The organism is Sphingobacterium sp. UBA2610 (assembly GCF_002339225.1).
In the GTDB taxonomy this organism is placed as follows: domain Bacteria; phylum Bacteroidota; class Bacteroidia; order Sphingobacteriales; family Sphingobacteriaceae; genus Sphingobacterium; species Sphingobacterium multivorum.
Window position 1 is genome coordinate 230686 of sequence record NZ_DDKA01000013.1, and the last position, 90161, is coordinate 320846.

The 90161-nt window shown below is 40.2% G+C and carries 79 protein-coding genes; 35 read left to right on the plus strand and 44 right to left on the minus strand.

Annotation, left to right across the window (positions count from 1 at the left end; all coding sequences use genetic code 11):
• Nucleotides 1–221: 221 nt before the first annotated feature.
• From B4Z47_RS09840 to B4Z47_RS09850, 3 genes are all read left to right on the plus strand, one after another.
• A complete protein-coding gene (locus tag B4Z47_RS09840; protein WP_070564828.1) occupies nt 222–3404 on the plus strand; it encodes a SusC/RagA family TonB-linked outer membrane protein in 3183 nt (1060 codons plus the stop codon).
• A gap of 137 nt (nt 3405–3541) precedes the next feature.
• Nucleotides 3542–5089 carry a SusD/RagB family nutrient-binding outer membrane lipoprotein gene (locus B4Z47_RS09845; protein ID WP_070564825.1) on the plus strand — a complete coding sequence of 516 codons (1548 nt, stop codon included), beginning with the start codon at nt 3542–3544 and terminating at the stop codon, nt 5087–5089.
• Nucleotides 5090–5189: 100 nt separating this feature from the next.
• Nucleotides 5190–5615: a tetratricopeptide repeat protein gene (locus tag B4Z47_RS09850; protein WP_046673933.1), complete on the plus strand. Its 426-nt coding sequence runs from the start codon at nt 5190–5192 to the stop codon at nt 5613–5615.
• A 10-nt stretch (nt 5616–5625) separates the two neighbouring features.
• Here B4Z47_RS09850 and B4Z47_RS09855 read toward each other — a convergent pair whose 3' ends face one another.
• Complete coding sequence (locus B4Z47_RS09855) at nt 5626–6501, minus strand: glycerophosphodiester phosphodiesterase family protein (protein WP_070564822.1); 876 nt, start codon at nt 6499–6501, stop codon at nt 5626–5628.
• A gap of 284 nt (nt 6502–6785) precedes the next feature.
• On the opposite strand from B4Z47_RS09855, the gene B4Z47_RS09860 reads away from it, so the two are divergent.
• Both B4Z47_RS09860 and B4Z47_RS09865 read left to right on the plus strand, forming a co-directional pair.
• Complete coding sequence (locus tag B4Z47_RS09860; RefSeq protein WP_070564819.1) at nt 6786–9116, plus strand: TonB-dependent receptor; 2331 nt, start codon at nt 6786–6788, stop codon at nt 9114–9116.
• 1 nt (nt 9117) lies between these two features.
• Complete coding sequence (locus tag B4Z47_RS09865; RefSeq protein ID WP_070564816.1) at nt 9118–10299, plus strand: PepSY-associated TM helix domain-containing protein; 1182 nt, start codon at nt 9118–9120, stop codon at nt 10297–10299.
• 338 nt (nt 10300–10637) lie between these two features.
• Here the strand turns inward: B4Z47_RS09865 and B4Z47_RS09870 are convergent, their stop codons facing one another.
• From B4Z47_RS09870 to B4Z47_RS09905, 8 genes are all read right to left on the minus strand, one after another.
• Nucleotides 10638–12122, minus strand: coding sequence for a RagB/SusD family nutrient uptake outer membrane protein (locus B4Z47_RS09870; protein WP_139144956.1), 1485 nt, complete (start codon nt 12120–12122; stop codon nt 10638–10640).
• A gap of 36 nt (nt 12123–12158) precedes the next feature.
• The gene (locus B4Z47_RS09875; RefSeq protein WP_083295888.1) at nt 12159–14015 is read right to left on the minus strand and encodes a SusC/RagA family TonB-linked outer membrane protein; all 1857 of its coding nucleotides are present in this window, start codon (nt 14013–14015) and stop codon (nt 12159–12161) included.
• Between the two features lie 18 nt (nt 14016–14033).
• On the minus strand, nt 14034–14756 hold the full coding sequence (locus B4Z47_RS09880; RefSeq protein ID WP_070564807.1) for a TonB-dependent receptor plug domain-containing protein: 723 nt from the start codon (nt 14754–14756) through the stop codon (nt 14034–14036).
• Nucleotides 14757–14859: 103 nt separating this feature from the next.
• Complete coding sequence (locus B4Z47_RS09885) at nt 14860–15585, minus strand: LytR/AlgR family response regulator transcription factor (RefSeq protein WP_070564803.1); 726 nt, start codon at nt 15583–15585, stop codon at nt 14860–14862.
• 74 nt (nt 15586–15659) lie between these two features.
• A complete protein-coding gene (locus tag B4Z47_RS09890; protein ID WP_070564800.1) occupies nt 15660–16979 on the minus strand; it encodes a RagB/SusD family nutrient uptake outer membrane protein in 1320 nt (439 codons plus the stop codon).
• 21 nt (nt 16980–17000) lie between these two features.
• The gene (locus B4Z47_RS09895; protein WP_070564796.1) at nt 17001–20339 is read right to left on the minus strand and encodes a SusC/RagA family TonB-linked outer membrane protein; all 3339 of its coding nucleotides are present in this window, start codon (nt 20337–20339) and stop codon (nt 17001–17003) included.
• Nucleotides 20340–20358: 19 nt separating this feature from the next.
• Nucleotides 20359–22962, minus strand: a complete 2604-nt coding sequence (locus tag B4Z47_RS09900; RefSeq protein WP_286727298.1) for a zinc-dependent metalloprotease — start codon at nt 22960–22962, stop codon at nt 20359–20361.
• A gap of 380 nt (nt 22963–23342) precedes the next feature.
• Nucleotides 23343–24695, minus strand: a complete 1353-nt coding sequence (locus tag B4Z47_RS09905) for a sensor histidine kinase (protein WP_175441975.1) — start codon at nt 24693–24695, stop codon at nt 23343–23345.
• A 177-nt stretch (nt 24696–24872) separates the two neighbouring features.
• Between B4Z47_RS09905 and B4Z47_RS09910 the strand changes: the two genes are divergently transcribed.
• The 4 genes from B4Z47_RS09910 to B4Z47_RS09925 all read left to right on the plus strand — a co-directional run bounded on the left by B4Z47_RS09910 (nt 24873) and on the right by B4Z47_RS09925 (nt 28689).
• Nucleotides 24873–25802 (plus strand): AsmA family protein, encoded by a 930-nt coding sequence (locus B4Z47_RS09910; RefSeq protein ID WP_175441974.1) that lies wholly within the window; start codon nt 24873–24875, stop codon nt 25800–25802.
• Nucleotides 25748–26701 carry a hypothetical protein gene (locus tag B4Z47_RS09915; protein ID WP_139144955.1) on the plus strand — a complete coding sequence of 318 codons (954 nt, stop codon included), beginning with the start codon at nt 25748–25750 and terminating at the stop codon, nt 26699–26701. The genes B4Z47_RS09910 and B4Z47_RS09915 overlap by 55 nt, the downstream gene beginning before the upstream one ends.
• A gap of 50 nt (nt 26702–26751) precedes the next feature.
• Nucleotides 26752–28047 (plus strand): AsmA-like C-terminal region-containing protein, encoded by a 1296-nt coding sequence (locus tag B4Z47_RS09920; protein WP_070564783.1) that lies wholly within the window; start codon nt 26752–26754, stop codon nt 28045–28047.
• Nucleotides 28048–28161: 114 nt separating this feature from the next.
• Nucleotides 28162–28689: a hypothetical protein gene (locus tag B4Z47_RS09925; protein WP_139144954.1), complete on the plus strand. Its 528-nt coding sequence runs from the start codon at nt 28162–28164 to the stop codon at nt 28687–28689.
• A 15-nt stretch (nt 28690–28704) separates the two neighbouring features.
• On the opposite strand, the gene B4Z47_RS09930 is transcribed toward B4Z47_RS09925, so the two are convergent.
• Both B4Z47_RS09930 and B4Z47_RS09935 read right to left on the minus strand, forming a co-directional pair.
• On the minus strand, nt 28705–29127 hold the full coding sequence (locus B4Z47_RS09930; protein ID WP_070564777.1) for an NUDIX hydrolase: 423 nt from the start codon (nt 29125–29127) through the stop codon (nt 28705–28707).
• Between the two features lie 128 nt (nt 29128–29255).
• Nucleotides 29256–30413 carry an aspartate aminotransferase family protein gene (locus tag B4Z47_RS09935; protein ID WP_070564774.1) on the minus strand — a complete coding sequence of 386 codons (1158 nt, stop codon included), beginning with the start codon at nt 30411–30413 and terminating at the stop codon, nt 29256–29258.
• 218 nt (nt 30414–30631) lie between these two features.
• Between B4Z47_RS09935 and B4Z47_RS09940 the strand changes: the two genes are divergently transcribed.
• Complete coding sequence (locus B4Z47_RS09940; RefSeq protein ID WP_070564771.1) at nt 30632–32068, plus strand: PLP-dependent aminotransferase family protein; 1437 nt, start codon at nt 30632–30634, stop codon at nt 32066–32068.
• A gap of 300 nt (nt 32069–32368) precedes the next feature.
• Complete coding sequence (locus B4Z47_RS09945; protein WP_070564768.1) at nt 32369–33367, plus strand: beta-ketoacyl-ACP synthase III; 999 nt, start codon at nt 32369–32371, stop codon at nt 33365–33367.
• 478 nt (nt 33368–33845) lie between these two features.
• Here the strand turns inward: B4Z47_RS09945 and B4Z47_RS09950 are convergent, their stop codons facing one another.
• From B4Z47_RS09950 to B4Z47_RS09985, 8 genes are all read right to left on the minus strand, one after another.
• On the minus strand, nt 33846–36080 hold the full coding sequence (locus tag B4Z47_RS09950; protein WP_313418319.1) for a multicopper oxidase family protein: 2235 nt from the start codon (nt 36078–36080) through the stop codon (nt 33846–33848).
• A 52-nt stretch (nt 36081–36132) separates the two neighbouring features.
• A complete protein-coding gene (locus B4Z47_RS09955) occupies nt 36133–36597 on the minus strand; it encodes a DUF2231 domain-containing protein (RefSeq protein ID WP_070564762.1) in 465 nt (154 codons plus the stop codon).
• Nucleotides 36598–36601: 4 nt separating this feature from the next.
• The gene (locus B4Z47_RS09960) at nt 36602–36982 is read right to left on the minus strand and encodes a DUF3347 domain-containing protein (protein WP_159332752.1); all 381 of its coding nucleotides are present in this window, start codon (nt 36980–36982) and stop codon (nt 36602–36604) included.
• A gap of 8 nt (nt 36983–36990) precedes the next feature.
• Entirely contained in the window at nt 36991–37263 is a 273-nt protein-coding gene (locus B4Z47_RS09965; RefSeq protein WP_070564756.1) for a hypothetical protein, read from the minus strand.
• A gap of 12 nt (nt 37264–37275) precedes the next feature.
• Nucleotides 37276–37707, minus strand: a complete 432-nt coding sequence (locus B4Z47_RS09970; protein WP_070564753.1) for a hypothetical protein — start codon at nt 37705–37707, stop codon at nt 37276–37278.
• Between the two features lie 11 nt (nt 37708–37718).
• The gene (locus B4Z47_RS09975; RefSeq protein ID WP_115049647.1) at nt 37719–38600 is read right to left on the minus strand and encodes a DUF3347 domain-containing protein; all 882 of its coding nucleotides are present in this window, start codon (nt 38598–38600) and stop codon (nt 37719–37721) included.
• Between the two features lie 175 nt (nt 38601–38775).
• On the minus strand, nt 38776–39183 hold the full coding sequence (locus B4Z47_RS09980; protein WP_070564747.1) for a hypothetical protein: 408 nt from the start codon (nt 39181–39183) through the stop codon (nt 38776–38778).
• Nucleotides 39184–39328: 145 nt separating this feature from the next.
• Complete coding sequence (locus tag B4Z47_RS09985) at nt 39329–40135, minus strand: alpha/beta hydrolase (protein ID WP_046673912.1); 807 nt, start codon at nt 40133–40135, stop codon at nt 39329–39331.
• A gap of 179 nt (nt 40136–40314) precedes the next feature.
• Between B4Z47_RS09985 and B4Z47_RS09990 the strand changes: the two genes are divergently transcribed.
• From B4Z47_RS09990 to B4Z47_RS10000, 3 genes are all read left to right on the plus strand, one after another.
• The gene (locus B4Z47_RS09990) at nt 40315–40758 is read left to right on the plus strand and encodes an SRPBCC domain-containing protein (protein ID WP_070564744.1); all 444 of its coding nucleotides are present in this window, start codon (nt 40315–40317) and stop codon (nt 40756–40758) included.
• 158 nt (nt 40759–40916) lie between these two features.
• Complete coding sequence (locus B4Z47_RS09995) at nt 40917–41375, plus strand: MaoC family dehydratase (RefSeq protein WP_046673910.1); 459 nt, start codon at nt 40917–40919, stop codon at nt 41373–41375.
• 40 nt (nt 41376–41415) lie between these two features.
• Nucleotides 41416–41880: a GNAT family N-acetyltransferase gene (locus B4Z47_RS10000; RefSeq protein WP_070564741.1), complete on the plus strand. Its 465-nt coding sequence runs from the start codon at nt 41416–41418 to the stop codon at nt 41878–41880.
• Here B4Z47_RS10000 and B4Z47_RS10005 read toward each other — a convergent pair.
• Nucleotides 41877–42851: a YeiH family protein gene (locus B4Z47_RS10005; RefSeq protein ID WP_286727300.1), complete on the minus strand. Its 975-nt coding sequence runs from the start codon at nt 42849–42851 to the stop codon at nt 41877–41879. The two genes, B4Z47_RS10000 and B4Z47_RS10005, sit on opposite strands and share 4 nt — an antisense overlap.
• Nucleotides 42852–43093: 242 nt before the next feature.
• Between B4Z47_RS10005 and B4Z47_RS10010 the strand changes: the two genes are divergently transcribed.
• Nucleotides 43094–43453 carry a bleomycin resistance protein gene (locus B4Z47_RS10010; RefSeq protein WP_046673907.1) on the plus strand — a complete coding sequence of 120 codons (360 nt, stop codon included), beginning with the start codon at nt 43094–43096 and terminating at the stop codon, nt 43451–43453.
• Nucleotides 43454–43529: 76 nt separating this feature from the next.
• Here the strand turns inward: B4Z47_RS10010 and cysM are convergent, their stop codons facing one another.
• The 4 genes from cysM to B4Z47_RS10030 all read right to left on the minus strand — a co-directional run bounded on the left by cysM (nt 43530) and on the right by B4Z47_RS10030 (nt 46496).
• Entirely contained in the window at nt 43530–44402 is an 873-nt protein-coding gene (cysM, locus tag B4Z47_RS10015) for a cysteine synthase CysM (protein ID WP_070564735.1), read from the minus strand.
• Nucleotides 44403–44407: 5 nt separating this feature from the next.
• Complete coding sequence (locus tag B4Z47_RS10020; protein ID WP_046673905.1) at nt 44408–45217, minus strand: serine O-acetyltransferase; 810 nt, start codon at nt 45215–45217, stop codon at nt 44408–44410.
• Nucleotides 45218–45337: 120 nt separating this feature from the next.
• Nucleotides 45338–45721, minus strand: coding sequence for a DUF3037 domain-containing protein (locus B4Z47_RS10025; RefSeq protein ID WP_070564732.1), 384 nt, complete (start codon nt 45719–45721; stop codon nt 45338–45340).
• Complete coding sequence (locus B4Z47_RS10030) at nt 45699–46496, minus strand: HipA family kinase (RefSeq protein WP_046673903.1); 798 nt, start codon at nt 46494–46496, stop codon at nt 45699–45701. The genes B4Z47_RS10025 and B4Z47_RS10030 overlap by 23 nt, the downstream gene beginning before the upstream one ends.
• Nucleotides 46497–46798: 302 nt before the next feature.
• Between B4Z47_RS10030 and B4Z47_RS10035 the strand changes: the two genes are divergently transcribed.
• Genes B4Z47_RS10035 through B4Z47_RS10050 form a run of 4 tightly spaced genes read left to right on the plus strand, consistent with a single transcriptional unit; the run spans nt 46799 to nt 49996 of the window.
• Nucleotides 46799–47341 carry a DUF1599 domain-containing protein gene (locus tag B4Z47_RS10035; protein ID WP_046673902.1) on the plus strand — a complete coding sequence of 181 codons (543 nt, stop codon included), beginning with the start codon at nt 46799–46801 and terminating at the stop codon, nt 47339–47341.
• A gap of 7 nt (nt 47342–47348) precedes the next feature.
• Nucleotides 47349–48533 carry a BT_3928 family protein gene (locus B4Z47_RS10040; protein ID WP_070564729.1) on the plus strand — a complete coding sequence of 395 codons (1185 nt, stop codon included), beginning with the start codon at nt 47349–47351 and terminating at the stop codon, nt 48531–48533.
• Nucleotides 48534–48538: 5 nt separating this feature from the next.
• Nucleotides 48539–49054, plus strand: coding sequence for a shikimate kinase (locus B4Z47_RS10045; protein ID WP_046673900.1), 516 nt, complete (start codon nt 48539–48541; stop codon nt 49052–49054).
• 3 nt (nt 49055–49057) lie between these two features.
• Nucleotides 49058–49996 (plus strand): glycerophosphodiester phosphodiesterase family protein, encoded by a 939-nt coding sequence (locus B4Z47_RS10050; protein ID WP_286727301.1) that lies wholly within the window; start codon nt 49058–49060, stop codon nt 49994–49996.
• Between the two features lie 145 nt (nt 49997–50141).
• Here B4Z47_RS10050 and B4Z47_RS10055 read toward each other — a convergent pair whose 3' ends face one another.
• Nucleotides 50142–52664, minus strand: coding sequence for a cation-translocating P-type ATPase (locus B4Z47_RS10055; RefSeq protein ID WP_070564720.1), 2523 nt, complete (start codon nt 52662–52664; stop codon nt 50142–50144).
• A gap of 487 nt (nt 52665–53151) precedes the next feature.
• Between B4Z47_RS10055 and B4Z47_RS10060 the strand changes: the two genes are divergently transcribed.
• Nucleotides 53152–53517: a response regulator transcription factor gene (locus tag B4Z47_RS10060; protein ID WP_115049645.1), complete on the plus strand. Its 366-nt coding sequence runs from the start codon at nt 53152–53154 to the stop codon at nt 53515–53517.
• A gap of 67 nt (nt 53518–53584) precedes the next feature.
• Here the strand turns inward: B4Z47_RS10060 and B4Z47_RS10065 are convergent, their stop codons facing one another.
• From B4Z47_RS10065 to B4Z47_RS10105, 9 genes are all read right to left on the minus strand, one after another.
• The gene (locus tag B4Z47_RS10065) at nt 53585–54997 is read right to left on the minus strand and encodes an aldehyde dehydrogenase family protein (protein ID WP_159332751.1); all 1413 of its coding nucleotides are present in this window, start codon (nt 54995–54997) and stop codon (nt 53585–53587) included.
• 21 nt (nt 54998–55018) lie between these two features.
• Nucleotides 55019–56110, minus strand: a complete 1092-nt coding sequence (locus B4Z47_RS10070) for an SO2930 family diheme c-type cytochrome (RefSeq protein ID WP_115049643.1) — start codon at nt 56108–56110, stop codon at nt 55019–55021.
• On the minus strand, nt 56101–56394 hold the full coding sequence (locus B4Z47_RS10075; protein WP_115049642.1) for a hypothetical protein: 294 nt from the start codon (nt 56392–56394) through the stop codon (nt 56101–56103). The genes B4Z47_RS10070 and B4Z47_RS10075 overlap by 10 nt, the downstream gene beginning before the upstream one ends.
• 323 nt (nt 56395–56717) lie before the next feature.
• Nucleotides 56718–57374: a parallel beta-helix domain-containing protein gene (locus B4Z47_RS10080; protein ID WP_115049641.1), complete on the minus strand. Its 657-nt coding sequence runs from the start codon at nt 57372–57374 to the stop codon at nt 56718–56720.
• Between the two features lie 22 nt (nt 57375–57396).
• The gene (locus tag B4Z47_RS10085; protein WP_349676661.1) at nt 57397–58917 is read right to left on the minus strand and encodes a TonB-dependent receptor domain-containing protein; all 1521 of its coding nucleotides are present in this window, start codon (nt 58915–58917) and stop codon (nt 57397–57399) included.
• Nucleotides 58918–60150 (minus strand): carboxypeptidase-like regulatory domain-containing protein, encoded by a 1233-nt coding sequence (locus tag B4Z47_RS10090; protein WP_115049639.1) that lies wholly within the window; start codon nt 60148–60150, stop codon nt 58918–58920.
• Nucleotides 60151–60230: 80 nt separating this feature from the next.
• Complete coding sequence (locus B4Z47_RS10095) at nt 60231–60833, minus strand: TetR/AcrR family transcriptional regulator (RefSeq protein WP_115049638.1); 603 nt, start codon at nt 60831–60833, stop codon at nt 60231–60233.
• Between the two features lie 359 nt (nt 60834–61192).
• The gene (locus tag B4Z47_RS10100) at nt 61193–61489 is read right to left on the minus strand and encodes a hypothetical protein (protein WP_115049637.1); all 297 of its coding nucleotides are present in this window, start codon (nt 61487–61489) and stop codon (nt 61193–61195) included.
• Entirely contained in the window at nt 61467–61706 is a 240-nt protein-coding gene (locus B4Z47_RS10105; RefSeq protein WP_115049636.1) for a hypothetical protein, read from the minus strand. The genes B4Z47_RS10100 and B4Z47_RS10105 overlap by 23 nt, the downstream gene beginning before the upstream one ends.
• 304 nt (nt 61707–62010) lie before the next feature.
• Between B4Z47_RS10105 and B4Z47_RS10110 the strand changes: the two genes are divergently transcribed.
• Entirely contained in the window at nt 62011–62535 is a 525-nt protein-coding gene (locus B4Z47_RS10110; protein WP_046671657.1) for a hypothetical protein, read from the plus strand.
• 121 nt (nt 62536–62656) lie between these two features.
• On the opposite strand, the gene B4Z47_RS10115 is transcribed toward B4Z47_RS10110, so the two are convergent.
• On the minus strand, nt 62657–63232 hold the full coding sequence (locus B4Z47_RS10115; RefSeq protein ID WP_112373709.1) for a 2,3-bisphosphoglycerate-dependent phosphoglycerate mutase: 576 nt from the start codon (nt 63230–63232) through the stop codon (nt 62657–62659).
• A 365-nt stretch (nt 63233–63597) separates the two neighbouring features.
• On the opposite strand from B4Z47_RS10115, the gene B4Z47_RS10120 reads away from it, so the two are divergent.
• The 8 genes from B4Z47_RS10120 to B4Z47_RS10155 all read left to right on the plus strand — a co-directional run bounded on the left by B4Z47_RS10120 (nt 63598) and on the right by B4Z47_RS10155 (nt 75665).
• The gene (locus tag B4Z47_RS10120) at nt 63598–63972 is read left to right on the plus strand and encodes a BlaI/MecI/CopY family transcriptional regulator (protein WP_112373710.1); all 375 of its coding nucleotides are present in this window, start codon (nt 63598–63600) and stop codon (nt 63970–63972) included.
• The gene (locus tag B4Z47_RS10125; RefSeq protein ID WP_115049635.1) at nt 63969–65372 is read left to right on the plus strand and encodes a M56 family metallopeptidase; all 1404 of its coding nucleotides are present in this window, start codon (nt 63969–63971) and stop codon (nt 65370–65372) included. The genes B4Z47_RS10120 and B4Z47_RS10125 overlap by 4 nt, the downstream gene beginning before the upstream one ends.
• 440 nt (nt 65373–65812) lie before the next feature.
• Nucleotides 65813–66415, plus strand: coding sequence for an RNA polymerase sigma factor (locus B4Z47_RS10130; RefSeq protein WP_112373712.1), 603 nt, complete (start codon nt 65813–65815; stop codon nt 66413–66415).
• Between the two features lie 148 nt (nt 66416–66563).
• Nucleotides 66564–67709 (plus strand): FecR family protein, encoded by a 1146-nt coding sequence (locus tag B4Z47_RS10135; RefSeq protein ID WP_115049634.1) that lies wholly within the window; start codon nt 66564–66566, stop codon nt 67707–67709.
• 218 nt (nt 67710–67927) lie between these two features.
• Nucleotides 67928–71302: a TonB-dependent receptor gene (locus B4Z47_RS10140; RefSeq protein ID WP_159332749.1), complete on the plus strand. Its 3375-nt coding sequence runs from the start codon at nt 67928–67930 to the stop codon at nt 71300–71302.
• Nucleotides 71303–71352: 50 nt separating this feature from the next.
• On the plus strand, nt 71353–73185 hold the full coding sequence (locus B4Z47_RS10145) for a RagB/SusD family nutrient uptake outer membrane protein (RefSeq protein WP_070565294.1): 1833 nt from the start codon (nt 71353–71355) through the stop codon (nt 73183–73185).
• A gap of 22 nt (nt 73186–73207) precedes the next feature.
• Nucleotides 73208–74101, plus strand: coding sequence for a discoidin domain-containing protein (locus tag B4Z47_RS10150; RefSeq protein ID WP_083295886.1), 894 nt, complete (start codon nt 73208–73210; stop codon nt 74099–74101).
• Between the two features lie 271 nt (nt 74102–74372).
• Nucleotides 74373–75665, plus strand: a complete 1293-nt coding sequence (locus B4Z47_RS10155) for a hypothetical protein (RefSeq protein WP_070564682.1) — start codon at nt 74373–74375, stop codon at nt 75663–75665.
• 104 nt (nt 75666–75769) lie between these two features.
• Here B4Z47_RS10155 and B4Z47_RS10160 read toward each other — a convergent pair whose 3' ends face one another.
• The 5 genes from B4Z47_RS10160 to B4Z47_RS10175 all read right to left on the minus strand — a co-directional run bounded on the left by B4Z47_RS10160 (nt 75770) and on the right by B4Z47_RS10175 (nt 80804).
• Nucleotides 75770–76201: a DoxX family protein gene (locus B4Z47_RS10160; protein ID WP_115049632.1), complete on the minus strand. Its 432-nt coding sequence runs from the start codon at nt 76199–76201 to the stop codon at nt 75770–75772.
• Nucleotides 76202–76822: 621 nt separating this feature from the next.
• Nucleotides 76823–79090: a right-handed parallel beta-helix repeat-containing protein gene (locus B4Z47_RS10165; protein WP_139144951.1), complete on the minus strand. Its 2268-nt coding sequence runs from the start codon at nt 79088–79090 to the stop codon at nt 76823–76825.
• Nucleotides 79091–79274: 184 nt separating this feature from the next.
• A complete protein-coding gene (locus tag B4Z47_RS10170) occupies nt 79275–79682 on the minus strand; it encodes an EthD family reductase (RefSeq protein WP_083295884.1) in 408 nt (135 codons plus the stop codon).
• An 83-nt stretch (nt 79683–79765) separates the two neighbouring features.
• Nucleotides 79766–80119: an alpha-L-fucosidase gene (locus B4Z47_RS24720; RefSeq protein ID WP_376782380.1), complete on the minus strand. Its 354-nt coding sequence runs from the start codon at nt 80117–80119 to the stop codon at nt 79766–79768.
• The gene (locus tag B4Z47_RS10175; protein ID WP_286727302.1) at nt 80064–80804 is read right to left on the minus strand and encodes an alpha-L-fucosidase; all 741 of its coding nucleotides are present in this window, start codon (nt 80802–80804) and stop codon (nt 80064–80066) included. Before B4Z47_RS10175 ends, B4Z47_RS24720 begins: the two co-directional genes overlap by 56 nt.
• A 315-nt stretch (nt 80805–81119) precedes the next feature.
• Here B4Z47_RS10175 and B4Z47_RS10180 point away from each other — a divergent pair, with 315 nt between their 5' ends.
• Nucleotides 81120–81617, plus strand: a complete 498-nt coding sequence (locus B4Z47_RS10180) for a DinB family protein (RefSeq protein WP_070564673.1) — start codon at nt 81120–81122, stop codon at nt 81615–81617.
• Between the two features lie 154 nt (nt 81618–81771).
• Nucleotides 81772–82359: a DNA alkylation repair protein gene (locus tag B4Z47_RS10185; RefSeq protein WP_262511819.1), complete on the plus strand. Its 588-nt coding sequence runs from the start codon at nt 81772–81774 to the stop codon at nt 82357–82359.
• A gap of 141 nt (nt 82360–82500) precedes the next feature.
• Here B4Z47_RS10185 and B4Z47_RS10190 read toward each other — a convergent pair whose 3' ends face one another.
• Nucleotides 82501–83997: a succinate CoA transferase gene (locus tag B4Z47_RS10190; RefSeq protein WP_070564668.1), complete on the minus strand. Its 1497-nt coding sequence runs from the start codon at nt 83995–83997 to the stop codon at nt 82501–82503.
• A 433-nt stretch (nt 83998–84430) separates the two neighbouring features.
• Here B4Z47_RS10190 and B4Z47_RS10195 point away from each other — a divergent pair, with 433 nt between their 5' ends.
• Both B4Z47_RS10195 and B4Z47_RS10200 read left to right on the plus strand, forming a co-directional pair.
• A complete protein-coding gene (locus B4Z47_RS10195) occupies nt 84431–85264 on the plus strand; it encodes an AraC family transcriptional regulator (protein ID WP_070564665.1) in 834 nt (277 codons plus the stop codon).
• Between the two features lie 39 nt (nt 85265–85303).
• Nucleotides 85304–86155, plus strand: a complete 852-nt coding sequence (locus B4Z47_RS10200; RefSeq protein WP_070564662.1) for a 3-keto-disaccharide hydrolase — start codon at nt 85304–85306, stop codon at nt 86153–86155.
• A 148-nt stretch (nt 86156–86303) separates the two neighbouring features.
• On the opposite strand, the gene rpsT is transcribed toward B4Z47_RS10200, so the two are convergent.
• Complete coding sequence (gene rpsT, locus B4Z47_RS10205) at nt 86304–86558, minus strand: 30S ribosomal protein S20 (protein WP_046671646.1); 255 nt, start codon at nt 86556–86558, stop codon at nt 86304–86306.
• 113 nt (nt 86559–86671) lie between these two features.
• Between rpsT and B4Z47_RS10210 the strand changes: the two genes are divergently transcribed.
• Nucleotides 86672–87205: an RNA methyltransferase gene (locus B4Z47_RS10210; RefSeq protein ID WP_070564659.1), complete on the plus strand. Its 534-nt coding sequence runs from the start codon at nt 86672–86674 to the stop codon at nt 87203–87205.
• A gap of 90 nt (nt 87206–87295) precedes the next feature.
• Nucleotides 87296–88168, plus strand: coding sequence for a succinate--CoA ligase subunit alpha (gene sucD / locus B4Z47_RS10215; RefSeq protein ID WP_070564656.1), 873 nt, complete (start codon nt 87296–87298; stop codon nt 88166–88168).
• A gap of 78 nt (nt 88169–88246) precedes the next feature.
• On the opposite strand, the gene B4Z47_RS10220 is transcribed toward sucD, so the two are convergent.
• Together B4Z47_RS10220 and B4Z47_RS10225 are read right to left on the minus strand one after the other, a co-directional pair.
• Nucleotides 88247–88747, minus strand: a complete 501-nt coding sequence (locus B4Z47_RS10220; protein WP_070564653.1) for a DinB family protein — start codon at nt 88745–88747, stop codon at nt 88247–88249.
• Between the two features lie 7 nt (nt 88748–88754).
• Nucleotides 88755–89645, minus strand: coding sequence for a DUF4886 domain-containing protein (locus tag B4Z47_RS10225; protein ID WP_236560117.1), 891 nt, complete (start codon nt 89643–89645; stop codon nt 88755–88757).
• Nucleotides 89646–90161 lie beyond the last annotated feature (516 nt).

Consider the following 90161-nt stretch of genomic DNA (forward strand, 5'->3'; position numbering starts at 1 on the left):
ACCACATCTCATCATTCTGACTCAAAAATTACAAAAAACAAAAAAACAAAGTATAGTTATCAGGTAGATTTTATATATTTGCATTAACATTTTTTAACACATGAAACAGCATACAGATAATATCCTTGAAAAACGAATGTCCTAAGGGGATGTTTTTACAGGTAAATTTCAAATATCTCCTATAACCCAACTCAAACAATAAACTCACTATTATAATTAATATGGCAAAAAATAACATAAATTTTGTCGTAATGGCCGCGCTTTGTCTTAGTACTGGTGCGCTATACGCACAAACCACTATAAAAGGAAAAGTAGTCGACAACAACAACAATCCTATCCAAGGGGCTACAGTTACCGAAACAAGCAGTAAAAAGCAGGTTCAAACAGATGCAAATGGATTATTTGAGTTCCCTTCGACCGGAAGCTCACTCAACATCAGCATTCAATACATTGGCTTTGAAACTAGGACTGTTCAAACCAATCCTACAGGTTTCACGACTGTTCAACTTCTGCCAACGACTTCACAGCTAAATGAAGTCGTTGTGACAGCCTTAGGTATTTCCCGCGAAAAAAAATCATTGGGTTACGCCGTACAGGAAGTTAAATCTGTTGAACTTCAGACGCGTCCCACCAATGCCCTCAGTGCCTTGTCTGGAAAAGTTGCAGGACTTCAAGTAACGACCTCAGGTGGAAATATGGGTGGATCTTCCCATGTTTTACTGAGAGGTATTAACTCAATCGCGGGGAACAATCAACCTCTATATGTCATTGATGGTACCCCAATTGATAATACCGATCTAAACTCTTCTTCTACTATCAACGGAAGTGCCGGTAAAGACGTTGGTAACATGATACAAGATATCAACCCAGACGACATTGATAATATTTCGGTATTAAAGGGGCCTTCTGCTGCTGCACTTTATGGTTCTAGGGCAGCCAATGGAGTTATATTGATTACCACCAAACGTGCATCAAAAGGTGAAAAAATAGATATTTCCTTAAATACTGGGGTTGATTTTGAAAATATCGTTCGATTACCCAAAAGACAACATCTCTATGGTCAAGGGTATTCTACAAGCTTTCAAACCCAAAACATCAACGGAACAGACTACAAAACAGTCGATTACGCCGCAGACGAAAGCTGGGGACCAAAACTGGACGGCACACCTGTGCTTCAATGGTATAATCTAAACCCTGAAGATGAGGCTAACTATTTAAATCCTTCTCCGTGGATTTATCCTAAAAATGATGTTAGTTATTTCTTTCGGACAGGTGTATCCAACACCAACAATTTTTCCATAGCAGGAAATAGCGGAAATACAAATTATCGCTTTTCCTACACTAATAAAAATGTAACGGGAACAACACCTAACTCCAGTTTGGGACGTAATACGTTTAACTTCTCAGGAGGTACACAATTAGGTAAACTGAAGATTAATTCGAATTTCAACTATATCCGTAATGCATCAGTAGGCCGTCCATGGACAGGTGCTTCCAATAGAAATATTATCCTGGAAGCATTCCAATGGGGAGCTGTACAAGTCGATTACAAAATACTGGAAAACTACAAACGTGAAGACGGAACCCCGTTAGCCTGGAACCGAACGGGATGGCAAAATACGCCTGCCGCCGAGGCGACCCGCTTTATTGATAATCCCTATTGGTCAGCCTATGAGTCGTACATGGAGGACAATAGAGATCGTTTCTACGGTAATATTGGTTTACAATATGACTTAAACAATTGGCTAACTTTAGGAGCTAAAGTACATGGAGATATTTATTCATTCCAATCCCAAGATCGAATTGCGGTATACTCACGAAGCACTTCTCAATACGAAGAAGCGAACAATAAGTTAAATGAATACAACTACGAATTTTTGGCTACCGCCAAGAAAAATTGGGATAAATTCTCCCTTATAGGAAACGTAGGCGCCAATCTCCGTGACCAGCAGCGGAAGCAAGACTACGCGATTACACAGGGTGGTTTGATTATTCCTAATTACTATAACCTGAAAAATGCCAATGCAGTTAAAATTGACAACTTCCGATACCATAGACGCATTGCATCAATCTATGGTAGCTTTTCTTTGGGATACAACGATTTTCTATACTTAGATGGAACAATACGTAATGACTGGTCATCTACATTGCCGACCAACAACAATTCATTTATATATCCATCCCTGACAGGTAGTTTTGTTTTTAGCCAATTGGAAGCCTTTAAAAAATTGGATTGGCTTAGTTTTGGTAAAATCCGCTTGGGATGGGCTCAAGTCGGAAATGACACAGATCCTTATCAATTGTATAAAGTCTACGAACCCGAACAATCCTTTGATGGACAAGCATCCTATGGGCTTCCAAGCACTAAACCAAATGCTAATCTAAAACCTGAAATTACCAGCTCTTGGGAGACAGGCGTAAATCTACAATTATTCAAAAATCGACTAGGATTTGATGTAACCTATTACAACAACAATTCTAGGAATCAAATCTTACCAGTTCCTGTTTCATCATCATTCGGGTATGCCGGAAAAGTATTCAATGCTGGAAAAATTAATAATAAAGGAATTGAAGTCGTCTTAAATGGTACCCCTATCAAACACGAAAATTTTACTTGGGATGCGACAATCAACTGGGCTAAAAATAAAAACAAAGTCATTAAACTGGATGATCAGGTCAATACATTGAGCTTAAGCAATTCCTTGGTCGAGCTCGTTGCACGTGAAGGAGAATCTTATGGTCAATTTTTGGGTTACGACTTTGTCTATGCTCCGGATGGACAACGCGTTGTACAGGCAGATGGCACCTACATGAAAACATCACAGTTGGTTCCTTTAGGGTCAGTACTACCCGATTTTACCTTCGGTATCCAAAACAGTTTCCGTTACAAAAACTTTAGTCTAGGCTTTTTAGTCTCGGGTCGAGTGGGTGGAAAATTCTTCTCACAAACCTATAAAGTTGGTATGTATTCGGGTATTTTGGATAAGACAGCTGCAAATAATATTCGTGAAACAGGTGTCGTTCTCGATGGCGTTAAGGGAGATGTTGCATTCCATAGTGATGGTTCGTATGATGTGAGTAACATCCAGCAGAATACCACCAATATTACCGCACAACAATGGGCGCGCAATGAATATAATGGCCCAACAACATTTTCAATTTTCGATGCAACATATGTTAAGTTAAGGGAAGTTACGCTGGGATACAATTTCAAATTAACTAATCCCAAAATTATCAAAAACATTGGCGTGAATGTATACGGACGTAACCTTTGGAACATTTATACCAAGAGTAAATATATTGATCCAGAGTTTACATCCAGCGGTGGAAATGTGCAGGGTATCGAAGGTGGAAATATACCTCTTCCGGTTACTTATGGCTTTAACGTTAATCTTAAATTTTAGAAGAATGAAACTCATCATGATTTATTCCGTAATATCCAAACCGGATAAATCTGATCGTTCATCAGCTTTAAAAGATAAACCAAGTGCAACTGATTCATAGATAATCAGAACAAGCACTTATAAATAAATATACACAGATGAAAATATCAAACATACTACATACTTCATTCATTGGCCTATCGCTTATTGCTACTTCGTGCTCCAAATCCACATTTAGCGATATCAATACAGATCCAAATCGACCTGCTTCTGTCACAACGCCAACAATTCTAGTGACAGCCGAGAAACAGCTAGTCAGTGCATTACGAAGTGAAGAGGTAAGCCTACGTGGTGCTCAATTATTTGCTCAGTATTTCAGTCAGAACATCTATACAGACCAATCTCGTTATCAAATACCAACAAGCTATTCAGACAACTATTGGACTGCGACCTACAAATCACTTAACAATTTAAATGAAATTATTAAGCTAAATACCAATGAATCCACTAAAGCGATTGCATCGGCAGGAACAGCAGGTACAAATACCAATCAGATTGCGATAGCAAGAATACTCAAGGCTTACGCTTTTCAGTCGCTAACAGATGTTTTTGGTGATATCCCATATGAATCTTATGGCAATAAAGATGCAGATTTTGAAGCTCTGCAGCAGGACCCGGATAACCTGACGCCGAAATATGCTAGTCAAGAGAAAATATACAAAGATATTCTCAATGAATTACAGCAGGCAGCTGATACACTAGCAAAGTATCCAACAGCCACGACTTTCGGAACAGCTGATATTATTTATAAAGGATCAAATACTAACTGGGCAAAATTCGCCAATTCGCTACGTCTACGTGTTGCGAATCGAATCAAAGGTAAAGATGCAGCTTTGGCAACGACACATATCGCCGATGCCATCAAAAAAGGTATATTCACCTCCAACAATGATAATGCGATATTTAAATACTCCAAAACATCACCAAATGAAGCACCATTGTTTAGAGCTACGGTAACTGCCAACAGAAAAGATTTTGCAATTTCTAATGTGATTGTTGAGACTTTACAGGGCAGCCGCGGTCCCTTTAAAATTGCCGATCCACGTCTGTCAAAATTTGCCAAACCGACAAGCTCAGGAAATATTTACTACGGCCAACCCTATGGTCTCCCCCTAGCAGCAGGCAATCTATTTCCTGTAGACAAAATATCATTGCCTAGTGACATTATCAACGCTGCAGATTATGGGGAAGTACTTATGGAATATGCGGAAGTAGCCTTTATTTTAGCGGAAAACAATAACTGGGATCAATCAAATTACGAAAAGGGTGTTCGGGCATCTCTTGAAAAATGGTCCGTGTCTTCTGATGAAGTAGCAACCTATTTGAGTAAACTTCCTGCTGCGAATAAGGAAAATGTGCTTTCTCAAAAGTACTTAGCACTTTTCAACCAAAGCATCGAATCTTGGTCCGAAATCAGAAGAACAGGGTATCCGTTATTCCTAATCAAAAAAGGTGATATTACATGGACCGGAACAGTAGAAGGCAAACCTGTCACATATACTTTCACTCCTGAGGTAGGCAGCACAATCCCAAGCCGTTTGGTGTATCCATTAAAAGAACAAAGTACCAATAAGACGAATTATCAAACTGCACTTTCACGACAAGGAGATGATGTAATCAGCACCAAATTATGGTGGAATAAATAAACTTCGGTATTTCAATCAGTTCACACCTGAAGCTTAGGCTTCAGGTGTTTTTTTATTATTATTTCTTATCTTCGTATAGCACTCTAAAGAATAAAATGCTATGGACGATCAAACATTAGACAGAATAGACCAACTTAGCGAGGAAGGAAACATCCAATGTGATGAAGGCAACTATCAGGAAGCAATTCGGGTGTGGACCGAAGCGCTTGATCTAGTCCCTAGTCCACAAAATGTTCATGCGGAAAGCCTCTGGCTCGAAGCTTCCATTGGAGATGCCTTTTTCTTAATGGACGATTTTCGCAATGCACTCTCCCATTTTGAAAAGGCAAAACAGAACATTATCGAAAATGCCTATGAAAACCCTTTTATCATGCTGCGCTTAGGACAGTGCTATTTGGAAGACAATAATAGCGAGTCTGCCCAGGAATATCTTCTCCGCGCCTATATGATGGAAGGAAGAGACATTTTTGACGATGAATCACCTAAGTATCTTAAATTTTTAGATGACAATATCGATTTGGATTGATAATAATTCGTCAAAACGAATCGATTACTTCGCCAACTTCCATAGGAAGATCAGACTCAAGAATGGAGGCTCCTTCCGCAAATATGGCCTTATACTTCTCGGCACGTTCTGCCTTTGTCTTCAATTTATCGTAGGTAGGTGCTGCTGAAATCATGCACATCACACCCTTTCTGTTGAAAAATTGATACATCGCCTGATTGGAATCCTTTAGTTCTGGCCCGATATAGACAATCATACGGTCGTAGGGTAATCCAGCGGATTTAAACTTCTCCAATGCAGCTTGATCTTTGATATGCATGGACATATACTGTTCTGGATTCTGCGCCAAATAAAACGCTGCCTGTTCAGTATTATGTACCGTAACCCACACCCAACTGTAGGCATTGTATTTTTTTAGTATTGCTGCTGTAGCCGCCAATGGTAAGTCTTTTTTATCTAAGTTGAGGATAGTTTTACCCTTTGCCCATTTAATAACTTCATCAAGTGTGTTAATACCATAGTTGGTCACATTTCCAGCCTGATCCTTTAGCTTCAGTTTACGCAATTCATCCCAGGTATGGTCTGCTATTTTTCCTTTTCCATTTGTGGTTCGATCCAATGTCGCATCATGCATCAAAATAGCAACACTATCCTTGGTATAACGCGGATCGATTTCAAAAATAGCCGTTGTTTTTTGCAGCACGGCCTCAAATGCCGCAATCGAATTTTCTGGAAGCCCAGCCTCAATCGTTCCCCGATGACCACTGACAATTTTTTTGTCGCTAGCATAGGTAAAATAATCTCGCATCGCCTGTGGAGAAGCAAACGCGAGTGAGTGGATTTTTTGTCCGACGACGATTGAGTACGACGAAACAAAAAGAAAAAAAGCAAAAAATGTTCTTCTCATGAATTTATAATTACGTTAAAATCTCTAAGCCTGCGACACACAAAAAACAGTATGCTAAATTAATCATCCAAGATCAATAAATCTTTAATAAAGCATTCAATTCGTGTAAACCCCTGCCCGTAAACATTTGCTTACCAATTCATATGCATCAAGTGCGACAAAATGAACTTGAAAATCACGACCTAACATCTATAAAAATCAAAAAAATAACGTATAGCTGTCGGCACAATGATAAAATAAACTATATTTGCACATTAATTTATATTTAATCTAAATAAATTACCATGAAAAATAGAACATGCTATACAATGTTCAGCAGTGGAATACTTTTGCTTTTAAGCGCTCAACTCAATGCACAAGAATTATCCCTAATTGTCAAGGACAGTGACAATAAACCATTAAGTCAAGCGAATATCAAAGTTGACGGAAAAAACGTCGGCTATTCTAATCAACTTGGACAATTCATTTTTGCCAAAAGACCGTTGAATAATCCCATTCAATTGCGTGTGTCTTATACAGGCTTTTCAACGGTTGAAAAAATGGTTAATTTAGATACCGTTCAACAGCCCCTGTTATTTCAGCTCAATTCTACTCAACTTTTAGATGAAATTATCGTAACAGCTGGACGTAAAGCGGAAAACATTTCAACTGTTCCTTCTTCAGTTTCTATTTTAACCACAAAAGAAATCGAAGCTCAAAGTCAGATAAGCACCAATCTTTCCACAATTTTGGGTAATACCATCCCGGGCTTGGGAACCTCAACCAACAAAGCGACTAATTCTGGACAAACACTGCGTGGGCGATCTGTACTGGTGTTGATCGATGGAATTCCGCAATCTACACCTTTGATGAATGGACAACGTGATCTCCGGACCATTGACCCGAGTGTCATCGAGCGCGTGGAGGTTATCAAAGGTGCCACATCCATCTATGGAAATGGATCGGCAGGCGGGATTATCAATTACATTACACGCAATCCCTCCAAAGACGCTGCAGCTATCCAAGGAATCACCAGTCTACGAACAACATTCAATCCCGTACACAGCGCCGGCACCATGGGATATCGCATAGGACAAACCTTGTACGGACAAAAAAACAGATGGAATTATACCGTTAGCGGTTCGGCCGATTACGTTGGCTTGCAGCGCGATGGCGACGGAGTTCCCCTTGGTCAGACAGACGGTCTTTCGAACACCTATCAATACAATGCATTTTTAAAGGCCGGATACCGTATCGATAGTAGTTCCAATATTACAGCAGTGTACAACTTCTACAGAAGTAACCAACACAACAGATACATCAGCCAAACAGGTGTATATGGTCAAACGCCAACGATAGGCGTAAAAGGCGATGATCCAGGTAAACCTGCCGGAACTCCGTATAACCACAATGCCATGTTGACCTATACTAAAAGTAATCTATTCGCTTCGACATCCTTAACTGCTTCTGCATACTACAATACATTTCGATCCATGAACCGTTATGTTGAGAAAGCCTCTGCATGGTACGGTCCGGGACAAACACAGATCAACTCGGAGAAAAAAGGCCTACGCGTTAACCTAAACACACCTTTCCAGGTATTGGGTTCCAATGCGGATATCACCTATGGTGTGGATTTATTAAATGATGTTACGGATCAAAATCTGACCGATGGCAGGGTCTATATTCCCTATATGAATATGTTAAACGTTGCTCCATACGCCCAGGTAAAAATTGATTTCCTAGAAAACTTAATCTTTAAAGGCGGTGTACGTTATGAAAATGCAACAGTCAAAATAAAGGATTTCAATACCATCGCTACAGGTCCCAACAACGAAGGAAGTATTGCTGTAAAAGGAGGCAATATCCCCTACAAAGGAGCGACCTTCAATGCTGGTTTGCGTTACAACAAATTCGCGATCTTTAATCCCTTCGTGAGTTTCTCTCAAGGTTTCGCGATCAATGAACTTGGCCGTATTGTACGTCGGGCAACAGATAATGATTTAGATAGCCTAAAAACTGATCCTATTATCACCAATAATTACGAAATCGGATTCTCAAGCAATTACAGCATTTTCCAGCTATCAGCATCTTATTACTACAGTACTTCAAAAATGGGTGTTGAACTGGTGGACATTGGCGGTTACCTGATGCCACAACGTCTTCCAGAAGATGTGTATGGTTACGAAATTGCATTAAGCGCTGATATTTCGCCTCAATTGACCATCGGTGGAACCTATGCCTATGTGGAAGGAAAGTCAAAAAAGGACGATGGATCAAAATCCTACCTCAATGGTTCACGGATCTCGCCAGACAAAGCAACGGGATACATCTATTACACGCCAATCAAACCCTTAACCTTTCAGCTTTTTTGGGTACATACCGGGTCCCGGGATCGCTTTCTTCCAAACGATAAAGGCGTCTACAAAAACAGTGAAGGCCCCGTTAAAACTGTTGACCTATTTAACTTAAATGGAAATTACCAAGTAAACAAACAATGGTCTATCGGTATGGGTGTAGAAAACTTATTCAATAAAAACTATTACCCTGTTGTCAGTCAATATCGTGCCTTAAATGAAGAATACGTCAAAGGACAAGGTATGTTGGCCTCATTTAACATCAATTATAAATTTTAATATGTTTAAGACCGTCATTCTTTGGTTGCATAAATGGCTCGGAATCATCACCGGAGTTGTGGTATTCATCCTAAGCCTGACGGGCAGCATATACACCTTTCAGGATGAGCTCAAGCTCTGGGCTTATCCTGAAAAATATTTTATCTCCGATACAACCATCCACTCAAAAACTCCACTACCATTAAGCACACTTCTTGACAGCTCACAGAAAAGCCTCAAAAAAAATCAAAAAATCACGCGGGTTGATCTCTATCCTTCGAAGAATCGTACCTGGGTATTTCGTGCCATAAAAACGGACGAAAAAGCATTTGGCCATTGGAATTATTACCGCTATTACAAACGAGTTTTCATCAATCCATATACTGGCCAGATACAGCAAGTAGAGAATTCAAAAACAGAGTTCTTTCAGTTAGTGCTTCAGCTTCACCTAAACCTCCTCTTGGGCAAGCAATATGGCCACCCTATCGTCGCCTGGTCAACGGTCATTTTTGTCCTTATCTTACTTAGTGGTATTGTTCTTTGGTGGCCAAAAAAATGGAAGGGCAAGAATCTCAAGCGCAGTTTTTGGTTAGATACCAAAGTCAAATGGAAGCGACTGAACCACGACCTCCACAATGTCATCGGATTTTACAGTTTATTTATCGGATTGATTTTTGCCATTACGGGACTCGCTTTTGCTTTTCCGGATTTTAAAAAGACCTATAGCGCAACATTCAATTTATTGCAGTCGCCAACAGCTTCTTCCACACGTAGCTCCCCTATACCCTTGCCCGCTGTGGAAAAGAAATTTCAGGACAATGCGCTGCGGTATGCCTTGACAAATTATCCGGATGCTGAAATGATGTCGATCCGACTAAAAAAAGAGACCGAAACAGCAATGGATATACAGGTGAGACATCATGAAAAACGAAGTGGTGTATTTGACTGGCTTTATTATAATAAAGAAGAAAACAGTCTTACAGCAGTCAAATCCAGCAACGAATTGCAGTATGGGGATAAGCTCGGTGCACTTAACTATGATATTCATACCGGTGCCATCGGTGGACTCACAACAAAAATTATCGCTTGCCTTGCCAGTCTCTTTTGTGCTTCCTTGCCCATCACCGGATACATCATCTGGATGAACAAAAGCAAAAAGAAGAAAAAGAAAGGTTATCAACATAATGTTAATAAGTACTGTTAATAACTGTATTTTTCTTTTAAACAGGTTTTCAACAGCGTTATTAACATAATGTGGAAAACTAACCCTCACCCTATTTACCGACGCAATCTCTTGTCCAAATTTACAGGAACACGATAAGCCAGCTGAAAAAACAACATACAAGAGAAAAAAGATGACAACCTTTAAATCGAGAAGAGCCCAACGCGCAGCAGGGCCAACAGGGCGACACTAAAAAAAGGAAGCATTCTTCAACATAAGGAACCACAATATACAGCCTAAGAAGAAGGGCGAGCGGGAAAAAAGAAAATCCGATGCACAGGGTACACCGGATTTCTTCAATAATAAACCAACAACTAACTTTACAGATTCGGGTTCCGCACAGTCTCTTCGTATGGGATAGCAAACAAATAATAAGGGCTATTTTCCACAAAATTAGATCCATTAGGAAACTTAATAACCCGGTGCCCCTGCCCGTTCACTAGCTTCGGTTTGCCATCTGCACCCACAATTTGGACTTGAATAGGCTTGCCGTCTGCATCAACATAAGATTTTCGTGCAACCTTTCCTTGTGTCCGAAGAATATCCGACAGGGCAAATCCTTCCCCCCAAAGCTCTTTTCGTCTTTCAATCAGGATCGCTGCAATTAATTGATCCGTATCATTTCCTGAAAACAGCTTTGCATTCCTCGCTGCACGCAGCTTATTCAAGGCTGCTACTGCTTTATCTTTTTCACCAGCCCGTGCGTACCCCTCGGCAGCGATCAAAACCATTTCCGAAGCACGCATATACACAATGTCACCGATCAAATTCGATTTAAACTTAAACTTCTTATACCGTAGAAAGCCCTCCCGACCGGGTAAATTATCCCATTCAAATAAAGCGTAACGCACATCACTGGTATCGAATAAATCTTTAAAATAAGGATCGGCCATAAAACTATAGTAATAAGATCCAGCTGACGAAACATCCAAATAATGAAATGTATAACTTGCCACATTTTGCTCGTTAGTCTGCTGATGCCCCCAAATCCACTCGCTATTTCCAAGATCATTAAAACCCGCCTGATAATCTGACGGAGTCATTAAATTATACTTCTGAGCTGCTTTTTCAGCATACGCTGCGGCCAGTTTCCATTCGCCAACCTGCAGATAAGTCCGAGCGAGCAAACCATAAACAACCTCTGCATTGATTTCGTATTTATCCGCTCGACCAGCAGAAGCCAACAAGCTTTCACTGTCTTTGAGATCTTTCAAGATAAGTTCATACACTTCTGCCTGTGTTGACCTTGATTTTCCTTCAGTCGATAGTGTACTGGGTTCGGTATAAATCGGAACAGATTTCGCATTTTTGTCCTTGAGGTAACTAAACTGATAAAATGTGGCCAGATTTAAGTAGGAAAATGCACGTAATGCTTTAGCTCTTCCCTTTAACACATTTTTAGTTTCAGTAGAGCCTTCGGCCCCATCTACCTTTGCAATGACATTGTTCATGTTATCGATCACCTTATACAACATAATCCAAAAAGAATTGACACGATTTGATCGATTATTTGTCAATTCGGTAAAGGCATAAGCATCACGATAGCCATATTTGGTGGTCACCGCCACATCACTTCCCATCGCATCACTAGTACGCATTACCGCTGTATATCCCGGATTAGCATAGGTAAAATAGGTATCATTTAAATACTTCCAGGTACCGTTGATCACCGTAGCAACATTGTCGGTGTTTTTAAAAACTTCACCTTCAGGCACTGCGGTCGTCGGATCCAGCTCAAGCGCATCCTTACATGATGCATTTACTAGGGAGAGCGCCAATATGATATATACAATTTTTAGTTTCATGATTTTCATTTAAATTCTCAGATTAACAATAAGGCATTAAAAAACAAGCTGAATACCACCAGAGATTGTTCGCATTGCCGGATAGCGAAAATAGGTCGCCCCATTCACCGTCTGTTCTGGATCCATTCCTTGATGACCATAAAATGTCAATAGATTTTCGGCTGTTGCAAAGACGCGAAGTTTTTCTACACCTATCCGCTTCAATAAATCCGAAGGTAATCGATAACCTAAACTTACATTTTTAAGGCGTGCATAAGTGCCACTGTAAAGAAAGCGTGTGGACGAAGAAGTCCAATTCAAGTTATCAGTTGTCAATTTAGGCACATCGGTCTGCGTATGCTCAGGCGTCCAGCGCTCGAGGATCTCCTTTGACCAAGCGCGTCCTGGATTATTACCGCTATGCATAAGCTGAATATAATCGTTATCTAATATCTGTCCACCCAAACTAAAACTCAATAAAGCAGACAAATCAAAATTTTTGTAGGTGAAACTGTTTTGAATCCCGCCGACAAGATCTGGCAATGAAGTTCCGGCAATAAAATTACCGGCCTTACTGTATTCCGAAGTTTTTTCACCTGTTTTATTACCGTCCTTATCAGCAGTATACCATTGCGGCAGACCGTTATCTGGATTTACTCCAGCCCATTCCGGCAGATAAAAATCATAGATACTTCCACCTACACGCAGGAGTTTATTACCCGTGATGATCGGTTTATTGTCTTTTGGCAAAGCTGTAATCTTGTTTTTGTAATGCGAAAGATTGACGTCTAAATTCCATTTAAAATTTTCATTTCGAACCGGGACAGTACGAATATCCACGTCGACACCTGTATTTTTCAGCGCTCCTATATTTGCATCATAGCCTGTATATCCTGTTGAATAAGCCATCGGCATTGTAAATAGCAAATCTTTACTTCGACGGTTAAAGTACTCCACGCTTAACGACACCCGGTTCTCAAAAGCGGATACGTCAACCCCCACATTCAAATTAAGGTTCGACTCCCATTTTAGATCCGGCGTAGCCAGCCTGCCGGTATACGTCCCGCCTTTACCCAAACTATTTGCAATGGTATAAAGTCCTTTATAAGCATAATAGGTTCCCAGATTATCGTTTCCTTGTCCACCATAACTCGCTCTGACGGTTAACTGATTAACCGTTGTATTATCCTTCAGAAAATCCTCCTGCTTCAGTTTCCATGAGCCGCCCACAGACCAGAATGTACCCCAACGTTTATCCGGCGAAAACCGAGATGATCCATCTGTCCGTAAGGAAGTTGAAAAATAGTATTTGTTATCATAGTTATACTCCGCTCTTCCCAAAAAGCTCAGTAACCTATAATCAACACTGGATCCTGTAAAATTATTAAGTTGAGATGCAGCAGCAGGTTCGTCAAAATAAGGAAGTACAAACTGTTGTCTGCTACCATTTATATTACTGCTGTTAAAATCATAGTATTCCTGTCCGGCCAATACATTGAGGGAATGCAAACCAAACTGCTTTTCATAGGTCAGCAAATTATTCCAGGTCTGTGCGACCGTACGTACGTTTGAACGATACACATACCCCCCGGTGTTCACACCATCGCCCAACAATGGATTAGTGTAGTCGTGCGTATTTCCATTGAGATAATCAAGACTATAAGTCGACTTAAACTTTAAGTTTTTAGAAAACAACACTTCCAGATAGGTTCGTGCAGATAGATTTTCGCGGCGGATATCATTTCGATCCAAAGGAAGAGATGCTGCCAGATTATTACGTGGAGTCGCACCACTTGGACGATATTCTCCAAAATCGTAAATCTTGTTTCCGGCTCCATCAAGGACATATGAGCCATCCGCATTCCGCTCATAGTACGGATAAAAAGACGGGACCAGTCTCGTAAAATTTATAATATTAGCCGTATTACTGTCTTAAGACTGCGGATACTTTTGTTGTGTACTGCTACCACCTATATTCAGGCCTACATTTAACCAAGACTTGACCTTACTGTCAATATTTGCACGCAGATTATAGCGTTTAAAGCCCGATTCAATTGCAATTCCTTGATCATTGAGATAACCTCCTGAAATGTAGTAGGTACTCTTTGCACTACCACCGCTAAATCCGAGGTCTGCCTGTGTACGCACCCCAGTACGTTGCAATACGTCGGTCCATGGATCATTCCAAAGCGTTTTTGCTCCAGCAACCAATTTACCATCTACGCCGACCGGCTGTGGGTATTGACTGCCGTAAGGATTAATATTTAAATCTGTCAATACGGTCTTACTTGCATTGGACGCCGCTTGCTCTGCCGTAAGGCCATTTGATAGGTTTTTATTTCTTAAAGCTTCCCAATAGAGTTGAAAATATTCATCGGTCGACACCTGATCATAGTCACGAACTGCACGTGTTGAATAGCCCTGTGTAAAATTGAGATTAATCTTGGTGTTGTCGGAAGTCACTCCCGACTTTGTGGTAATGATAATCACCCCATTTGCCCCTCTGGAACCATAAAGTGCACTTGATGCTGCATCTTTTAAAACAGAGATGGACTGAATGTCATTCGGATTGATGGAGTTAATATCTCCTGCATAGGGACTACCATCCAACACGATCAAAGGTGCACTGGAGGCATTAATGGAGCCGATACCCATTGAATTACTAGATTTTAAGAACTAAAAACAAAAAACACTAATATTCAGCTATTTAATTTATAAATATGTCTAGAAAAATATTTTTTCGTTAGCTAATTCACCATTATTGATCAAGCCATTTTTGAAACTTCGGGGACCGTTCCTCACTAACAATGACGACAATTCCTTCTGGGGTTGAAGGCATTAGCTCTAACTTGATTCGATTTCGACTAATCTTTAACATGGACTGGATGGCATCTATCCGAACAAGGAATTTCCGATTGATCTGAAAGAAAACTGTTGGATCCACCTGTGAAACGAGATGTGTGATGGTATCTTCAATAATATATGCAATTCCCGATCCTTTTTCTACGGCATACAGCTCTTTGTCTTCTGCCATAAAATAGGCAATATCAGCAATGGCCAGCGACTTTAAAAAATTACCATATTTCACTAGGAAGCGCTGTTTGAGCCGAGGTTCTACGTTGGGTAGTAGCGGTTCGATACGTTTCATGATCTCCGCCAACTCGTCGCTATCGAAAGGCTTTAACAGATAGGCATAACCCTTATTTTGGAAGGCCTCCAATGCATATTGTTCGTAAGCAGTCGTAAAAATCAGTGGCACATCGATCGATACCTGTTTAAAAATTTCAAAGCTCAGCCCATCCATCAGGTGGATATCCATAAAAATCAGATCGAATTGATTTCTATTGATCGTCATCACCGCTTCCTGAACCTCTTTTGCATTGGTAAAGATCAGTTCGCTTTCTCCATAGAGCGCAGTCAACATTTCCTTTAAGCCTACAAAAGCCCAGTCTTCGTCTTCGACAATCAGTATTTTCCATCTCATGGGTTGAATGTAATAAAAAATCCATTTCCTAAAAAAAGAAAATGGATTAATATATATAGGATAAAAAAAATCGATTATTTTAACAGATCGGGATTATTATTGATTGCCTCCTGTGGATAGCGAATCACATAACGTGGATCGTTCTGCTGCAGGGTTACCGTCCTACCGAAACTACTGTGTGTGATCGCCGGTCTTGTCGTCCGTTTTAGATCATACCAGCGTAATCCCTCTAGCGCCAGTTCACGCTTGCGTTCCAGCAGAACCGCATCTAGCAATTGCTCCTTTGACAAACCTGCGTCGGCCTTCGTTTCTTTGGCATAGGCATCTGCGGTAAATCTGTTTTTCTTTAAAGCAGACAGATATTTTAATGCTTCTGCTGTATTTCCCAGGCGAACATAACATTCGGCCATCGTCAAATAAAGATCAGCATTTCTAAAACTCACGTTAAAACGGTTGTCTCCACCTTTGAGGGATACATAATCGCCCCCACTTTTTTGGAAGTAACGACCTTTTCTCAAATCGCCTGCTAAATAACTGTCTAATAAGGCCGGTGAAATAAAGGAACTTGTACGTACACCAGGAACAGATACTTTTTCCAAAGCCATAATCATCTCTGCGGATTCAAAATCATTCGGAAGTAGGCTTCCAGCAACATTGAGATCAACCAATTTGTCATTTATAGCCAAAGCTTTTTTAGCGGCATCAATTGCTTCCTGCCACTCACCGCGGTATAAATGAACGCGTGAGGCCATTGCAAAAGCAGCGCGTTTGCTAAAGCGATAATTAACACCTTTTGCCTGATCATCGACAGTCAGTAACGCTGTCCCTTTTTCCATGTCAGTTAGGATCTGCATATAAGACTCTCCAATGGTCGCGGGAACAAAACGTTGTTCCAGGTCAATCTTTGTCGATAAAGGAACACCCCGAAGCCCTGCATTACTCGCCGAATAGACCTCACTGTAAAGATTTAACAACTCAAAATGAGCGTAAGACCGCATGAGATAAGCTTCACCCTTGATCTGGTCTACTGTACCATTACTAGCCAACTTGTCATCGATCGTACTGATGATCTGATTCGTATAAAAAATACTTTTATAGAATGCCAAATAAGGATAAGCAATTGTTGCAGGATCGGGGTTTTGATCGTTCCAAAGATAGATATCTTTGGTTCTAGCCGCATCTGTCGAACTTTCATCCAACAATAGTTCATCTGTACGCAAGGACAAATAAGACTTATGCGCAGGAAAACCAGTATAACTACTTGTCATTAACCCTCTAAAATCACTTTCCGAGGCAGGAATGACCGTTCCTACCGGTTGTATATCTAAATATTTATTGCAGGATGCCAATGCACTCGCTGCCATGATCATTCCAAAATAAACTATTTTTTTCATGTTATAAATCAGTTAAAAGAATTAAAAACTTGCTGACAGACCAAAAGCAAAAGATTTGCTGATCGGCTGCGCATAATAGTTTCCATAAGTCTCCGGATCAAAATACCCTTCATAATTTGCTCCGAAAACAAATAGATTACGTCCTTCTACATTCACGCGTAAATTGCTTGCACCAATTTTTTTGCTTAGTGCAGGAGGTAGTGTATATCCCAAACGTACACTATTGATACGGACATAACTCATTTTCTTAGCCCAAATATCATATTGTTTAAACGAATTAATTGGGTCGTTGCTTTCCATCCAGGCATAGGCCATCCAGCGGTCATTTAATTCAGAACTTATACTTCCCAAAGCAGGCATATTACCACCCTTTTGTAGGACATTCAAAAGATCTGTTGTATAATTCTGTCCGCGGTCGACCTTCGCTGGATTATAAGTCGGTGTACGGCTTACCCAACGCTCCAGATTGAAGACAGCTGAAATCGCCAAGTCAAAGTTAGCATAACGGAAACGGTTGGTCATACCACCGATAAGCTTCGGATCTTTACTACCCTTGTATTTAAATTTAGAACGGTATTCTGCAGCTGTCATGTCGGTTTGCGACATATAACCCGGCAAGAAATCAGCCCAAGGATCGTATAAACCATAAAACTCTTCAAAGCTTGAAACCGATCCATCTTGATTTCTAAATTGCATCACACCATCTTTATCCAGTCCAGCCGTTTCCAGCACATATAGACCACTGATTGGGCGCCCTTCCTGTGCCTCTGGTGCATAAGCCTTCGGATCATTCATAACCGTCAATAACTTATTGTCATTATGTGCGATATTAAAGTCCGTTGACCAGGAGAATTTATCTGTTTGAATCTGACGGCTTGATATGGTCAGTTCTACACCTTGGTTTCGTGCTGAGGCCCAATTGACCTGCACATTCTGGAAACCGTTTTCTAAAGGCAATGCACTATAAGCTATTAGGTCGGTACTTTTTCTGTTGTAATAGTCAACCGTAATATTCAATCTATTCTTCCATAGACCTAGATCAACTCCAGCATTATAAGATTGCGTACGCTCCCAACGTAATTTATCATTTGCAGGTATCTCAACCGTAACTGTTCCTTCATTATAACCCGGAATTAAAGTCGAATTTCCATACCTTCCAACGATAAATGGATAGGTATTCCGATCGACATTGCCCTGGATACCGTAGGAAGCACGTAAACGGAGATCCGATAACGCCGTTTTTCCTTTGATGAAGTCCTCCTCAAGTACGTTCCAGGATCCGGACAAAGACCAGATTGGTAAGAAACGATATTGCGGATCTACACCGAACATATTTGAGCCGTCATAACGAATACTACCATTGACGTTGTATTTACGATCAAACGTATAGGTCGCATTTCCATAAAAAGAGGCATATGAGTTCTCGATATATCCCTTACTATACTGAAGGAATTTGGCGTTTGTTTGATCATTACTATTTGGAAAAACAATACTTTGTGTAGTTAAAGTCGCTGGATTGTAGCCAAAACCTTTGGTTGATACGGCTTTATTCGTACTACGGCGCAGCTCTGTTCCTCCCATCAATTCCAGCTCATGTCTGTCGTTCCAAGTTTTGTTATATTTTAGGTAAGTTTTCCAATTATATTGGAAGATACTATTATTGATATTTTCGATCTTACCTCCTGTAGGCAAGAAATATTTATACGTTTTAGTTGCAGAATCGTAATACCGCGTCGAAGCCCGCAACTTGCGCGTATTATAACTTTCCTGATCGGCAAATTTTTCTGTGCTGTTTTCATCAAACTGCAAACCAAATTCGGAGCGTAATGACAATTGTGGAATAATAGTATATTCCAGGTAACCAATCGCTTTCAGTGCCTTATTCGTTAACGTATATTTGGTATTCTCCCTTTCTTCTATAGCATTGAAAGGAATATAGGTATCTTTTTCATAGCCTTCAATATCCGGATCATAATTGTATTTACCAGATTGATCACGTACAGTCAAGTATGGATTAACCAAACGCATATAATTACTAGGATTAGTAAAGGCATCGTCATCCTGGATTGGGTTCTGCCTATTTGAAACGGATCCTAATAGATTGATTCCAGCTTTGAATCTGTCGTTAATATTGAAGTCATTATTTAATGTCAAAGAATAACGACGAAGATCTGCTCCTTTTGTTGCTCCCTTCTCATCGTAAAAACTGCTGGACAAATAATAACGATGCCCGTCATTACCACCAGAAATTGAAGCTGAATACTGCTGATTCAAAGCTTGACGATAAAGTTCTTTTCCCCAATCCGTCTGTTGTGTGCGCAATTGATTGATTGACTGCTGTACTTCAGGTGATAAGGCTGCCAAACCACCCGAACGGTAAGCATCCAATGCATTTGCTTTGTTTAATATCCGCATAACGGCCCCCTTATCCGCACGATAATTTAAATCGGTGCGGTCGGCCATCAAGAGTTCAAAGTCCACTTTTTCATTGGCATCCATCAGGTTGAGTTTACCGAAATCCGGACGTTGCGTCACAAAAGTATTTGCTGATACCTGCAGTTTTGCAGGTCCAGATTTCCCCCTTTTTGTGGTAATCACAATGACTCCATTTGCCGCCCTCGCGCCATAGATGGAAGTCGCCGCTGCATCCTTTAATACCGTAATATCGGCGATATCGTCAGGATTGATACCCGCAATCGGAAGATTACTCAAGCTATTCAAATTGTCTTTGTCAATTCGTTTGGGCAATTCAGCTCCTTCAATCGGTAAGCCATCGATGACCCATAAGGGGTCTTGTGTGCCATTGAGTGATACCGTACCCCGGATACGGATCTGTGGCGCGCTGTTAGGTCCACCATTAAAATTACTCAGCTGCAAGCCTGCGACCTGACCAGCCAACATTTCGTCGATCGATGAAACTCCGGTTTGTTTGATATCAGCGACATTGATTTTATTGTAAGCCGTCGTATTCTTACGTTTTTTGATATCCGTATAACCTGTTACGATCACTTCATCTAAAGATTCACCACTTGGCTGAAGCAAGATTGTCTTATGATCCTGAAATACCGGCACCTGAATACGCTGGTACCCGACATAGCTAATCGTTACATATTTTAAATTACTAGGCACTTTTAAGCGAAATTCACCAGCCGCATCGGTCAATGAACCCAATGCCGACTGCTGCACCTGATTAGGTACACCGATATCTTCTGCTACTGCCGAACTTTCAACGACAACTGTCGCCCCCACGACAGGTTTTAAAGTGACCGCATCCAGAACCTTTCCTTTCAATTCTCTGGATTCCTGCGCATGCGCAACGTGCACACACATGAAGGTCAACGGTATTAAAAACTTATTCATTTTGGTAGATGTTAATATATTAGTTTAATTCTAAGGTATTTGCAATACGCAATAAAAGATCCATGTAATGCGATTTTGTCGTCGCATCACCAGTCCGCTGCTTTTGTTTCAACAACTGGTAAATCTCATATAATTCAGCGCGTTTATAAGTCAGCATATCCGAAGTACGGATCATACCAGTGACATGTACATTCCGCAGTCCAGCTTTTGAAGAGGATGCATGTTGTGGATGTAAACATAGGTCAGGTTGCGTCGCTTCAACCAGCTGCTCGATACCTGCTAGTTTCTTCGCATTTAGTTTCTCCATCGATTTGTTGGTAGAGACCATCAGCACATCCACATAGTTTTGTTGCAGCATCCGTGTTTTAAGATCCAACGATTGTCCGCTGATGGTTTTAGCAAAAACCGTCTGACGTACAGAAGTTAAAAACTCCGGTGCGCTCCATGCTTTCTTACTTCCGAAAAGATTTTCCATCTCAACCATACGCAGCAAACGTTCATCATTGACCAGTTTATACAACATAGCGTATTGAAATTCACGTTGTAAGTTATAAGGAGCGTACTCAAATGGTCCTAACGGAGAATCTTTCAATGGAAAAGTTTTTGCCATCAGCTCCGGAACGAACAACCATTCGGGCATGTAAAAGACATTCTTCTTGAGGTACTCCAAAGCACGTAGTTGTTTGTCTTTTGGTACTGGGCTATAGGCATCTTTTTGATCACCCAAAACAGCATTTTCGAGGTAAATACCACCAATATTATTTAAAACATGATCAGCATATGCATACCATTGTCCAACCACGCCCATATACAACTTACCGGCACGGTAGTAATCATCGCCGACATTGGTTGTCCAATTGATAATATTAGGCATCATGCGACGCAGATTCAGCATACCATATTCGCCAGCCTTCATGGCGTCATCACCAAGATCTTCCGATTGAGCCCGCGGATCAACGATATTTTTAGAGTCCTGCTGTTCACCGTAATGATAAATAGGATCATGTACATGGCTATCAATTTCCTTTCTCAGCAAAGGGATTTCATCCCAAGGCTGTGTTTTGCCATTCCAGCGGTAGGCCCAGCCAATGGCGTACTTGTCGTAAGCACCGATCACGGGAGTAATCTGTTCCACACCATCTTCAGGTTGCGCCACATAATTGAAACGTGCGTAATCCATAATGGAAGGAGCGGTCCCTCCCATTTTAGCGGTGAAGCTTTTGCTACGCAACGAATCAACAGGGAAACTTGCCGAAGAGCCCATATTGTGCATCAATCCAAGCGTGTGTCCAATTTCATGGGACGACACAAAACGAATAGCATGTGCCATTTTCTCATCGGAGAAAACATTAGCACGTACTGATGTATCTACGATACCGGTCTGTATGCGCATCCAACTGTTCAAAATAGTCATGACGTTGTGCCACCAAATCACGTCAGCTTCTAATATCTCCCCTGAGCGTGGATCAACAACAGATGGCCCCATGGCATTAGCTTGAGCAGATGCTGCGTATACAATAGAAGAAACATTAGCGTCGTCTGGATCAAATTTGACACTATCGGGCTGTTGTTTGGCCAGAATTGCATTTTTGAAGCCAGCAGCTTCAAAGGCGACCTGCCAATCATGTACGCCATCAATAATGGCCTGACGCCATTGTTTTGGGGTCGCTGGGTCCAAATAAAAGACAATCGGTTTTTTGGGTTCGACCAGCTCCCCTTTCAGATAGCGCGCTTTGTCTTCGTCACGCGGTTCCAAACGCCAGCGATTGACCAGATTTTTCTTATCCAGTTCTTGTTGTTTATCGTTAAAATACCAACGCGGCGAAGTAAAGAAACCAACCCTTGGATCTGCAAACCGGGCAACCATAGGCGTTTCAGGCAGTTCGTAAAGGTTACTTGTAATTTCCAAAGAAACCGGTACAGATTCATTACCTTCCGTCACCTTGGTAGAAAATACAGACTTCACAACGATATTATTCGCATAGGATTTGATATCTTCAACTGTAGATATACTGGTTTTAGGTGAAGTTCCCAAACCCAAGGAAGTAAACACATCCGTAAAACTCTTTTCTGAACCATCAAATACCTTATTGACTTTGATTACAACAGCACTTGAATCTTTTGAATAACTTTCAATCTTAAAAGATTCAATATAAGAAGGGCGGTAATTATCGTATACCGAAGCGGCTATTGCGTCACCTTTAGGGACTTCCACCTGAGGTTTGATCTCCGAAACCCACACTTCTTTCTTCTCCTTGCGGAGTGTAAACCGGATGACCTTATTTTCATAATTCATTCCTTTGTTTACCCCAGCCTCATTTAAAGCCAATGGAACGGAAGACAGCTTCTGTATCAACAGAATATCCTGTCCCATTTTCTTCAATGGAATTTCAAAATAGTAATTATTTTCCTTACGAATTACCGTAAACATACCAGTATCAACCCGGGCATCTTTAAACAATTTGTCGTACGCAGCTGTCGTATCTTTCTTGGCAATAGAATCTTTAGCAGAAGTAACCGTTTCTTTTTTTCGCAGGCCTACTGTTTGCAATAATGAACAAGATTGCATTAGACCAGCGGAAAATAAAAGACCTATGGCTAACTTAGTGTAAGTGTTTTTCATCAAATAAATATTTTGAGCCCTTGTTTTCAAAGGTGATATCTGAGCTCGTTGCACTCCATGTGTTTTTCAAAAGTGATGACGGATCATCAAGCTATTATCTCGTGTTATCCATAAGCTAATTTTAGCTTACTACAGAACGATTAGAAAGTAATTTTGTCTATTCCAAGCAGGTCAATTCCAAGTCATTTATACTTAAAACTTATGCTATTTGATCGGATAGGATTAGGCTAACCACGAACTAATATTTCTAGATTAGGAGCCAAATTTGTTAAAAATATTATACAGAAAAGTATGCAAAGCGATGAACACGCAGTTTAAAGGTATGAACACGCGCTACTAAAACATGAACACGTAAACCGACCATCTTTTATTCTTCATTTTCAACTGGATGAGAGTGGTAAGTATACCGAAAAAAAGTCCGATTCTATCCCGTACCGGAATCCCGACATCGCATAATAACGATAGATGGATGCTAAATAATTAAGTCCGTACCCCTCACCTTCCAGCTCTGCCCCCTGTCTGGGCTGCCAGTTATTGCGGATTTCCAGCACGTTTTCTTCAACAAGATAGATGATCTGAATCTTCAGCGGATGTTCGATCGAAATACGGGTATGCTTGATCGCATTTTCTACCAGCATCTGCAGGCCCAAACGTGGAATTTTCCGATCCAAACATGTTGCTGGCAGCAGAATTTCCATATCACTTAAGGCCGCTCCGAACCGCACCTGCTGTAAAAAGAAATAGGCTTTGGCCAATTCCAGCTCCTCCCCCAATGATGACCATTCGGCTTCATCTGTGCGGAGCATCTTCCGGTAGACTTTTGTCATCTTGCCAATAAAAGACTTCGCAAGATCATTGTCCTTTCCAATCAGGTATTGAAGCGACCCAAATGTATTGAATAAAAAATGCGGATTGATCTGCTGCCGCAGTTGAACCAACTGCATGCGCGTATATTCATTCTCTTGCTTCAGGGATTGCAGTTTCAGCTGCTGAATCTTGCGACGCTCCACGATATTAAAGTAGATTAACACCATAGCTACCAACATCAAGCCCACACCAAGCAAGATGCTATACGTTAGCAATTCTTGGATTTCCTCTTCAATACTCAGCAACAGGACATACACCTTGATTTCACCACCCACTAAAAGAATGTTACAGGGATACGAATTGACCATAACGTCCAGCTGAAGAAAATCAGATTTCACAATCTGTCCTTGTTTTGCAACTGCTGTACTGGCCCGCTTACCCCACTTTCGATTATCTGGAGAATACACACATAATCCACGGTCGTCGTAAATCTCGAAATAAGCTCGTCTTCCGAAATTGAGTTCCGCGAAATAGGCATTCAATTTTACTACATCCAGATAAATGTGATATAGTCGGTGATTTATTGTCCGTGTGCGTAACAAGGTAAGCATTCGCTGATTGACAGAGTCCGCTTGTCCAACCGGCAAAACGACCAACAGCGAGTCAGCACTTTCTTTTAGATCAAAGGCGGGCTGATTTAAGATCTTTTTTTCCGAAAGGAATAGATCTTGCTGCAACAACTCCAATTGCTTTTTGACAAGCAACATATTCTCATCTGCAAAATCGATCAGTATCCTCTTCTTAAGGAGGTCTACTTTATGATGGATAATACCGAGCAAGCCCCCCCCAATCAACAACAACAAAAACAAACAGGCAGTCAGGATGATACTATTCTTCTGTTCGGCATTTTTAAATCGAAATTTCACGCTGCAAAAATACATGAAATTTTTAAAAGCCTATGCAAAGCACTTCGTAAGAAAGGCTTTAACGCGGCCTCTTGTCAATGAAAAACGACATAATCCAAGCCCTTTTCAAAATAAATGCATCACATAACTGAGATTAATAATAATTTTCTGATTTTTGTAACCACAAAAAATTCCAAAGTGTCAAAAGCAACATTTATAAAAGTTGTGAAACGTATCGCTATCGTTTTTACAAACATCGCCGTACTACTCGTTATCAGCATATTATCTATTCCTTATATATTCGAAAATGAAGTAAACAGCAAGGTCAAATCACTCGTAAACGAGCACATTACAGGTGAATTAAATTATTCCAAAGTAAGATTAACCTTCTTTGATCAATTCCCTTTGCTTACTGCATCGATGGATGATGTCTTACTAAAAGGGGCCGAACCTTTCAAAAACGACACGCTGCTCGCTGCAAAAAAAGTCAGTTTTGGCGTGGACCTTATGAGTCTTCTCAAATCTAAAATTGTAATCGACAAGTTTATCGTGAACAGCGGGAAGATCAATATCCTGGTTGATTCTTTGGGAAATGCCAATTACAATATTTATAAATCTAGCTCCGCTGATGCTACAAAAACACAAGACAATTCCGAAAGCAGTGCTTTAGCCTTCCAACTGATTAAACTTGAAAAAACAAATCTCCATTATGAAGATCGCTCCATTCCGCTACAGATAGAGGCAAAAGATCTGGAATATGAGGGTAAGGGAGATCTGATGTCAAATATCTTTGACTTGAACACACGTGCAAAAATTGCATCCTTTTCATTTTCCTTTGACAATGAATTGTATGTGGACAAAAAGTCGATCGATGCCAATTTGCTAACACGGATCAATACCAATACCTTATCTTTCGTCTTCGAACGAAATGATATTAAAATAAATCAATTACCGGTTCGTTTCCGTGGGTTGTTGTCTTTTATCTCCCATGGTTATCACCTGGATTTCAAATTAAAATCACAGGAAAGCACCTTGGCCGAATTACTTTCATTAGTCCCAAATAGCTACGCTTCTTGGATCAAGGACCTCTCCGTGAAAGGTACATCGGAGGTTTTTTTGTCAATTTAGAAGGAGACTATATTGTCGACAACAACAAAATGCCTAATCTTTCCCTTGGACTCATGGTCAACAATGGCTTTCTCGCGTATAAACAATCCACCAATCCGCTAACAGACTGGAATGCAAAATTACGGATAGACCTGCCGGCACTGAATCCAGACTCACTACAAATTGATCTGAAACAATTTGACTTTAAAGTTGCTTCAGGCTATTTCAATGCACAGGGCAACATTGCGGGTTTACACCCTGTAACCATGCATGCCAACATAAAAAGTGATCTTGATCTCGGTAAACTCAATGAATCCCTACAATTCCCAGACTTTTCATTTGGTGGAAAATGGAATCTTTACGCAAAAATCGACGGAACATACGCCAAAGCTATTCGTAAGGTAGGACTTCAAAAACGCGAACAGGAATACATTGCATCCATTCCTACTTTTGATATCAAAAATACACTCGTAGATGGTAAATTCAAATTGGCGAACCTCCCACAGGGGTTGGACAAAATTGCTTATCGTCTGGAAGCAAAGGATCCCGATGGCCAATTAAAAAGTGCATCAATAGCAATCCATGATATTTCTGTTCAGGCGCTTAACAACTATATAAAGGGTTTTATTTCAATAACAGATTTTAATAAAATTGCGGTCAACTCGGATTTAAAAGCTTCATTTAATTTAGCAGATATCAAAAATTTCTATCCCATTAAACAAGTTGAATTGGCAGGATTAGTGGATGTCAACCTCATGGCAAAAGGTTATGTGGATCTCAAACGAAACATTTTTCCCGAAACCAATACATCCATCGTGATGAAGAATGGCTTGATCAAGTCAAATGATTATCCTATCCCGATGGAAAATATTCAGGTCGAAGCCTTTGTCAATAGCAAAAAAGGCTCACTTCGGATCTGAATGTCAAAATCCTACCGGTATCATTTACATTTGCTGGCGAACCATTTTTCTTGAATGCAGACCTCAAGAACTTCAATAATATCAAGTACAGCATACAATCCAAGGGTAAGCTTAATCTCGGCCCTATTTATAAACTCTTTGCATTAGATGGTACCAATGTCGATGGTTTTATCTATACGGATTTCAGTTTAAAAGGTTTACAGAGCGATGCCACCAATGGTCATTATAACCGACTCCAAAATAGTGGTCAGTTAAGTATTGGAAACATCCAGGTTCAGTCCGACATGCTTCCACAGCCTATTGCAATTAGAAGTGGGAACTTCAGTTTTTATCAGGAGAAAATGAATTTCGATAAATTCTTGGTAGCCTATGCGAAGAATGATATTTCCATCAAAGGATATCTCAACAACATTATTAATTATGCAACAAGTAGTCAAGCACCGTTAAAGGGGCAATTTACACTCAGCAGCAAGAAAATCAATGTGGATGATTTTATGGTTTTTGCTTCTCCGGCCACATCGACGACTGCAAGCTCTTCGGAAAGTGGTGTAGTTCTTCTGCCTAAAAATTTGGACATTCAGGTCTTGGGGCTTGTCAATGCCATAGCATATAATAAAATGAATATCAAAGACTTCAAAGGTGACCTACAGATAAAAGACGGTAAGATGATTCTTCATAAGAAAAACTTTGAACTAGCGGGACTGAAAGTAGATATGAACGGAAGCTATCGTCCTCTAAATCCACGTAGAGCAAGTTTTGATTATGCTGTGAAAGCTGACAGCTTTGATATTCAACGCGCTTACAAAGAGATACCGCTATTCAGAGAAATGGTTAGCTCTGCCAAAAATGCTTATGGCCTGGTTTCATTGGATTATAAATTGGGTGGTTTATTGAATGGCAATATGCAACCAGTAATGCCCTCCATCGTCGGCGATGGATCCCTAACACTGAATCAAATTAAATTCAGAGGCTTCAAGTTACTTAATGGAATTAGTCAATCTACTTCCAAGGAAAAATTGAAAGATGGCGAAGTGAAAAAAGTTGTTATTAAATCCCATATCAAAAATAATGTGATGACCATCGAACGCACGAAAATGAAAATGATGGGATTCAGGCCTCGTTTTGAAGGTCAAGTGACCTTAGATGGGCGGATGAACCTGGGTTTTCGACTGGGCTTACCTCCTTTTGGAATCTTTGGGATACCTATGCGAATTACGGGCACTCCAGATAACTTTCACTTAAAAATGGGAAAATACAAAGAAGAAGATCTCGACATGGAAATGGATGACGAGGACAACAAAGTATATAAAGAATCTCAAAAGACGCAAGAATCACAGGCTAAATAAACTCGCAATAAGTTCTAGTAAAGTCTGTCAACACAATAGTGCTGCAGTAAAAACGTTGTTTAATATAACAGAAAGATTTGTTAACTTAAACAACGTTTTTAATTTTTGAAAACCATGAGATATATACTAATTATACCCATTGCAATGCTATCCATTTGCAGTTGGTCCAGTTTCCAGACCGTTAACGACCAGAAAAATCCCTTATATGGGAAAGTATTCCGTGAGATCAATGAAATTGCTGAATTAAAATCTTATACATATACAACTGGTGCACTTATTGAAACCGACAAGAATACCCAAGGAGACTTTCGCTTTGCTGCCGGCTATTTTACAAATGCCAAAAATGGTGTTTGTATTTTAGAGGAATTGTTACCCGATGATAGCAAAGGTAAAGTCAAATATAAGATTTTGGATACCATCAATATTCAAAAACTGAAGTCCAACGAGCAACTCAGCTTATGCAACTGCAAGCAAGGTGACAAACCAGACAGCGAAATTATAGCCATTAGCCGGGTCGATGAAAGCAAAGAATATTTCGACAAAATCGTCAAGGCATGGCGAATGGATACCAAAAGCCAAAAAATTATTCCTTTAAAAGACACAAAGGGTATCAGCTGCCTCAATGAAGGCTATGGCATCTAGCGGCGACAGGATTTTTTAAATCAATCCGTCAGCCTTCAACTTGTCAAACACATGCAAAACGCCAATGACCTGGATAGGTTCTTTCTGGTACTCTTGGTGTGAAAAATAACGAACGGCGCCAATCTCATTACTGGGTTCGATCTGCTCTGTTAATGGGTACAGAAAACAATCCTGTTCCATGATAACCTCTGGCACAAGCCCGTACGCCGGAGCTGTTACATGGCAATAATACGAGATTTTATCCGGATCCAGATTGATATTCAACTCCTCCAAAATCTCGCGACGTAGGGACTGCAGGGCTTCCTCCCCTGCATCAATCTTCCCACCTGGCAGATACCATGCCTTTCTATTGTTGCTATACGCCAATAATAATTTATCTTCCTTAATACTCACTAAACCCGCTGTAGGCAAATATTTTTTTGTTGTCTTGAAATCCATTATACGCTATTACTGATTAAATACGCTAGATGTGAAATTACTTCTTTTACAACATTTATCAAAGCGCAACAGCTCATCTGGAGAATCCTTCGTTAAAACTTCGCAAAAAATCAATACAGCGGGTCCAATCAATATACCGAAACATCATCGGCTAGTTTCTCTTTATGCACAAGCTTCCGTAGACTCTTCAAAAATGTCTCCGCGTGATTCATGGTGAAACAGAGCGGCGGTAATAGGCGGAGGGTATAGCGTCCTGCATATCCTGTAAAAATCTTTTCAGAAAACAAAAGTTCTTCCCGTAGGTGTTGAATATCGTTTTCAAACTCTACGCCAATCATCAATCCTTGCCCCCTCACTTCACTTACGCCATGAATTTTTCTTAATTCTCTCAACAGAAATTCACCTACAGCTGCGGCATTATCAATCAATTGCTCTTTTTGGATGACATCAAGTACAGCCAGTGCCGCCGCGCAAACCACATGACTACCGCCAAAAGTAGTGCCCAATTGCCCCGTGACCGGCTTTATTTTAGGCGAAATAATTGTCGTCCCCATCGGGAGGCCATTTGCAATCCCTTTGGCCACCGTAATTAAATCGGCTTCTATCCCAGCATGCTGATGTGCAAAGAAACGTCCCGTGCGCCCATACCCGCATTGAATTTCATCCAAAATAAGCATAGTCCCAGTTTTCGTGCAGATTGCTCTTACTTCCTGTAAGAAACTAGGACTTGCCCGATGAATCCCCCCGACACCTTGAATAGGTTCAATGATTACAGCGCAGTATTCTTCGGTTTCCAATTGTTTTTTCAAACTGGAGATCTCGTTAAAGGGTGTAAAGACAAATTGTTCACTGTCATTTAATGGTGCACGAATCGACCGGATATCCGTTGCCGAAACCGCGGCTGAGGTTCTCCCATGAAACGCATTTGACATCGCCAATACTTTCCTCCTTCCCGTATGGAACGAAGCTAACTTCAGTGCATTTTCATTTGCTTCGGCCCCCGAATTACTGTAAAAAACAGCATATGTAGGATAACCACAGGCACTGCCCAAGCGCTCGGCCAAACGATCCTGAAGATCGTTTGTAACTGCATTTGAATAAAATCCGATCTTATTCATCTGTTGTATAGTTTCTTCAACAACATGCGGATGGCTATGCCCAACAGAAATAACGGCATGACCACCATATAGATCTAAATAGGCCTGCTGCTGTTTATCATAAACAAAGCAACCAAGGGCTCGTTCGATCGCAATATCAACTTTCTCAAAAACGGGAAATGGTTTCATGAATGACTTCGATTAGTAAAACTCAAAAATCAACTTAAATCTCCTTTCATTCCTAGTCCAAGATGGTTATTTATTCCTAGTCCAGCCGTCACGTACAATAAACAAAATAACTCATCTTAAATAGAATAGCGCAGCACTGATCATGCATCATCTATCCGATGTATTTTAATCCTGCAGAACAATTGTATATTTGAACAATTACCCGATACAATAGCCTCATGCTTAGACCTTGGAATTTAACGATAGATATTGACAGATCCTCTTCAAAAGCGATTTACATCCAAATAGCGGATAACATTGCTGCTGATATACAATCTGGTCGATTGGCGAAAGGAACGGCCTTACCCAGTAGCAGATCTCTTGCAGCCCAACTAAAATTAAACCGAAACACGGTAATTGATGCCATACAGTTGCTGTTGAGCGAAGGCTGGCTGGTTAGTCAGACACGTAGAGGTATATTTGTAGCGGCTCAATTACCTTATGGCTCTAACCTATATATTGCACAAAAGATCGAATTATCTGATCATCAAGCCCCCACACGTATTATATTCGATGATGGTAATCCAGACAGCAAGATTGCCCCGATAGAACAGCTCGGACGGGCCTATCGTCAAATTTTTAAACGCAGCGCACGTTGGAAAATGATGGGCTATGCCGATCCCCGAGGACATCTTGATTTTCGGGAAGAAATCGCCAATATGCTCAACATCGAGCGCAACATGCACATTGATAAAAATAACCTATGCATCAGTCGTGGAAGTCAAATGGCCATGTACCTGGTCGCCCAATGCCTATTACGGCACGATGATTATATCTTTGTGGAGTCCCCTGGATACCATTCAGCCTGGAAAATCTTTGAAAAAGCTGGTGCGCGATTGATTCCTATCCCTGTCGATACCGATGGTCTTATCGTTGATGAACTTCTCCCACATTTATTGAAAAAAAGCAATATTAGGGCACTATATCTTACTCCACATCGACAATATCCAACCACTGTGACCTTAAGCAAAGAACGGAGATCACAATTAATAGCATTATCCAACCAACATAACTTCACGATCATTGAGGATGATTACGATTACGAATTTCATTTTGAACAAGCGCCCTATTACCCACTCGCTTCACAGCAGGAACTGATCAATACTGTTTACATTGGTACACTCAGCAAAGTTGTTGCACCAGCACTCCGTATCGGTTATCTGGCGACAAGAAACGAGCAGCTACTCCAGCAGGTTACCGAACTTCGCTACATCATCGATATACAAGGTGACAATATTATGGAGCAAGCTGTCCTGGAACTCATTCAGGATGGAACAATTCGTAGACATATCCGAAAAGCAACGCTGCTTTACAAAAAGAAACGTGATTTCATGATCGCCCAAGTAGACAAATATCTGCAGGATCATGTGAGCTATACTTCTCCACAAGGAGGATTGGCGGTTTGGCTATCATTTAAACATCAGATCGACTGGGCATTTTTATCCCAAAAATTAAGGGAAAGATCAGTCCATATACCGCATCCCGAAAACTACAGCAGAGAAAATATTTTTGGTGGAATACGACTTGGTTATGGATCCTTATCTGAGGAATTGATCGAGGAAGGAATCATCATTTTAGCTGAACTTTTGGAACAGGCGAAACGCTCCTTCCGATGATTTGAAACACAAAAAGCAACTAGACTATTTTGCGAATTGGACGAACATAGTTAGATTAATATTTCGTAAAAACAGGCGCATTCAATATTTAATTCCGCATCATAAAGACCGATTAAAAGATTAGTATAGACAATATGTAAAAAACAGTTAAAAGTGTTGGCAAAACGTAATTTTTTGCCATAAATCATTTTTTTCGCTTATTAATCGCATAAATTAACCGTAGTTTTACGGCGCAAAAAACACACGAGTCATTCCTAATAGGATAGCTATAATAAGAGAGAGAATAGAGTACATTAATTTATGACTGAGAGAATACCCAGCAGGCCGTATGCAGCAATTACTGGTGTTGGCGGATATATTCCACCGAATAAGAGATCAAATACAGATTTGGAGCAGTTTTGCGATACATCCGATGAATGGATTATCAAACGTACAGGTATTAAGGAGCGGAGAATTTTAGAAGAAAATCTTGCCACATCAGACATGGCTGTAAAAGCTATACAAGATTTGGCAACACAATATCATAAAAATCTGAACGATGTAGATGCGCTAATTGTAGCGACTTCTACACCCGATATGCCAATGCCGGCAACAGCAAATATCATTTTAGAAAAATTAGGTCTTACCAATGTTTGGGCTTTTGATGTCAACGCTGCTTGCTCTGGGTTTTTATATGCCTTAGACATGGCTTCAGCTCTCGTTGAGACAGGCCGTTATAAAAATGTACTCGTAGTCGGTGCTGACAACATCAGTACTTATGTCGATTTAAAAGATCGTTCGACCAATATTCTTTTTGGTGATGGCGCTGGTGTGATATGGCTTGAGCCATCTTTGGAAGGTGGAATTATGGATGCCTATCTATGTAGCAATGGCGCGGGAAAAGAATTCTTAAAAATCGAAGCCGGCGGTTCTTTGTATCCAATCGACAGGAATCTTCCTGTCAACGACAACAGATTCCTGAAACAAGATGGCAAAACTGTATTTAGACATGCTGTTCAGTCTATGAGCGACGCCTGTAATACGGTTTTACAACGCAACAACCTACAGATTGAAGATATCAACTGGTTAATTCCACATCAGGCTAATCAGCGCATCATTGATGCCGTTGGGCGTAGTCTGAATATACCAGAAGACAGAGCATTAAGTAATATCGAATACCTAGGAAATACCATTGCTGCCACGATCCCGTTGTGTATCTGGCAGAATATTAAAAAATTAAATACCGGTGATTTAGTCATGTTAACCGCCTTTGGTGCAGGTTTCTCTTGGGGAGCCAGCATATTTAAATGGATGATTTAAGCGATCAAAAACTTTAGTCGTCATAAAATTCACACTAGTATAAAACGCCAGGAATAAACCTTTTCTGGCGTTTTTCTTTCTTTCCATCTACCAAAACCAGATTCGCCATCCCCCAATAAGAATTGATCTATCTTCCTTTTATAGGCAGAGTAGCGGAGAAAGGAATACGCTAGCGGGGAAAGCACTAAGCTAGCGATAACCCGAAGGGCAAAACATGAAAATACATTGTAGACAAGGCTTACATAACAAGTTATTTTTATATTCAATAATAGGGAGTTTATAGGGACCTTATTCGGACCTTATAGGGACCTCATTCGGATGAACGCGGCTAAAGTCCGATTTATCTCCCAATAATCTACCAATAAAATCAGGATTATTTCATAAACAGTACGCCACTTATCCACTCTTTTTATAGCACAAAAAAAAGGGGCTTTGCGATGCAAAGCCCCCTTTAAAAATCCAATATAAAATCTCGTTTTTAATAATTTAATGACAAGCCCACACCAAAGCCCATATCGCTATCATAATGTGTTCTAAAAGCCATATTTTTGGTGATGACATAATTTAGTCCAGCCATATATTCAAGGTCTGAGTTGACCATAAAATCGCCACGGATCCTTCTAGCGATCGGGATATCCTCACGCATAAGCTGCAATCGCACAATTCCATCGTGATACACCTCTGCCTGAAAATTGACCAACATGGGTAAAGTATACATAAAACCCAGACTTAAAGCTTTGCGACTATCTTTTTTATTGGCCTGTCCAAAAATATTTTTCTCATGTTCATCCTCACCCATTCGACGATAACGATAATCAAAACCGACAAATGGCATAAACCATTGCATCTTCCCAAAGTATCTACCCAAGTGGGTTTCCACTTCATAACCGTGCATATCATTATACCCCAAACGCCATTCTGAACCAAGCTGCCAGCGTGCATTCTGAAACATTGCCTGACCGTCATTTCCATTGGTAGCGAAATCATTTTGCGCCATGAAATGAGTCATATTACTTTCCATCTGCAACTCCTTATAGGCTTTAGCTTTATCTGGAAGATAGGGATTTTTATAATCGTCCACAGCAAAAACGCGGTTCATCCCCGCCATCATATGATACAGGATATGGCAATGAAAAAACCAGTCTCCTTCTTCATTCGCTAAGAATTCGATCGTATCCGTCTCCATGGGCATGATATCCACCACATTTTTCAACGGCGCTTTTGATCCTTTTCCATTTAACAATCTAAAGTCAAAGCCATGCAGATGTATTGGATGACGCATCATTGAGTTATTATAGATGGTAATGCGCAATACCTCGCCCTTTTTTACAGGTATCTTATCCGTTTCAGAAAGAATTTTATTGTCCATGCTCCATACATAACGGCTCATATTTCCCGTCAGGGTAAATTTGAGATCTCGTATCGGCGCTTCTTTAGGTAGTTCAGTCGCCTGGGGAGACTCCAGCATCGCATAGTTGAGCGTGACAATATCGCCCAATGCATTGGCATTATAACGATTGGGATCTTCGTCCATGTTCATTTGTCCATGATTCATACCGCTATGTTTACTGTGATCTTCTTTTTTCTTTCCATCACCTGTAATTTCGGGATACATTACCACATTCATATCCATCTGGTTCAGGCTCATCTTCATGCCCATATCATTGAGATCACCATTCATCTTCATCATATCGTTCATCATCTTCATGCCCTCAAAATATTTAAGGCGGGGAAGCGGGGAAATCAATTGTTTAATACCATTTCCGACAAAATAACTGGCAGATTGTGTTCGATCTTCTGTTGTTGCCATGAATTCGTAAGCTGTACCTTCATTTGGTATGGTTACAACGACATCATAAGTCTCCGATACCGCAATCATTAATCGATCGACCTCCACCGGAACCACATCATTCCCATCATTGGCAACAACGGTAATTTTGCCACCTGCATAGCGCAGCCAAAAATAAGACGAAGCACCGCCATTGGAAATTCGTAAACGCACTTTATCTCCTGCTTTCAGAGCTTTACCATTCACCGACTTTAAATCTGTGGAATGAGCCCCGTTCATCAACACCTTATCATAATAGACATCACTGACATCCATCGCCAGCTGACGTTTCCATTCATTCGTGACTTTCGTCTTAAACTTCCCTTCTTTAATTGCTTCGACGTACGATTGTGTAGACCCTTTTTTTATCGCGGCCCAATCGTTGGCCGTGTGTAGCATTCGCTGAATGTTATCGGGGTTATAATTTGTCCATTCACTTAATATGACCGGAATCGTGGGTAAATCATCAATTCCTTTTCGGAAAGTCTTATCATCTGCACGCTTGTTGAGAATAAGGCTACCATACATACCGATCTGTTCCTGGAGGCCCGAATGCGAGTGATACCAATGTGTACCGTGTTGAATTATCGGAAAACGATAGGTATAAGTCGAATTCGGCTTTATAGGTTCCTGCGTCAGGTGTGGCACACCGTCTTCTTTGTTCGGCAGAAAAATACCGTGCCAGTGCAGCGAAGTACTTTCCTTTAACTCATTGTGAACAACAATTTCCGCCGTATCCCCTTCAGTAAAAGTCAGGGTCGGCATTGGAATCTGTCCGTTTACAGCTATTGCCCGTTTTGATTTGCCGGCATAATTGACAATGGTATCCCGTACATAAAGGTCATGACGAACCACCTTCTGGGCCAGCACTGTCAGTTGTGTCATCAATAGTAAGACAACCGTTAATATATTACTCTTTTTATACATGTTCATTCATTTAATTCATTAGTATTCCATTTCCCATCGGTCCTACGCCATATTGGTAGACCAATCTAGCACCATGATGCCCCGTGATAAATAGTGTCACCGATAAACTGATCAACAAAATCAATATCAAATAGTTTATCCAAGCACTTGTATCTTTTCGCAATCCAAGAAAATTCAGGACTGTAGTGCTACTTGCAATCCAAAAGTTGATCCAGGCAAAACGTTGATGGATCTCAAAAACCGCGAGGGCCTTTTCATCTGCATCGCCTGAAATATGGGTTGCGGTCTGAATTGCAGCAAGAGCTCCAAGTGTTCCCAGTAATAACAATCCGAAAGTCAGCACAGTGAAAGGACGTCGATGTTTTTTTAACAATAAGGCACCTATATGACTAATCAAGGCCATCAGCAAGAGCACAATCGGAAAATGTACCAATAGCGGGTGTAAGCTGGGCAGTCCTTCGAATAAGCTTTTCATTGTATTAATGTATTGTTTCTACGATAGATCCACAGGTGGCCATTGATTGACCTAAATAAGGATTTTCAATTTTCTTTTGTGTACTCAACCAATTGGCTCCTTTTCCATCACGATACATCGGACAATGCTGATAATAGACTGGAGCTTCAGGTTTGACAGATTTCATCAACACATACATATTTTTGGAAAGGGTCACAAAGTGCTCTCGCTGATGTTCATTTTCCGTAATCCCAGCAATATGCTCTGCGTCGAAAGCCAATTTCCGTTGGTATTCCTTCCAAAGTTTTCCTTGAACAGCATCTAATTGCTCGTTATTAAGTTTTGCAATGGCAGCCTGTATTCCTTTCGCTGCTGTCTGTGCAGCCGCGCCATTATCCTTAACCAATGCATCTTTCAGCGCGAAATAGGCGCTGTATAAGCCTGCAAAGGATTGCTAGCTGCTGTTACATCAACTTTCCCCGCCGATGGTTCTATTTTTGCAGCTGTATTATTTACTCTGGCAGCCTCTTTAGTCAAAGCGCTATCGCCTTTGCTTTTGTCGACATTCGTCGTTGCGGTATCCGCAGCAACAGGGACCGTATGATCTGCATGTGTATTTTTCGATGTTGAATTGTTGCATGCAACGAATATCAATGCGATCGCCACAATTAGCATAAACTTTTTCATAATTACGTGTATTTATAGGTTTAGATTTTTAATATAATTTCGATAGTTTGTTTCGTTTTCAAAATAGGAAACTTCCCCTTGATCGCCGGTAATTGCAATGGAAGCCGTCGCCTTATCCACTTCTTTTTTTGAAAAAGGATCGATGGCTACACGTACCGCAGCTTCTTGCGGTATGCGCTTTTTACACATTTCACAGCAACCATAATAATCCTTACCCTCGTGCCTGACCAGCAATTGTTTTTTCCCCATAAAAGCATCATTCACCATGCAAACTTGTGCTGTAGGGACGAGATCACCCAATTTATATTGAACTGACGGTACAGGCAAACTGATCGCCGGATCAGTCGAAGCTATTTGATCTTCAGCTTTGGTATTTGTTTGTGAACCGCTACAGGCCGTTAAAGACAATACAACAACCGATAGGATCGCTAGGAAATAATTCATAACACAGGCGATTAGTTTAACGTTTCTACTGTACTTCCACAACTAATCATTTGCGCTCCAAAGAATGGGTTTTTCACGGCATTCTCCTTACTTAGCCAATGCGCTCCCTTGCCTTCACTAAACATAGGGCAATGCTGATAATAAATAGGTCCGTCCAATTTACTCACCTTCAGCAGCTCATACAACGCATTTGAAAGAGATGCAAAAGCCACACGTTGCTTAGCAATATCTTTATTTTTAGTTATACCTGTCGCATCGCTTGCCAGCTTATTCATCACCTTCATCCATACGGTATGTTCATCGTGGCCAAGTTTATTCATATCGACAGCTTTGACTGCTGCTTGAAATGCCTCGGCATGAGCCGCTGCCGCCACCGCATCTGTCTTCACCAATGCATCCTTTAGCGCAAAGTAAGAACTTGCCAACAGTGCAAATGCGGTCTTTTCATCCGCTGCTTTTGAGTTCACCGAAGGCTGAATTGTTGTTTGTACGCCCTGACGATGATTCGTATGATCGACCTGCTGTTCAGTATCATTTTTTAATGCTGGTTTTAGGACTCGTTCATATTGTTCAGCTTTTGCCAATTGGACATAAGCATCATCTGGAGCCAGAAATTTTTCATTGTCGAACCCTGCCAATGCAATGCGCTTAAGAACCTCATCCGCGCTTGTTTTTGACGAGTCGTAGGTAACAACCGCCAGTTTGGTTGCCTGATTCCAGTCAACTTTCGCAAATTGTCCGTCCCGACCTTCTTTTTCAATGATCGTTTTAACAGCCGGTGTATTTCCAAAAATCTTTACAGTCGCTGTCTTTGCATTTTTAATTTGTGCATGTGTATGTTGGGTGGATAGTAATACAGGGATTACCAAACCAAGTAATGACATTAATCTCATGATTATCATATGTAGTATATAAAAGAATACCGACGAAAAACCCTTCTACAGCGATTTACTGTATTTGCGTATTGAATCCGATAGATCCAAAGGGATTTTCATAAGCTAAAATAAAACGGGGCTTTGGATAGAGAAACCGATCCAAAAAGACATAGCATGGGCTATCAGTCTAACACTAGGCGATCTGAGGAGGCTGCCAAATGGAAAAATAGGCATCAGCGCAATAAGGCTGTTTATAGCGCGCATAAGCGCTTGATGCATCAGCATATAAGGGTAAAATAAGCTGAGCTTCGATCACTGAAACAATAGGATTACATTGCAGAGAAGAGGTACGGCATGATTTTTCGCCACAATGTTTACCACAGTCATCCGCATGATGATCTGATTTTGGTGATTCAGCTCTTTCATCTTTACAACAATCTGCTGTTTCGACGTCCTTTACCTGTTGTCTTTCATCAAGGCAACATGATTTTTCTTCCTGTTTTGGCTTTTCGGACGGTTCGTGGCAGGCAAATAACCTATACGGTGCTAAGAAAAGCCCCAGCATACAGATTATAAATACGATATTACGTTTTGCCCACATAACGGATTAATTTGAAAAGTAGAGATGTGCTACTTTGGAGATAAATTTCGGTAGAATTTTCGAATGTACAATTGTAATATTTTTTATTTTATTTATAATATTTTGATTTGCTGTATTTCCGATTCTCGGCCTGGCCGCATAAAAACTACTTTTCGAGTCCTTTGATCCAGTTCAGTATCAACAGGCAACCAGGCGCATACACTCCCCCATGATCAAACCCCTGTAGCTGATACAACGAGGTTCTGGTATGCCCTACCTGTTTTAAGACCGCTGCCAAATGGGCGTTTTCTTCAAACCGTGCCGCCATTTCCAATTGTTGATCCCCAGTGATCAGGAGAATTGGCGGTGCATCTTTCCGTGCGAACGAAAGCGGTGCAAAATGATCAATCTGGGGGATCACCATGGATTGCCCACGTTCCTTTTTAATCGTGTAATGCGTATTTGTTTGCCCACTAATCGGTGCCAGCCCTTTTATATTATTTGCATCAACACCAAATTTTTGCAGGTAATGCTTATCCAAACCAACCATTAAAGCCAAATATCCGCCTGCTGAATGTCCCGACACATAAATTTTTGAGGGATCTCCGCCATAGTTTGCAATATGTGAAAATGTCCATGCAACAGCCTCAGCAGCATCTTCGATATAGCTCGGCGCTTTCGCTCTGGGGCTTAGCCGATAATTGACTGCTATAACCGCTACACCTTTTTCTTTAAGTTCAAGTGGAATAAATTTATTTCCCTCCTCTAGTCCGCCGCCATGAAACCATACGATGGTAGCAAAATTTTTACGATCAGTCGGTATATAAATATCCAATTTACAACGTTCTTTCTTATAAGAATCTGGTTCATCTGGTCTACAATAGGCAACGTCGGTTGTCGTTTTATAGTGCTGCGCAAACATCAAACTCGGTGAAAGCAGAAAAAAGAAGATAACAAGCAATTTGGAAGACATATAAATCGGATTTAAGTATTAAATAGCTTAAAGTTAACAAAACTCCATCAAAACCATTTGGTTGCGTTAAAATAAGTTTCAACTTTACACTTTTTATTATATATTGATAATTATCCGGCAACAGATATAACAAAACACAAATTTTCCTGTTATTAACTTAGAAAACATCATAACATTATATGGAACGGATAAAGATTGAAACCCATATCAACGTACGCGTAGAAACGATCTGGAATGCCTATAACTCGGCCGAGGATATCATGCAATGGAATCATGCTTCAGATGACTGGCACTGTACAAGTTCGATCAATGATTTACGTATTGGCGGAAAGTTCAAAAACCGAATGGAGGCAAAAGATGGATCTATGGGCTTTGATTTTGAAGGCAGCTATACCGCGCTTGAACCCTTTAAAAAAATAGCCTATGTTATGCCTGATGGTCGTCATGTTGAAATCAACTTCAATGCAAAAAAGTCTGCTACGGATATCACGATAATTTTTGATGCAGAAACGGAAAATCCTATTGATATGCAACGTAATGGATGGCAGGCCATACTCGAAAATTTCAGATCCTACGTTGAAAACACCTATGCAACGACACAGCTCGGGCAATCGCATGAATGACGATTGAGCTTAGCTTGTCTTTTCATGCGATCATCTTTTAAATAAAGGATATGCTTAGGATTCTTAAAAGTATAGTTATATTTAGCCACTAATTCGTCTCCCCCTTCTTCATAGAAAGCGGAGAACGATACCAACAAAACGCGATAAAAAGATTACATATGACAATAATTAACAATTATGAAGAGTACAAAGCCTTTGAAGGAAAATCATTAGGCGAATCCCAATGGCATGTTATTGATCAAAAACAAATTAATCAATTTGCGGATGCAACCCTTGACCACCAATGGATTCATTTAGATAGTGAAAAGGCCAAAACTGATAGTCCTTTCAAATCGACTATTGCTCATGGCTATCTGACCTTGTCCCTCATTCCTTATTTATGGAAACAAATTGCTGAAGTAAGAAATGTCAAAATGGAAATCAATTATGGGATTGAAAACTTACGTTTTGCACAACCCGTTTTGGTTGACAATGCTGTACAGCTCCATACACAAGTAAAATCGGTTGTCAATTTGAGAGGGGTTGTCAAAGTTACCATCGAAGCTACATTGAAAATCAAAGACAGTGCAAAACCAGCTTATGTGGGTGATGTCATCTTTTTATATCATTTCAATTAATTCCAACCTTAGACTATAGGCCATTAGCGAATTCTTATACATGCGCAATAGCTTTCAAATAAAACTTGTTACAAATCATAAGGAATATCCTTATGATTTGTTGCTTTTGGCAGACGAAACCATTCATGCAATCGACAAATACCTCTATGAATCGCTGGTTTATGTTGTCTATGAATCGGTAAAACCGATCGCTGTTTTCTGTTTGTATCCGGTCAATACAGAGACATTAGAAATTAAAAACATTGCCGTATCACCCGAGTTTCAAGGTATGGGGCTCGGAAGTCAACTACTTGATTTTATCAAGGAAAACTACCGGCAATACCCGAACCTGATTGTAGGTACTGCAGATTGTGGCCTGGCCCAAATTCGCTTTTATGAACGAAATGGCTTTTTTAAATACGCCATCCGTAAAGATTTTTTCATTGAAAATTATGAGCTGCCTATTTATGAAAATGGCCAGTTGTTGAAAGATATGATTATGCTGCGGTATACGTTAAATCCCTAGAGACAAAAATAGATATAGATGAGTACTGGTATTGATAATCCCAACCACAGCGCTACCCCCTGTAGTATTGCTTTAAAACCTACTGCCAACAAGACCTCCCTCGACAAACTTGCTCCAATTAAAAACAACGTTAAGGTAAGCCCCATCTTTGAAATAGAAACGACATAGCCTCCTATATACTGAAAAAAAGGGATATAACTTGTTAAGATAACCGCCAATACAAAGAGGCCAATAAAATACGGTATTTTAATTCTTGTCCCTTTGGTTTTGAATGCTACAGCACTTAAACAGGCAATTGGAATAATCCATAACGCTCTAGTCAATTTTACGGTTGTCGCAACCTGTAGTGCTTCATTACCGTACTTACTTGCCGCACCAACGACAGAACTGGTATCCTGTATGGCAACCGCACACCATAAACCAAATTGCGTCTGGCTGAGATCAAGCAAATGACCGACGACAGGAAATACAAATAAAGCAATGGCATTAAGTACAAATATGGTCCCTAAAGCCACACTTACTTGCTTTTCATTGGCTTTTATCGTCGGTGAAACCGCAGCAATGGCACTTCCTCCACAAATGGCAGTGCCAACAGAAATCAAATAAGCGGTCACCTTTTCCAACTTGAGTAACCTACCCAATAGATAGCCCAATGATAATGTTCCGAGAATAGAAATAACGGTTAACACAAACCCCTGCTTACCCGTTTGGATAGCTGTATCGATATTCATTCCAAATCCAAGTCCAACCACAGAAATCTGTAACAAAATCTGTGTTGCCCTGTGATTGACTGCCAGAAAGGGATGGCCAATCCATTGCGCCACAATAATACCCAAAAGTAAGGCAAGAGGGGCCGACACAAAGGGGGTAAGACATAATACAAATAGGAGTATAAAAATGATTTCCCGAACGAAGACCTTTCGATTGAGCAGCTGCTTATAACGAATTGTCGTATTTATTTTTTTGTCCATGACAATGATGCTTTGATTTGGCACAAAATTGAATAACTCTCAATTATTTTAAAAGACACAATTACAAATGAGTCATAACAATTGGTTATAACAGACAACTGCATTTTAACCAAAATAATTAAAGGATACGCTATTAAAATGAAAGAATCCTTCCCATTAGAACATTAAAGTATTACGAGAAATGATTATATTTCAACGAGGTTATTCATAGGAATTAAACTTGACTTAATAATTATATACCGATGACACTGACAGCCATTCATCCCAAACTGCCCATGCGCAACAAAACCATCACAAAAGATTTTTATCTACATAAACTTGGATTTTCATTATGTGGAGCAGTCGATTACGAAGGTTACCTGATGCTAAAAAAAGACCATATTGAAATTCATTTTTTTGAATTCCAAGAACTTCCACCAGAAGAAAATTATGGTATGGTTTATATACGCACAGACGACATTGATTGTCTGTATCAGTCTTTTCAAGAAAATCACGTTGAGATTCACCCCAATGGCAAACTTGAGATTAAGCCCTGGGGTCAGCGGGAGTTTTCGATTTTAGATCCCGACAGCAATCTACTCACCTTTGGCGCCGATGCTTAAATAGCGAAAAGCCCACTAAAGATTGCTAAAAATCAGCAAAGATCCATAGTGGGCTTGGTATTGTTCGTATGGGTTCTTAGCCAAAAAGGTCTGAACTCAAATAGCGGTCACCTCGGTCACAGGCAATAAATACAATAAGGCCTTCGTCGATTTCATTTGCAATTTTAAGTGCTCCTGCAAAAGCTCCGCCGGTGCTCATTCCTGCAAAAACACCTTCACGCTTAACAAGTTCCCGGGCAAGCGCTGTTGCCTCCTGTTGGGATATATCGATAACGCGATCTACCCTCCTTGGATCAAAAATCTTAGGCAGATAGGCTTCGGGCCAATGCCGTATGCCTGGTATGGAAGATTCAGGAGTGGGCTGACAGCCTACGATCTGAATGGCTGCATTTTTTTCCTTCAAATAGATGGAATTTCCCATAATTGTCCCCGTAGTCCCCATGGCGCTTACAAAATGTGTAATCTTCCCCGCAGTATCACGCCAGATTTCAGGTCCCGTTGTTTTGATATGTGCTTCGTAGTTATCTGGATTTGCAAATTGATTCAATATAAAATAGCCTTCTTTTTCGGCCTTTTCTTCTGCATAATCGCGACATATTTCCATGGATTCCAATAAAGTAACTTTCGCCCCGTAAGCCTCCATCGTAAGTGTTCGCTCCCGCGTTGAAGAAGCTGGCATCACAAGCTCGAGGTTAAGTCCATATATACCGGCGATCATAGCAAGTGCGATCCCCGTATTACCGCTCGTTGCCTCGATCAATTTACTATCTTTTGTAATATCGCCCCGCTCCATCGCCGAACGGATCATATTGAGTGCTGCACGATCTTTCACCGAGCCCGCAGGATTATTACCCTCCATTTTTGCAAAGATCCGCACCTTGGGATTTGTATGAAATTGTGTAATCTCGACTAAGGGTGTATTTCCTATGGTATCTATGATATTTCCCATGGTATCTATATTATTGGTTTTGAATCTATAAATTTTGATGTAGCCTGATGGTATACGGTGGTGTAAGGCTCGACAGAACTTGTCAACCAGACATTCCCGCCAATGACCGAATGATGGCCGATGTGTGTTTCGCCGCCCAGGATTGTGGCTCCAGAGTAGATAATAACATGATCGCCAATTGTCGGGTGGCGTTTTACATTGGAAAACACCTTATCCACACTCAGGGCCCCCAGGGTTACACCCTGATAAAGTTTCACATAATTACCGATGGTGCAGGTTTCGCCGATAACCAATCCGGTGCCATGGTCAATATGCAGATGATGGCCTATTGTTGCTCCAGGATGGATATCAATTCCCGTTTTGGAATGCGCATGTTCTGTCAATATGCGCGGTATCAAAGGAACACCCAGGCGATGTAGTTCGTTCGCCATCCGGAAAATACAGATCGCAAAGAAACCGGGATAAGTACGTACAACCTCTCTTTTATTCTGTGCTGCAGGATCGCCATCCATCAATGCATCTGCATCCCAGCACATCAATTCATAAAGTTGTGGAATCCGTTCAAAAAACTGGTGCGCTACTTCCGAGTGATTGCAGCTTTGACAAGCTTTGGATTTGCTCAGGAGCTGCTCAAGCTCCAATTCAAATTGTTCAAAAGCGAGCTTCACATCATCGACCGATTTCATCTCGCTAGAATTTCGTTCGGGGAAGAGCACATCCACAATTCGGATAGCCCAGCCGCAGATCTTCTTGTTAGAAGGCATTTCTAGAACAGCCAATTGCTGTTCATAGATATGTTGATAAAAATCATGCATCTTCACTAGTTTATTAAAACAAATATACTATACAATATTGATAGATTAAGCCTTATTATCAAAACTTAGCCCCATTGCCGATCATTGAGCTCATTTGATGAGCAGAGCATATCTTTTAGCTTAGCGAACCAAGCGTTCAAACAGCTCGTTCAATGTTGTTTCGGGATCCTCACATAATCCGGGGTGTGATGCCGAGCATTGAATCAGGGTACTCCGCTTCGCTGTGAGCCAACGAAACCGTTCAGTGATATCTAACTCGGCAAGTTTACCGGCATCTTTTTCGCCGTGGCAGATTCGCTGGAAGGAAGACAGATGATTTTCGATCAACTCCAACTCGATATTCGGGCAAAGAGCACGCACCTTTTGTTCATTGACCAGATAAACCATCTTCGCAAAACGATACTTACGACAATAAAGAGCTACGCCTACATTGATAAATTCCTCTCGCTCCACTCGTGGTATCAAACGTACCACAGCATACTCATATACGGTCTTTTCTGGCATCTTCTATTTGTTTTACAAAAATGGATGAATTGGCTACACGCTGTTTCAGGAAAGAAACATACACTTCGCGCGCATCGGCTGCGGAGAGCTCACGTTCGGCATCTTCCAGCCATTCATCGGGTACCACCGCCAATATTCCACGAAATACCGCTTCCGTAAAAACGGAACGATATTCCTGATCTATTTTCTCCACCATACTCGCATTTTTGAGCAGTACGTGATCTTTAATCTGAACAAATGGTTTTAGGGATTGTTCTTCCCAGTTATCCCAACTGTGATGAAAATATAAGGAAGCGCCGTGATCTATCAACCAAAGTTCTTTATGCCATATCAGCATATTTGTATTCCGAACAGTACGGTCAACATTCATCAAGAGAGAATCCAACCAGACAATTTTCGAAGCTTCCTCCGCGCCGATGGCATCAACATTCGCATCAAATGTGATGGCTCCACTCAGAAAATGAAGTCCCAGGTTTTTGCCTACACTAAATTTGAGCAGATCCTGAATTTCTTCATCGGGTTCTGTACGGCCAAAGGATTCGTCCAGCTCCGCAAATACAATTTCGGGAACCCTCAATTTTAGCAATCTTGCTAGCTCTCCACCGATCAGTTCTGCGATCAATGCTTTTCGTCCCTGACCTGCCCCTCTAAATTTTATAACATAACTAAAGCCGTCATCGGCATCGACTAATGCGGGCAAAGACCCTCCTTCCCGAAATGGCTGAACATATCGGATGATCTCTACATCTCTAATAACAGGTTGTTTAAAATCCATGAATTATATTTTTACGATCTTCAAAGTTGGTAATACCATGCAAACTGATCAAACTTATCTAAAGTTACCTATATTTAAACGTTTGCAGCTATAGGAAACGAGAAATTCACGTCATGTACTTGCACAATCCCGCTACTCTTTGTCCCTGCGAACTATTAAGTGTGGTAATATCCAAAATTATTGCTTATATTTTAGCAATAAAGCACAAATTGTACATTCATTTGACCGTTGGAAGTATTATTTTCTAATTATATTTGTAGTGTAATCACAACTTGTCTCATCAAGTTTCTTCAATCAACGATATGGATACCATTCAGGAATATAACAATGTTATCAAACATTGTCAGGATTTATTTATTAAAAAAACAAAAGATTATGGAACGGCCTGGCGAATTATGCGCCTATCTTCCATTACAGACCAGATTTACATTAAAGCACAACGTATACGCACGCTAGAAATCAAAAAGGTTTCCAAAGTTGGCGAAGGCATTGTCGACGAATATATCGGTATTATCAATTACTGTGTCATGGCCATGATTCAGATTGATTTGGGTGAAGATGGTGAAGAAAATCTGGATCCAACTTTTGTGAATCAGAAATATACCGAAAAGGTTACCGAGACCAGAGATCTCATGCTTGCCAAAAACCACGATTATGGTGAAGCATGGCGCGATATGCGTGTTTCTTCCATGACAGATCTGATCTTGATGAAAATACACCGCGTTAAACAAATTGAAGATAATGATGGGCAAACCCTTGTTTCTGAAGGCATCCATGCCAACTATCAAGATATGCTCAACTACGCAGTTTTTGCATTAATTAAATTAGGAATTGCACAACAATAATCGGATTATGACAGCCACACAGCAGCGTACCAAAACAAATTATCTTTTAGGATTTTGCCGGATTTTTACGGGACTTTTGTTCATATTCTCCGGTTTTATTAAAGCAAATGACCCGACAGGGTTTGGCTATAAGCTTCAGGAATACTTTGAGGTCTTTCATCTCACAGCTTTTAATGAATACGCCACTGCCATGGCCGTGGTGATATGTGGTTTTGAAATTTTGTTAGGCGCACTTTTATTACTTGGGGTTTATGCAAATACCGTTGCCTGGGGCCTGCTGCTGCTGATCCTGTTTTTCACCTTTCTAACCTTCTATTCGGCATTTTTTGAGGTCGTGACCTCATGTGGTTGTTTTGGCGATGCCATCCCACTCACACCTTGGCAATCATTTTCTAAAGATCTGGTGCTCTTGGCCTTGATCCTTATTCTATTTTTTAACCGAAAACAATTACGATCAATTATCAAAGGATCAGGCAATCAATTCGTTGCTACTTTGATTACAGCGATCATCTCCTTAGGTATTGGTGTTTACACCGTAAACTACCTCCCCTTTATTGATTTCTTACCCTACAAAGTTGGCAACAACTTACCTTCATTAATGGTATTACCTGAAGGCAAACAAGGCGATGTCTTTGAGCAAATCTATACCATGAAAAACAAAAAGACAGGCGAAACCAAAAAGGTCAATGACAAAGTCTATATGGCTGACAAGCTATGGGAAGATGAATCATGGGAAATTATAGGTGAGCCTGAGAGTAGATTAGTAAAAAAAGGATATGACATCCCTATTCCTGATCTCTTAATTACAGACGCTGATGGTGCAGATCATACACAGGAAATCATTGCCAACCCGTATTATAACCTTGTGATCGTTGCAAAAGATCTTTCTTCGACCAATATTGATGCTATCCAAAAGATCAATCAGACAGCCATTCAGTTAACAAAAGATTATAATGGACTGCGCGTTGTTCTATTGACTGCTTCTGCATCCAAAGACGCGCAATATCTGAGTGATAAAATGCAATTAATTGCGGAGATATTCTATGCCGATCTCATTCCTCTGAAAAGCATGGTGAGAGCAAATCCTGGTGTACTGCTCCTAAAAGGAGGCAACGTCCTCGGAAAATGGCACTATAATAATTTTCCGGATGCCAAAACCATTGAAGATAAATTTCTAAGTAAAGACAAATAGTACCTATGCCTAAACCTATATTTTTGATTGGTTATATGGGAAGTGGAAAAACTACCCTGGGTAAGAAACTTGCCACCAAACTCGAGCTCCCTTTCATCGACACTGATGAGGAAATCGTCAAACAAATTGGCATGAGCATTACCGAATATTTTAGTCAGCATGGTGAAGACGCCTTCCGGACATTAGAACGCGAGCAATTGCGTAAATTTGCGGAGAATGCTGCCGTAATATCTACGGGTGGTGGCGCCCCCTGTTTCTTTGATAACATGGAATGGATCAAGGCGAATGGTTATGCCGTCTACTTACAGATGTCGCCCAAAGCACTTTTTGACCGTCTTTCTCAATCTAAATTACACAAACGGCCCATTCTGATCGGAAAATCACCGGAGGAACTAAGGCTATTTATTGAAGAAAAGTTGATCGAAAGAGAACCTTATTATACACAGGCACATTTGACGATTGACCAATTAAACACGAGTGTCGAGACACTGGCCGATTTGATTAATCAGTACAATAGATAGACAATGAATATACGTACCCCCCACTACTTCCTTTTATTGATCTGCTTTATCGTAAGCAGTTGCTTTCGTAATGGAGCCAATACGGATGGCTTGCCGGTGGGTAAACGTATACAGCTCCAAAATGTGGAGGAATTATATCAGTTTTTGACCTATGATGATAATCGTTATCCATTGGTCAGTTTGCATCGTGGGGGCCCCGCATCCGGATACCCGGAGAATGCAATCGAAACTTTTTCCTATAACGCGAGCTTACAGCCAGTCCTTGTTGAATGTGATGTTCGTATCAGTAAAGACTCGGCATTAATATTAATGCATGATAATACGCTAAACCGAACAACCACAGGTAGAGGGACTGTGAACGCCAGCACATTGGCTGAGCTCAAAAGTCTTCGTCTATTGGACAATAACAAAAAGATAACGCCCTATAGGATCCCTACGCTGGAAGAAGCACTTGCTTGGGGAAAAGGAAAGGTAATCTTCACCTTAGACATTAAAAATGATGCCCCTTATGAAGCCGTTATCAACGCTATTCGCAAACAAAGGGCAGAATCCAGCGTAGTCATCATCACGTATAGTGCCAACCAAGCGGCCAAAGTACACAGTCTGGCGAGCGACATCATGATTTCGGCTTCGGTCAATAACATTGAGGACCTTGCTCGTCTAAATGAAAAAGATATACCCGACAATCGCTTGTTAGCTTTCGTCGGAACACGTGAAGCAGATCCAGCATTAACCAAAATACTACATGACCATGGCATCATGTGCATATTGGGTACACTGGGGAACTTGGACAAACAGGCCGACAAAAAAGGCTTTCAAGTTTATGCTGGGTTTATTGATCGCGGCGCAGACATATTAAGTACAGATCGACCTACGGAAGCAGGGCGAGCGCTGAATTTCTACATCAAGAAAAGAGGAATTACTTCGAAATTTATTCAGTAAGACTGATAACATCATTTCTCCACCTCAAATCACTACAGAAATCATTTCGCCATCAAATATCGCACTTGACACTGCATCGCATCATGAGCTTAGGCTGCATTTCAGCTAATCGTTGTTAGTGTAAATTTCAAATCCTAATCTTATATTAAGATTTATCAGATTTTCTTTGAACTGAAATTCTCCGGATCAATTTATAAACCTCAAACCATAAAACGGATACTGCAGCCACGGACAGCGCTATTCCCAATTCATATCCACTTAGGGCTGTTACAGCAAAAAATTGGGCAACCGGAGCAACATATAATATCACCGCTAAAAATAGAAGCACAGCGATCGAAATCCCAACGAGCAGCAAGTTTCGGTTTTTAAAACTCTCCAGGATACTATAATGGAAAGATCGATTGGCATAACTCAGTAAAATATTGGCAAAGATTAAAGTAGCAAAAACCATAGCCCTTGTTTTTTCCTCGGTTCCCCCCTGCTGAACAGCAAATTGATAAACAAAAAGAATTCCTATGGTGATTATCAGGCCTTGAACAATGCTGATTCCAAGCTCATTTATACTCAAAAAAGTGTCGCTCATAGCTCTAGGAGGCCGCTTCATGGTATCCTTTTCAATAGGTTCATTTTCATATACGATCGAGCAAGTAGGTCCCATGACCAATTCGAGGAAAATCACATGCACAGGGCTAAAAATCTGTGGAAATACCCAGCCTAAAAACAAAGGGAGTGATACGGTCAAAATAATGGGGATATGAATAGAAATGATGTATTGAACCGCCTTCTTGATGTTTGCGTAAATCCTTCTTCCGGCGGCTATACCGATTATTAACTTTTGTAAATCGTCGTTTGTGATAATCAATGCCGCGGCTGATTTTGCAATTTCAGTACCTTTATTGCCCATTGCCACGCCGATATGGGCTGCTTTTAATGCTGGGCCATCGTTCACCCCATCGCCAAGCATCGCCACGACCTCGCCTTTCTTTTTCAGGGCATTTACAATGGCCAGTTTAGCATCCGGAAACATTCTGGTAAATAGCGTTGTTTGCTCTGCTATCGCCATAATTTCAGCTTCGGACTTGTTTACGATTTCACTGCCATTGACCGGCGCAGACAAAATACGAATTCCGGCCTGAGCTGCTATTGCTTGAGTCGTATCGGCATTGTCGCCGGTAATCACATTGACTTTAATCCCCGCATCATAAATATCTTGAAATACGTCCTGAATACCCTTTTTGGGCGGATCATAAAATACCGTCAACCCTAAAAATTGGAACTCAAATTCCTGTTGATTCGCAGGGAAATTATTGCCTTCGAATGTCGCTTTCCCCACACCTAATAAGCGAAAACCCTGCGCTCCATAGGATTTAACAATAGCCCTAATTTTATTTTTCTCCTTATCGGACAGCTTGGATACGCTAAGTATAGCCTCCGGCGCCCCTTTGGCAGCAATAATCCGATCTTTTCCTGTATTTTCGAAAAGATGGGTCATCATCGGCGGTTTACCCTCTAAAGGATATTCATGAAATAGTGCATATTCCTTTCTGAGGTCCCGCTTTTGCGTTTTTTCATATATTTTATGTAACGTAATTTCCATGGGGTCGAAGGGCACAGGCTCACTGCTCCACATCGCATAATCGATAAGCTCTCTTAAATCGGATTCATCAAACCTTTCCTGATCATAAGATGAATCCGTAGCATAATTATAGAGGTATTTCAATTGCATGGAATTCTCTGTAATAGTCCCGGTCTTATCGGTACAAATCACCGTCGTACTGCCCAAAGTCTCAACAATACTGCTTCTTTTGATGATAATCCCCTCACGCATGAGCTTCCATGCGCCAAGCGCCATAAAAGTCGTAAATGCAACAGGAATCTCTTCTGGCAACACAGACATCGCCAACGTAAGTCCATTGAGCAAGCTCGCCACCAAATTACCACTATCAATAAAACTGTATATACATACGAATAAAAAAATGAGTATACCGACAATGGCCATTGCTTTTACAAACTTTTGGATTTGCACCTGCAATGGCGAAATTTCTTCTTTGATATTCTTTATCGATTCACCGATTTTCCCAACACGTGTCTCTTTACCGATTTCAGTAACTTCAAACACGGCCAGGCCCGAGACCGTAACTGTCCCACTGTAGACCAGATTATCCTCGGACTTACTGTCCTTAAAGACCGAAAAACTTTCCCCTGTCAGCGAAGATTCATTGACAGAAAAATCGTTACTATGTAAAATACGACCATCGGCGTTTATAATTCGACCTTCCTCTGTAATACAGAGATCGCCCACAACAATCTCATGTGTTGGAATTTCACTAACCTTCCCATTTCGAATCACAGTGCTTAATGGTTCATTCAGCTTTTCAAGTTCCTCCAGGGCTTTTTTGCTACGATTGTCCTGATAAAAGGAAATTGCCGTAACGGCAACAATAGCGACAAACATAAATACGGCCTCTCCGTAATTCCCCACAAAAACATAAATCATCGAGATGATAATCAATAGAATCAGCATAGGCTCCTTCAAAATATCCACAAGCAGTTCAAACCATGTATTCTTGTGGCTATCGCTCAATTGATTCCAACCATATTTAGCTCGGGAGGCATGCACCTCAGTTGCGGAAAGACCTTTCAGATTCTCGGGAATATTATATGACATATCGAATGAACTAGGTTGATTAAATATAATGAATAATTCTGGTATACAGGGATTAAAACATCTGTCAGCTATCGTCTCCCTTATCCGTAACATCATGTTACAATCTTTAATTTTCAGCCTTTACTTTTTGTAAAAAAGGAAGGATACAAAACTCATCAACAACAGATTAGCATAAAATTTACCTTCTACTGCTTTTCTTTTATTGAATATTTCTATTACAATCCTATATTTGCGCAGAAATTCACTTGGGGACATTGAATTTCATATTAGCCGAAAGCAATTTTGCGATCATTTTCCAATAATACCAGGACAGCTTCTTGCTATTGAAGTCCTTCTTTGCTACCTATGTTTTCAGACCATGTAAAACACAAACAGAAGCTGAAAACTAAACATATATTGTAAAATATTCTGTACCTATCGTCAGGATATGGAATAGGATCTAAACTTGTTGTGGCCTCCATAGTAGTATATTAATAATAAAAATAAGATGGTCATCTTAATTGCAGAAGATAATGAGTTGATATTACGGACAGTTCAATACAAACTGATCAAGGCAGGTCATGAGGTTATCACTACCACCAATGGAAAAGATCCAATTGAAAAGCTCAATACAATGGATCTCGATTTGATCATTACCGACATTATGATGCCGTTTGCTTCAGGAATAGAAGTACTTTCTTCCATAAAAAAGCTCGAGAAAAAAATCCCCGTCATTGTACTTTCCAACATGGGACAAGAAGAAGTCGTCATTGAAGCTTTTGATCTTGGCGCTTCAGATTTCATGGTGAAGCCGTTTAGCCCGGAAGAACTCCTATTACGGGTCAATCGAGTGACAAGCTACAATCGCAACTAAATCCTTCCCGGATAGCTGGCTCTAAAGGGCAGGGTAGCTGTCTTTATTGAAACACCGTTTCAATTGACTAAATCCATTTCTTCAATAATTTAAAAACCTTGTTCTTTTTAGCATAGGGTGGATAAATCAACGTAGAAACTGAAAATTTAGACTGAAACATGACAGCTCTTTCATGTGAAAATGCCTTAAAGCCAAACTGCCCATGACAGCTGCCCAAGCCACTGCCATTGACACCACCAAAAGGCAAATGAGGGTTGGAAACATGAATCAAAACGTCATTCACACAAGCACCTCCAGAGGACACCTGTTGGAGGATATATTGAATATTGGACTTGTTATTGCTAAATATATACAAAGCCAAAGGCTTTTCAGCACGATTAATCAGTGCTAGAGCCTCTTCTTGGTCTTCATAGGTTATTATGGGAAGTATGGGGCCAAATATTTCTTCCTGCATAATGCTGTTGTCGGCCCTCACATCGATCAACAATGCAGGGCTTAATGTCAGATCATCGGCTAATTGTCCGCCTTCGCGCAGTTTTGCCCCACATGCTATTGCATTGGTGATTAATGAAACAAGACGACTAGCGTGCCTTTGATTAATGATCTTCGCGTAAACTGTTCGATCCAGCTGCCCATCCCCGGTGAAAAACATACTTTTAACCGCCTTTAGATAATAGTTTACAAACTCATCCTGCTTATCTTTAGGCAAAAGAACATAATCTGGCGCAATGCAGGTCTGCCCCGCATTGATCAATTTTCCCCAAGCAACTTTGTGGGCAGTCATTTCCAAATCTGCAGTCTCATCTAGTATAACGGGAGATTTTCCACCAAGTTCCAGGGTCACGGAACTGAGATTGCGGGAGGCAGCCTGCATAACCAGTTTGCCTACCGCCGGACTCCCGGTGAAGAAAATATGATCAAAAGGAAGCGCTAATAGTGCTTCGGAAACATGCTGTTCACCTTCAATACAGGCTAATTCCCGTTGGTCAAATCCTTTGGTCAAGATCTCCCCAATAACTGCCGATGTGAATGGGCTATGTTCTGAGGGCTTTAAAATCACACAATTACCCGCTGCAATAGCTGAAATCAAGGGGCTCATGGTGAGCTGAAATGGGTAGTTCCAAGGCGATATAATAAGCGCCATACCCTTAGGCTGGTAGGTAATTGTGCTTTTAGCAAGAAAATTGGTCATTGAACGACCAACCTTTCTAGGCTTCATCCATTTTCGTAAATGTCGTATTGCAAATGCTATTTCACCGTAAATAAACAATACTTCGCTTATGGCGGCTTCACTTCGTGACTTCCGTAAATCTTTTTCGAGCGCCGCATAGATTAAATCCTCATGACTTTCAATAAGCGCCCTTAGCTTGTAGAGTTTCTTTATCCGTTCCTCTGCACTGCTAGACCGTAATTCATATTTGAAAAGCTGCTGCTGTTCAAATATTAAACCGATCTGATCGGTTGATGTCTCTTTGTTCATACCAATTGAAGATCAATATTATTATTTTTTTGACGGCATATTATCGATCCATTGACGAATCAGATCCACACCTTCTTGATGTATTATACTTCTGGCCAACTCCGGCATAGCTGTACCCGGTTCCACACTATTCATCCGATAAAGCAGAATTGAATGCTTGGCATCTCCTGGAACCACATCAAAATCCAAGCCACCTGCTCCACCTCCAGCTGAAACAGGAGTTTTACCAATACCAAGGTGTGCAGGAATTTTCACATCATAATCCAGGAAAAGCCCTGTATTATAAGCGTCTCCTCCTTTGGTGTGGCAATGCGCACAGTTCACATCTAAATAGGCTCTTGCCCGTTGTTCCAAACTGAATTTGTTTTCATCAGTCCATACGGGCAATTGCGGTACACTCTTTAGATTGGGCATATTGACCATCCGACCAAGAGAAACCCATTTGGCGAGTTGATTGATCGAATCGCCTAATCGCACAAAATTGAGGTTTCGGACTTTTGGACCTATGGGCATCAGCTTGGAGCTATTGTTATGGCAGCGTTTGCAATCGTTGGTATTGGGTACCATGTAGTTTGTCGTATGCTTGTTGCCAGCATGATCGATCAATGTAATCGGTAGTTTAGCACCACGAATGTGTTTCATCGCATCAGTCTGCGCATCATTCCACAGATAATTCATCACTTTCCAGGCATGATCAGCTGGATCCTTCACCAGTAAGCGCGTCTCTATCAATACTTTTTGCTTTTGTTCATTGATGTAGGAGAAATTCTTTATAATAATTGTTGAGTCGGGAAAATCTAACGGACCATGTTCTGTATAGCCCATTTTCCCTCCTTTTGGCAATACAATAAAGCGGTCTTTAACGGCATAATCAGAAAATAGAGGTGTACTCAGATCGTAGCCCAAGATATCGGCTCTTGCGATTAATTGATTTAGTTTTCCAGTAAAAAAGCCGTATTCGGACAGTCGTTCTTTAAATTCAAAAGAAACAACCCCATGGTCTGATGATTTCTTTTGTCCCTGCCGACAGCTCTGTTGCAGCACTAGCAGGATCACGCTCAATATTCCGGTACAGACGAGGGCTAATTTTGTTGGTTTCACGGTTAATTGCATTGAAAAGGTTGTACATTACTTGAGGGTTTCCACTTCGCTGGTTGACCTGCGTGACTAAAATCTGCGGCTACAAACATATTCTCACCCGGCTGATTGATACAGATGGAATCTGGGTTTTGAGTGCGACCATTCGTGATCACATTACTGGTGATACCATCATACAATATGGCTGGAATTCGCTTATTTTTTCGATCCTGCTCAACGCTATTTAACCGGGCTTCGGTAGCAATAATCAATTGACCGATACGATGCTCATATGCTGCTTGCGGGAATTTATCCCCCATCTTAATGGTGTTTCTATAAATTTTAACATGTGTGGGTATTGGAGAGTAATTTGCATTGATTCGTTCTCCAGCTTTTTCATCGACTGCAAAGCTTGAAGCGATCGTAATCGCAGAGGTATTGTTTTGTTCGATAACGTTATCGTAAATTTCGATATTTGATGTCGAGAGAATAATGATACCACTTCCCGGTGATGCATTCCCTACCCCCCAGAAAGTTCCGAAGCTCCCACCTTTGGCAAAATTTTTAAAATTATTAGCATAGATTTTATTGTGATACGCCTTTACTCTTCCACCCCGCTGTGAAAGTTCAGGCAGATCAAAAATCAGAAATCCGGCTGTATTTCCATAGAATTCATTATCATAAACTTCAGCATCTGTTGTATTTTAATTTCACATCCAGCCACATTTTTCGTTGCCTTGCATTTACGCACAATAACACCTTTTGTCTGTCCCACATAAATACCGGCATCTGAAGCCCCTTCGGCATAACAATTCTCGACAAGCACATTCTTACAGAGCACAGGATAAATCCCATATCCACCACTCGTAGAATCGGCCGAGCTCCATATACTATGAAGGTTTGAAATGACAACGTCTTGACTATTGTTTATCTTCAACAGATCTCCTTTTGAATCACGAATGGTCATATTTCCAATCGTTAAACCTTTCACATCGGTAACCCGTATTCCCTCTCCCCCCTGTGTCTGACCGGAAAAATCAATAATTGTCTTATCATAGCCCTCACCTTCAATTTTAATATGATTTACTTGTGCGATACTCAAATTATCGAAGGAGTATTTCCCGGCTTTTAGCACGATGTTGGTGCTATCTTTAATGGAGAGGAAAGCTTCCTCAATAGCCTCTTCCTGTCCAGGAGTAAACGTTAAGACTTTGTAACTGTCTTTCGATTGGTCGGCACAACTGTACATCAAGAGAGCTGTGACCGCAATACCGATCAATTGTTTTAGATATCTTTTCATGGTCTGATTTATTTAATTTTGATTAGAAAATATTATAAGCATAAGTGACATAATATACTGCACCTATACGTGGATTAGCAATACCTGTAGAATAGTATTTGTTTGTGATATTGGTTCCGCCAATGCGAATTCCGGAACGAGCCTTAACAAACTTATAGCTCACTTGTGCATCGATCACCGCTGAGCTTGGCACTTGGCCTGCGGCAAGCCCCCCAGACACGACATAATAGTAGCCCGGTTTATAACGTAAGGAAGTACTAAACGACCAAACTTGTTTTTTTCCAAAGCCACTATTCGCGAATTCAAAATTAAAGTGATAGTGTGGTGTATTGAAGTTGTTAATTTGACTATTGTTTTTATTTTTTAGGTAGTCAGAATAATAATTGGCCTTGGTTACAAAATTCCGACCTAGATCCAAACTAAGACTCGCGGCGTATCCATAGGTATTTACGGTCTCTCCGCCATTAAAGGCGATATTATACTGCACATAGGTTGCATGATCTGTAAACGCATTGTAATCATTGCTTCCAGGAGTATTAGCAACATTGGCATAGCCAATAAAATTCTTCCAAGTTGAAAAATAGCCTAACACATCGATCATCACCCGCTTACCCAACATAGCTGCATAACCCAGTTCGAAAGCATTAACCGACTGCGGTTTAATATCATCAAATTTAAATTTCTGAAGTACGGTTGGATCGTTCGATTGCTGAAACTTCTGCACGCTTTCCAAGGTATAAGGAGGATAGCGGTCAAACTGATAATTATCGATCAACAGCAGCGATGAACCACCGGAGGAATAGCTATTATAACCATTTAAGGTATTTTGTAAAGCTTGTATATTGGAGGGGAAACTATACGCATTCTGATAAGAAAGGCGTAAATAATTCTGATGAAACAGATCAAACACCAGTGATGCCCGTGAAGTTAATTTTGGTTGAGCAAACAACGTATTTTTATCGTAACGGAATGAGGTAGCAATATTCAAGCGATCGTCCAATACTTTTTTGGCGAGTTGCAGGTATGCACTGTACTCTTTTACATGAATTGGCTTATCCTTATCTGGGAATAATGTATTTTTTGAATTTAGATTGTACAAACGCCAATTGACACCTGCAATCACCTGCATAAATTTCACGAGATCTGAAAAATTATATTGTGCTTCGGCATTGTATAATTTACTGCGGTCCAAGAACAGCGTTCCGCCCTGCGATATTGGTGTATTGCTGATACTGTCTTTCAGTCTATTGAACAGTGGTGTTCCGAGTTCTGCACGTCCTTGGTCGGCTAGCGTGCGCGCTGCTAAATGAGCGTCTGTGAGTGAAGTACCCGAAGCAAGTGCATTTAAGAGACCAGCAGTATATTCAGGATACCAGCCACCTGTTCCTCCATCGTAACTTGTTTTCCAAGATTCATTGATATATTGTGCTGTCGGCCCTGCAACCAGTGTTCTCCCTGAATTTTCCTGGGTTGTGTACGTTCTGAAAAACCATTTATCCCCACGAAGTTCCAGCCGATATTGCCCAACTTTAAATCCTTTCAGCTAATAACGCGTATCGTTGGTATACACAATATTACCTGTACCAAAAGTGGCTGAAGCTACGGCTTCAATATTTGTGGAAACCTTGTAACGGAATTCACCATTGATTTTAAAGAGCTTGGCTCTATTATCGAGATAGCCATATTCAGGATATCCAGTCCGGGCAACATAATTCGGATTTTTCAGTAAGGGTTCGATTAAGGGGGCCAATTCCGGATTTCCCTGCAGTGCACCTTCCAAAAAGGGATTGATATCGGTCGAAGTCGCTCCACCATACAGGTTAACTCCATTATAGTTTGGATCTGTCAGCGCTGTCCCCGGACCATTTTTGTTGGTTTCATCGTTGGCTACCCAATCTTTTGCCTGTGTATACTGGCCATTGAGCTTGAAAGCAATTTTATTCCCCATTTGTTTTGCGTAGCGGATAGCCCAATCATAGTAAGGTGACGTAGGCACCGGATCATTGTTTTTTTTAGGATTAATATGGTTTACACCTTGAGTTACCAGTACACTTAATCCTTGATATTTAAACGGATTTTTGCCTGTGGCCACCATCGTACCATTCAATCCTCTTGAACCATACAGGGCCGAAGATGCTCCAGACAGCACCTCTATATTATAGACATCAAGCTGGGTTAGCCCGATGACTGACCCGAGCGGAAAATTCAGACCGGGCGCCTGATTATCCATCCCGTCTACGATCTGCGTAAAGTTGGTATTCCCACTGGTATTAAATCCCCGCGTTGTAACACTGGTAAAACCAATACTGGATACGGTAACATCGACTCCCCTCAAACCTTGAAGCATATCCATGTAATTTAATTGTGCAACATTACGAATGTCTTTGCTGCTCATTTGCTCAATTGTTACTGGAGCGGATAGTTTACTCTGTACGGTTCTACTTGCAGAAACAACAACCTCCTGCCCCAAAATGGGGGACAAATTCAACGAAATACGCAAAGGCGATGACAGGTTATTCACCAAAACTTCTTTCGATTCATATCCAATAGCGGAAATATAGAGCGTAATGGGTAGTGGTTTGTTTGTTTTCAGCTGAAAACGCCCTCGATCATCTGTAAAAGTACCTTCCTTTCCGTCTTTTACGTGGATCGAAACGGCATAGGCCGGCTCGGATGTCGAGCTATTACTGACCTGCCCATTGATGATCTGTTGTGCAGACAAGCTAAATGGCACACAGATACAGAGAATCTGGATTAATAAGGCAATTTTTTTCATGTTTATATTGGTTAGCGTATTATTATCGCTTCAATGCTTCACCTTACCCACCATGATTCTCCTAAATGGACAATCGAGAATTAGATTCTAAGTCCCCTAAAAATTAGGCCGACTAGAAATTTGGTATCCCGAAGACTTTGTGCATAGTCAATTTCGACCTGCCGCTTCAGTATTGCCTGTTGTTCTGTACTATGTTTTAATGCATTAGCAAAATTTATAAGTACAGAAGCTATATTTTCAGGATCTGTTAGATCCAATTTTTCATGTGCAATGGCTTGCGTAAGAAGCTTCGTAAGAAAAGCTTTCTTTTGCACCATCATGGCATCATAAAGTTCAAAAAAACGAGGTAAAATCTTATCAAGTGATTCGACAGACACCCTGTTCATATTGAGCACATTGGTATAATAGTTCAATCTCGATTCTAAATAAAAAGAAATCTGATTCTCCACGCCCTTCTTTTTCAATGTACTTTTTTGTAATGTATCGATAAAAGATTGTCCCTCTCGTATGGCTACTTCAATAAAAATATCCTCTTTGTTCTTGTAATAATAATAAAGAGACGTTTTGTTCAATCCCACAGTTTTAGCAATGTCTTCCAAGGTTGTTTTTTCCAATCCATAACGCTCGAAACATTCCATGGCCGCCTGTCCAATTCTTTCTTTGACCTGTTCCTTTTTGTTCATCTAAAATATATTATGATGCAAAACCAACACTGTTAAAAGTCAGCCACATACAGACTTAACATGTTACTCCAAACATAGATAAATTGATTTTTAAATAAAAGAAGTATGCGATCTTATTCAGATAATTCGCTATAAAACTCTCTTTACTGTCAATTTTTAAAGGTTCAGTTTTCTTTTCATCAACATATCTCTCGTTTTTAGGTTTCGAGAGCATAAGATGGTAATTAAATTAACCCAACTGTTAATTTAGCTAATGTACGCTGTAAGAGTCCAATTAGACTGAGAAATTATCCTACTATATCCAACTAACCGACTCTTTCAAATGTATATTGGAAGACTTCTGCTATAAATACAAAATACTACCACACATCACGATTTGATGTCTTAAGGCTTTCCAGAGCGTAATTCGCTACTTCATCATTTTCGTCTCCGGTTTTTAAACGTACCTGCAGATTTTCTAGCCAGTCGGCTAATGCATCTAAAGCCGTTTCACCGTTTCCGAAAATGCCTTGATGCGGATCGGGCCCCAGTAAACACCAATACGATGTTTCTTCTTTAAAAACAACAGGACGTAGCTCACGAATTTCAAAAGGTAATTCTTCTGAATCAAAATCCAGTGGTACAATTTTATCTTCAGGTATTTTCATCTGTTCCATAACCCATTTCTATTTTTTTTAAATCTTCCTCTGGCCAGGTAAGCAGCTTCTTCAACAAATATATTTTTGGTCCTCCATCTGCTGTATCATCAGCAAACTGTTGTAGAAATTCCTGTAGATCACCTTCAACTTTAATTAATTTTCCATCCTGAAGAACATCATATCCCGCTGCAATCCATTCTTCAATCTTTTCGGTATTGATTTGTAGTTTCTCCATTTTCCGTATTTTGTAGCATCTTACATGCTGTCTTATAACATCTAATAATAGTTCATCGATAAAAAATAGTCCAGCGCACTAATTATACCTTGAAAAAAACAGACTTTCTGTGATTAGAACAACACGCTAGCAAAAACGGTTGGCTTTATTTTTAGATTATGCACAAAAAAAGACATTAAAAAAGAAGCAGTTACAGATCATTTATTGTTTATCAAAATATTAAAAAAATCTTTGGCAAACTATTTGTTTGAACAGCGAAAGTTTTCTAATCGAAAACGCACAACTAATATTTTTTTAAATTATCATGAAAAAAGTAATTCTACCTTTTCTAACACTTTTTACGCTACTATTTGCTGCTCATCAGCAAGCAAACGCACAAACTCCCTATCGGACAGCCATTGGTCTTGGAATAGACGTCGGCGATGGTCAAACGCTATTCGGTCCACAGATAAAACACAATTTTGGCGGAAATGACGCCGGAAATGCACAAGTATTATTTGGAGACAATATTACTGTTATCGGTGTGGATTATTCATACAATAAACGTATTCCTGGATCTCGAGGTCTTTCATGGTACATTGGTGTTGGTCCACAAGTTTCATTTATTGATTATGGTAAATGGCACGACGACTGGTATGATGACTACCACTGGAAAGATGGGAAAACACATACTGACTTTGCGATCCGTCCAGCCTTGGGTCTAGAGTTCAAAATACCTTCGGCACCATTAGCCATGCATTTCGACTGGAAACCTTGGTGGAATCTTTCTCATGGTTCTAATTTCGAACCATCGCGTTTTTCTTTAGGATTTAAATTCGTTTTGAAATAGTATAACGCGGATACAAATAACAAAAATCCTGCTCATCGTTCGTATGGCAGGATTTTTTGTTTCACAACTGTAATTTCACCATTTCATGAATGATTAGATTAGCCTAGAAATCAGTATAACATTATCCCTCAACCTGATATTCGATCGGTTGTCCGGTAGCGATCTCCCGTTCCAATATTTGTTCCGGAGAAAGATGTTCCAAAAACATAATCAGTGCCCTAAGGCTATTGCCATGCGCAACAACAAGTACATTTTTGCCTTCTTTCAGTTTAGGTGCTATAAAATGTTCATAATATGGAATAACACGTTCGTATGTATCTTTAAGACTTTCCCCTCCTGGTGGCGGAACATCAAAAGACCTACGCCAGATATGCACTTGTTCGGCACCATATTTTTTGGCCGTTTCAGCCTTATTCAAGCCCTCAAGTTGTCCGTAACCACGTTCATTCAAAGCAGCATTTATAACAATGGGGACGGAAGGATTGCCCATTTCATGTAAAATAATCTTTAATGTATGCTGTGCTCTCATAAGCGCTGAAGTATAAGCTATATCAATTCGTTCATTTGCCAAAGCCTTTCCCGCCTGCCGAGCTTCCTGTTGTCCCAATTCGGTAATATCAATATCTTGCCAACCCGTAAAGCGATTTTCCAAATTCCATTGCGATTGTCCATGCCGTACTAAAAAAAGTTTTGCCATTATTTATCCTAAGTTTTTTTAAAACTGTCGCCCACCACAGGGCCAACGCCATATATAATAACGATACATTCCATTTTGTTTTATTTATACTTTGAATGCTTTTCTAACCCTCTAAACTAAGTATCGAACTACAGCTATAGGCTACCACAGATTCCTTAGCTGAAAAAATACAAGCACATATTCGCCCTCATATTTGTATATACTTACCGTTTGTATATGCGAATTGACAACTAATTGTACGGCAAAATCATCCTCACCCTTAAAACAAATAATTTAAACAGCTAAAAATCAACAAAATAAATTAATATAAATTATTTAACACTTTTTAATTCTACACAATGTAGAATATATTCTATATTTGTAGTATGAATAAATTATCAGCTACGGAAGAACAATTGATGGGCTACATTTGGGACATGAAAAAAGCTTTTATGAAAGATCTTATGGAAGCGTATTCTGAACCTAAACCGGCGCCAACAACTGTTGCTACATTATTGAAGAGAATGACTGAAAAGGGGGCGATATCTTATGTGCTTTATGGAAATTCGAGGGAGTATTATCCACTAATCGATAAAGACAACTATTACTTAGCACATGTAAATGATATTGTAGAAACCTACTTCGACAATTCAGCATTAAAATTTGCTTCTTTTTTCACTAAACAATCTCAGCTGAGCAAAGAGCAATTGGAGGAACTGAAAAATATAATTGATTCCGAAATTAAAAATAAAGAGACATGATGCTATATATTGGAAAACTGATAGCCTGTTCGGGTTTACTGTATCTCATTTATTGGTCAGTACTACGCAACCAGAAGTCGTTGCTATTCAACCGCTGTTATTTACTTGGGATTATCCCTTTATCTGTCATCATTCCAATGATCCAAATCGCTGTCCCATATGATGTTTTCAGCTTATTGAATGACAGAGACAGCGATGCAATCCCGGTCGGACCGATTATTACACAGCCCGCAACGGATTCAGCACTCTTCAATAATGATTATGTCGATTGGTACAACCTCGCTCTGCTAGTTTATGTAATTGTCGCCATTGCATTACTCTTGAAACAGATTTGGTTGTACCGCAAATTCCTGTATTATATCCGAAGTGCCACCCCGACTCATGAACAATCTATTTACTGCATACGCAATTTAAAAACACCTTTTTCTTTTTTTCAAAAAATTTATGTTCCCAAAGAGGCCTATCAACAGGGCGATATTGATCAGTCAATTCTAACGCACGAACGGGCCCATGCCAATCAACGCCATTCAATGGATGTTCTTTTTATACAGCTCTTGGGTATATTTTTTTGGTTCAATCCCTTTATTTATCTCATTCAAAAATCGATCCGACAAACACATGAATACCTTGCAGATGATGCAGTAGTGAAGATTCATGAAAAGTTAAGATACCAACATTTAATTATCGAGTGGAGCATGTCCACCCCTGATATAAACACATTACCGGCCAGTAATTTTAATTTCTTAACAACAAAAAAACGATTAATTATGTTACAAAAAAGAACAACCCGAAGTAAACTCTTGTTAATGCCTGGGCTTACTTTATTACTGACAGTAGCGATATCCACGTTGTTTTCAACACATGTGGAGGCACAGAAAACAACGCCGACTACGCCAAAAAAAGCCGCGACAGCCAACACCGCAATAACGCCGCCTGCATCACGGCAATCGGAGGCTCCTAAAACTAGTGGAAGAATTCCTAAATCACCAACAAAGGAGATGGCTCCGCCAATAATATCCCAGCAGAGGTCTTCTTCTCAACAAGAGGATAATGTACGTTTCCCGGCACCTCGAAAAAAACCTGCTCCACCTCAAAATTCCCCAAAAATAATCGATGAGGTACATGTTGAGCGAATCAGATTTGCGGAGCCTCGAAAAGAGTCTACTCCATCAAAAAGAGTTTCACCGATAGTCGAAGAAATGCAAGTAGCCCCTAAAATTGAGGAAGTATGGGTCGAAGATATTCAACCGCGTCAACCAAAGCGGATCAATCTTTCTGCCAATGCCAATGTCAGTTCAAATCAAGATCAAAAAGACATTCAAGTTAAGGAGGAAAAGCCTATACGGATTTCCCTAAAAGTGAAACCCGAAGTGGAAGTAAATACAGTGAATAAAAAATAGCGAGCGGAATTCTTCGAAATGCAATAAGAGGAATACAATTCCTCTTATTGCGATATATCCACTTCTCTCGACTACACACCTATAAACCAACATGTTGTTTAGATTATTCAGAATCTAATCCAGCAACTCTTCTTCTGGATAGTGATATCCATCTAAAATTAAGTTAAAAACAAAAATCACCATTTTCCAAAATGTAATATGGATTGGATCCTAGTAAAAAAAACGACAAATTCCACCATGATTTATTTTTAAAGCAATCGTTTGCGTAAAAAAATTGTATAAAAACCAAATAACAAATCGGTAACATTGTAGAAGAGTACCAACAGTATACTTGTAGTATTCATCTGCTATCATTAAGATAAGACTACTGCTATACGGTACGATATCCAATTATTAAATTCCGATCAGGAGGAATTTGGTTATAAATACAAGTTTAAATTATGGAGGCATGTAAAAATGATGAGTTGGCGTTACTGCACGCTCTTAAGTCAAGCAATCATAAGGCATTTGAGGTGCTCTACTACCGCTATAGCCCTAGACTTTACCGTCATATACTGAACTTAGTCAAAGTACCTACCTGTGCAGAAGAAATTCTTCAGGATGTATTTCAGAAATTATGGGAGAGGCGCGGTGGCATAGACACTGAAAAGTCCTTTCAGTCTTATCTATTCACTATTGCTAAACACCTCGTGTATGATTTCTTTCACAAGGAGATCAAAAATCGAAATCTAAAAGAATTGATTATTTCCATTTCAACATCAGACTATTCCCACATTGAAGAGGAATATGCATACAAAGAATCTAAAAAAATTGTCAATCAAGCTATTGAAAACTTATCTCCAAAACGCAAACTCATTTATACCTTATGCAAAATTGAAGGGAAAAGCTATGAGGAGGTCAGTAGCTCCTTAGGTATCTCCACTTCTACGATCAGTGATCATATCGTGAAGGCCACAAAACAGATTCAGAGTTTCTGTTTGAGCAAGGAAATTACACCGTCCCTGTTAATTGCTCTTATCAGTGCCGTGTTAAATCAAAAATAAAACACTCCCTGTTTTTATAGACAAACAGATCACCTCCATCAGTATTCAAACAGCCCATTTTAAAGCCTTTTAATTTTTTTACTTTTTTTTTAAAATTAGAGCAGAGGACAGGCTCCTATTTTCCGTATTATCTATAAATAGCCAATCAGTGAAAGATTCAAAACATATAAAATTATTATTTGAAAGATATCTCAATAACCGCGCTTCAAGAGAAGAGACGGCGGAGCTATTTCAATATTTTCAGGATACGAATAACAAGCAGGCGCTTGAACAGATGATCGAGAACCAACTTGAATCTCAAGATAAAGAAGAACTTATAGACAAGATGATTTTAGACCGTGTTTTTAGTAAAATTGATCTTGACGTCGAACCACAAAAAATCAAAAGCCCTACATGGTATAAGATTACAGGTGCGGCAGCTGCTATAATACTGGTTATCTCTATCTCTTATTTATTTCTTAACCGCAGCACATACAATGATCATACAGCTACTATCATCGAACCTGGTCGCGATAAAGCAACACTTGTGCTTTCTTCCGGTAAAACGATCGTACTGGAGGATATTGCTAATGGAAAATTAACTGAAGAGCTCGGCACAACAATTGAAAAAACAGAAAATGGCGGAATTAATTATACGGTTGAGGGAAATACCGATGTACGCGTCGCCACGAATCTTTTGAATGTACCAAAGGGCGGACAATTTCAGATAACCCTTTCTGATGGCACAAAAGTTTGGTTAAACTCAAATTCCAGCCTCAAATATCCAAGCGCATTTTCAGCCTCTGAACGCCGGGTAGAACTGACGGGTGAAGCCTACTTTGAAGTCTCAAAAAATAAACAAAAACCATTTATTGTCGAAACTTCACTTCAAAAGGTCGAAGTTTTAGGGACTAAATTCAATATCAATGCCTACGATGACGAATCTTCCACACAGACATCCCTTGCAGAAGGATCCGTAAGAGTGAGTTGCAAAAACAATACAACCTTACTAAAACCAGGCCAACAATCTACTTTGACAGATCAAAATATCGCAGTAAGATCAGTAAACCTGGATCAAGTATTAGATTGGAAAAATGGTGATTTCAATTTTTCAAATAACAACTTAAAGGAAATCATGCGTAAAATTTCGCGCTGGTATAACATTGAAGTAATTTTTGAAGGTCCCATTTCACAGGAAACCTACTTCGCTCAAATTTCTAGAAAAAAACGATTAAACGATGTACTAAGAGCACTTCAGCTTTCCGGTTCCATCAAGTATAGTATACGAAACAATAAACTGTACATATCGCAATAAACTATAACACACATTAATAACCACAGATTATGAAAGAAGCCAGTCCAGCCTAAACATTTCTTCCAAAAAAAATAGCCGAAAATGCCTGCCAGCACTCTCGACTAATTTTTTACTTGGAAAACAAGAATTCATTTCAACATCAAACCAGTTAACCAATTTATAAATATATGCATTATTATTTATGTAGTAAGTATTGTATTGTCTTTTTTATTAAAGCTATGCGATACATCGGATCATTATGCAACACATCTACAAAAGTTGTGATCCTCTTAACAGCATTTATCTTTTTCACACATGTGTCCTCTGCTCAAAATGTTACCCTTAAACACAAGCAGATTACATTGTCCGAAGCATTTCAAGAGATCAGAAAACAGACAAACGTCGATTTTATCATTAAGACCAGCCAACTCGACAAAGTAAGGCCTATTCAAAATATAGATATCCAGAATAAGCCACTGAAACAGGCCCTTGAAAAGTTATTGGAACATCAGCCTTTGGTCTTTACAATTGACAATGGCATTATTGTGATTTCGGACCGAGAAAAAAAAACGCCCCTCGCCCCCGTCGTTCAAAAAAACGGTAAGGTTGAGATCGTGGGCACGGTGAAAAATGACGGAAACAATCTTTATGGTGTTAGTGTCAAAGTTAAAGATAGCCCGTCAATCGGGACAACAACAGATGGCAACGGAAGATACATTCTTGTGGTTCCCACAAATTCAACACTAATATTCTCCTATGTCGGTTATGCCAATCAGGAAATTGCCATTGCCGACAAACGTCGTATTGATGTGCAGCTAAGTCCCGATCAGAGCTTAAGTGAAGTTGTTGTTGTCGGTTACGGAACACAGAAAAAAACCAGTGTCGTGGGAGCATTGGAATCAGTAAAACCAGAAACCTTACGTATCCCAACGGCCAATCTGTCCAATGCATTGGGAGGAAGACTTTCGGGTGTAATCGCAGTACAACGTTCGGGCGAACCCGGTGCAGATGGGGCTAGCTTTTTCATTCGTGGTGTATCGACATTTAGCGGAGCCACCAATCCCCTGATCTTATTGGATGGTGTAGCAATCTCCAAAGGCGACCTGGACGCATTGGCACCAGAAGTTATCGAAAGCTTCTCAGTCCTTAAAGATGCTACTGCCACTGCCGTATTTGGTACTAGGGGAGCAAACGGCGTCCTAATTATCACCACAAAAACAGGTAAAGACCTCAATAAACCGCGTATTTCAGCACGTGCACAATCACAGATCTCAAGACCTACTTCCATACCAAAATTTGTTGATGGTGTAAGTTATATGGAGATGTTCAATGAAGCGGTTACAGGTCGCGGTACTGGTGAAATTTTATATTCCCAAGATAAAATAAACGGCACAAGATTAGGCTTGGATCCCTATGTATATCCTAATGTTGACTGGTATAATGAAATGTTTAAGTCCCGTACCATCAACAACGAGCTCAATCTAAATGTACAAGGTGGTGGCAGCAAAATAGGCTATTTCCTCAGTGCAACCGGCAACATTAGCAACGGTTTATTGCGTAAATTTGACCTCAACTCTTTTGACAACAATGTCTCTGTCAAACGGTATAGCTTTCAGAACAATATCAATGTTAACCTTACTTCAACCACCAAAATAGCTTTAAAGCTCAATGCACAACTTCGTGATTACTACGGTGCCGGTGTAGATGCTCCAAGCGTATTTGGCGACATCATGAATGCCAATCCAGTGGACTTCCCTATTATGTTTCCATTTACCGGTATTGACAGAAGAGACGTTCAATACGGAGGAAAAGCTGGTGGTACAGTCAACAATGGTTTTATCAATCCCTTTGCCCGCATGGTCAATGGCTATCAAAATGGTTTCCAAAGTACCTTATTGACTACAATTGATGGAGCTCAAAAACTTGATTTCATTACAAAAGGGCTAGAATTTAAAGCCTTGGTTTCCTTTAAAAACTGGAGCAACACAACAACAAAAAGAACCAGTGGCTACAATCAATACATGATTAACAGCTATGCACCCGATCCTGCAGGTGGATATACCTACGATCTAGTCATGGTGGGGCAGCCACAAAATCTTTCCCTGGGAACCGAAACGGGCACTAGCGGTGATCGCGAAATCTATTTCCAGCCCTCCATCGAATACAATAGAACATTTGGTAATCACACCGTATCAGGTTTATTTCTTTACAATACCACCGATTTCAATGTCAATAATCCGGCTGATCTAATCAGTTCGCTACCGCGTAGACGCCAGGGCATTACGGGACGTGCAACATATGGTTTCGCCAATAAATATCTTGCCGAAGTCAACTTTGGCTACAATGGTTCCGAAAACTTTGCCACTGGAAGTCGCTTTGGCTTCTTCCCTTCCGTTGGTTTGGGCTATGTACTCAGTAACGAAAAGTTCTTCACAGATTTATTTCCTGCTGTCAGTAATTTAAAAATTAGAGGGAGCTGGGGTAAGGTTGGTAATGATCAGATTGGCGGAGGACGTTTTCCTTATCTTTCGGACCTCAAATTGGATGGAGCATCGTTTACAACAGGTATCGATCAGAATACGACTTATACAGGACCTACTTACTTACAATTTGCAAACCCAATGATCTCTTGGGAAGTTGCAGAGAAGAAAAACATTGGTGTGGACCTCGGTATTCTTAACAATAAGTTCAATATTGTTTTCGACCTATACCAGGAAGATAGAACCAATATTTTCGTTGATCGTTCGGCAACAATCCCTAACGTATTTGGTACTGCAGGAACGAAAGTGTATGGCAACGTTGGTGAGGTAAGAAATAGGGGATTTGATTTCTCCCTAGAATGGAACAAAAGTGAAAAAGATTGGGGAATATCGATGCGTGGAACCTTTACATATGCACATAACACCGTACTGAAAAATAATGAGCCAGCCTTTACCAAATACCGCAACCTCTCGCAAATTGGGTATTCTATTGGCACAAACCTAGGCTATCTTGCTGAACGCTTATTTATTGATCAGGCCGAAATAGATAACAGTCCATTACAACAGCTAGGGGGTTTTGTCGCTCCGGGAGACATCAAATATAAAGATCTAACCAATGATATTGATGGTCTAAATCTCATCAATAGCGATGATAGAGTTCGAATGGGTTATCCAACAACACCTGAAATTGTCTATGGTTTGAGTACTTCCATCAATTACAAAAAATTTGATTTTTCTTTCCTCCTACAGGGAGTTGATAGAACTTCTTTTATGATCAGTGGTTTCCATCCATTTGGAAATCAAGGTGTACGCAATGTATTGCAGTTTATTGCCGAGGACCGCTGGAGTCCTGAAAATCCTAACATATTTGCTGCCTATCCACGACTGAGCAAATTGGACAATCTCAACAATACTGAAGCTTCTTCTTATTGGCTGAGAAATGGGGCATTCCTAAAACTCAGAAGTGCTGAGATTGGATATTCGCACAAATTTGCACGCATTTTTCTAAGTGGTTATAATCTATTGACCTTCTCTAAGTTCAAACTTTGGGATCCTGAACAAGGTGGAGGCAATGGTTTGGGATATCCGACACAGCAAGTATTCAATCTCGGAGTCCAACTTCGTTTCAATTAAAACAACTTCAAGATTAAAACTATCAATAGAATTTTAAAATGATTTATCAGATGAAAAGAAAATATATAGGCTACCTTGCATTATTCGCATGCGCGACTTTTTTGACTACCACTTCCTGCAGTAAATTTTTGGATATCGTCCCTGATGAACGTCCTTCGGAAGCAGACGCCTTTCGTGATCCAAATTCAGCCAAAGGTTATTTGTATTCCTGCTATGCGTGGATTCCAAATTCTCGGGTAGGCACCTCTTCCATTGATTTGATGACTTCCGACGAAGTAACAACTGCTTTTGAACATGAAACCTTTGCTCGATTTCCCCGTGGGCAATATACGGCCTCAAGTCCTGTCATTTCCTACTGGGATAACCTTTACAAAGGAATAAGACAATGCTATATCTTAATTCGCAATGTAGATAAAGTCCCTGGGATAGATCCACAGGAGGCGGCACAATATAAAGCTGAAGCCAATTTCCTGATCGGCTTTTATCATTTCTTACTGGTCCGGATGTACGGTCCAGTCGTTATTGCAGACCAAGAGTTTGACGTCAATGCCCCTTCTTCAGCGTATCCCAAACGTTCGACTTATGATGCCTGCGTTGATTTTATTATCAAAAAGCTGGATGAGACAGCTGGACAGTTACCTGCTCTTCGTGCTGCGGATGAGTGGGGTCGTGCTTCCTCGGTTATTGCCAAAGCGCTAAAGGCTAGGGTATTGCTTTATGCAGCATCACCGCTCTTTAATGGCGGTGGAGGTAATAAACAGAGCTTCTATGCCAATTTCAAAAATTTGGATGGCACAGCATTGATCAGTACTACCTTCGACAAAGAAAAATGGCGCCGTGCAGCCCTAGCGGCTAAAGAAGCCATTGATGCAGCTGAACAAAGTGGGGCTTCACTGTATAAAAACAGCACCTACAATACCGTACTACCAGCTAATCCTATTGAAAAGGACTTACGCCTTACTTTTATTGACAAAGCCAATACCAAAGAAGTGATTTGGGCGGAAACACGTCGGGAAGGTCTCTACGATTTTCAAAATAAATCTACTCCCTTTCTTAGCGGCGCACAAGGTGAGTCGTATAACGGTGTATCCCCGACCCTCACTCTGATCGAATCGTTTTATAGTAAAAATGGTTTACCGATTGACAAAGACCCCAATTATGACTATAATGGACGATACGCTGTAACAAGTACACCCAATGGCAATACATTATCGTTAAATCTAAACAGAGAACCGCGCTTCAATGCTTGGATTGCATATCACAACAGCTACTATGAAGTGGTTAGAGGGAGTGCCAATCAAATCCTAGTTCAGTTTCGGAAAAATGACAATTGCGGCATCCAAGGACGGTCTAATAACTACTCACCAACAGGATATCTCAACAAAAAAGGTATTGCGCCCGAATTGAACCAAAGTAGACTGCAGGTCTCCGTCAATTATCCATGGCCTGTGATACGTCTAGCAGAATTGTACCTGAACTACGCGGAGGCGCTGATCGAATACGGTCAGGATCTGAATACGGCCAAACAATATATTGACCGCGTTAGGGTCCGTGCGGGCATCCCAACAATTGATGTCGCATGGGCTCCAATTGGCGGCGCAACGAATCAGGCAACACTACGTTCCATCGTCAGACAAGAACGTACTATTGAACTTTACTTGGAAGGCCATCGCTTCTGGGATTTAAGACGTTGGATGATCGCCGATCAATACCTCAACCAACAGGCGAAAGGAATGAATATACAAGGAGCTACCGATACAGAATTTTTCAAAATAACAACGGTCGTTTTTCCACGTAGTTTTAGTCAGCGTAATTATTTAATGCCTATACCACAGGAAGAGATCAATAAAAACGAGGAATTGGTACAAAATCCCGGTTATTAATTAATTTAATGAATTGCACAAGATGAAATACAATATCGGAATATTCGCTCTACTCTTTTTAGCAATAGCGTGTAAAAAAGTCGAAATAAAAATGACCAAGCCACCACAACTGGTTTCGATTGAAGCTGAACCACGTATTGGCGGGACTCTCCTGAAATGGAAACTTCCTTCAGATAACAATTATCTTTATGGACAGATCACATATAAAAAAGTGGGATCAAAAGATCCCGATAAAATCTATAAAATCAATATAAGTTCTTTTGCCGACACCATGCGGATCGACGGATTGATCAACAAATATGAATATGTCTTCAACGTCCAATTGTTCAATCAAGACAAGAAAACAAGCATTGGGGGAGATATCATAAGCAGCAATAGTGTTCGGCCAATCGTTAGGCCTTCGGAAGTGACCTATTTCCCGAACGAGTTAACTAAAATACAGGTGACCGATAATATGGTAGAAACCTACACGCAGGAAAACAGCGAGGGACCCAAAAAGAATTTATTTGACGGCGATAAGAATACATATTGGCATACAGCATGGTCTGCAAATACAGCCCCTCTTCCGCACTGGATCCAACTAAATTTTCCCCAAGAAGAAGAGATTGGCGCCATAAAGTACTTCTTCAGACAAAACAATAGCGACGAAGCCGGACGTCCGAAACAATGGGGAATAGAAATAAGTTCAGACGGCCAGCAGTGGACAAGAGTGTTTACATCAAAGGATAATCTTTCCACATCAAATGTAGCTGAAGAGCAAAGTTTGGCTTTTGATAAAAACTATAAGGCCAAATTTTTCCGGCTAATGATCCTTAAAAACGGCGGGAAAAGTTATACCCATCTGGGTGAAATGAATGTCTACCGGATGCGCTCTTCTATCATCGACAAAGAAAAGGAAGCTGAAGATAATTATTGACCATCATCACAAAGATTTTTTTTCTAATCATCAATGGTGCTCAAAAGAGCACAACGACGGAGGTAGAAATACCTCCGTTTTACTTTTCGCTCTAGTATATCATCAACATTCAAACAAGCTCCAAAATGCTCTGAGGTCAAATTTCCGCTATAGCATCAGCCTATGTGAAGAAGCGATCCCCAGCAAAAAAATAAAAAACTTTTTTATTACCTTAGATAAATAAATCGAACAAGAAAACAACTTGTTTTTTCATTAACTATAGTTTACATATATGAAATTATATGCCTTTGTATTGGGAGTAGGTTTACTTCCAGCCGTAGGATTATGTCAAAAGACCGTCACCCCTGGGAGCAGCGATATCAATACCAACTATATAAAACCAGAAAAATCACTGTATACGGTCTATTATGTTAAAGACAACAATTGGGACAAACAAGGATCACTGACCTACGATATTGTAGCGGCCAACAATCAGCTGACGTTAACCAATACCTATGTTCCGAAAGACAATGCCTGGACTTCGATACGCACGACGACTGCCGACGCAAAAACACTTCGGTCTATCAGCTATTCTAGCGATGGCAAGGAAACAAAAGTAAACCTCAACTTTGGAGAAACAATTACAGGTAATTATTATTCGAAGAAAACGAAAAAGGAAAAAAAGATCAACTTACAGCCAACTAGACCTTTTGTGGATTTTAACTGGACAGATCACCTGATTTCAACTCTCCCTTTAGACCTAGGGTATAAAGCGCGCATCCCGCAATTTTATTATAATAGTGATTCGGACATTTTCGTCGAAGACTATGCCATCAAGGAAGTAAAAAGCTACAGTTATGGCTCCCCAAAAACAGGTAAACACGACAGTTGGCTGGTTACACTTTTAGAAGAAAGTACCGGAGCCATCTATAATTATGTCATCGATAAGAAAGATCGCCGATTATGGCAAAGGGAAATGTCCATGGGAAACGGCAAATGGGAAATTACCGTAAACGAAGAACTGGACTATCAACCTATTAAAAATAGATTTAACAAAGAACAGGCTGCCCAACAGATTTCCCAGGGTAACAGTGTTATTATCGGGACGGCTTACGCTCGATCTAGCTCCGGAAAAAAACTTGGCGGACTCGTGAATACCGCCAAAAAGCAATATGCCCCAAAAGGTACAGAAATTACGCTCTTCGCCAACTCCGCCTATTACGAAGAATGGCTGGAAGTCAATAAAAAGATCCGAAAACAGAAAAAGGTGCAGGAAGTTCCATTGGATCCCGATTTTGGCTATGCTATTAAAAAAGCAAAGGTGTATGATGATGAGGGGCATTTCGAATTTGCAGATCTCATGCCAGGTGCATACGTGATTATGGCGAGCTTCGATTTTACCAATTCTTACAACTATTCCTATGTATCAGGCTACACCAATTATTATAACTATTGGGGTTATACAGGTTCCACGACAAATTATGGTACGGCAAGATCATCCTATGTCGACAAAGCCAATGTTGAAAAGCACGTCACCATTGACAAAGACGGTGAAAAGAAAGAGGTAAATTTAAAGGAAATGTAATCAAAAAAATGCCGTTAAGCTCCTTTGTTTGACGGCATTTTTTATGCTTTTTAAAACGTATTTCTAAGACGATCAAATCTTCGACCCTTCAGTTACCCATCCATTTACTTTTTTCGAAGTTCAATATACCGATCTATGCTAATGGGAAAGTTATCGGCAGTCCGCAGTAGAAAACAGGCAGCCGCTCCTACCCAGACCGAATAATCGAACGTCGATTTAATTCCTAACGAGAGGGTCATCACCACCCCAAAGCAGATCAGTAGAATCCCGGCAACGAATGCAGTAAAACGCAGTTTATAGCCGATCAGCAATAGGATTGCTAAGACAACCTCTAATAATGTTGCGCCGATAGCAAGTATATTACCTAAAGTTTCAGGCACAAAAAAATTAAGGGTATTTGAATAGGCTACAAAATTGGCCCAATTTCCCCAGGAAACATGTGATGCCCCCGGTACCCCCCACAGCCCCAAACGATCTGCGACAGCAGACAGAAACGCTGTAGATACAGCTAAACGTACAAAAAGTTGACTATACATGGTATGAATTATATAAATAGGGTATAAACGATATAAACCAAATTTAAAAGAACAAAAACAGTCCAAACTTAAACCAGTTTAAGAAATTTGTTTCAACCATCCCATACTCACAAAGACTCCCCTCGCTGTAATACCCGTGTTGTACCTTCACTTCCTCGCTCATCGTTCGGCGATTACCTTTGGTCAAACCCATTGCACAGTTAAATCAATAAGGCTGCCAGCACTCATGTGCTGTACAGCCTTATACATCAATTAATACGAATAAGAATTTAATATCATGTGTCTACCCCAGTAAATGATAACACACTGTTATAATGACGACCAAGATGCTCAATAGTCCCAATGGAAATAAAAATTATAAACAAAAAAATAATATCGTCATAAGATGATCGATCTATCACAACTGCCATGTTTACTGCTAATTGCTCACAATAGCTATATCGCATGTCAACAAACCAAAGTACAATGCTATATTTCAATAAGTCCATAGAAAATTTACTACAGCTGCAGGGTTAATTCCTGCTGCTGTTGGTTTCTAAAAATGAACACCTTCGGCTGGTCAGCGTGTACATGCTTTTTTATCGCTTGTTGCAGGTCTATTAATTGATCTATTTTCTCGCCCTAATAATTCAATACAACATCGCCGACACGCAAACCGCTTTTGTAAAGATTGCCTTTTTCATCCAACTCGAGCAGCAGCACGCCGTTTATCGCGGGTAGGCCTGCGGCCGACTGCTCCCCCAAAGTCTCCACTGATTTAAATACCCCCGACTTCCAGGACCATCTGCTCCCCTGCTCCTTTGCTTCGGATTGGATCAACTGAGGTATTTCAGGACTAGCGGCAAGAGTTTTAAGTTTTTTACTGGTAACGCCAAAATGCAGCATGTCAAAATTTTTAAAATCCTGATCCTTCCAGTTTTTCAACCGGAAATCACCATGTGCGGGATTCGTAAAGTTCAATTGAATAACCCGACCATGTTTTTCTATGCCTTTTGCTCGATCTTTGTCGAGGTCATCCTGCCGTCCGTAAATATTATGGTCTACCTCTTCCCCCCAATACTTGACCTGTATATCCTGATGGGACTCCATCACGATATTATTACGGAATACATCGTGACTATGCTGAAACCATACATGAGGATGAAAACCATTGTTGATCATCACGTTGTTGTACACTTTGCGATAAAACCCTTCTCTTAGTTTTAGCCCTCCACTTAAACAAAGGTTATTGTAAATTTCATAATTGGAAGATCCGTCATCCAAATCAATATCCCAACCGTGATCACAGCGAAATCTATTATCATGAATTTTGGTTGTTTTGACTGCGTCCAGCAATATTAAATTGGGATGTTTCCCCGTCAGTTCATCCATCTCCTTTCGATTGGGATGCCAAAATCGGTCGCGCCCCCATGAGTTGAAGGCTCCATGATCGCTGGTTTCCAGGACTGTATTAAAAACATCGTTGTAAGCTATCTCATGACCGCCCCAGGTACCATCACCTACATTAATACCTGCTCGCGGCACATTGTAAATGGTATTATGCAAAATTCGTAAAGATTCAGCCATAGAGACCTGTACACCTGCTACTTGTTTTTCGATCAATCCAATGTTATGAATCAGATTGTCACTCGCCTCACAGTCCATAGGATAATTATCGGTTTTTGGCCCTTTGATGGTATCCATTTGGTCAAACGGAACAAATTTTTCATATCGAAATTCCGGTGAGCGTACTGCTGCTGGATCTCCTACAAAATTGATCGCTCCGGCACCGATCTGTTCAATCCGATTGCCTTCGATTTTGACCCCGCGATTGTAATTATTAACAAATATTGCATTGCCACCCAAAGCAATAAAATCATTCGCGCGGAAGATACAGTTTTCCGCACCTTCAATCTTTACGGCTCCCTGTCGATAGATCGTCCAATCGCTACGTAAGAGTGGTTCGCTTGTTTTCATAAAGGTAGGAGCAGTATACATGAAGCGAAGGCCACTAACCTCAATATCATGCACTGGTCTGGAAGATGAACCTGAAAGATAGATTAGATTTTCCAATTGTGGCGCTACAAACTTCAGCTGGTTGGGATCAACTCCTTTAGCAGGCATATAAAATAAGAGTGCCTCCTCCTCATCCAAATACCACTCCTGAAAGGTATCGAGTTCTTCAAAGATATTTTCGACAAAGCGATAGGTCTCGTGCATTTTGCTGGGACGATTATTTTGCTGTCCACCTTCAAGTGTAACTGTTGATAAGCCATCTTTTCCGGTAATCTTATAGTGGAATCCTCCCCAGCGACCAGCATGCAAAGCATGTACAATTCCCCCCTTAGGGTTTTTCCAGGTTGCAACACGTTCGGGACTTAATGCATCTGCAGCATAGCCTTGAAATGGCAAGACTGTGGGATCGTAGTTTGGATAACGTGCCCGGACAAGATGCTTATCATTAGCATATAGACTTTGGAAGTTTAATCCTCTTGGAACCTTAGCCTCCCAAATACCATGATCGCCCTGTTTCCATTTGAGGTTAAGCGATTTGCCACCACTCAGCGTAACTTGTGCTCCATCCTCAGCTTTAATCCGCAAGGGTTGCCTTCTTGTACCCGATATCCCAGCAGACAATTCAATCGGTTTATCCAGCTGATAGGTGCCTGCCATAAAGATGATTTCGATGCCTGGTGTATTTTTCCCTTGCTTCTGTTTTTCTACCGATCGCAATGCGGCTTCAGCTGTGGCATAGGGACTGGCCATAGTTCCTTGGTTTCTATCACTTCCTTTTGTACTGACATAAATACGTTTGACCGAGCCAGCCTGTTGCCCACGCACACTAAGCGAAGTGACACCGGTAAGGCCAATAAATAATAATTTAGGAAATAGCATACAAGATATCTTCATAATTTTAATCGTTCATATAGTTTTAGCTAGATTACATCGACTATAAACCCGCTATATAGTTAGGTCTATAAGTCCATAAAAATAAAGTCGTTTGCTATGCACAAACGACTTTTTCAGTTCGTGTTTCATTCGATCAGATTTATATTTCACAAAACAATAGTATTTCGCCTAATTAACGAACGGTCTATTGAATCACTTCACTAATCTGTACCTCTGGCGCAATATTCGTGTACTTTGGAAAATCTTCAGCAAACTTTTTCCCATTTTCTTTTAAAGGATCCTGATAGGCTGCAACAGCATCAAAATACAAATGGCAAATGGCCAAATAAATCGGACCTTCTGCTGAGCTACGTCCCGAAAGCCCTTTATCAATGGTTACGCCTTTCAGTGCTTTACCGTAAACTTTTTTGACAAGCGCAATATGTTTAGAGAGATAATAATCCCAATCAAATGTCTTTCCAGGTCCATTACGATAAAAAATCGATACCCTGATCATCCCTTTTTTATGAAAAGGTGGATCTGCCTTTACATTGCACTGAAAGCCCAACAGCATGGTTATCAAAACCATAACTAAAATGATCTTTGTTTTCATATTTGTTGATAAGTAAGATTAAATAACACTCTTTTTTCCAAAAACATTTGCCATGAGTCAACAAGCAGCGAATATTGCTTAGATTAGTTCTTTTTGCGCTCTGTGGCTGCTTTCAACAAAATTTCTTTACTAGCAACCGGCACGTTTCCGTTAGCATCAGGTCCAATATTGAGCAACAAATTTCCACCTTTTTCATTTATCTCTCGTAGCTTAGTATTTACTTCTGTGGGAGATTTCCAATTATTATCTGATTTTTTATATCCCCAAGAATTGTTCAGGGTATAGCAGGCTTCCCAATCGTAATCCAGTAACGCTCCAGGATGTTCTTGTTCAGGCGTTCCAAAATCTCGCTTAAATTGATCACGCTTTGCTACGCGGTTATTAATGATAAGAGAGGTTGCGTAGATATTGATAAAGATCTTCTCCTGCGGCCATATCCCACCAGTTCACCCAGTCCCCATCAAACCAAAGGATGTCGGTATCATACTTTACAACCAATTCTTTCAATTGATTTTTCATGTATTGAATATAAGCAGCTTTCTGTTCTGGCTTGATGAGGATCTGGCCCCAATCTCCTTTACCATTGGGATCGACATATTGCGAATCGTGATGCCAATCGATAATACTGTAGTAGGTACCAAATCTAATCCCAGCTTTCTTACAAGCTGTGGACAACTCCCGCACGAGATCTCTTCCTTTCATTGGGGTCGAAGCTATATCATAATCTGTGTAGGGGGAATCCCACAGACAAAAGCCCTCATGGTGTTTGGTCGTCAGGACAATATACTTCATTCCAGCATCCTTAGCCAATTGAACAATACGATCTGCATTGAAGTCCTTAGGGTTCCATGTGTTAATCAGCTCCGAATAGGCTGCCTTCGGAATATTCATTTCCGATTGTATCCACTCGGCATATCCTTTGGTTGAATTCCCTTTATATATCCCTCCAAGTTGACTATAAAGCCCAAAATGAATAAACATTCCATATTTTGCTTCCCTAAACCAATGCATCCGTTCATCAAAATCCTTTTTGGATTCCTTTAAATTATTAACTTGGGCGTTTCCCATGTTCATAAACAACATGGCTAGTAGAGAAAGAATACAATGCGTTGCTTTTATCATATTTATTATAATTGGTTAATCCAACAAGCTCAAGCGGCTGTCAAATCTTCTATCGGTATCTTGCGCATTCGACAAATGCTAAACCATTCTGCTATTGCAAAATAAATATAAAAAATATGAACAACACTTTTTATTTATTGCAAAGAAGTTACGCTTAGCGTACAGGGCTATACCTGCCTCAATTTTACAAAAATGAAAACTTCCAAAGCAGCTTATCAAACAGTCTATCTGCTATGAAATTTAATATAAATTCTTTCCAAAAAGGATTTATATTTAGTAAATATTTCATTAAAAACCATACTATAGATTGAAATTATGAGTTTAAAGACCTTAATTACAAAAAGTGCCGAGTATAACGACTGGGTTGTCAATAAATACATCAATTGGCTGGCTGATAAATCGGACGACCAACTTAACCAGGAGGTACCTTCAAGCTTCCCGACCATTTTGAAAACCTTAAACCACATCTTGCAGACACAGGAATATTGGTGGAGCCACATTTCAGAAAGCAATGATTTCGATTTTGAAAAAAAGCGAACCACAAAAGAAGAAATATTTGAAGCGCTAAGAAGAAGTTCAGTCCAACTTGTGGATTATATAAACAAGCTATCGGAGTTAGATCTTGAAAAAAATATCAAAGTGGAATCACCATGGTTTCAATGCGATTTCACAAAGTATGAATACATACAACAGCTGATCCTCCACGGAACATATCATAGGGGACAAATCGTTACAATGGGTCGAGCTATTGGAATTACGGATGCCCCAATGACAGACTTTAATTATTGGAATATTTATAAAGATCAACAATAGGGATTCGAGCAGCGCTATGGACCAAATTACCAGTAAAGTACAAATCCGAGAAATTGTCGCAGCGGCGAAACAGCAATGACAGCAATCCGGTATTGAATGCCTTATATTAAGCTTACAAGAGTGTTTACTGAAAAAGAAAGTTCGATTTCCACTTCTGGAGTTTGCGGCCAGGGAAATTATGCTATTCGTGCCTGAGGCCGAGCAGTTACACTTGACGGATCGTCTCATTGTCACAACAGAAATGGGAAGTTATGTTTTAACGGGAATAATTCTTCAGCAACGTCTCCCCGAACACTTTGAAGAATCCATCCATAAAGCCTGCACCTATATAACCATGGGCAATCAATGGTACGTCTGTGATATCATCGGCGAACGCGTACTTGGTCATGCGCTGTTGACTTCACCTAAAAAGACAATACCATTATTAGAAGAATTAGCTCATCATCCTGATAAATGGATTGTTCGTACCATTGGTGTAGCTACGCACTATGCTGTAAAAAAGGGACTACCAGCCACATTCGTAGACATTTTGTTGAAGCTGCTGATTTCATTGTCAAACACGACAGATTTCCACGTGAAGAAAGGAATCGGCTGGGGGGCCAAAACAATCGCAAAGTTTCACCCTAAGCTAGTTGCTTGCTACAGTAAAGTTATTGAATCGCCAGAAACCAAACAATGGTTTCGGACAAAAATTACGATTGGTCTCAATCGCCACAAATTGGGGGCTAAACAGATCCAATAGGAAGCCACAATGGCTCATTGTAACCAATAAAATGAATACGTGATTTTCTTTGTGATAGTTATACATCAAGAAAGGCGAAGTCTACCATTAAGCCTCGCCTTTCTTTATACATTTAATCTATATGTAACCGCGCGCCCTCGGTTAGTGATCTTTTTTCATTGTTCCTTTTTCACGAAGATTAATATGCCAGCTAAAAGCCTCTTCTAACAAATGTGGTGTATGCCCTCCCCTTTCACAAGCGCGGTTATAATAGTCTGATAGCTGCTCCCTATAATCGGGATGTACGCAGTTCTCAATAATTACTTTCGCTCGCTCACGAGGCGCTAAACCACGCAAATCTGCCAAACCATAATCTGTTACCAAAATATCGACATCATGTTCGGTATGATCTACGTGAGAAACCATAGGAACAATATGAGAAATTGCATCCCCTTTAGAGGCTGCCTGTGTAACAAAGATGCTCAAATAAGCATTACGTGCAAAGTCACCCGATCCACCGATACCATTCATGATATTTGTTCCCGAAGTATGGGTAGAATTTACGTTTCCATAAATATCAAACTCTATGGCTGTATTAATTGCTATAATTCCCAAACGTTTGATCAGTCCAGGTGTATTGGAAATGTTCTGTGGGCGCAATACAATTTTATCGCGGTATCGATCCAAATGATCGAACACTCTTGAATAACACTCTTCCGAAACAGTAATTGAAGAAGCAGAAGCAAAATCCAGTTTTCCAGCATCGATAAGATCAAAGGTACTATCTTGCAACACTTCAGAAAACATCGTTAGATTACGGAACTTACTATGTATAAATCCGGTCAGAACAGCGTTAGCTACTTTTCCAATACCCGCTTGGAGGGGCATCAAGCTTTCTGACAAATGGCCTAGCTCTACTTCATTTTCGAAAAACTGTAAAATATGCTTCGCTATCGCTGTAGTTTTGGTATCCGGTTCAGCAATATCGGCTGGGCTATCAAGCTCATTCGTAAACACAATTCCCACCACCTTGCTTGCGTCCAAAGGAATAGTTTTACGCCCAATTTTATTTTCAGGTGCTACAATCGGAATAACATTACGGCGAGGGTAATCTTCTGCTTGGTAAATATCATGTATCCCTTTAATCGTCATCGGTATCGCAGTATTGACCTCCAAAATAACCTGCTTAGCCAATGCAGCAAAAGTAGCCGAATTTCCCACAGAAGTCGTTGGAACAATACTTCCGTCTGATTCTATTGCTGCTACTTCCAAAACAGCAATATCCACCTGAGGCAAATTCTTATTGTGCAGCAATTCGGCTGTTTCGCTTAGATGCTGATCAATAAACAGCACATCCCCGGCATTAATTTTATTACGTAAAATACGATCTACCTGAAAAGGCATCCGCTTGGATAGTGCCCCCGCTTCCGCCAATTTACCGTCTGTTCCATGTCCCAACGAAGCCCCAGTAATCAAGGTTATTTTCAATGGATCCACTTTTGCACGTTCAGCCAAGGCTGGTAACACAACCTTACTGTCTCCAGCCTTAGTAAAACCACTCGATCCAACGACCATTCCATTTTGAAATAGCTTAGCAGCTTCTTCCGCTGTAATCACTTTATCATGTAAGCTTTGAACTTTTATTCTTTCGTAAGCCATATTGTTATAGTTTGATTTTATTCCATTATTGTAAACTTAAGAAATTGAAACCTATATATTTCCCTTATTTGTAAAGTTCTTTGTTATATTTTCCAACCGCTTAACCAAACAATTTTAGCATTTTTTTCAACTGCATATTTATTACCATTCGACACAAAATTATCCAAACGAGACTAAAAAGCCACAACTCGCTACAAATCAAAAATATACAACAAATCATAATAAAAAAATATTTTATATCACACTGATTGATAATATATATCACACTGATAACAAACAACTTACAACAACAAAGGTAAAACCAAAGTAAGTAAAGACTAACTCTCTTGTCGATTAATTGCCATTTTAACGTAAGCATACACTCACTTTCAAGAAGTAAAGGTGGGGTCTAGTAAAAAAGTCTTACCTTTGTGACATAGTATTATAGGTTAAAATGAATACACAAGATATAACGACAGATGCTAAATATGTCAACCGTTATTATATGACGGAAGTAGACTCATTTGAAGATAGCATTTACTGTCACCACGCTATTATTGCAGAGAATCATATTTCCGAACATTGCCACGATAAGGACCAATTTTTATATACAGAAGGCGGTGTCGTATTTGTTAAGACAGAGGAAAAATCATATTTTCTACCTGCCCGACATTATTTGTGGATTCCCGCTGGAATAAAACATAGTATTCATCCAAGTACACCGGAGGTCGTTATGCGTAATTTGTACTTTCCCAAAACCAATAATGACGCACCCTTCTATAGCAAAATGGGAATCTATCCAGTAAATGATCTTTTGATAGAGCTGATTATGTTTACCAACCGCTGGAATGGCAATATCTTTCCGATCGAAGAACCTAAATATAGTATCGCTACAGCATTTAAACTTATCTTGCCGGAATTATCGCTGCATGAGCTTCCATTGGCCTTGCCCTATCCTAATCATCAGAAATTAAAGGATATCGTCACTTACCTCGAAGAGAATATAGAGGAAAATGTCAGCTTTAAAAAACTTGCCGGATTATTTAACATTAGTGAACGTACATTAGCCAGACTATTTCAAAAAGAATTAAATATGTCTTTTATCCAGTACTACACTATTCTCAGAATGCTGACTGCTCTTAAGCTCCTTTTAGACGAAAAACTAAGTGTAAATGAAGTTGCACTCAAAGTTGGATACAATAGTCTCCCCACCTTTAGTAACACATTCAATAAGGTCGTCGGTATCCGTCCAAGCGAATATGTCAAACAAAAAGAATTGCTTATTTAAAAATGTTTACCTAATTTAGGTCAATAAACCTAATTCAGGATGAAATTCAAACATATCATTTATAGTGCTGGAATTTTATTGCTCAGCACTTCTTTATTTGCCAAATCTCAAGATAAGAAACCCAAACCCATTCAGTTATTTAATGGGAAAGATTTGAAGAACTGGACCCCAAAAATCAGAAACCACAAAGTTGGGGATAATTATAAAAATACATTTCGTGTAGAAGACGGTTTACTCAAAGTAAGATATGATGGTTATGATAATTTTAATTTTCAGTATGGTCATCTATTCTACAATAAAGAATTCTCAGCTTATTTATTGCGCGTCACTTACAGATTTGTTGGTGAACAGGTAAATGGTGGAGAAGGTTGGGCCTGGCGTAATAGCGGAGCCATGCTACATGGACAGGATCCTAATACCATGGGGGTGGATCAAGACTTTCCAATATCGATCGAGGGGCAACTGCTGGGTGGAAATGGCAAGGACGAACGGACCACAAGTAACCTTTGTACACCAGGCACAAACGTTGTGATCGACAATAAGCTATTTACACCACATTGCAGCAGCTCAACATCAAAAACCTATGCTGGAGATCAATGGGTAACTGCTGATTTCTTAGTATTGGGAGACTCACTTGTGCAGCATATCCTTGAAAACAAGGTCGTATTACAGTATAATAAACCCCAAATTGGTGGCGGCAATGTAAGTGGTTTCGATCCTAAAGTGAAAAAGGATGGTCAGCTTTTAAGTAAGGGGACTATTTCACTGCAGAGTGAGAGTCATCCCATTGACTTTAAAAAAGTGGAACTTTACGATTTGGAACCTTACATGAAAGATCCCAACAAATTGAAAAAGGTCATCGCGGAGCTACTTCCAAATTTGCAACAATAAAAAACACTCCAAGTCAGTTTTAAAATAAAAAAGCATCGAATATCGATGCTTTTTTATTTACCATTCGCTTGGAAAGAGAAATCCAAAGTATATAACATAAAGAAAAGGGATACAGCGAGCTGTACCCCTCTATATCTATACGAAAAGCTTACGCTAAACCGTTAACAAATTTTGTTAACTTAGATTTGTTGTTAGAAGCTTTTTTCTTGTGGATCACATTTTTCTTTGCCAAACGATCAAGCATAGAAATTACGCGTGGTAACAATGTTTTTGCTTCTTCTGCAGAAGTAGTGTGACGTAATTTTTTGATTGCGTTACGTGTAGTTTTTGCTTGGTAACGGTTTCTTAAACGTTTAGTAGCGTTTGCTCTAATTCTTTTGATCGCTGATTTATGATTTGCCATTTTTTTTAGCTAATTTTTATTCAATTTTTTCTTGTAATTCGGACTGCAAAAATAACACCTTATTTTCAATATTCAAAATCTATTTTATTTTTTAGGTTTAGTATATTTGCGACATGCAAAAATTATCGATGGATGAACTTCAACGTACAGATGTTGAATCGTTTAAAAAACAAGAAAAAACTCCTATCACAATCGTTATGGACAATGTACGGAGCATGCATAATGTGGGCTCGGCCTTCCGTACTGCAGACGGATTTGCTATTGAAAAAATATACTTGTGTGGCATTACGGGCACACCTCCCCATCGCGAAATCGAAAAGACCGCCCTCGGGGCTACTCAATCAGTTGCTTGGGAATACCACAAAGATACCACAGCTGTTGTTGATCAGCTTCGGTCAGAAGGGTATGTCATTATTGCCATCGAGCAAGCAGATGATAGTGTTATGTTACATCAGTTTGAACCAGAAAATGATAAAAAGTATGCATTGATTTTTGGAAATGAGGTCAATGGAGTAGATGAAGATGTCATGGAAAAAATTGATACCTGCATCGAAATCCCCCAATACGGAACCAAACATTCCTTAAATGTATCTGTCGCAATTGGCATTATTCTTTGGGATTTTATCCAAAAACGCAATTTCAATTAAAAATTTATCAATAAAGGTCACATTCCTATTCACATTGCTTCCATTTTAGAAAGCAAAATAGTAGATTTGTGTGCAAAATTTAAAGAAGAAATGAGTGTATTAGTTAATAAAGATTCAAAAGTAATCGTTCAAGGTTTCACTGGAAACGAAGGTACTTACCATGCTACTCAAATGATTGAGTACGGAACAAATGTAGTTGGTGGTGTTACTCCTGGTAAAGGTGGTCAACAACACTTAGACCGTCCTGTATTCAATACTGTGCAAGATGCAGTTGACACTACAGGAGCTAATGTTTCTATTATTTTTGTACCTCCAGCATTTGCTGCAGATGCGATCATGGAAGCTGCCGCTGCTGGTATCGAAGTGATTGTTTGTATTACAGAAGGTATCCCAACAAAAGATATGATCCAAGTAAAATCTTACTTGAGCGACAAAAACTCTCGTTTGATCGGTCCTAACTGCCCAGGTATCATCACTGCAGGCGAAGCTAAAATCGGTATCATGCCAGGATTTATCTTCAAAAAAGGTAATGTAGGTGTTGTTTCTAAATCAGGAACTTTAACTTACGAAGCCGTAGATCAAACTGTAAAAGCAGGATTAGGTATCACAACAGCAATCGGAATTGGTGGTGACCCTATCATTGGTACAACAACGAAAGAAGCTGTTGAATTATTAATGAATGACCCTGAAACTGAAGCGATCATCATGATCGGTGAAATTGGTGGTGGAATGGAAGCTGAAGCTGCTCGTTGGATCAAAGAACACGGTACTAAACCTGTTGTTGGATTTATCGCAGGTCAAACAGCGCCTCCAGGACGTCGTATGGGACACGCTGGTGCAATTGTAGGTGGTGCAGATGACACTGCTGCTGCAAAAATGAAAATCATGCGTGAGTGTGGTATTCGTGTTGTTGAATCTCCAGCTGAAATTGGAAAAGCAATCGCAGAAGAATTGGCTAAATAATTAGACCATCGAGCATATAAAAAAAAGGGAATCAAATTTGATTCCCTTTTTTTTATACCTAATAATTAGATGACAACATTAACTAGACATTGCTTCGTCTGCCGATGGTCCATATAAGCCCGGTACGGCAATATCCAATAATCGCAAATAAACAGTCAACTGACCACGATGATGAACGATATGATTATTGACAATAAAACGTATCGCTCCAGCTCGTGGCAAACGGGCAATCTCATGGTCCCCAGCTTTAAGCACCCATTCATTAAACCAATCCGATTCGGCGATATCCGCTAGTGTTGCCTTGTTCTCTTCCAGTCCAAGAGTGAGGATTGTTTTCAACTCTTCGACAGAGGATACTTTGAGAGGCTTATAATCTACTTTAAAATCAAATACGTCCTTTGGTATTGCCTTGTGTACCCAGTTATGTAACTCGACAACATGAGCAGCCAATTCGCCCAAACTCATCGATTTTTCGTGCGGGCGCCAATCCAATTTATCGTCCGGTATCCGATCTAGAATACGTTTGGTATTTTTTGTTTCGTGATCCAATTCGATCAAATAGCTCTTTTTGATACTCATATAAATACTAGTTCATTAATTGAAAATCTTTTAATACGGTAACAGCATAGGGGAATTCCACTGCCTTATGTGCTGCTGCTCGCGCAATTTCTCCCTCTACATAGGTTACTTTAAGCGGTAAAAATGTATTGTTCAGTATATTTTCATGGAATAACGCCTCATACCAGGTACAGGCAGCAACGAAACGTCCATAGTTCAGATTTAGGTGATAACCATCACGCGTAAAATTATCCCCCACAAAACTCGAACGTGCATTTTGAACAGCTGTACCCGAAGGAATCAACAGATCGAAATTACCCCAGTTAAACACCTCTTGCGAAGTATTGGCAATAGCCCTATACATACTATCTTGGCTACGGTTATAACGAACAAAACCTTCATGCGATGAACCGTTCTGATATGCCCAAGTTTGATGCAATATATACTTAGTTTCAGGAAATAGAATATGTTTTGTTACATAATCATATAAAGGTGGCAGATCCTTCGCATACGAATCATAATCTCCTGATAGCGGACTTGCTTGCTGAAAGCTAATATAATCCCAAGCCTCATCGATAAGCGCTTCAGATAAGCGCTCATTTGCTTTCTCGGACATTTGCCCGTCAAGATTTATTTTCCGGTAGCGATAAGCTGGCTTATCATCTTTTGCGTTACTTACATGTAAATTTAGAGGAGCTCCCCCAATATAGAGATTGCCGATCACTATCTTTTTCTTGCCGGCTTTCGCCAATTCATATAAATTCTGTTCAATAGCATCTTCCGAGAAACTATTACCGATGGCCAATATTCGTAGCACACCATCATCCAAAGATTTATTTTGCGCATTTAATCGATTATTCCTCAAAAAGAATACGATTAAAAAACCAAAAACCAATACCTGTTTTACTTTTATCATCATATAATGCAATAACAACTAAATTAGATAATATCTCGTAGAAATACGAATGATATACCTAGAAAGGGAGATTTTCTCCCATCTGTAAGTTATCGAGACAGCAGCTGGGACAGGGATATCTGCTCATAAAACTTAATAATAGTGGAAAATAGCTGTATAGCATGTAATTCTGATAGCTATATCTGCGACCACTACCAATATACTTCCTAACAGTCAGATAACATATAAAACTAGTTATAACAAGTAACTACTGCAAGGCCAATTGATATGCAGCTATAGTATACAGGTAAAAGTAATAGGATTTGACACGGTCAGTGCAGGCTGCAGGACTGCTACCGTTTGCGGAACAGCTTCCGATGGAGCAGGCTCACCGACGGTCCTGTGCTGCGATAACCACTAGGCGGAGGATATGCAATAGCCTGTACATGTAAATACGCAAGGACTTAAACGGAAGAAGCACTTGACTGATTCCAGCAAGGGCTTCCGTGTAAAAAAAGGCACCGACCTACTCTCCCACCT

Coding starts and splice junctions, on each gene's coding strand:
- B4Z47_RS09840 (WP_070564828.1), top strand. CDS start 222: ATGGCAAAAAATAACATAAATTTTGTCGTAATGGCCGCGCTTTGTCTT.
- B4Z47_RS09845 (WP_070564825.1), top strand. CDS start 3,542: ATGAAAATATCAAACATACTACATACTTCATTCATTGGCCTATCGCTT.
- B4Z47_RS09850 (WP_046673933.1), top strand. CDS start 5,190: ATGGACGATCAAACATTAGACAGAATAGACCAACTTAGCGAGGAAGGA.
- B4Z47_RS09855 (WP_070564822.1), bottom strand. CDS start 6,501: ATGAGAAGAACATTTTTTGCTTTTTTTCTTTTTGTTTCGTCGTACTCA.
- B4Z47_RS09860 (WP_070564819.1), top strand. CDS start 6,786: ATGAAAAATAGAACATGCTATACAATGTTCAGCAGTGGAATACTTTTG.
- B4Z47_RS09865 (WP_070564816.1), top strand. CDS start 9,118: ATGTTTAAGACCGTCATTCTTTGGTTGCATAAATGGCTCGGAATCATC.
- B4Z47_RS09870 (WP_139144956.1), bottom strand. CDS start 12,122: ATGAAACTAAAAATTGTATATATCATATTGGCGCTCTCCCTAGTAAAT.
- B4Z47_RS09880 (WP_070564807.1), bottom strand. CDS start 14,756: ATGGGTATCGGCTCCATTAATGCCTCCAGTGCACCTTTGATCGTGTTG.
- B4Z47_RS09885 (WP_070564803.1), bottom strand. CDS start 15,585: ATGAGATGGAAAATACTGATTGTCGAAGACGAAGACTGGGCTTTTGTA.
- B4Z47_RS09890 (WP_070564800.1), bottom strand. CDS start 16,979: ATGAAAAAAATAGTTTATTTTGGAATGATCATGGCAGCGAGTGCATTG.
- B4Z47_RS09895 (WP_070564796.1), bottom strand. CDS start 20,339: ATGAATAAGTTTTTAATACCGTTGACCTTCATGTGTGTGCACGTTGCG.
- B4Z47_RS09900 (WP_286727298.1), bottom strand. CDS start 22,962: ATGAAAAACACTTACACTAAGTTAGCCATAGGTCTTTTATTTTCCGCT.
- B4Z47_RS09925 (WP_139144954.1), top strand. CDS start 28,162: ATGAGATATATACTAATTATACCCATTGCAATGCTATCCATTTGCAGT.
- B4Z47_RS09930 (WP_070564777.1), bottom strand. CDS start 29,127: ATGGATTTCAAGACAACAAAAAAATATTTGCCTACAGCGGGTTTAGTG.
- B4Z47_RS09935 (WP_070564774.1), bottom strand. CDS start 30,413: ATGAAACCATTTCCCGTTTTTGAGAAAGTTGATATTGCGATCGAACGA.
- B4Z47_RS09940 (WP_070564771.1), top strand. CDS start 30,632: ATGCTTAGACCTTGGAATTTAACGATAGATATTGACAGATCCTCTTCA.
- B4Z47_RS09945 (WP_070564768.1), top strand. CDS start 32,369: ATGACTGAGAGAATACCCAGCAGGCCGTATGCAGCAATTACTGGTGTT.
- B4Z47_RS09950 (WP_313418319.1), bottom strand. CDS start 36,080: ATGACACAACTGACAGTGCTGGCCCAGAAGGTGGTTCGTCATGACCTT.
- B4Z47_RS09955 (WP_070564762.1), bottom strand. CDS start 36,597: ATGAAAAGCTTATTCGAAGGACTGCCCAGCTTACACCCGCTATTGGTA.
- B4Z47_RS09965 (WP_070564756.1), bottom strand. CDS start 37,263: ATGAAAAAGTTTATGCTAATTGTGGCGATCGCATTGATATTCGTTGCA.
- B4Z47_RS09970 (WP_070564753.1), bottom strand. CDS start 37,707: ATGAATTATTTCCTAGCGATCCTATCGGTTGTTGTATTGTCTTTAACG.
- B4Z47_RS09975 (WP_115049647.1), bottom strand. CDS start 38,600: ATGAGATTAATGTCATTACTTGGTTTGGTAATCCCTGTATTACTATCC.
- B4Z47_RS09980 (WP_070564747.1), bottom strand. CDS start 39,183: ATGTGGGCAAAACGTAATATCGTATTTATAATCTGTATGCTGGGGCTT.
- B4Z47_RS09985 (WP_046673912.1), bottom strand. CDS start 40,135: ATGTCTTCCAAATTGCTTGTTATCTTCTTTTTTCTGCTTTCACCGAGT.
- B4Z47_RS09990 (WP_070564744.1), top strand. CDS start 40,315: ATGGAACGGATAAAGATTGAAACCCATATCAACGTACGCGTAGAAACG.
- B4Z47_RS09995 (WP_046673910.1), top strand. CDS start 40,917: ATGACAATAATTAACAATTATGAAGAGTACAAAGCCTTTGAAGGAAAA.
- B4Z47_RS10000 (WP_070564741.1), top strand. CDS start 41,416: ATGCGCAATAGCTTTCAAATAAAACTTGTTACAAATCATAAGGAATAT.
- B4Z47_RS10005 (WP_286727300.1), bottom strand. CDS start 42,851: ATGGACAAAAAAATAAATACGACAATTCGTTATAAGCAGCTGCTCAAT.
- B4Z47_RS10010 (WP_046673907.1), top strand. CDS start 43,094: ATGACACTGACAGCCATTCATCCCAAACTGCCCATGCGCAACAAAACC.
- cysM (WP_070564735.1), bottom strand. CDS start 44,402: ATGGGAAATATCATAGATACCATAGGAAATACACCCTTAGTCGAGATT.
- B4Z47_RS10020 (WP_046673905.1), bottom strand. CDS start 45,217: ATGCATGATTTTTATCAACATATCTATGAACAGCAATTGGCTGTTCTA.
- B4Z47_RS10025 (WP_070564732.1), bottom strand. CDS start 45,721: ATGCCAGAAAAGACCGTATATGAGTATGCTGTGGTACGTTTGATACCA.
- B4Z47_RS10030 (WP_046673903.1), bottom strand. CDS start 46,496: ATGGATTTTAAACAACCTGTTATTAGAGATGTAGAGATCATCCGATAT.
- B4Z47_RS10035 (WP_046673902.1), top strand. CDS start 46,799: ATGGATACCATTCAGGAATATAACAATGTTATCAAACATTGTCAGGAT.
- B4Z47_RS10040 (WP_070564729.1), top strand. CDS start 47,349: ATGACAGCCACACAGCAGCGTACCAAAACAAATTATCTTTTAGGATTT.
- B4Z47_RS10045 (WP_046673900.1), top strand. CDS start 48,539: ATGCCTAAACCTATATTTTTGATTGGTTATATGGGAAGTGGAAAAACT.
- B4Z47_RS10050 (WP_286727301.1), top strand. CDS start 49,058: ATGAATATACGTACCCCCCACTACTTCCTTTTATTGATCTGCTTTATC.
- B4Z47_RS10055 (WP_070564720.1), bottom strand. CDS start 52,664: ATGTCATATAATATTCCCGAGAATCTGAAAGGTCTTTCCGCAACTGAG.
- B4Z47_RS10060 (WP_115049645.1), top strand. CDS start 53,152: ATGGTCATCTTAATTGCAGAAGATAATGAGTTGATATTACGGACAGTT.
- B4Z47_RS10065 (WP_159332751.1), bottom strand. CDS start 54,997: ATGAACAAAGAGACATCAACCGATCAGATCGGTTTAATATTTGAACAG.
- B4Z47_RS10070 (WP_115049643.1), bottom strand. CDS start 56,110: ATGCAATTAACCGTGAAACCAACAAAATTAGCCCTCGTCTGTACCGGA.
- B4Z47_RS10075 (WP_115049642.1), bottom strand. CDS start 56,394: ATGGGGGATAAATTCCCGCAAGCAGCATATGAGCATCGTATCGGTCAA.
- B4Z47_RS10080 (WP_115049641.1), bottom strand. CDS start 57,374: ATGAAAAGATATCTAAAACAATTGATCGGTATTGCGGTCACAGCTCTC.
- B4Z47_RS10090 (WP_115049639.1), bottom strand. CDS start 60,150: ATGAAAAAAATTGCCTTATTAATCCAGATTCTCTGTATCTGTGTGCCA.
- B4Z47_RS10095 (WP_115049638.1), bottom strand. CDS start 60,833: ATGAACAAAAAGGAACAGGTCAAAGAAAGAATTGGACAGGCGGCCATG.
- B4Z47_RS10100 (WP_115049637.1), bottom strand. CDS start 61,489: ATGGAACAGATGAAAATACCTGAAGATAAAATTGTACCACTGGATTTT.
- B4Z47_RS10105 (WP_115049636.1), bottom strand. CDS start 61,706: ATGGAGAAACTACAAATCAATACCGAAAAGATTGAAGAATGGATTGCA.
- B4Z47_RS10110 (WP_046671657.1), top strand. CDS start 62,011: ATGAAAAAAGTAATTCTACCTTTTCTAACACTTTTTACGCTACTATTT.
- B4Z47_RS10115 (WP_112373709.1), bottom strand. CDS start 63,232: ATGGCAAAACTTTTTTTAGTACGGCATGGACAATCGCAATGGAATTTG.
- B4Z47_RS10120 (WP_112373710.1), top strand. CDS start 63,598: ATGAATAAATTATCAGCTACGGAAGAACAATTGATGGGCTACATTTGG.
- B4Z47_RS10125 (WP_115049635.1), top strand. CDS start 63,969: ATGATGCTATATATTGGAAAACTGATAGCCTGTTCGGGTTTACTGTAT.
- B4Z47_RS10130 (WP_112373712.1), top strand. CDS start 65,813: ATGGAGGCATGTAAAAATGATGAGTTGGCGTTACTGCACGCTCTTAAG.
- B4Z47_RS10140 (WP_159332749.1), top strand. CDS start 67,928: ATGCGATACATCGGATCATTATGCAACACATCTACAAAAGTTGTGATC.
- B4Z47_RS10145 (WP_070565294.1), top strand. CDS start 71,353: ATGAAAAGAAAATATATAGGCTACCTTGCATTATTCGCATGCGCGACT.
- B4Z47_RS10150 (WP_083295886.1), top strand. CDS start 73,208: ATGAAATACAATATCGGAATATTCGCTCTACTCTTTTTAGCAATAGCG.
- B4Z47_RS10155 (WP_070564682.1), top strand. CDS start 74,373: ATGAAATTATATGCCTTTGTATTGGGAGTAGGTTTACTTCCAGCCGTA.
- B4Z47_RS10160 (WP_115049632.1), bottom strand. CDS start 76,201: ATGTATAGTCAACTTTTTGTACGTTTAGCTGTATCTACAGCGTTTCTG.
- B4Z47_RS10165 (WP_139144951.1), bottom strand. CDS start 79,090: ATGAAGATATCTTGTATGCTATTTCCTAAATTATTATTTATTGGCCTT.
- B4Z47_RS10170 (WP_083295884.1), bottom strand. CDS start 79,682: ATGAAAACAAAGATCATTTTAGTTATGGTTTTGATAACCATGCTGTTG.
- B4Z47_RS10175 (WP_286727302.1), bottom strand. CDS start 80,804: ATGATAAAAGCAACGCATTGTATTCTTTCTCTACTAGCCATGTTGTTT.
- B4Z47_RS10180 (WP_070564673.1), top strand. CDS start 81,120: ATGAGTTTAAAGACCTTAATTACAAAAAGTGCCGAGTATAACGACTGG.
- B4Z47_RS10190 (WP_070564668.1), bottom strand. CDS start 83,997: ATGGCTTACGAAAGAATAAAAGTTCAAAGCTTACATGATAAAGTGATT.
- B4Z47_RS10195 (WP_070564665.1), top strand. CDS start 84,431: ATGAATACACAAGATATAACGACAGATGCTAAATATGTCAACCGTTAT.
- B4Z47_RS10200 (WP_070564662.1), top strand. CDS start 85,304: ATGAAATTCAAACATATCATTTATAGTGCTGGAATTTTATTGCTCAGC.
- rpsT (WP_046671646.1), bottom strand. CDS start 86,558: ATGGCAAATCATAAATCAGCGATCAAAAGAATTAGAGCAAACGCTACT.
- B4Z47_RS10210 (WP_070564659.1), top strand. CDS start 86,672: ATGCAAAAATTATCGATGGATGAACTTCAACGTACAGATGTTGAATCG.
- sucD (WP_070564656.1), top strand. CDS start 87,296: ATGAGTGTATTAGTTAATAAAGATTCAAAAGTAATCGTTCAAGGTTTC.
- B4Z47_RS10220 (WP_070564653.1), bottom strand. CDS start 88,747: ATGAGTATCAAAAAGAGCTATTTGATCGAATTGGATCACGAAACAAAA.
- B4Z47_RS10225 (WP_236560117.1), bottom strand. CDS start 89,645: ATGATGATAAAAGTAAAACAGGTATTGGTTTTTGGTTTTTTAATCGTA.